Source organism: Lujinxingia sediminis (assembly GCF_004005565.1).
Taxonomy (GTDB): Bacteria; Myxococcota_A; Bradymonadia; order Bradymonadales; family Bradymonadaceae; genus Lujinxingia; species Lujinxingia sediminis.
The window spans coordinates 1-115,343 of record NZ_SADD01000002.1; the positions used below are offsets into that span (position 1 = coordinate 1).

Sequence of the window (115,343 nt, forward strand, 5' to 3'; positions counted from 1 at the left end):
AGCTCGACGCGCTCGCCGACCACGTGGAGACGACGTATCTGGGGATCAAGCACTGGATCTTCGGCGCCGACGTGGTCGGGATGGATGAGACGACCTGGCGACTGATGGAAACCGGTGCCACCAAAAAGTGGCAGATGTGGGCGATTCGCGGCCGCGGCGCGATGTGGTTTGCGCTACGCGATTCGCGAAGCGGCGAGACCGCCGCCGAGCTGCTCGAAAGCTACTCTGGATGGCTCATCACCGATGGATGCCCAAGCTATGATAAAGCCGCCCGCCTGGTCCCCGGGGAGGTTCGTCTTAGCGGTTGCTGGGCCCATGTTCGCCGCAAGTTTGTAGATGCTGAATCCAACGATCCCGAGCGCGCCGAAGCCGCACTCAACCTGATCGGAAAACTCTACGACGTGGAGAAAAAAGCACGTGACCCGGACGAGGGCATCGCATTGATGGACTGGCGACGAGATCTGCGAGAAACCGAGTCGAAGTCCATCCTCAAAGAGCTAAAAACGTGGGCGTTTAACCAGCGTGTGTTGCCTAAAAGCGCCATCGGCAAAGCGATCGCCTACATGATGGAAAGGTGGGAGCGTTTGGAGCTCTATATCGAACATCCCGAGCTGTGGATCGACAACAATCCCACCGAACGCGGAATCCGTGGTCCGGTCGTGGGCCGCAAGAATCACTACGGTTCACGAAGTCGCCGCGGTACCGAGGTCGCCGCTCAGCTTTACACGATCTTCGAGACGGCCAAGATCTGTGGTGTTGACCCGCGTGAGTATTTAAAGCGGGTCGTGATGAATGACATTCGGTCGCCCAATACGGTCACGTTGCCGGCTCCGATCGAAGCGGTGCTGTCGAGCCTGGATGACTGATTTTGGCCACCCTGGAAGAATCAAAGCCACGCCGGGTTCGGCGTGGCTTTTTTAATAGTAGGGGGCGTTGGGTGGTGATGGTAGGGTTTGGCGAGCATTTACGGTAGTTTGCCGATATACGCATTGACGGCTCACGAAAGGTCAACCAATACTCTTCTATCTCAAATTCAACACCAAAGGGGTTTCCTTACATTTGCGTTATGGCTCCCACTATGCCTGCCGACCGGTTTGTCTTTGTTATATACATCCCCCTTCTTTGCTCGTAGTTTTGCGATCAGCACAGGGGCCTTACCGTCGACTCTTCAATGTAAAACACCTGCGATTTTGAAGAATTTGGGAAAAAATGCCTCCGGCGCCCCTTCATCTGAGATGGTCTACATCCCATCTGGGGCTCTCGACCTCCACTCACTTCTTTAAGGACTCCATATGTCGCAACCACCCAAGCGCAAAATCTATCAAACTTTCGCGAACAGACTCCGCAACTGCGACTTCCCCACCGCACTAAGTCTTTGCGGCCAGACGGTCTATGAGCTTCATGCGGCAGGAGAAGACTATCTCGATGCGCTCCAAGAGGTAGGACGAATATTCTCCCTCCGCGTTCGCCCCGTCCCCGCGGCCGAGGTAGCTTGGGCGGTACGTCAGGCGGCCCATGCACTTAGCCAGGGCACCGACGAATCATTGTCATTTGTTGTACCTGCAAACGCTTTAATAAGCCTTGTGCAACAACGCTACAAGAAAGACAAAACCATATGCTATACGACCGCGATCATGGTCACTTTGATTCCGCGTGAACGCACGAGCCTCCCCAAACCCATACTTGCTCATCTGTACCGGCAAGCACTTGAACTCGGTGGTGCTATAACCGATCCAGAAGAGCGTTCGCATTTCGAAAATGTCCGCGCCCATTATGCCGATATTCTATCCCAACTCGATCGCCCGGAAGCGATGAGCGAGAGCCTCTCCGTGTTTCAGCAGGCGCTCAAGTCTTTAGGCGCTTTCCAAGAACAGGGGATACCAGGCGCAGACGAGTCTTACGCGCAGTGCCTATACAATTATGCGATGGCACTAAAAAACCGGCACTTTGAAGACCAGACCGCGTCCTTACGGCAGGCGCTGGAGCACTTCGAACATTGCCGGCTCTTGCCTGCACGCAATCGCCACTTAGGTGCAAGGGCGATGACGACGCAGATGCGGCAAGCCACCGTAAACGTGCTTGTTCAACTTCTCGATGATCCCGATGAGAAGATTCGCCTTCTCGAAGAAGGATTAGCTATCGCCGAAAATGAACTCCGAGACCTGGAAAAAAGGCGAAAAACCACAACATCAAAATACCAACTTCCGCACATTCGCGAGTCCCTTTGGCTGGCAATCACCGGTGGAAGATACATTCTTCTTCAGACCCGCATTGAAACGGGAGAACAGCTGCAAGACGATCTACAAGACCATTGCCATAACGCATTACTTCGATTTGACGAAGTATATAACATCATCGGTCCCGACGCTCTTGCCTACCGTCTACAGTTCCAACGCGTCTTGACCCGAGAAGCACAACCCTTGTCGGAAGAGCAACTCCTTATCCTATTGGAACACATCGAAAGGTCTATGAACCAAAGGCAGGGGTATCTAACGGCCACAGAGGCCAACCACCTCCTGGCCGCCATCGACAACCAAGACTTGGTGGATCTACAGCCTCGAACTCTAGTGCTACTTGGTTCTTTAATGAACCATATTCATCCGATCACGGTCGGCACGTCATTGAGTCGCATGTTGTTTGAAAGCGAATATTCGTTACTCAACACAGCGGCTCAAAAGAACTGGGACGCGATTGAGAAATACATGACGTCCAGTTTAGAAAGTGCTTTGAATGTGGTTCAGTACCCTATCTGGTCAGATAGCTATCGCCGTGTCCTCGCCATCCGACTCGCACGCCTCGCTACCATTCACCGTGAATGGGCGGCAATCGATCCGGTTGAGTCGCTGGAACTTTTTGATCTCAGCCATGGGCAGGCCTATCGAACCGATCTGAACTTCTTCGGCGCTGGGGATGTCCGTGAAGCCGATAAGAATTCGACAGATCCGACAAAGTGGCCTGAGGAGTTGTGGAGACTGAACCTTTATCGAGCGCGTATTGATTTTGACACGGTATGCCGCCTGATCTCCGTGGATGACATCGCGCGACTCCATCCAGAAAGACGTGACTTCATGGACCAGATGCGTCCAGCATTGAGCATGGTTGGAAGCTATCAAAAAGACGGCGAAACGATTTTTGGCACCATCGAAAACCCGGAAGTGAGGGCCGGGGAGATTTATGAGGAGATTAGTTGGCTCCTTCGCCTCGGACGAGAGAAAGGATGGCATCCTGCTGTTCAAAAAGACCCAGCCGACGGTGAGACTCTGCGTACCTGGCTCGCAGAACGCCCGAACACAGGCGTGATCGCGGCTGGCGTTGGATATATAACGCTGATTTGCGCAGATGATAACGACGCATACAGCTTAAACTTGCTCGAAAGTCTTGATGAGGAAGAGCTCGACGCGATGGAATCCTCAGTGAGGCTCCTTCGCAAAGCTGACAACGCGTTTCGAGGTGGTGATGTCAGCGGCGCAAGCCATGCTGCATTCGACTGCGCGTTGGAAGGTCACCTCAATTCACTAACTCCGCTAAGCAATAAGCTCGTTGAGTTCGCCCTCTCGAGGGGACTGAGAAACCTTGTGGTGCTCGCACAACAGGGCATGGACCAGGTCCCGTGGGAGTACATTCCCACCGACACGGCAGATTCACCCTGTCTGGGTCAGACGTTCAACATGGTGCGGACTCAAACACTGGCTTCCGCAGTGCGTATGAGCCAGCAAGGTAAGAGCTACGAAAATCGGGTCACCTACATCGGGGTGGATGAGGACTCGAATGACGGTCTGTCATTAGCCGCCCACCTCATCAGCGACGACTCCCAACATTGCGGGCTGAAACGTGAAGAGTTCGACCAGATCGCAATGCGTGCTCGCGTTTTAAGACTGGTGACGCACGGCACCCATCATAGTGGCGTATTGGTTCCGGGGTTTCTTCTCAGCGGATCGCCTGCCTCGGTGAGCATTGACCCTTCCTCCCAAGATCGAATCCCCGAATTCACGGAACAAGATCGCCTGCCCTGGTTCTCCGTCACCGAGATCAAAACACTCAACATGAGCGGATGTCGGCGCGTTGAGCTGTGGGCCTGTGAGTCTGCACAGAACGTGGATCTGATAGGCAAACTCTTAGATGACAATGAACCTGTTGGACTTGGCTCCGCTTTTCTCACCGCCGGCGCGAGTCGAGTGCTCGGCTCCTGGTGGAAGCAGCCCATCGCCTCAGCACTGTTGATTGCGCGACGCTTTGAGAAAGAAGTCGACGACGGCGATGCATTTGCAGATGCCGGCGCTTTGGCGCGGGCAATCGCGGCCTATCGCGATACGGTTCGACCTGATGGGGCGTTTACGACGGCGGTTGTGAAGTACGTGAACGACCACCTCGACCAGGCTTCCTCTGAGACGGAACTGCGCCGCGCTGCGATCCGCGCCGGGTGGAGCTCGGCATACGAAGAGCTCACTGGAGAGAGCGTACCGCCGAAAGCGCTCGAAAAGTTTTCGCTGGTCTATATGGGTGGGTTTGTTGACGAACCTGATAGGGACAACGCGCTTTCTGGACTACGAGCGGATCCGGCGGCTGCTGTCGATGATTGGATGGCAGTGTTTCGCGGCCCCGTCTCATGGGCGGGTTGGCGTATCGTCGCCCGTGATCGAAGCACATTGGAGGATTAAGTGATGAATCGTGAAGACATTCAACTCCGGGATGAATTGGCCGATGCGCTTAGGGAAATGGTCGATTCGACGTGCGACAGCATGCTCCCGTTATGGTTGGAAGCCACAAAACAGTTACGCCGCGACTATTTTGATGCTGCAACACCTGAGCTTCCCGCCTATTTGAAGCGAGCAATGTCAGACTCATCCCGTTCCAAATACAAAGCGCTAGCGAAGTGGCGTCATTGCGTGGTCTGGCAGAATCTACTTGTGGACCACCCAGAAGTTTCGGTGGAAGGGGACAGCCTGCTTCAGCGAGAGGTTGATGCGTATGCGGAGACCTTGCCAACCTTGCAGGCCCTTTACTTTAGCCCGTGTGATGACACGCCGCCCTATTCGTTCTCCCAAAAGAAGTCTGACGCTCCAACGATTGATATGGCGGTCGATTCGGAAGACCTGATCATTCGACGGTGTGTTCGAGCGGCCTGGACGACCGTTAAAATCATTGAAGCGTGCTGGAAAGAGGCGGAGGGTGGACCTGTGTCGGCGTTCCTAAAGTCTTCGGTCAAGGGTTCGCTCAAAGATGTCTTAAAGTTTACCGAGTTTTCGAAAAAGCCCGGAAACGACAAGTATATATGGCCAATCTTGCGCTGGCCTGAGGAGGTATAAGTGGCGACCGACGCATTTACGCCCACACTCGACCAACTCCGCGGATTTGTTCGAAAGCAAGTACCTGCAGATATGAGAAAGTCGATGTACCGATGGCTCGTTAGCTGTCCGGATCCCGCGCTGCCGACGGTCATCGCCAACCTGCAATTTGAATGGGAGCAGGTTCAGCAAGACCAGCGGTTACCCACAGATCTGCGTGCAGTGAGCGAGTTCTTTTTGCGGCTGTGGGAGTCCGAAGATGCCTCCTTTGACGTGTTTAAGCGGGAAGCTCGTCCCGTACAAACTCTCCAGTACGCGTCGGACCCGAAGGGTTTTGAGGGCATTCACCTGTGGCGAAGAGATGATGGCAGCCAGATTGTGGATGCGCGGATATTCGAGGTGGATGTGGAAGTACCAACATGTCGCGGCGGCCACTTCACCTTCGTTTCAACTGACGCCGACGGACTCAAGAAGTTTGATTCAGGCAGGAGTTCGAATCAGCCACGTCCCTACAAATTCGAGCGTAGCGACGGCCGAGCTACGTTCTGGTATGTCGCCGCAAATGATGCGTCGGTACTCGGTATCGCGCCGACGACACCATCGCATTTTCTGGATTGGGTCCGGCGCATTCATGGCGAGACTGGCGCTATTGTCAGCGCTGTGCGCCTTACCTCCCGCGTGCTGTCCGACCTCTACGACTAATCGTCGGCAAGCCTTAGGGCAGTAATTTGGGAAAATTCCGCTTCACCGCGTTTTGATTCGCCATGCTGAGGTTCCTCGCAGCGTTCCGCGCTGCATCACCTCAACTCCTTTCAAGGAGAACGCACCATGGCGAAGTCGAAGATTACTAAAGAAGCCGCGAAGCGGATCCAGAGTGCTGCCGACAAAAACGGCAACAATCAGGATTGGAAGAGCCGCGCGATGTCGGCGGCCGACCGCAACGCGAAAGAAGAAGCTCCTAAGACCAACGAAAGCTAAGTGAGGCGATTGCGCCCATGACCGTCTGCAAGACGGCTCGTGGGCGCTTCCGTTTTGGCCTGACCTTTCAAAACTTACTGCGTCTCAGGAGTTCATCATGAACGTTACGAAACATCGTAGAATCATCGCTGTCGACTTTTACTGGACCCGCGACAAAGACCCCCGCGTCCCCCTGGGCCACGCGTCGTTGATCACCGCGCTTCGAGAAACCCCCGGCGTGGACGTGCGCTCCCTGGCACTGCCCGTCAACCTGGAGCCCCAGCGGTCGGAGGACATCGCCGACAACATTCTCGAACTCGCCGAAGGATGCGCCGCTCGCGAGGTGGACGTCGCGCTGGGTGCCTACGTGTGGGGCGAGGAGCTGCTGGGGCAGGTTCTGGCCCAGCTGCGAGCGAAGGAATTTCAGGGCCGCATCATCATCGGAGGGCCCCAAATCTCATACAATGGGCCGGGGCTGGAGAACATCTATCCCGAGGCCGACATCTTCGTACGCGGTTATGGGGAGGATGCACTCCGCGCGCTCGCTGCGACCGCGGAACATCAAGACATTTTGGGGGTGCACTGGGCCGGCACGAAGGACGCGTCCGAGCAGGCGCGGGTCGACCTGGAGAAACTGCCCTCGCCCTGGCTCACGGGTGCAATTCCTCTCGAGGGGCAGCACTTCATTCGCTGGGAGACGCAGCGGGGATGCATGTTTCGATGTGCCTTTTGCCAGCACCGCGAGCCCGGGAAGCGGCTGACACAGCGGACCCTGGGGTTGCCTCGCATCCAGGCTGAGATTGACCTCTTCTGCGCGTCGGATGTGGCGGAGATCGCCGTACTCGACCCGATCTTCAACATGGCGCCGCATGCGGCTGGCGTGCTGGAGCGCTTTCGTGAGCGCGGCTTCCAGGGACGCCTTTCCCTGCAGTGTCGCGCCGAGACAATGACGACTGAGCTATACGATGCGGGAAGCGGTCTCGAACTGTGCCTGGAGTTCGGACTGCAGACGATTCACAAAAGTGAGATGGGAGCGATTCGCCGCAACAACGCTCTGCCCCTGGTCGACGACGCCTTGGAGCAAGCCCGACGTCGGGGTATCGACCACGAAGTGTCGCTGATCTTCGGCCTGCCCGAGCAGACGCTAAAGTCCTTCGAAGAGAGCGTGCAATGGTGTCTGACACGCCGTGTACCGGTGCTCAAAGCCTTCCCCCTGATGCTCCTTCGCGGGACTCGCCTCGACCTCGACCGCGCGAAGTGGGACCTGCGCGACAGCGGCGGCGCGATGCCCATGGTCCTGAAGGCCGCAACGTTTGACTACGACGATTGGCGCCAGATGGCTCGCCTCTCCGAGGCGTTGAAACTCACCGAAGGCGACCACCCCGAGACGCTCGAAGAACTGCGCGACATCGCCACCAGCCTTGAGCCCAATGCCCTTCGATGGATGCCCGAGCAGCCAGAAAAAACGATGTGATGAGCTACTTCTACAACAACCATTGGAGCGAGATTCGCTACACCGACCACGCACGCAAGCGCATGCAGGAGCGCGATATTGACGAATACGAGGTCGAACAGGTCATCGAACGCGGTGAGCGTGTGCGCGACGGCGGCAGCTTTAAAGTCGAGATTCCCGAAGAAAGGCTCGACGACACCCGCCTCGACTCGCGACTGCGGCGAGTTGTGGTGGTCCTCACGACCGACACCGAGGCAGTGAAGACCGTCTATCGCCGAGATGCACCCGGCACGGGCGACAACGCTTTCTCTCGGGGCTATACGAGGACGCACTCACAACGCGCCTGGCAGCGGCCGATCGGGCTCCAGACGCATTATTCATCGAGCTGCGAGTTTCGTCTCGGCGACTGTGTGAAGTGGAAAAAGAAGCAGAAGACGTAACGGAACACCGCGTAACTCGCCTATGCCCACGCTCCACCCGGGCGAGCTACGCGCGTCTCCTCCCGCCCGTACGACTTGGGAGGCGAGGAAGGTGGAGGGGGCGTGGGAGTTGGTGGTGGTGTAGGGCGCGTCAAAGGCGTTGACGCCCCCGCCCCACCCCACCGATACTCCGCATCACCTCACCACCCCAGGGGTCTTCCGCACACTCGAGCCGTAGCCTTACCATGCCCAACGATCAGCCCACCTTCGATCAGTACATCGCCCCCCTGCTCTCCCTGCTTGCCCGGCACCCCGACGGTCTCACGACGGCCGAGGTCTACGCCGCGCTGGCCAACGACCTGAATCTTTCCCAGGCGCAGATCGAGGAGCTCCTTCCCAGCGGGACGCAGCCGATACATCAAAACCGCATTGGGTGGGCCCATGACCGTCTCAAACGTGCGGACTTATCCGAGAGTGTGAAACGAGGGTTCTGGGCGCTGACGTCCGAGGGGCGCTCTCTGGCCAAACGTTACGAGCATAAACTTCCTCAAGAGGTCATCCATAGCCTCGCGAGACCCCGCAACGGCGCGCTTGATCTCAATACATTATTACCGTTCGTTGATCCTTCCAAAGATGACGAACCCTCGGTTAAAAACGAGCCTCCCTCGGAATCATTTACGTCTATTGAAGCGGCGAAAATCGTCCTGGCCGACGCTAGCGGCCCCCTTCACTTTAATGAGATAACCCGCCGTATTCTCGAACGCGACCTCTGGAAAACCACTGGCAAAACTCCCGCAGCTACCATCAGCGCGACACTCGCCGTCGACATCAAATACAAGGGCGAGGACTCGGACTTCCGACGAACGAAAGCGGGCTACTATGAGCTGAATCGCGACGGTCTCGAGAACCCATCCGAGGTCGAAATCGAGGTCGAGGACTCGCCCGAAGTAGAGCCCGGCCTCGTCTCATCGCCCGCCGCCGATGCGCCCGTTAAAAACACCGAAACCCTCTCCTTCACCGACGCTGCAGAACGCATCCTCCAGGTCTTCGCCGAGCGCGAGCCCATGCACCACACCGATATCACCAGCCGCGCGCTGGACCTTCGCCTCATCGAAACAAAGAGCCAGAACCCCTCCTCCACCTTGCTCGCCTCGGTTAGCCAGGAGATCCAGCGCCGTAAAGAGCGCAGTGACACTCCGCGTTTTGAGCTGCACGGCAATGGCCTCATCGGCCTGACCCGCTGGAGCCAGACCGGGCTGACCGCCTACATCCAGGCCCATAACGACAGAATCCGCGCGCGCCTCCACCAGCAGCTCTTCGAGATGGACCCCACCGAATTTGAAGAACTCGTCGGCCGCCTTCTCATTGCGCTGGGCTTTGGCGACGTCGACGTCACCAGCCGCTCCAACGACGGCGGCATCGACGTGCGCGGCACCCTGGTCGTCGGCGACGTCATCCGCACCCGCATGGCCGTGCAGGTCAAACGCTGGAAGAACAACATCAGCAGCCCCACCGTCCAGCAGGTCCGCGGCAGCCTCGGCTCCCACGAACAGGGCCTCATCATCACCACCAGCGATTTCAGCTCCGGCGCCCGCATCGAGGCCGAACGCCCCGACGCCACCCCGGTCGGTTTGATGGACGGGACGCAGCTTGTGAAGTTGTTGGTGGAGTATGGGATCGGGGTGGAGAAGGATGAGTTGAGTTTGTTGCGGTTGGGCTAAATATATCGACCGTTCTAGCCAAAACAGAAACAAACCCGCACGTTTCAACGTCCTAACCAATCCGACAGACCGACGATTAAATATATTTGAGGCGCAACAAATGAAAAACATAAAACTACCAACAAAAATAACACCAAGCCCCCACAACCCGCCGTTCAACATCGCAACTACAATTGACGCAATAATAGGAACACCACTGATGTGCGTCGGAGCTAACGGAAGTGGGAAAAGTGCATTTGGCGCTTGGATTGACAGCTCCAATCCAAACACGTACCGAATTAGCGCCCAAAGAGCAATATCAATGAACGAGGAGATCGCGCCGCAGCCTGTAAAAACAGCCGAAAGAAATTTCCATCGTCGTCACACCACTCAAGACGTCTTTAATGAGCGTCTCTATCAACCCCAGAAGGACTTTGAGCCCTTACTTCAAGTATTGCTTGCGGAAAAGCGCCAACGTGATGCCGAGTTCGTACAAGAACACAAAGAAGCTGATAACCAGGACAGAGCAAAGCTAACACCAAAACTTACCAAAATAGATATTCTTCAAAAGATATGGGAACAAATACTACCGCATCGAAAACTAATATTTGGAGACGGGCGAGTTGAAGTCAAGTCGGCTAACGCTGCTGATAACAATATAAAATACTCAGCAAAAAGAATGAGCGATGGAGAACGCGTAACATTTTATCTTATAGGTCAATGCTTGTGCGCTCCTAAAAATAGCATTATTATAATTGACGAACCTGAAATCCACATTCATAAAGCTATCCGAGACCCTTTATGGAGCAGAATCGAGCACGCTCGATCAGATTGCACATTTATCTATCTCACGCACGATGTAGACTTCGCAGCATCACGGCCTGGCGCAACGTTAATATGGATCCGATCGTTCGACGGTGTGAATTGGGAATGGGAGGAATTAGATCGAACGGGTGATGTGCCTGAGCAAGTACGACTTGAACTTTTGGGAAGTAGAAATCCAGTATTATTCGTGGAGGGATCCGCAGAAAGTTATGATGTGGCAATTTATAGCGCAGTTTATCCCGAACTGACCGTTACGCCCCTCGGATCATGTGAAACAGTAATTCGAACCGTTCAAGGGTTTTCAACTTTAGAAGACTTTCACCATTACCAACCCAGAGGCATAATCGATCGCGACTATCGTTGTAAATCAGAGATAGATTCTCTAATTAAAAACGGGATACACATTCTTGACGTTGCGGAGATTGAACATCTCTTCTGCCTACCTGAAATCCTTACACAACTTGCCACAGACTTACACTTTGACCCCGCCGATAAAATCAATAAATCAACAGAATTTGTATTATCCGAATTCGAAAGTGAACGAGAGATTCAAATCGCGAGACGAGCAGAACGCGAAATCAAGTACATACTATCATCTCTGGATTTGTCAGGAGCAAAAAATCAAGATGAACTAAATGAAAAGTTTCAACTCACTCTAAGCAAAATAGACACCTCGGCCATTTATGAAAAGAGTAAATCCGTCATCGACTCGATTATCGAAAGCAAAAACTACATGGAAACATTGCGCGTATTCAATCGGAAAGGGCTCGCTCGCCAGCTAAGACACACCTTTGAAGGCACTTGCCCCATAAGCTTTATATCCCGTGCAATTCGACAAGGAAATGGTGAGAACTATTTAGCAGTCTTGAGGGACTGCCTCCCATCGGTCGAAGAGCTTTTTGATTATACAATTGAAAATATTGGCAGAAAGACGACCGGCTTAAACGAGAAATCATGCATCTAGAAACAATCAGCGTTACAACCGACTCAAACGTACCATTCGCCAACCTGCCTTTCTCGACACCCAGATCCCCAACTCAGCCCCCTTACCTGCCCCACTCCGCACCCGAGTCCCCCAACTCAGGCCCCTTAGCTCAGACTCTCGCTACCCAGATCCCCAACTCAGCCTCCTGAGCGCCGGACCTCGACACCCAGATCCCCAACTCAGCCCGCTCAACTCCCCGACCTGGACACCCAGATCCCCAACTCAGCTCCCTTACCTCCGCTTCTGGGTCTCCAGAGCCGCAACTCAGCACGCTTACCTGCCCTTCTGGGTGGGCAAGTCCCAGGGCTAAGCAGGCTTACCTCCCAATCTTCGCCACCGGGCGCCCCGACCAGGCGCATTTAGCTCCCCAACCCAACCACAAAAAAACCCTCCGGCCTCACCGGAGGGTTTTCTCGCTCACACCAGCTTACGCGTTCTCACCACTCACCCATCACGCATCGACAGGCTCCACCACCGGCACCGGGTCGGTCGAAGGCCCATCGTTCACCACCACATCATTTGCCACGGGCGAGGCGGGGTCGGCGAGTACCGGGTCGGCCGCGGTACGCGAATCGTACATGGTGGTGATGGCCGGCATGAGCTGGCGAATGCTCGCATCGGCATCGAGCGAGAGCGCCGCATCGACGAACTGACGCGCCGCCACGTAGGCGCGCCGAGCCTGGGCGCGCGCGGCAAAGAGCTTCTGCATGGCTTTGACCGCATCGGCATTCTCGGCATCGGCGACTTTCAGCGCCTGAGAGAACGCCTCCTGCGCGCTCTGAGCCTCGACCACCACGGGGTGATCCGCGCCCAACGCCTCCCCGGCATAGCCCAGCGCGGTGCCCATCACCGAACCCGTCCGGTCAACGCCCAGCGCCCGAAAGCCCGAGGGCGGCAGCGGCATCCCCCGATCCAGGCGCTCCTTCAAAAGCTCCGCGTCCGCCGACGCATCCGCCACCGCCAGGTAGTATGTGGCCTGCGCCGTGGCGTAGAGGCGCTCATACGCCACCTCCACCTCCACTTCCGCCCGCGCCACGTCCTCACTGGCCCGCACCGCCTCCTCGCCCTCCGCCAGCGCCTCACGCACGGCCTGGCTGTAGGGCACCAGACGACCCTCCAGAAGCTCCACCGCCAACTCCAGCGCGCGCCGACCGTGCGGATCCTCGGTCTTCGGCGCCACCGTCTTGAGCCGGTCTGCACCAGAGATATGGTTGATGAAGTCTAGGCATTATATATATAATGACGCCAACGCGCCTAGACGCTAGACGCAGCAAGGTTTTCAGAACAACACGCATCTATAACACATACATTACCACCAACTAAACCACACAAAATTCATGGTGAACGCAATGAGCTACGAAGAAGGATACGAAAATCTTCGCAAGCTAAAGTCGCTATATGAGTCCACAGAGTCACACCGAAATGAAGCAACGACGAGACTCCATCTAATAGATCAGCTTTTTTTCAACTGCCTTGGTTGGGAACGCAGTGAGACCAACGCGGAAGAACACGACAATGGTGAGTATGTCGACTACATGTTTTACATTACCAATCGGGTGTTAGTAGTTGAGGCAAAAAAGGAAGGAATTTCATTTGAAGTCCCCGCCGGAAACCGCACCAGAATTAGAAAAATAAGTACCATTTGTCGGGGAAATGCAGGCCTTCAAAGTGCCATTCAACAAGCATTAAGATATGCCCAGCAATGCGGTGTTTTATTTGCGGCTGTAGCAAATGGCCATCAAATTATCGCATTTCTTGCTACTAGAACTGATGGCGTGTCTCCGATGGAAGGACAAGCTCTCGTTTTTGAAAGCTTTGACGTTATGGAAGCTGACTTTCTTATACTTTGGAACGCCCTATCTCGCAGTGCCGTCTCTAAACGCAATTTGAAGTACCAGCTTCTTCAAACTCCATATAAAGAGCCCCCTACGAAACTGGCGCAAAAGATCCCAGACTATCCTGGTGTCATATCGAGAAATATTTATCAGGCTGAAATGAAGAATTTGGCAGAAATGGTTTTTGAAGATATTCCCAAAGACTCTCGATTTGAAGCGGAGTTTTTAGATGAGTGTTATTGCGAAATAGGAGCACTCTCTCAAAGCTCACTACTCGGGAAAGCAGTTTTAAACACAAGATACGCTGCCGTATTCGACACCTCAACTCCCGGCCCAGCTATAACTCCCGCAAATACAAAAAACGGAATTTCAGAAGAACTTAAAAACCCAAGCGCGTCGAATCGACCGATTCTTATTCTTGGCGAGGTAGGGGTCGGAAAAACCACTTTTTTACGACGCCTTGTATTAGAACAAAAATCAGAAAGTGAAGACTTAGTAAGCCTATTCGTTAACTTAGGTTACGAGGCAAACCTTACTGATAATCTGCGAAGCTATTTATTGCGTGAAATTTGCAGCCAAATCAAGAGAAAATATCAAATCAACATCTACTCAAACAAGTTCGTCCGACATCTTTATCGCGACGAACTCCGAGAGCTTGAAGACGGCATTCATGGCGACTTGAAACAAATAAATCCAGAAAAATATTTAGAGAAAGAAATTGAACTCTTAGAAAGTCTTCAGAGAATTTCAGACTCTCATCTTAAGCGGGCAATTGAAGAGCTCGCTAGATCCCATCGGAAACGGCTCTTGCTTTTTTTGGACAATGCTGACCAACGGGATTTACATACACAGCAATTGGTATTCTTGGCGGCCCAAGAGTTTTCGCAATGGCCCGTCACTGTATTTGTCTCCCTTCGTCCCAGCACTTATTACGAATCTCTTAGAAATGGTGCATTGAGTGGTTATCATCCCAAGGCGTTTACAATTTCACCAGCACGAACTGATGAAGTAATCAAAAAGAGGTTGAATCTTGCAAGGAAAATTTTAGCTGGCGACTCTTCTGTCGCTTTAACGTCTCCAAATATTGAAAGAATGGTACCAGAGCTTTCTTTGATTGTTCGATCGTTCCAGAACTCTTTCACAAAGCGGGGCGAAATAGCCGAGTTTGTTGATAATGTCGCAGCAGGAAATTTACGGCAGGCTTTGGATTTTGTTCGAGACTCCTTTGGAAGCGCGCATGTCAACACAAAAAAGATGGTTGAAATATATAGAAAATCAGGACGATACACTGTGCCACTTCACGAGTTAATCAGGTCAGTAATGTTCGGTGATACAATGTATTTTTCTCCAAAAACTTCACCCATTTGCAATTTGTTTGATGTGACCTCCTGTAATGAAAGAGAGCACTTCTTACTTCCCCTTTTAATGCAGCTTTTGCTTGATAAAGCGAATGTTGGGCAATCGGACGGCTTTGTTGAAGCGCCTAAAGTTGTGGCTCAACTACAATCTTTTGGTTTCATCCCAGAGCAGATTGACGATGCGATCCTTCGCGCTACCAACCATAGATTAGTAACTACTTCTGGCGGTCGTCGACCATCTCAATCCAATCAATACCAAGTCCAACTTCGTATTACGACAGCCGGAGCATATCATATTTTAAGGCTTACTCGGATGTTCACCTATATCGACGCAGTTGTGGTTGACACTCCGATTTTTGACGAAAGTCTACATGCCAGGATTCGTGATGAGTGGACAATACGGGGTCGAATTAAGAGGGCTGAAGAATTTGTGAACTATTTGGATATAGCGTGGGAACGATCGAGCTTCGGCACACAACCACTTGGTTGGGAGTCTATATCATCCTCACTGAAAGAAGACATCAATAGAATCAAAACAGCAATCGATCGACCTGTGTCGAGATAGAGCTACTCTGCTCCTCCTCACCCACAAAAAAACCCTCCGGCCTCACCGGAGGGTTTTCTCGCTCACACCTGCTTACGCGTTCTCACCACTCACCCATCACGCGTCGGCGGGCTCTACCACCGGCACCGGGTCGGCCGAAGGCCCGTCGTTCACCACCACATCATCCGCCACGGGCAAGGTGGGGTCGGCGAGTACCGGGTCGGCCGCTGTACGAGAATCGTACATGGTGGTGATGGCCGGCATGAGCTGGCGAATGCTCGCATCGGCATCGAGCGAGAGCGCCGCGTCGACGAACTGGCGCGCCGCCACGTAGGCGCGGCGAGCCTGGGCGCGCGCGGCAAAGAGCTTCTGCATGGCTTTGACCGCATCGGCATTCTCGGCATCGGCGACTTTAAGCGCCTGGGAGAACGCCTCCTGCGCGCCCTGCGCCTCGACCACGACGGGGTGATCCGCGCCCAACGCCTCTTCGGCATAACCCAGCGCGGTGCCCATCACCGAACCCGTCCGGTCGACACCTAACGCCCGAAAGCCCGAGGGCGGCAGCGGCATCCCCCGATCCAGGCGCTCCTTCAAAAGCTCCGCGTCCGCCGACGCATCCGCCACCGCCAGGTAGTACGTGGCCTGCGCCGTGGCGTAGAGGCGCTCATACGCCACCTCCACCTCCACCTCCGCCCGCGCCACGTCCTCACTCGCCCGCACCGCCTCCTCGCCCTCCGCCAGCGCCTCACGCACCGCCTGGCTGTAGGGCACCAGGCGACCCTCCAGAAGCTCCACCGCCAGCTCCAGCGCCTTCTGAGCGTGCGGATCCTCGGTTTTCGGCGCCACCGTCTTGAGCCGGTCCGCGCTACGCTCCATCCACGCCTTCAACTTCACATCAAACTTGGCCTCAGACATCAGAACACTCCTTTTCGGAAGTGCCCGCCCATCCCCCAGCACGATCGCCAGCGCCCGTACCATTACGGGCGATCAGGTGATGCGATCTGGATTACCAGCAGCGGTGTCTCCCCCGGGGGAGACGTGGTGTTTGTGAATGAGATCGTTGTGCCACGGGGGAGGTGGGGGTGGCAAGGGGAGTGGCGGGAGGGCGTATGAAAGCGTTGTGGTGGGGGGACACTACAGCTGGGTCAAGTTCTACAATACCAAACAACCCCACCAGGCGCTCGGGAATAAATCACCAACTGTGTATGGCGCTTTGTTTGGCGAGTTGGCCGCTTGATTTAGGGGAGGTGTTATAATAAGAGAGAGGTCGAGTGAAAGTTTAAACTCTTAAAAACACATAATTCAGAAAACCAACTATCAAAACCAACCTCAACCTCCACATGTAGAACAAACCATAACCAGCAAGACCACCCAATTTAAATCTGCGCATATAAGAACTTTAAACCACATATTCACCAGAAATCAAAACCAACTCCATTATCCGCAAAGACACCACAACTCAATTAAGTGCAGCCAAAGCGGCATGAACTTGACACCCAACCGAATCAACAACATATACCCTATCACATAAGACCTCGTTAAATAGACGGCCTTGCGCAGCGCGTTGATTGCGATTACGCACAATAAACCCAGCCGCTGCTTGTTTCTTTTCTACTGCTTCTGCCATACTAATACTCAGTGCGGAAATTGACTCTCCTGGGCGCTGCACTCGAAAAAGCACTGGTAGACCATGGTGTCCATTCTCCAAAACAGCATCAATTGAAGAGTTTCGATGCACAGGAGTTACATCAAGCCCTATTAGATAGGACTCCCACGCATCATCGCTCCGACGATAGCTCTCACGGCCAACCTCAAGAACTTTCGATTGAGTGATTACCGGATTCTGTAATCTACTTCGGCACAGCGCCACTGCATCTTGGTTAAGGTCGATACCAACCCCCGTTCGACCATGCAATTGTGTAGCAACAAGGGTTGTGCCACTACCACAAAAAGGATCCAGCACGTAATCTTCTGGATTCGAGAACATTTCCACAACCCTTGACAGCAGAGCTACAGGCTTCTGAGTTGGATAACCAACTCTCTCTTTTGCCTTTGGATTCAAGTATGGAATATCCCAAACATCGGAAACAGGTACACCCTTCTTCGCCCCGTTAGGTATAACACTACCATTATCGCCATATGCATAAACAGATTTATTTCGCGAATCTCGGGTACGCATTTGCAACAGCTGATCAACATTGGTTGTTGGAGAGTACCCTTCAAAGCGTTGATTAAAAATGTAATCATCACCAACCGTAAACCAAAACAGTGTTTGGTGTGCAGGCATTAAACCTTTTTTGGAATTAGACCACCGTTTATATGTCCAAACAATTTCAGACCTAAAACTATCAACACCCAAAAGAGTCTCCAACAACAGTCTAGCATGGTGACTTGTACGCCGATCACAATGATAAACTATAGACGCATTTTCTGTAACCACGTTAAGCACCGCCTCAAGGCGTGCTTTCATATATTCAAGATATGACTCCATCGAGGGCCAAGAGTCCTCATAACTGTACTCATTACGTCCATCCCGCGTAACGGCTCGCTGCGTCGTATTTGTAAAAAAAGGCGGGTCTAAATAAACCAATGCAAACCGGTCTTTAAGACCGCGTAATTCTGTTAAACAGTCGCCATGAATCACCTCGCTCTCACCACTCATGTTTTTTCCTCCGCAAGCTCTGTCAAGATCCTCAACAGATCAACACCGGTCTTATCCACAACAAACTGCCATGCTTCTTCGCCAGCAAAATACTGGCCACCCGCCTCTCGATATAGACTCGCAAGCGCCCGTTGAACTCGAAGAGCCTGTTCTCTATTTGGATAATAATACATCACGCGTATCGGTGTATATCCTGCATCTTTAACTGCGAGGAGACGAGTATGTTCCTTTGTAATATGATCGCCATCTGTAGTAGCATCTCTCCACTTCACTTCAATCCCAACCTTACTCACCTCATCAGCAATATCAATTTCAAACGTCTTAGGTTTAGACCCACGTGTATTATCCACTTTTATAGTTTTAGCTCCCGGAAACCGGCTTTTAAAACAAACCTTAGTGGCTTCTTCGAGAAAAGCTCCTGCATACCGGTAAAGAAATCGGCCCTTATTTTGATAAACATCAATATTTCGACCTTCATTCTCCGACACACCAAGAACTCTATAGATCAAGAAATGAGATGTGTCATCGGAGTCCATATCCAGAACGCGCTTAGCAACTTTTTTCGAAAGCTGTTCCGCATAGCGGTTTGCGATAGCTCGAATATCCTCTTCAACATTCACTACCATGTCTCATTACTCCAATTTTACCATTAGTGAGCTTCATTTCTACCGCATCGTTTTTTAGGCAAGCTACCAACCCCAAGTAGGTTTTTATAACAGCTTTAAACGGCTCCACCTTCTTGAACAGCCGTCTTCGTCGCACCGCCGTGCTGGGTCACCCGCGGCCGGCACTTCACCTTGATGGCGCCCTTGCAGAAGGCCTCGTCGGTGGCCTTGCTCGACCAGAGGTATGCCTCCCCCGGACGCAAATGCGCCATCTTCTCGGGGGTCAGGCCGCCCAGGGCGGCGTTCGCCTTCTGGATGTGCTTAAGCCAGGCGGGCGAGTTGAACTTGTGAAGGATGATCTGGCTCGAGAGCTCGATCAGGGACACGGGCACGGACGGCGGGTCCTGGCTCGCGACCATGATGCTCGTGCCCTTGTGGCGCATCTCGCGAACGACCTCGACGAGGCCGGCCACCAGGTCGGGGCTCTCGATGTACTTGTGCGCCTCGTCGAACACGACGAGCTTGTTAAACGCCTTCCCCTCATGCTTCGCGTCGGCGAAGAGCTGGAGGAGGACGACGAAGAGCCCGAGGGCCTGGTCCTTCTCGATGAACTCGTCGCGAACGTCGACGATGATGAGTCGCCCCGGGTGGATGAAGTCGCCGAGCCGCGTCTCGTCGGCGATGAAGTCGCCGGCGAACTCGAGGCGCTCGTGGGCCAGCGCCTTGATGTGGTCCGGCATCTGGGAGTCGTCCACGCCCTGGCGCACACCAGCGAGGGTGAGGTTGTCCCGGAGCCGCTTCATGATCCGGTTGAGCTGGCGGATGTAGGTGGCCTGGTTGCCCACCGCGCCCATCAGGAAGCGCCAGTGGCTGGCCTGCAGCTCGCTCGCGGCGAACTTGAGCGGCCGGACCTCGATGCCCGGGTACTCTTCGCGTCGCTCGTCGAGCTTGTCCGCCGGGACGAGCAACAACACGTCGGAGAGCGCCCGTGGCTCCGCGCCGTAACGTTCGCGAAGCGCCGCCAGCTGGCCTTCGTCCGAGTTCGGCGAGACCATCGACGTGAACTCCGGCTTGTAGTCCATCGTCGGGCTGTAGTGGAAAATCACCGTGGCCAGCGGCTGCGGCAGCTTGTTGATGTTGGGGATGGGCAGCGAGGCCATCTCCGCAACCGTGCCGAGCGTGTACGACTTGCCGCCGCCCTGGACGCCGAAGAGGCTGATGGTGTGCGTGTGGTTGAGGTCGATGGCGACCTTGCGACCGGAGAGCTCACCGAGAACGCCGTACTGCGGCGACTCACCGGAGACCCCGATGAGCACGTCGTAGTGCGGATCACCCGATGCTGCGGTGGCAGCAGGCTTCGGTGCGGGCTCGCTGTCGGCCTGTGAGGGCGCGACAGGCGGCGACGTGGCCTCGGCGGGCTCCGGCTGGGGCTCGGGCTGCCTCAGCGGCTCAGGGGCCGGCTGTGGGGCAAGCGGGGCCTCGTCCGGCTCGGGGGCCGGTTCGACCGCCGTCGGCGCCTTGGGGGCGGGCTTTGCTTCAGGCTCTGGAACCGCGGGGCCAGCTCCGGACTCGGCGGGTTCGCGATCGTGGACGTCCTCCTCGCCGAGGGTCCGCCGCGCGCGCAGGTCCTCCCAGGACACAGAGCGGTCGCGCGGACGACCAAGGAAGGCTGCTTCGTCGAGGGTCGGGACCGACGGCGCCTTCTCGCGACGGCGAGTGAGCTCGGCGATACTGCGGGCCGCCGCGGGCTCTTCGCCCTCGAGGACCTCTTCGAGCTCGGCCTCGCTCAGCGTCAGCTCCGGAGCCGCCGCCTCCACGAGCTGCTGGATGAGGTCGACACCGATGCGGTGGTACTCGATCCCGTTCTCGCGCTCGGCGGGCTCGGTGCCGGGCTTGTCGAAGTCGAAGATGATGGCGGCACGGGTGAAGTCGAGCCGGTAGCCGTCCTCGAGGGTGCGCAGCAGGAAGCGCGCTTCCTCGCTGGCCAGCTCGGTCATCGCCCCGTAGCGGGTCGCGCGGTCCATGTAGAACTCGAGCAGCGTGACGAGCTCGCGGGTCTTGACCAGCCGATCGGGACGGTCGATGGGCGAGCGCTTCGGGTCGAAGTGGTAGCTGAGGACCTCTTCGCTCTGTGCGATCTGCTCGGCGATGCTGTCCTTGAGGGCGTTGAACGCCCCCAGGTCACCGACCTGGTTGTAGCACTTCACCTCGACCAGACGGCACGTGATGGTCCGGGCCTTGGCGTCGAGGTCGAACAGCGCGAGATCGGTGCGCTTGAAGCTGACCTCGTCGCCCAGCTCGTCGGCGCTCTTCTTCAACACGCGGTAGAGCTCGAGGTGCGCGTCCAAGGGCACCATGACCTGGTTCGTGAAGACGCCCTGGTGCTCAAGGTACATGCGCGAGAGCGCGAGACCGAGGGCCTCGGCGCGCTGCGTCGGCGACGAGATGAGCTTGAGCGCCAGCCGGCCCGACAGCGAGCGCAGCTGGTCGAGGATCGCGATGGAGTGACGTCCCTCGGCCTTGAGCCGGTACTGCTCGAGGACCGGCCGTAGCATCGCCTCGAGCTCCGCGACAGACCGCGAAGTGATGGTCAGGCGATGGCCGAGCGAGCCGGCGATGTCCGGCGAGTGGTCGATGAGGTAGTCGGGCCGACCCTTGAGACCACCATGGTCGAAGAACTCGATGCCCATGTTGCGGTCGAGGGTGAAGACCCAGTCGCTCACCTCGTGGACCTGGTGCAGGATCGCGCGGTCCTCGGTGTCGAGGGCCAGCTTGATCACCGGCCGCATGTTGAGGCCGGTCTCCCCGGTGGAGACCGTGGCCGTCGCGCTGGAGAGCAGCGAGGGCAACACGGAGAGCAGGTCGGTCAGCTCTTCGGCACCGTCGAGAGGCAGCGCGAATCCGTGCCGCGGCTGGCGCGACCAGGCGACGGTTGCGTCGTCCTCCCGGTAGTCGACCTGGAAGTCCTGCACGAGGCCATGAATCGACGCTGCCGACTCCTTGAGCGAAGCTCGGGCCGCGCCCACCTCCTCGGCGGGGAAGAGGTCGAAGAGCATCGATAGATGCGCGGCGTGCTGCTCCGGCGCTCGGCGGAACTCCGACGTGGGTCGGACGGCCAGCGCGAGCTTCGGACGGAGATGGCTTTCGGTCGGGGTCGTGAACGCGTCGGCTTCGCGCGCGGTCACGCCCGTCGTTGGCGACAGGAGGTCGGCGAGGGCCTCACCCACGCCCGGGGCATCAGCATCGGGAACGAAGAGCCGAATGTCGTAGCGGATGCCTGCGAAGGCGCGCTCCTTCTGGAGCTGCAGCAACATGTCGGCGAGGACAGCGGCACGTCCGGCGTTGAACGCGTTGATGACGATCGACCGGACGTAGGGGTGCTGGACGAGGTATCGCTGGATGCGCGACGCCAGGTACGCCCCGTCGATGGTCGAGCCGCCGATGGCCGGCTCCGGAAGCCCGAGCGCCGTGCAGACATCACCAACGAGGCTGCGCGGGTCTTCCTCGTGCGAAGGCGCGTAGAGGGTCCAGAATGGGTGCAGGTTGTCGACCGCCGTCAGCAGCCGTCCGCTCGTCGTCGGGAGCACCGGTGGGAAGCTCACTGGCGCGAGGAAGCGCAGGAGCGCATCCCGGGTCGGCACCGCGAACTCCTTCGGCGCGTTCTTGGCGGCGCTGAGCCACTGCTCGGCGAGCTCGGCCCACGCGGCGAGCCAGAGCGCGCGCAGCGGATGTGTCGGCGCGACGAGGGCAGCCTCCCGGCGGCGCCCGCGGTGATCCCGAATGGCCAGTGTCACGGTGTCGACGGCCAACACCTTGCGCAGATCGGACAGGGCCCGCTTTCCAGCCTCACCGCCGGCCTCGGCCTGGTGGAGCAGCGATTGAACCAGGTCCTGGTAGGCCGTCGCGTAGGCGACGATGAGCGGTCGCAACGAACGCAGATCCGCTCCCTGGGTGACCAGCTCCTTCGTGCCGGCGCGGATGGCCTCGAAGTAGGCCGCACGAGCGGCCAGGAACCGCGCTGTGGCCTCGCCGTCGGGCCAGCGCGCCGAGTCGCCCGTGGCTTGCCCCGTGGTACCGAGCGATACCGGGATGCGCCACGAGATGGGGCCGTCGGCGACCGCGAGGATCTTCTGCTCGAGAACCTTCAGCGGGCGACTGACCGGCACGTTCATGGTGCCGTCGCGGCCGAACTTCACCTCGAGCATCTCGTTGCCGGTGGCGCGGCCACGGGTCTTGCGCTCGGCCCACTCGACCGCGCTCACGCCGATGGCGTCCGGATCACGCTCGTCGATCAGCGCGGTGAACTTCAGCCGAGTTCGCGCGTGGATGAGGCTCTCCTCTCGCTGCACGGCGCGTTGGGGAGGGTCGACCTCCATCTCGCCGTCGGGCAGGACGTAGAACAGGTCGCTCTCGTTGGGCCGCGGAACGAAGTCTTCCTCGTCGGCCGCCCAGGGCACGGGGTTGCCGGCGTCGTCGACGAGGGGGATCAGGTCGCCCTCCTCGGTGAGGGGCAACACGCGGATGAAGTGCCAGCCTTCTTCCCAGTCGACCTTGTTCAGCTTGGTGAAGCTGACATTCGCTTGCGAGCGGTTGGAGGTCCACGCGGACTTCTTCCTCACCAGCCCGACCGGTCCGTGTTCCTTCGAGATCACCTGGATGATGAACTTCGACAGCCCCTGCACCTTGCCGGGCAGCGGATCGACGCGGAACGTGACGTTGAACTTGCGCACGCCCGCCTTGCCGAGGGGCAGCACCGTCTGACCGATGAGCTGGCTCAGGCGCTCGTCGGTCTCGTCTTCCTCAACGACAGGCAGGTTGGTCTCCACCTCGCCGATGAAGATGGCGTCCGGCTCTTCGCCGCCGTCCTCGAACTCCCACTTGTTGAAGGCGAGGCCCCAGTAGTTGCGGTCGAGCACGATGCGCCGGGTCCACGAGCGCGGCTCCTCGAGCCCGGCCTCGGCCGCGAAGTTGCCGAGCTGCATGCGGAAGCCTCGGTTGGTCAGGCCCAGGTCGAGCACGCGGCCGCGCTCGGACTTCGGCGACCACGTCAGCTTCTCCACGCACTCGCGGTTGCGGCTCACCCGTGCCGGCGCCTTCTCGGGCTGCGCCAGCAGCTCGAAGTCGGGCACCAGGGCCAGCTCATAGAGCGCAGCACCGACAGCCTCGAGGTCGTTGCCGTTGACCTTGGCCGTCAGGAGGAACCGAACCACCGACACCGGGTCGGCGAAGGCCCAGGGATTCTCGCTGTCGGTGAGGCGACGCAGCGCCTCGGTCACCGTACCGCGGACTCCACTCGGAAGGTCCTTGAGCAGCTTCGCGCGCAGCTCGCCGTACACGTCCCCAAGCTGCACATCCTCGAAGGTCGCGACGCCGAAGGAGTCCTCGGCCGCCGCACGAATGTCGTTGGGGATGAAGACCAGCAGAGGGTTGCGCTGGGTCCCGTCCGCCAGCGGGTTGCGCAGCTCGACGAGCTTGGTGCTGGAGACCGTGAGCTCGGGGGGTGTCCGGGTGGTGGGACCATTGCCGAGGATGACGACCTCGGATTCGGGCACCTCCGCGCGCAGGCGACCACAGAGGCGGGCCATCAGGTCGGCGTCGAGGTCGGTGACGCGCATGCAGTGTCCGGGCGCGCGCGACTTCAGGAGCTCGACGAGCTTGGGAAGAAGAACACGCTCTAGCTCGGCGGCCAGGTCGTAGGGCTGAATCTCTCGAAGTCCCTGGGTCATGCTTTGCCTCCTTCCGCCGAGGCGCCCGGCACAGCACCGTCGAAGTCGATCCGGTAGCGAGGCGTCACGGTCTGCGTGACGTAGGCGTCGGAGAGGTCCTGGTAGAAGCCGACTTCGCGAAGCCTCGACGTGAATGCCTCGAGGTTCTCGCGGAGCGCACGCCGGTCGGCGATCGAGGGCGCCTGGAAACCATCGCCGCGAGGGAGCCGGTCGATGTAGAGCCCATAGCGCTCACGCAGGAAGGTCAGCAGCTCGTCGATGCGCAGCTCGCCGGTGTGGTAGCCGAGCGCGCCGCCAGGGCGGAGCACGGCGATCTGAAGCAGCACCTCGAGCAGTCGACTTTCGAGCACGAAGCGCCGAGGGGCGTTTTTGACGCGCGGCTGCGCGACCAGAGAGCCGGGCCGGTTCTTCATCAGCAGCGAGTCGATGCACTCGGTGATGTACTGCCGGTGGAACCGGCCGCGGAGGGCTACGAGCATCTCGAGGTAGGTGTCGAACTCGCCCAGGCCCATCTCGGTGACCGCCTTGATCTCCGGATCCAGGTCGGCGTCCTTGGCGCCGCTGGAGTCCTGGATGAGCCCGTACACGCGCTGGCCGAAGAACTTTTCGCGCTCGGCCTTGTGCATCGGCTCGAGCAGCTGAAGAACGTCGCCAACCGCGAAGTCTCCGTGGGCCGGCTTGGTGAGCTTCCCACGGCGCACGAGATCAGCCGCGAACTCGTCGAGCTTCTTGGTAGCGAAGTACGCCTTCACGAAGGGCGGGATGCGGCGGTAGTGGACGTCGGCGCTGCGCTCGGCGAGCGCCGCCATGTCTGTGCCTGGCTGTCCGGCTACGTCGAGCAGGAGCCCGACGCGATGTGGGCAGTCGCCATGCGGGTCGTTCGGGCTCTTCGGGTTCATCGGGCACGCGGCGCACGTCGGGTCGGCACCCTTGCGCTTCACGAGCGCCGGCAGGAGCTTGAACAGCCGCAGGTGGTAGAGCGCCAGGTGGAAGGCGAGCAGCACCTTCAGGTAGTCGACCATCACCGAACGCGGGATGAAGCGCTGGTAGAAGAGCAGCCGCATCACGTCTTCGGCGAGCAGGTCCGCCGCACCGACGCAGAGCGGTGGGTAGCTCTCCCGCCCGCTGCGCGTATCGGCCGCGTCGTCCACCTGGTCGAGCAGCCGCAGGAGGGCCTGCGTCTCGACGTCGAGGTTGGCGCTGTCGCTCGACCGGCCGGTGACCTTGTCGTGCCCCTGGAAGAAGAAGTGGTCGAGGTGCTCGAGGGCCTTCTGCCCCTGGCCGCTGCGGGCCCCGTAGAGCAGCTCGTAGAGATGCTGGGCAGCCCCGTAGTCGCGCGAGTGCTTCGGGTTGCGGAAGCGATAGGTGAACCCGTGGAGCGGCCTCGGCGCGGCGATGGCCTGGTTCGGCTTGCCGCGGTTCACGACGTCCATGAGATGGGTCTCGATCCACCGCGCGAGGATGTCCTGGTGGGAACCGAAGCCCGTAAACCACTCCGGGTGTTCGAGGAACTCCTCGACGAAGGCCTCGGTGGTCAGCTGGGCCTTCCGCCGCAGCCGGCTGGGGAAGCCGTTGTGAGCCAAGCGCGCGAAGAAGGCCGTGAGCACGCGGTCCATCTCGAGCTGCTTGAAATCGAGGTAGCTGATCTTGGGGAGGCGGAACTCCCGGTCTCGTTTCGACAACGCCATCAGACCGCCACCATTCCAAGCTGGTTCATCTCGAGGCGACCGTCGTTGTGGCGCTCGACGCGATAGAAGTCGTGCCCCGTCGTGGTGAGCAGCACCTCCTGGTAGGGCTCCGAGCCCAGCAGGTTCTTGAAGACGGCGAGGCTCAAGTAGTAGCCCTGCTCCTCCTCGACGCTCGGCCGGTAGCCCTCGTTGAGCCGCTCGAGCATCTCGAAGACGTCGAGGTTGATGCGCAGCTCGGCCCGGTTGCCTCCGGCCCCCTCGTACTGAAGGACGAGCCCGGTCGGCATGTGCTCGACGAAGCGGGCGGCGCTCGCCGCATCGAGGATGCGCATGCTGAATCGATCCGCCGGGAACACGCGGTAGCTGCGGACCGTGCCGCGCTCCACGTCACGCACCTGGAGCGCGAGCTTGCCCCCGAGGCGGTCCGGATCCGTGAGGCCCTCACCGCGGTTGATGGCGCGGATGATGGTCGGGAGCAGCTCTCCATTGAGTACCGCGTCTCCGGCCTTACCGGTGACCAGTTCGAGCATTCGCTCAGCGGACCGGTAGGGCAGCATCTGGCGCCAGGCCCCGTCGCGGCGCTCGAAGAAGGCACGTCGCCGCGCCATGGCCACGTAGCGCTGGTGGGCCTGGGCGCGGTGCTCCGAGGGGCGACCCGAGAAGTCGCGGGGCAGGTCGTCGAAGAGGCGCCGCATCACTTCGCGGTCGTAGGTGCCGCGCTGGTCGAAGGCGAAGAGGCTACGGTCGGCCGTCGGGGAGACGAAGTCGAGGGCGCGGTCGAGCCGAGGGTCGCTGGCGACGCCCATGTCGACGTCCTTCAGCAGCGTCAGAAGGCGATCGGCGTTGGGCGCGTCGCCTCCCATCCAGCTGTTGAAGTAGAAGCCCTGGACGATCTCGTCGCGGTCCCCGGCTCGGTAGAAGTCGTGGATCTCGTTGCAGTCGCGAGTGCCCACCAGCATGTAGGCCAGCGCCGAGCGCAGGTCTCGCAGCGTGATGTGCAGGCGCCCGCGGAGGTGCGTGAGCGTGTACACAGTCTTGAGTCGCTCGACGACCTTCGGGCCCGCGGTACCGTCTTGGAAGCTACGGGCGTTGTGGAACGCATAGCAGCGGTCCTTGAGGTCGCATGCGTGGCACGGCTCCCAGAACGGCTCGGCGGTCATGCGCCGCATGAGTCTCGCGAAGATCGACTCGTCGCCGCCCTTGGGGTCACCCTCGAAGCCCATCGGGTCGGTCACGACGCTACGCAGGTTGAGGTTCACCACCGCCACGCCGTGGTCGGGCACGCCGGTCACGAGCCCCTCGTTGATGACCTTCGCCAGCAGCGGGAACTGCGCTCCCTCGGACGCGAGGAAGTCGACCAGCCGGCCCTCGTTGATGGCGATGAGGCGGACCTCGTTCTTTGGCCAGGCGCTGTCGTCGTCCCCCGCGAAGGGAGCGAAGAAGTCGCGGAGGACCTCGTCGCTGGTCTGCTCGCCCTCGTCCTGGCTGCCGTCGTAGTTGGTGACGAAGGTGCGGCCCTGGAGCGTGAAGCTGCGGCCGTTGGGAAGTGGCTCCGCGAACACGGCCTGCTGGTCTTCGGCGCGCTTCTCGAGGCGCTGCAGAAAGGCGGTCTTGCCGTCGCCCGCGTTGCCCGTGATGAGGACCAGCCCGAACTCGCCGGTGAGCACGGCCGGCTCGAGATCGCGGTCGAGCGCCGTCTCGACGTAGGTCTGCTCGCCGAGCTCATCGAGGCCGCGAGTGCCCACGTTGCTGCGCTTGCTCTGGCTGTAGACGGTCAGCAGCCGATGAACGTAGGGGTTCGTGTTCGGCGGGCCCAACTGAAACAGCTCGGTGCCACCGCCGAATCCAGCGACGGACCATGCGCCCGTACTCTCAGCCTCGGGCCGAGGACGACGCGCCTGCTTGATTCCTTCCAGCGCCGAGACGAGCTCCGTGGCCGAAGCGAAGCGTTCAGCGCGCTTCGGTGCGATGGCCTTGAGGATGACGTCCACGAACTCCGGCGACAGGTCGGAGAGGCCCGAGAGCTCACGCGGGTCCTTCGGGGCTTCACCCGGCGGGGGCGTGGACGCATCCCACGGGTACTGACCGGTCACCGCCTCGTAGAGGGTGACGCCCAGGGCGTAGAGATCGCGGTCGGCGAGATCGCTCGGTTGCGGGACCTGGGTCAGATCGAGATCCGGCGGCAGGTAGCGCCGCGACCCGCCTCCATGCCCGTTGTCCGAGGTCGCGAGCACCGAGACGTTGAAGTCGATGATGCGCACGCCGTCGTTGGTCCACAGCAGGTTCCGCGGCTTGATGTCGCAGTGGTAGACGCCGTGGCGATGCAGGTGCACCAGCCCCTCGGTCACCTGCCGCGCGAGATCGAGGGCGTCAGACGGCGCGAACAGGCTCCCGTCGACCATCTCCCCGACGTCGAGGCCGTCGATGAACTCGAAGACGATGAAGGGGGGCCCGCCGCCGGGCAGCAGGTCGGCATCGATGACCTTGACGACGCGGGGGTGGTCCGGCGTCCGAAGGAGCGTGCGGTACTCCTTCTTCAGCCGGTCGAGTGTCGAGTGGCGGTCGCGCAGAATCAGCTTCACCGCGCGGGTGACGTCGCCGAGCGTGTCGATGACCTTGTAGACCACTCCGAACGAGCCGGGCCGGCCGAGGCGCTCTTGGACGACGTATTTGTGGGTGAGGTTGGTGCCGGCGACGAGCCGGCTGTAGTCGAGCTCGGGAGCCGGCTCCGGTTCGGGCGCGGGCTCAGGCAGAGGCTCCGCCGACTCATCAGTGCCGACCCTGGGGGCCAGAAGAGCAGCGAGGTCTGCCGCGGCCTGGGCCGCCGATGGCCGCTTGTCGGGGTCGAAGGTGCAGAGCTTTTGCAGCCACCCGTCGAAGCCCTCGGGCAGCTCGCCTCGAGCGTCGGACGGCTTGGTCGCGAACACGCCGCTGAGGTCGAAGAGCTCGGTGGGGCCGGAGAACGGCTTCTCGCCGGTGAAGAGCTCGTAGAGGACGAGGCCTGCGCTGAACACGTCCGAGGAGGGGTTTGCGTTCTGCGGCTCTCGGAACACCTCTGGTGCCTGGTAGGCGGGCTCGAGCTCGTCAACGATCTCGTGAGCGATGGTGAGGGTGCGATCGGTCCCGGTGCGGGCGAAGTCGAAGCCCACGACGCGGAGGCGACCGTCGCTCCCCAGCAGAATTGTGCTCGGCGTCAGGTTTCGGTGCACCACGTCGTGCTGGTGCGCGTGCCCAAGGGCGTTGAGCAGGTCCCCCGCGACGCGGAGCTTCTGGTCGAGCGTGAGCGCGAGGTTCGGCTTGTCGATGTGCAGCCGAAGCGCCTGCCCGGGCACGTCCTCGGTGACCAGGACGTAGCGGTCCTCGTGTTCCGTCCCGAAGAAGTCCCGCACCCCGACGATGCCCGGGTGCCCCGGCATGCCGTTGAGGGCGTTGTAGGCGTTGGCGATGCGTGCCCGCTGCTGAGCCCGCGCCTCGTCGGGCAGGTAGGGATCGGCCTTGTACGCTCGGAGCAGTACCTGGCCCGAGCGCTTGCCGGCGAACATGTTGTAGGCCCGGTACTCGGTGTAGGCGTCGGTGCCGCCGAGCTGCTCGTCGACCTCCCAGTTGCCGAAGCGCAACGGGCCTGAGCGCTTCTTCGCCACGCCCTGCAGCGCCTTGAGCACCATGTTGTGCAGTCGGCTGATGTTCTTCGAGAACTTCCCGGGCACCGCCGCGGCGTTCTGGAAAAAGGCCGCCGACTTCTTCAGCGTGGTAACCCGCGGGGCGTCGCGCCCGCCGGGGTCCTGGAGCACCGCGTCGGGGGCCGCGAGCACGACCGCTGCATCGACGTAGATGTCGCGCAGGTCGCTGCGGCTGGGCTGGCTGTCGGTGATGATGCCCTTGAGGCTTCGGGCATGGCCGCGCAGCTTGATCAGCGGCGACGTGTAGGGCTGCCGGCCCTCCGGGTACCACTTCGACCCGTAGACATCGATGAGGCCGCGGGTGCCCTTGGTGTCCACCAGGTAGACCGCGTGCGGGGCGATTACGGCGAGATCCACTTCGAAGAGCTCGCCACCTCGTTCCACCTCGAAGTTGTGGAGGATGATGTAGCTGCTCGGCAGGTTGTCGCGCAGGTGCGCGATGGTCCTGCGCTCGGCCTCGTTGACCGGGTCTCCGACGGGGATCACGGTGGCCATCAGGACGCCTCCTGGATCGCGCGTTCGACTTCTTTCCTCGCTTGCTCCTCAAGCAGCAGTGCTTCGTCCAGTTGCTCGCACGCGGTCACGATGCGCTGGTGGATCTCCTCCTCGCGGGGCGCCTCGAGTCGAGGGATTGGCATGCGCCACATAAGAGCAGGGTGCTGCTCTTGTTGCTTGCCCCCAGCACTGATCGACCGAAGCAGCCTGAACGCCGTCTCGCTACGAAGGAAGGCGAACAGGTACCCTGGCGGGACCTTCTCTGGGATGGGAATACAACGGAAGAAGTCTCCGCTGTATGCGTACTTGGCCGTCTCCGACGTCACGATGAAGGCACGGCAGTACAGCTCCCCCTCACCGAGCGTTCCGTGCGAAGGAATCATCGTCGACAGTGGCGGAACCTGAAGCCCAAGGCCCTGAATCGACGCCTTCGAGATCATGCGACCGTAGGGGCGCAATCGGAAGGCGTTCCGCTGACCGAGCAGCATCACCGCGTACGGGGGCTCCGCATCGATCCGCTTGAAGATGATCTTCCCCTTGAACAACTCTGGTCGGCAGAGCTCGCCGAGAAGCGAGTGGGTGCCAGCCCGGATGCGGCCTGCGAGCTCCGCCGCTACCGGATGGTGATTGAGGGCTCGGAGCGTTTCGCGTGACGCCCCGTGGTGAACCCAGCCAAGGTGTCGGGAGTCGTCCCACCATTGCTCGGCGTCGATGTCCTCGATCTCCAGGTGGGAGAACAGAAGTTGGGTCGCCGCATCGAGTCCCTGCCGGTAGCTCGCGACCAGCTCTGCGAAACGGCGCACCTTGGCGTCCACGTCGACCTCGAGCTGGGGATCGAGACGGGGTACGGGAAGTGGCTCGAGGTGGTCTGCCTCGACGTGTTTGATGTTGCCGCCGTAGATCTGCTTGCGAATCCACGCGTGTCCGAAGCGACCAGCCAGGTAGGCGTAGACGTACCCAGCCGGTACCCGTGAGCCGTTGACCTCGATCCGAATGAGGTCATGGGACGCAATTAGGCCGTCCATGTCGGGGCGGCACCAAATCGCCTGGCCCAGGTTCATTCCGGAGCAAGTGACGAGCACGGTGCCTGGCTTCAGGGCAAGTCGCTCAATCCGATCGGAACCCACGAGTGGCGAGAGGAAACTGCACGACCGCACCTCCACCTTTAGGAGGTCACTCGGCGAGACGTACGGCTTGCCATGGGCAGCGCCGGACGCATACACGCGCTTGAAAATGGAGCCGGTGAACAGCCCCTCGTGCTCTACGAGTTGCCCAAGGGGGACACACTGTCCGGCCAGTTTTCGGAGGCGTGCAACGGCCCGCTGATCCTCAGAGAGATGGTAGCCCGCCTGAAGGCGAGTCCCTTCTCCATCGAGCTCGGCTCTTGTCGCGGTTCCCGTCCTCATAGCCCCGGCTCCGGTGTAGTCTTCCGGAAATCGCTGTAGGCACGCGCGATCTCAGGCAGGTCGTCGTCGACGATCTTCTGCTTGCGACGAAGGACCCGTTCAACGGACTTCCCGTTGATGCGGATGCGCTCACGCTCTTCCACTTCCTCGAGAAGTTCGATTCCGTCGGGGCCACGCTTGTAGATCACGTCCCCGCGAGGGCCGAGGCCCACCTTGTCCGCCACCGCCATGAAGATGGGGTAGTCCGGGTCCCCCGAGAGATCCGTTGCTTGCACTTCCTGCTGCGTCTTCCTCTTGAGGAAGAGGAGGCTCGTCAGGATGTTTACGTTGGCTTCCGCCTTGAAGACTTCGACAGGAAGCTCAACGCTGGCGAGCACCCAACAGTGTCGGAGCACCCACTCACGGATGTACTCGTCGCCAGGGTTGCCGAGAATTCCATTGGGCAGAACGATTCCCATCCGGCCGCCTGGCTTAAGCCACTCGATCGCCCTCTGGATAAAGAGAACCTCGGGCGCCACAGACGTCTGCAGGCCGTCGCCCCGTCGATAGGCATCACCGTCCTTGTCCCACTTCGCGGCTAGGTCGTAGTCGCCCAGGATCGTTGGATCCGTAATCGGGATCTCAGACCCGAACGGTGGGTTGGTCATGAGCACATCGATGCTACCGAGCGGGAATGTCTCCTTCGCGATGGGCACGCCCGACAGGTGGCCTTTCGGGAATGCGAGCGAGTCCATGTGCGAGATCTTCGCCTTGGCGCCGGCCGCCATCATCAGGTTCATGGTCGTTGCCCTGACCAAGAAGGGGTCGAAGTCCGCACCGAAGATGTTGCTCTCGACAAGCTCACGAATGTGCTCAGCGACCGAAAGGAAGTCGTCAGTGTCTGCACCGCCGCTCTCCGTCTCGGCGTTGAACTTCTCGAGCCAGTGGTTGACGGTGGCGACAAGGAACCCGCCGGTCCCGCACGAGGGGTCGAGGACCCGTTCTCCAGGCTGAGGGTTGAGCATCTGGACCATCAGATTGATGGCCCCCCTCGGGGTGAAGTACTGCCCGCGATCACCGCGAAGGTTGGTTCCGACGATCTCCTGATACGCTGCTCCCTTGGCATCGACGTCCGTCCTTCGGAAGTCGTACTTGGCGAGTTCCGACACCATGAACGCCAAGGCTCGATCTGAGAGGGTGATTTCCTCATTTCCACGGAAGATGTCCGAGTACTTCGACTTCACTTCCTCGAACAGCGGCTCGATGCGAGCTCGAATGGCTCCACGCCCCTTGGCATCGAATTGCTCGGTGGGACCAGCCCAGAACCGGGGCTCCTCATCGCGTGGACGGCGCTCGTCATGCATCTTGGCAAAGATGAGGTAGAGGAACTGCCAAAAGGCAGCGTCCTTGGGCATTCCTTCGTTGCCGTGGATGAAGTTGTGGCAACGCCTGAAGGCGATGCGGAGCATCTCCGGATCCGCTCGCCGGAGCGTCGCGTGCGAGTGCACCGTCCGCGAGCCGAGAGTCTCGCCAGACAGCGGCCAGTCGGCACGGGGATGGAACTTGACGTCGAAACGTGTGACCTCCTTCTCGAAGAAGAAGAGCTCGAGGCCGTTCGTCCAGAGTCCCCACGCACAGCCGTCAGCTTCGGTCATCGCTGCGTGAAGAAGCGCGAAGTCCTTCTTGGCCTGTTCATGGTCGCGCATCTTGTACGCGCCCTTGCTGCCCTTCTTCGGCTCCTTTTCGCAGACGACGATTCGGCGGAGGTTCTCGACGGTGTGGGCCTCACCTGGAGCGAAGATAGCGATGTCCGCTCCCTTCTTCTTCCGGCCGTCGATCTTCATCTTGAAGTCGCGGGCCATGTCCTCGACGGAGATGCCGTACTCGTGGAAGAGGGCCCGGGCGATACGCTGGCGCACCTGCTCCTTCGCCGAGTCCTTGACGGGGTCGCCGGTGATGTAGTCGAGGATCTTGCCCTCTTCGAGCGAGGTGACCTCGTCGTCGCCGGCCTGATCGATCTCTTCGACTGCGAGGTCGTTACTCATCGTTGCTCTCCTTCACGTCGTCATCCGAGTCACTGGCCGCGCCGCCATCGCGCACCCACACGTCCACGTCCTCCCGCTTGAACTTCCAGAAGCGGCCGACCTTGTAGCCAGGCATGCCCTTCTTGGTGACCCAGGCGTAGACGGTGTCCTTGCTGACACCGAGGTATTCGGCGATCTCGTCTACCGACATCCAGCGGTCATCCATCGGGCGCGCGCTCCACTGCTCCTGCGTGCGGGATTACACGCAGCCTCCTGGTTAACAGAGTAAGCAGCCAAGCTCAAGCGGAACAAGACGGATCTGTTTGGATTTGATATGATTTCAACCAAATATAAAACCGACAAGCGTTACTGTAGAGAAGCATATATATTGCTCCGCTTCAGATACTTCTCCGCCCCTCACACCCCCTCCAACACCCCAACCCTCTCCCCCAACACCCCATACAACCGCTCCATCGCCCCAACCGCCCTCCCAGCCACCTCGCCCCACCGAGCTTCGTCCGCCCATCCGCCAGGGACGGTGTAGCTGATGCGCGACACTTTCTTATCGTCGAGACGCTGCCAGTCGAGGTTGTCGCCAAACGCCGCTTCGATCGCCTCACGCTCGGCGTGGAGCGCGTCAAACAAAGGCTTGTTGTCGGCCGGGTTCGAGCTGTTGATGTAGAGCTCCACGCGGGTCTCCTCCATCAGTACCACGTAGTTCCATTCCTGCCCGTGCCGGCGTGCGCCGACGTAGCTCGCACGCCCCGGAGAAATGTTCGTATGCAACTCACTCCTCGCGTGCGACTCGGCGAGCAGCACCTTCCAGAATCCGTACCTCGCCTCGAAACGCCTGATGTCGCTGGGTCTCTCACTGGGTACCGCCTTCGCCGCCAACGACTCCCCATACACAATCTCCCCATGCACCGGAGCCCTCTCCCCACCCCCATCCACCTCCAACCGACTCGGATTCCACACCCACTCCGCAATCCTGATATACAACTCCTGCCGCTCGGCCTGGGCCTCGGGGCCAAAACTCTCGTAGGGCTTAAACGCCAGACCGGTGCGCTCGCGCAGCGCGCGGAACCCCGGGCTTTTCGCATACGCCGCCGGGTGCAGGCTCCGCGCCAGCATCGACTCGCCCTGGGTGACGTAGGCGTCGCGTTTGACCTCAAAGGTGGCGTCGCCGAGGCTCTGGTTGAGGCCGCGTTGCAGGAGGAGCAGGCCGCCCAGGCGGTTGCGCTCAACCTCGAATTCGGAGGGGTGGGCGAAGTCGTCGGCGAAGCGGTCGTAATCGTCGGCCCAGATATGTTCGATCTCGAAGGGGCGCGCGCGGCCCTGGGAGACGAGGTCCTCGAAGTGGGAGGTCAGGCCGCATTGGGCGTCGACCCAGTGGGTGAGGCGCGCGAGGATGTGGCGGATCTGGCGGTAGTTTTGATTATGCAGGCGCAGGCGCGGCTGGGTGACGAAGGTCTCGGGCTGGGCGTCGAGTTGCTCGCGTAAGAAGTCGGAGAGTTCCTGCACGTTTCGGTGGCGCAGCTCGCGGGTGAGCATGAAGAGGGTGTATTTGACCGAGGAGTACGCAATCGTGCGGAAGTTCCACACGCGGCGTGCAAGCCAGATGTCGAGGAAGTCGGCGACCAGGCGCACCTTCTGGCGCACCACCTGGTCGGAGTCGCCGGGGTGGAGTGCGGCGAGTAGGGCCTGGTGTTGGAGTGTGAACCCACGGTCTTCGTTGAAGTAGATGGACTCCCAGCCCTCGGTGATCTGCGTCGAGGCGCGGCGGATGGCGAGCGCGTATTTGCCGTAGAAGTTCAGGTCGCGTTGCACAAAGCGCACATAGCTCTCCGAGCTTTTCAGCCCCATGCGCTCCCGCTGGTCGCGCACCCAACGATGAAATTCGGAGCCGATGCGCTCATAGTCTTTGTTCTCGGCGCCCTTTTTGCCCGGGCGAATCGTCTCGGCGTAGCGAGCGCGCAGCCAGTTCTTAAAGAAGTCGATGTCCTCGTCGTCACCGAACTCTTTAAAGGCCTGCATATGGGCCTTCCAGGTGGTGTTGACCGCCCGCTGGTCCTCCTCACGGGTGATATTGGCGAGCACGTAGCCCTTGAGCATCTCGGCAAGGCTTAGCGAGAGGCCGCGGTCGTTCATCGTCTCGAAGATGGTGTAGGCGTCTTCGTCTTTGTACGCCTCGATCTCCACCAGGTGCACGTTCTCCAGGAGCCAGTCCACAAAATAGGGCAGCACCTCACCCGAGATCTCTTCGGGAAAATGGTCGCCGATATTCTCGTAGCGCCGCGCGATCGTCACCACCGACTCGCTCGCGTCGTGGAGGTTGGGCGAGCCGCCCTCCAGCAGCGTCTGCATCACGCCTTCACGCTCGGGCACCGCCAGGTTGAAGTCTTTGGTGCCGAAACGCTCCGAATAAATGAGCTTCGTGACATCGACCGCGCCCTCGATGCCGCGCTGCTGATGGTTCAAAAAGATCAGCAACAACGAGAGCGTGGTCAGGCGCTGCTGCCCGTCCACAATAAAGCGCTTGCTGCGCTTATGGCTGATGACGATCGAGCCCAGAAAATAATGCCCGTAGTCGGCCACCGCGCGGCGAGCGTGTTCCGGCTGATAGAAGTCCAGAAACTTGCCGCTGAGGTCGTCGATAAGCTCGCGCACCTGACGCTCCTGCCAGGCGTACTCGCGCTGGTAGAAGTCGATCGTGTAGCGCGCCCCGTCGAGCAGCTCGCGGACGGTGCGGGCGCGGCCTTCAATGCGTTTGGTCATGATCCCTCCGGTCAACCCTCACCCGCGCTCACAAGACCCACTCGCCGCGCCCGGAAAGGCACGCGAGGTTGCGGCCTCAGCGCGTGGGGCGCCGCACGAAGACTCCCCAGGCATGCATGGTGTGGTGGCTACAACGCCGAACTTAGATACAACTCTTTACCAGAGACGCGGTAGGCTGCCCAGTGGGGAAGTTGGGGGGCGGTGGGGATTAGGAGGCGTGTTGTCTCAAAGGCGCGTTCCGCGCCACCGCACCTACCCCAACCTCACCTCGCCACCCTGCAACACCCGAAAATCCTCCACCACCCGCCACGCCGTCGCAAAGGAGCATCCCGCGCGTCGCGCTGCCTCGGCGGCGTTCAGCTCGGGGTCGTGCTCCAGCACCGTCCACACGTCGGCGCGCCAGGAGGGGCCCATCCGCACGCGGTTTCGATAGCCGGCGTGCTGACGAACCAGCGCCTCGGGGGAGAGCACATCGGCGGCACGGTCGCGCAGGGTTCCAGCAGGGACGCGTAAAGGTGAACTTTCAAAACGCGCGTCTTCTCCGCGGCGTTCGATCTGGAAGTCGGTTCCAACGGGCATGAGATCCAGCGCAGGGCCCTCATAGAGTTTTGCGACTCTCGCAAAGCGCCGATCCTTTTTGAGCCACATTGCGACCGCCGCCCAGTAGGCGAGCACGCGCTGGGAGGGATGTTCGTCAACGCAGCGCGCGAGGCGGTCGACGTTGATGTGTTTCTGGTGGACATTAATCCAGGTCGTGAGCACGGCCAGCACGCGAAAGTCGTGGTTTTCCATACCGACCTCGGTGGCGAACACGAGTGTCTCTTCGATCGGCGCATCGGGGTTGGCGTCGCCGGCGAAGTTCATGCCGATCCCCACCATATCGCGGGTCAGCGAAGCGTCGTCGGGACGTTCGCTGAGCATCGTGCTTCGACTAAATGCCATGGTCGAGCCTTTTTTACAGGTCTTCGAGTGGTGCGCGGACGTGGTTGATAGGCGCTGCTGCTCAGCTATCTGTCGTCGAAGTTGCTCTGACTCAAGGTCGACCAGCGCCACACGCCTCACTCACCCTTCCCCCGCACCCGCTTCACCTCCCGCTCAAAATCACTCTCAAACTCCCGATCCTGCCGAACCCGGAACTTCGAATACTCCTCCTCGGCCAGCGCCTTTGCCACGTTCGCAGAGACCTTCCCGGCATTCGTCAAAACCTCGTACTCGTTAAACTCCAGAAACGCGTCGAGCTTTTTGATCCAGTCGGCCATCTTCATCGGCCGCTGGCGAGCGGCCTGGTTCTCGGCGTAATCGAGGTACATGGAGACGATGCGCTCCAGCTCTTTGATCTCGGTCTCGATCAGGTAGTTTTTCGCGACGCTCACATCCCTTTTGATGACCTTCCCGTCCGGCGCGTTCTTCCAGGTGGTGAGGCCCATGGCGGGTTTGTCGGCGTTGGCGCGCTCGGCGATGATCTCGGCGGCGGTCTTGCCAGCGACCGCCCAGTGCAGCTTGTTCTGCACCGTTTTAAAAAAGGTCTTCGTCATCGCCGCGTTCTTATCGTAGTCGACGCTGCACTGCTCGTAGATGTCCGTGATTTTTAGATAAAAGCGCCGCTCACTGGCCCGGATCTCCCGAATCCGCTCCAGAAGCTCGTCGAAGTAGTCCTTGCCAAAGCGCCGGTTGAGCTTGAGACGCTCATCATCAAGCACAAAGCCCTTGACGATAAACTCCCGCAGCGTGTTCGTCGCCCAGATGCGGAAACGGGTGGCCTGGGAGCTGTTGACGCGGTAACCGACGGAGATGATCGCGTCGAGGTTGTAGTGCGATATATCGCGAGAAACCGAGCGATTACCCTCGGTTCGAACTACTCGAAATTTTCGAGTAGTTGCCTCCTCCGTCAGCTCACCTGAGCTGTAGATCTCTTTTAAGTGGTGGATAATGGTCGGTACCTCCACCCCGAAAAGCTCGGCCATGTGCCGCTGCGAAAGCCAGAAGGTCTCATCCTCATGATGAACCTCAACCCGCACCTTGCCCTCAGCCGTCTCGTAGAAAATAAGCTCGGCTGGCGAGTGATCGCTCATGATGTCACCTCGTCAAAGAGTCGAAACGTGCCGTGTCGCGCTCGCGTCATCGCCGCGAACCTCCGTGACGCCACAGACGCCCAACCTTAGCTCGCCGCGCCCTTCGCTCACAATCTCGACGCCCAGGTCCCCAACTCAGCCTCCTTAGCTCTCGATCTCGACACCCAGATCCGCAACTCAGCACCCTTAGCTGGCGTTCTCGACACCCGAGTCCCGCCACTCAGCCTTCTTACCTACCGTTCTCGACACCCAGATCCGCAGCTCAGCTCCCTTACCTCCCGTTCTCGACACCCGAGTCTCACAACTCGGCTCCCTTAGCTGGCGTTCTCGACACCCAGATCCACGACTCAGCTTCCCTTACCTCCCGTTCTCGACACCCGAGTCCCCCAACTCAGCCCCCTTACCTCCCACTCTCTACACCCGAGTCCCCCAACTCAGCCCCCTTACCTCCCACTCTCTACACCCGAGTCCCACCGCTCAGCGCCGCCGGGGCACGCACGCATGCGTGGGCCGCCAGCGCACATGTCTGCAACGCCGCCGTGTTTTGATAGGCTCCGGCCAGCACGCTCGCATCCTCCCCTCACCGCCCTCACAAATCCCCCCCCCCCACAACCCCCGACGCCCCACAACCACACAACCACACAACCACACAACCACAAAGCGAACCCGCCAACCCCCACACAAACCTCCCCACCCCACAAACCTCCCCCCCCCAAAAAAAAGATCCCATGAACCTCCCCCTCATCATCGACCTCCACAAACCCCACCCGCGCCTCGGCCCCGGCTCCCGCGCCGACACCCTGCGCGCCATCGAGCTCGCCGGCCTTCGCGAGCGCCGCGACTTAGAGATCGCCGACCTGGGCTGCGGCACCGGCGCCTCCGCCCTGGTGCTGGCCGAGAGCCTCGACACCCACATCACCGCCGTCGATCTTTTTCCCGACTTCCTCGACGAGCTCGAGCGCCGCGCCACCGAGCGGGGCCTCGACGGGCGCATCACCCCGCTCGAAGCCTCCATCGACGCGCTCCCCTTTGAGCCGGAGTCTCTCGACGCCATCTGGTCGGAGGGCGCCATCTACAACCTGGGCTTTGAGGGCGGGCTGAAGGCCTGGCGCCCCTTCCTCAAACCGGGCGGCATCCTGGCCGTCTCCGAGATCACCTGGCTCACCGCCGAGTCTCCCGAAACGACGCTGGCGGCGCCCCCGCGTCCTCCCCTCACGACGCGCCCCTCCGAAATCCAGGAGTACTGGCAGAACGCCTACCCCGAAATCGACCCGGCCTCCGCCAAAATCGCCCAACTCGAAGCACAGGGCTTCACCCCCATCGGCTACTTTCCCCTGCCCCCCTCAAGCTGGCTTGACGCCTACTACCGCCCCCTCCAGGCCGACTTCGACGCCTTTCTTCAGCGTCACAACCACTCCGACGACGCCCGGGCCTGCGTCGCCGAACACCAGCACGAGATCGAACTCTACGAGCGCTACCTGGCCTACTACAGCTACGGCTTCTACATCGCCCGCAAGGTATGAGTCCGCCTCCCCCTGCACACCAAAAAACCCGAGCGCATCCAGGACAAAGCCGCCAGCGTCGTCCTGGAGCGCTCGCCACACCGCACACTAAAAAACCCGAGCGCATCACTCAATCGTAATATCCACCTCACGAACCATCTCGACGACGATCCCTGACGCCCCCGCCCTACCAAAACTCACCTCACCGGCAACGCGTTTAAGACCGATTCGCGGAGTAGCACCGCGCTCCAACCACGCCGACGAAATCGCAAGCTCCTCCTGATCACCAACGCCGTTGGCGCGAGAGAGCATGCGACCATCAAGCAGCCCCTCGGCCATCACGCCCTGCTCAATCGGCTCAAACGCAATCGCAAGATCCTGATTGCGCGGATAGGACTCACCTTCAACCGGCGACAGAAGCCGACCGAAAGGAATCAACTCCGTGGTCTTTTGGGCCGAGGGGACCCCGGGCGCTTCCATCTTCATCCGATACACGGCGGCCACCCCTTGAGCAGAGCCGGTGTAGATACCGCCCCCTTGATGGGTGAGCTCGATCCAGTCAAAGTCCTCATCATCAGACGCCCCCACATCACCAACGCCCACGAGCACCGTGCCGTCTTCAACCGGAATCTCATCGTCTTCGCTCGAGTCCTCATCGGGCCGCAGCGCAAATTCCGCGTGAAAGATCACGTCCACCTCGGCCGAATCGACGACCTCCATATTTCCGTTCATCGACGCATCATCATCAGGGCGCACCTGAACCCGCATCGAACTTTTCCGCCAGGTGTACCCTTCCCGCTCGCTCCCATCAGACACCTCGCCATTGCCCCCGGAATCACTCCCGGCATCGGCGACAATGCCCTTCGGCTCCTCGCCGCCGCACGATAATCCAATCACCAGCGCAAGCAGCATAGCCACACGACCAACAATCAAACGATAGTTTCGATACATGAGCTCTCCCTTATTTTCAGCGTGACGTTACCACACAGCGAGCAGACGTCGGCATTGATGGATACGACATGGAAAACACCTCGGGCAACATACCCAACCCAGGCGATGCGTCAGGAAGCGTTCAGGCGTTGCAACGCACTTCAAGGCGCTTTCAACGAAGCACGCGCGACATCGACGTTAACTTCCAGCGTAGACATGAGCGGAGTTCTTACGTCAGAACTCGGCCGCCTTCAAGCACTTCCCTTTTCTCTCAACAGGGCGCGGGGCTGGACGCACGTCCCCCCCTTATTTTCATTCAAAGCGAGAAGACGCGTTCCCCCTGCTATACCTTGAGCAGACGTTGATGTCCCGGGAGCGCTCAGCGCCCGCAAACTTGATCGCCTTCGAACAAACCGTTACAAAAAGATCAGTGATCTCTCCCGCAATGGCGCACACGCTCCTCTCAGGCGAACGCGCACCGTTCCCCTCCTGTAGCTCCTCCCCCCTCCTATCTTCGCATCGCCACGGCCACGTCGTATGCCCTCCACCGCCCTCGTCACCCTCGCCCACGCCCCCACCATCGAGGGCGTTCGCCTCCATAAAGTCATCGGACGCGGCGCTGAATCGGTGGTCATTCTGGCCAGCCGCGGCGTTGACTCCGTGGCGGTGAAAACCTCCCGCGAACCCGGCCAGCACCTCTCGGATAACCGCCGCCGACGCTTTCTGCGCGAGGGCTGCCTGCTGGCATGCCTGACCCACCCGGCGCTGCCCCGCATCTTCGAGGTCGGTGAGTCCGATAAGACGCCCTACATCGTGCTGGAGTATGTGAAGGGCGAAACTCTGCAGCAGGTCGTGGCCAGCCGCACCTTAAGCTCCGACGCTATCCTGGGCATCGCCACCGAGTTGGCTGACGCCCTGGCCCAGGTCCACGACCACGGGCTTATTCATCGCGATATTCACCCGGCCAACATCCTCCTCGATGACGCCAGGCCGCGGCTGATCGACTTCGGCCTGGCCGCCGATGCCGTCGCCGACGACGCCCAGCGCCTGGAAGGCACTCTGCGCTTTATGGCCCCGGAGCAGGGCGGCATGCTCGATCGCCTCGTCGACCACCGCTCCGATCTCTACAGCCTGGGCGCCGTGCTTTACTATGCGGCCACCGGCAAGCCCCCCTTCGACGGGGAGGAGCGCCACGAGATCCTCACCCGCCACGCCACCGCCCCCGTTCCCGATCCCCTCAAAGACCGCCCCGACCTCGACCCGACGCTCGCAGCCATCCTCCAGCGTCTCCTGGCCAAAGATCCCTCCGACCGCTTTCCCTCGGCCGGCGCCCTTCTCAGCGCCCTGCAGAACATCAAAAGCCCGCGCGCCGCGGTCGCCGTCGACCACGGCGTTCATGAGCTCGTCGGCCGCCGCGCCGAGCTCCAGCAACTCCTGGAGGCCTGGGATCACTCCCAGAACAACAACACCACCCTGGTCATCGTCGAAGGCCCCTCCGGCAGCGGCAAATCTCGTCTGATCCACGAGCTCCTCACCCGTGCGGCCTCAGAGGGCGCGGGCACCTTCTCCATCACCATCCAGCCCGAAGAACCCCACCCCTTCGCCCCTCTGCAGCGCCTCTTCGACCCGGTCTGCGACCACATCGACCAACTCTCCGGCGACGAGTTGATGATGACCGCCGACTTCTTCTTGCAGACCATCGACCACCGCCTCGACGCCCTCCAACTCGCGGTACCGCGCCTGGCCCGACAGCTCGCCATCGCCGCCAACACCGATGCCCCGGCCGAGGTCGACCTGCGCTCCGACGTCGTCTACGACGCGATGGCCACCATCCTTCAGCAGATCGCCTCGAACATGAACGGCGCGCTCATCGCCATCGACAACGCCCAGTGGCTTGATGACGCCACCGAACGCGTCCTGCAACGCCTCGACCTCTCCCGCAGCGAAGCCCCCCTGCTCATCCTGCTCGGTGCCGACGACTCCCAGCACGCCTCCCCCCGCACCACCCAGCTCGCCGGAGCCCTGCGCCGTATCCTGCATAACCGCGTCGCGCTCTCTCAGCTCACGCTTCGCGAAGTCGATGCGCTGATTCGCGCGCGCCTGGCCGGTGCCGACGTCGATATCACCCTGGTCGAGCGCATCTTCTCGGTCAGCGGCGGCAACGCCTACGCCGTTGAGAGCTTCATCCGCACGCTGCTCGACGCCGCCGTGCTCCGCCCATCCTGGGGCCGCTGGACCCTGGACACCGAGCGTCTCCAGAAACTCGATCTGCCCGATGATATGGCCGAGCTTTTGCACTTCCAGCTCGACCAACTTCCCTCCGAGACCCGCGACATCCTGACCTGGATCGCCCTCTTCGGCGTGGTCGACCACCCCGAAGAGCTGGCCCTCTGCGCCGAGGTCGAGCTCGGACAGGTCGAAGACGCCTTCGCCCAGGCTGGCCTGGCCGGCCTGCTGCGAAACCTCCCCGACCAGGGCTTCTCGCTCATCCATAACTCGCTGCGCCAGCGTCTCCTCGACGACCTCGATCCGGCCGAACGCCACCGCCGCCACCAGGCCATCGCCCTGACCCTTGACCAGGGCGACAATGCCGATGACCACCTCTTCGATCTCGCGCGCCATTACGCCCTGGGCCTCCCCCACCTCAACCCGGACCGTGCCCTCAACATCAACCACAAAGCCGGCATGCTCGCCATGCAGAGCTTTGCCTACCAGCAGGCCTTTAGCTTCCTGCGCGAGGCCGCCCGCATCGCCGAGGACTCGGGCACCCACCATGCCACCCTCGACGCCGACCTGGGCCGCATCGCCGCCCGCACCGGCCACCTCGACATGGCGCGCAAGCACTTAAGCCGCGCCATCGAACAGGCCTCCGACCCCTACCTGCGCGCGCAGCTCCGCGGCGACCTCGCCAACGTCGACATCACCAACCTCGACATCTCCCAGGCCCGCCGACAGCTCGAATCCGCCCTGGGTGAGATCGGCGAATCCATCCCTCGCCCCACCCCAAAAGATCTGGTGATCAGCCTCGGGGGCTTTGCCCGCGGAGAACTCACCTCCCGCATCCCCCTGCTCCAATCCTGGCTGCAAAAACCCGTCTCCCACAGCGAGCGCCGCCACCTGGAGGTCCTCTCCGATCTCTACAACTACGGCTCACGCATCGGCTACTTCACCTTCGACGACGAGCTGCTCCTCCAGATCGCCCTGCGCCAACACGAGCTCGCCCTGCGCCTCAACGACTCCGCACTTCTGGCCCGCACCCACAGCCTGCTCGGCTTTATGAGCGCCATGATGGGCCGCCCCTACTGGAGCAATGACCACGCCCGTCGAGCGCTTGAGCACGCGGGATCGACGCGGGATCGCTCCGTTTTGGGGATGGTTCATTTTATGAATGCGATGACCCGCGACTTCGAAGGACATACCCTCAAAGCCGAGCGTATGTTCGAAGAGTCGGTCATGGATCAGGGCCAGTGGCTCGACGCCTGGGAGTATGCTTCCGGCTCGACGGTCCTCACCGAAACCTACGCTCTGCGCGGCCACCACCGCCGCGCCCTCTCGGTCGCCCACCAGGCCATTCGCGAACTCCACTCTCGTCTGGGCGAAGACAACGCCGAGCGCCAGTTCGTCACCACCCCGCTGCAGGCCATGGCCATGACCTCACTCGCGGCCCTGGGACAGACCGAAAGCCTGCGCGACTACGAGGCCGCCGTCCAACGCTACTTCGCCGTGACCGGCGCCCAGCTCTACTACCACGCGGTCTTCCACCACAGCCTGCTGATGTACTGCGTCGAGCGCCAGGACATCGACGCTCGCGCCGACCGCCACATCGAGGGCTTTGAAGCCCTCCCGATGAACCTGCCCAACGTCCAGTTCTACCTGCGCCCCTTCTACGTCTGGAAAAGCTGGATCTATCTCTTACGCGTCGAACGCGCGCTGGAACGCGACCTGGCCCCTCCCTTCAGCAGGCTCAAAGAGGCCCTGGCCGAGCTCGACCAATGCGCCAACGTGCCGCTCCTGCGCGCCTACCACCACCTCTTCTCCGGCTTTCTCGCGCTCTACCAGAAGCGCACCGACGAGGTTGGTGGCCACTTCGAACAAGCCCGAAGACTCGCTGACGACAGCGACATGCCCCTTGTCCACTTCGAGCTCGCCCGCGGCTACGCCCTGCTCTACCGCTCAAGCTCCGCCACTGACGTCACCTCCCGCTACGTCCGCCAGGCCCTCCAGATCGCGCAAGATCAGGGCTGGTCGCGCCGACTGCGCCGCCTGCGCGCCGACTTTGCCGAAGAGCTCCGCGCCGGCTCCAACCCCCTGATGACCCGCTCCTCCACCGCCACCCGCGGCTCCTTTACCTCCACCGACTACCTCACCTCGCGCATGCAGCAGCAGTTCGACGCGCTGCTGCGCATCCACCAGGTCTTGAGCGATCTGGGTACCCCCCAGACCAAACTCAACCAGGTCCTCGACGAGCTCATCGCCATCTTCGGCGCGGAACGCGGCTTCTTCTTCCACGTCGACCCCGATGACGAGCGACGCCTGCTCCTTGAGGCCACGCGCCATGCCGACAACCGCCTCAAAGACGCCGCCCTCCCCCTCAACGACGCCGTCGACGCCCTCGAACTCGCGCATACATCCTGGGCTGACGGCATCGTCCAACAGGTCTTCGCCACCCAACGCCCCCTGGTCGTGCACAACGTGCGCGAAGGTGCCCGCTGGGATCAGGAGGCCTTTGACGACCACCTGCGCAGCGCCATCGCCGTCCCCATGATCTCCCGCGCCCAGACCCGCGGCGTCGTCTACCTCGACTCCACCCTCTCCGAGGGCGTCTTTGCACAAAGCGACATCCGCACCCTCCAGGGCCTCACAAACTCCCTGGCCGTGCTCCTGGAAGCCGCCCGCACCACTCGCCTGGAAGCCGAGGTCGCCCGCGCCACCGAGAAGAGCGCATCCCTTCTGGAGCACGCCACCAGCGCCGTTCAACTCGGCCTGGCCATCACCGACCCCGGAGGCCTTCTCATCAGCGCCAGCCCCACCCTCCACACCATGGCCGAGCCCTGGGGCTCGGCCACCCGATGGTGGTCCATCGCCCTTGAGGCCTGCGACTGGCAGGACGCCGCCACCGGTCTGGCAGGTGACCTCAACCTTAAGAGCGCCCTGGCCGACGTCCGCACCCCCGACAACCTGCGCCGCATCTTCGAGCTCACCGACACCGGCTCCCAACACCAGCTCGGCGAACATGCCAACCACAGCGTCTTCCTCGTGCGCGACGTCACCTCCAGCATCCTGGCCGACGAAGAACGCCAGCGCCTCAACGAGGATCTCGAACTCGCCACCGAACAGGCCTTAAGCGCCAACCGCGCCAAGAGCACCTTCCTGGCCAACATGAGCCACGAGCTGCGCACCCCCCTCAACGCCATCATCGGCTACGCCGAGATGCTCCTCGAAGAGCACTCCCCCGACGAGTTCCCCGCCCTGGCCGCCGACCTCGACCGCATCCAGGTCGCCGGCAAGCACCTGCTGCGCCTGGTCAGTGACATCCTTGACCTCTCCAAGATCGAAGCCGGCCACATCGAGCTCCTCCCCCACGAGTTCTCCCTGGCCGCCATGATCGACGATGTCGCCGCCACCGCTCGCCAGCTCGTTGAGAGCAACCACAACACCCTCACCCTCTCCCCCATCCCCGACGTCACCCTCTTCAACGACGAAACTCGCCTCCGCCAGATCCTCCTCAACCTCCTGGGCAACGCCGCCAAATTCACCGAAGACGGAAACGTCACCCTCACCATCTCCCTCATCGAGGCTCGCCACCACGCCACCTCCCTTCCCCCGGGAGGCGATCCCCCCCCCGCCAACGAAGACTCCGAAGTGCTCCCCTCCCAGAGCTGGCTCGCCATCAAAATCGCCGACTCCGGCATCGGCATGACCCCCGACGAGCTCGAACGCCTCTTCGAAGCCTTCTACCAGGCCGACCAGCGCTCCATCTCCCGCCATGGCGGCACCGGCCTCGGCCTCACCATCACCCGTCGTTTCTGCGACCTGATGGGCGGCTCCATCCACGTCGAAAGCACCCCCGGCGAAGGCACCACCTTCACCATCGAAATCCCCACCCGCATCGACCCCACCCTCGACCCCGACCTTCTGGCACTGCAAAACATGGTCGACTGAGCCTTCTGCCCCGGGCGCCCCGACGCACCCCACCTCCCAGAGGTCCTCTGAGCTAGTCTGGACCATTCTCAACCACCTCCCAGAGGTCCTCTGAGCTAGTCTGGACCATCCCCAACCACCTCCCAGAGGTCCTCTGAGATGGTCTGGACCATCCTCAACCACCTCCCGGAGGTCCTCTGCGATAGCATCGTCCTGTTTTTCCACCTCCCAGAGGTCCTCTGCGATAGCATCGTCCTGATTTTCTACCTCCCAGAGGTCCTCCGAGATGGTCTGGACCATTCTCAACCACCTCCCAGAGGTCCTCTGCGATAGCATCGTCCTGTTTTTCCACCTCCCAGAGGTCCTCTGAGATGGTCTGGACCATTCTCAACCACCTCCCAGAGGTCCTCTGCGATGGCATCGTCCTGTTTTTCTACCTCCCAGAGGTCCTCCGAGATGGTCTGGACCATCCCCAACCACCTCCCAGAGGTCCTCTGAGATGGTCTGATACTAAAATTTAACGCTCGCGAGCTCCCCTGCGTTGGTATCAGACCAAAATTTAACGCTCGCGAGCTCCCCTGCGTTGGTATCAGACCAAAATTTAACGCTCGCGAGCTCCCCTGCGTTGGTACCAGACCAAAATTTTACGCTCGCGAGCTCCTTCCGAGTACTCCAGACCAAAAATTAACGCTCACGAGCTCCCCTACGTTGGTATCAGACCAAAAAATAGAGCTCGCGAGCTCCTTCCGAGTACTCCAGACCAATCTCAACACGCTCACGAGCTCCTTTGAGTTGGTACCAGACCAAAAATTAACGCTCACGAGCTCCCTTACGTTGGTACCAGACCAAAAAATAGAGCTCGCGAGCTCCCTTACGTTGGTCTGGAGCACTTCACACACGCTCCGGACCGTTTTTTTTTGGGTTCAGACCAACCTCCCGGCGCTCCCGAGCTCCCTTGAGTTGGTCTGGAGCACTTCATCCACGCTCAAAAGCGTCATCCAGGTCCGCATGAGCAACACGAACAAGCTCTCGACCCTCTCTCAGTTGGTCTGAACCCATCCGCTCGCACTTCCGAGCATGCAACTCTGCTCGACCTCCTCCCCAGCTTCCTACTCGTCGACCTACACGACCTCTGAGTCGGGCTCATTCACACCCCCTTCCGCCCCATCCCATAGATCCGCGGCGGCGTCATAATCGACCACACCTCGACCTCTTCCAACCCCTTGAGCACCACATCACGATACGCGTACTCACTAAAGCGATAGAAGTCGTAGGGCGCGTCATGAATGCGCATGGTGATCGTGCCCCGCTTAAGCGCATCGGGCAGCCCCAACTTATGGGCCAGCCCACGCACGCGATTTCCCACCTCTTCCTGACCAAAGCCGGGCGTGCTCACCACCAGCCATCCCCCCGGGCGCAGCACCCGTTTCATCTCGTCGAGCGCGCGCCAGAAGTCCGGGATATGCTCAAGCGTCGAAGCGCATACGATCAGATCAAAGCTCCTGTCTTCAAAGACAAGCTCACGAGCGTCACCCTTCTGCACCTCAAAATCCCCAAAACTCCCCTCCAGAGTCAGGTTCACGCCCACCTTGCGCGCGCCCTCATGAAGCGCTGAGCCTTTGAGCGCCGAGGCGTTGAGCAGCGAGCGTGCGTCGGGGATCGCCCCGATCTCCAGCACCGCCTCAAAGGGCGCTGTATCGGGCCGGGCCACCAGCTCGCCAATCAGACGCTCATATTCCTCATAGGTACGGTTGATCATCGAATTCACCAGCGCTTAAAGGGAATGATGCCGTCAGCATGACCGAGGCTGTTACAGGTTCGCTTCGGTTAGCAGCCCCTCCCTTACCAGTCAACTAAAGGGGGCGATGATGAACCGAGTCGCCCTCCATCCCACAATCCCCATCGGTGGCCTTCCCCCCTACCTCGTGCTAAGGGGAGCCTACGTTGGTAGTCCTCGATCCATCCGAGCCTTCATGTCCCGTCGTAACCCCGAGCAGTACATCAGCACCGAGCATCTTGAGCACGACCTCGAGGGCCAATCGGTGCGCGGCGGCACCCTGACCGCCCTGGCCCAGATCCTCAAATCGCTCCTGGAAATGGGCTCGACCTTCATCCTCGCCAGGCTCATCTCTCCGGAAGATTTTGGCCTCTTCGGCATGGTGATCATCGTCACCGGCTTTCTGGCGATGTTCAAAGACCTGGGCCTGGCCATGGCCACGATCCAGCGCGAGAACATCACCCACGCGCAGGTCAGCGCGCTCTTCTGGATCAACGTCCTGTTGAGCCTGGTCATCACCCTGATCACCGCCGGCTCCGCCTGGGCCCTGGCCTGGGTCTTCGAAGAGCCGCGCCTCGTGCCGATCGCGTTAGGACTGGCCGGTGCCTTCCTCTTCGGCGGCCTCACCGTCCAGCACGAGGCGCTACTTCGCCGCCAGATGCGCTTTGGGCGCCTGGCCGCCGTCGAGGTCACCGCGATGGCACTAAGTGTCGGATTGGCTGTCGTCGTGGCCCTACAAGGCGGTGGCTACTGGGCGCTGGTCGTCAACTCGGTAGCGCTGGCCGTGGCCAGCTGCCTGGGCGTCTGGATCGCCTGCGGCTGGCGCCCCGCGCGCCCGGCCCGGGCCGAGGGCCTGCGCTCCATGCTGGCCTTTGGCGCGGATATGACCGGCTTTAACTTCGTCAACTACTTCGCGCGCAACTTTGACGACTTCCTCATCGGGCGTTTTCACGGCGCCGCGCAGCTGGGCTTTTATCAGATGGCCTACAAGATCCTGATGATTCCGCTGCGCCAGATCAATCACCCCGTCGGCCAGATTGCCATCCCGGCGCTCAGCCGTGTGGTCAGCGACCCGGTGCGCTACCGTCAGATGTATTTGCGCGTGCTCGAAAAGCTCCTGCTCGTCACCATGCCTCTGGGGGCCATTTTGGTGGCCGGCGCCGACTGGATCATTCTCAGCGTGCTCGGTGACGCCTGGGCCCCGACGATCCCGATCTTCGCCGTGCTAGGGTTGTCGATCTTTACGCAGACCATCGGCAACACCACCGGCTGGCTCTTCGTCTCCCAGGACCGCACCCGCGAGTTCTTCCACTGGGGACTTGTAAGCTCGGGGCTGGTCGCCATCTCCTTTGCCCTGGGCATTTACTGGGGCGCGCTGGGTGTGGCGATTGCCTACACCGCCCTGGGCATCGTCCTGCGGACCCCGCTCCTGCTGTGGTTTGTGACCCGGCGCGGCCCGATCAATATGCGCGACTTCTACCGCACCGCGCTCCTCCCTATGTTGGCCGCCCTTGGCGGCGTCTGCTCCCTGCTGGCGCTGCGTCAGCTCGTCGTACTCGACTCCCCGGTGGCCATGTTCGCCCTGGCTATCCCGACCTGCTTCATCGGCGCCCTGCTCGCACTCGTTGCGCTGCCCGCCGGCCGCCGTGCCCTCTATGATCTTATCGCGCTGGCACGCTACATCCGTGCCGGTCGCGACATCAGCGAATCTACCGGAGACACCCCCTGATCATGAGCACTTCCACGTACCAGCTGGCCTCGCTACGCTTTTCGATCGAAGGCCGTCACACCGTCGCGCGCGCAGTAAAAAACGAGATGGCCTCGCTGCAACAGCCTGTCGACGGACCGGTCGACATCGCCTTTCGCTTTGTCGATCGCATCGCCCCTGCTCCAAACGCGGTTCTGGCCGGGCGCTGGGCATTGAGTCCCGACGCCCTCAGCGCCCGCGGCGACGGATTCGAGTTTCGCATCACCCCCACCGACAACGCCCTGACCATCGATGTCGTCCCCGACTCCGGTCTCACCCACAACCCTTTGACCGAAGCCTGGCGCCGCGCCAATGACTGGAACTACCTCTCGCGCGGGGAGACCGTCGCCAAGAACTTCATGTACGACCTCTTCGACTTCGTCAGCGCCTGGAAGCTCTCCGAACGTGACTGCTCCTACATTCACGCCTCCACCCTCTCACGCGACGATCGTGCCGTGGCCCTGATCGCCTGGGGCGGCATCGGCAAGACCACCTCCCTGCTCAAGCTCGTCACCGAAGATGGCTGGCGTTTTTTGAGCGATGACCTCGGCCTGATCAACGCGCAGGGCCGTGTCTTCCGAACCCCCCGACACCTTCAGATTTACGCCTACAACCTGGAGGGCCAGCCCGCCATCGCGCGTCAGCTCCTTCATGGGCGAAACCCCATCGATCGCGTCAACTGGGAGTGGCGCCGACGCCGCTTCGGCGTCAAAAAGGTGCGCCGACGCGTCTCCGCCGAAAGTCTCTTTGGCAACGAACGCGTCGCTCACAGCGCACAACTTCATCAGGCGATCTTTCTGGAGCGCGTAAAAAACCCGACCTTTAGCGTCGTGCCCATCTCTTCAGACGATCTGGCCGAGCGCGCTGCGACCATCCTCATCGACGAGCTCTCCAGCCTGCGCGACCTCTCCGTCGTCGCCAGAAGCCACGGCCAGACCTTGCACACCCCCGATCTCCAAACCTTCGTCGAGCGCTGCCAGCGCACACTCAGCTCGGCCTTTGCCGAGGTGCCCACCGCAATCCTGCGCATCCCCGCCGATGCCGACCCCGACGCCCTGGCCGATACGCTCAGAGACCACCTCGACCTATAAGGGCCTCCCCACCCTTTCGCTCCCCGATGGCCCTTCTCCCGCATCATCGGGCTCCTGCCAGCGATGCCTCCTCTCCTCGGGCCGGAGGGGCCTGTCACTCGCTGGCACCCCCCGCCCCACAAAAAAGCGGGCCCCGAAGGGGCCCGCGCACAGCTCAACGAACTAGCTCAACTCACCCTCTCGGGCCGCTCAATCCTGAGCGAGGCCATGCGGCCAGGCGACGGGCCCCGGCGCCGCGTCGCTCTCGCGCCCCAGGCGGCCGTCTACCACCTGTCCCCAGCACCACGCTTCGCCCACCTGCGTGAGCGCACAGGAGTGCATCTCACCGGTGCCTATCCACGCAAAATCATCGCTCTGATTCACGGCCGAAGGGGAAGCCGCGTCCCCTGTCCTTCCATCTCCAAGCTGACGATCGGAGTTACTCCCCCAACATTGACCTCGGCCCTCTGCATCCACACCACAACTATGTCGTACGCCAGCGGATACCTGCGAATACTCCGCACCGCCGTCCACCAACGCCGGGCTGCGCTCGTGGTAGTGCGCATCATGGTCCGTCACTTCGGTTCCCAGGCGCCCATAAGACCCTGCTCCCCAGCAGTACGCCCGCACGGCACTCCCGGTCTGCACAATCGCACAGGTATGCTCCCCACCTGCGGAGATCTGCAGAAAACTCCAGGAAGATAACGCGTCCACCTCCGTCGGACTCGTCCCGATTGCCTCATCGGCCCCATTGCCCAACCTCCCCGAATCTCCCCGGCCCCAGCAATACGCCTTGCCCTGCGTGCTGATCCCGCAGACATGCTCCCCGCCCGCGCTCACCTGCTCCCAGCTCAGCCCACCGCCCACCAGTAAGGGCGTCGTCACCTCTGACGCATGGCTCTCCACCCCCAGGCGCTCCCCCGTGTTATGCCCCCAGCAGAAGAGATTCGTCCCCCGACGCCCGCAGCTATGCTGCCCGCCGGCGCTCACTTCGGCCCAGTCCGTCGCGCTTCCCACACGCTGCGGAGAGGTGACGCTGCCATACGCATCACTTCCATTCCCCACCCGACCATATTCTTGCTGCCCCCAGCACCACAGGCTCCCATCGACCTGAATCCCGCAGGTATGCTCTCTGCCGGCGCTGACCTCCTCCCACGCCCCCCCCACACGCTGCGCCTGAGACTCCGAGCCCCCGCTTGCCCCCTGCCCCAGCTGGCCCGCGCTGTTGCTTCCCCAGCACCACAGGCTCTGGTCGTCGAGGATCCCGCAGCTGTGAGCACCGCCCACGCTGAGCTGCGTCCAGACCGGGTCGACCATCGCGTAGCTTCGCACCTCCTCCCGACAGTACGACTCGCCAGCCACCTCCACGCACCCCTGCGCCTTCAGGCGACTCTCCACCGCGCTGAGCTCCAGCGCGGCGCCCTGCTCGCAGCTCTCCACCGCCACGCAGCTCTCGGTGCCGTCCACCACCGCGCAGAACTCGCAGCTCAATACGCAATCCTCTCGATCGCACGCACCACGCACCAGGCCCAGGTCCCGGTAGTAACGCTCCCCACTCAGGGGTGCCTCCAGACTCACCCCGAAATCGCGCACTCGCACAAAGGACGTGCTCTCCTCCACGCGCTCCTCTCCCAACGACGCGCGCACCACCACCTGATGCTCGCCCTCCCCCACCTCCAGCTCAAAACGCCCGTCGGGGCAGGCCACAAAGGCCCCGTCGTTATGCGAGCACTCCGTCACGCACTCGGCCGGCCCGCACTCAAAGCGCACTTCTTCCGAGGTCGTCTCCCCGGCAAATACCGACGCCTCTCCCCCGCTCTCCGGGGTGGCGGTGAGCGTCAGCGAAAGCTCCCCGGTGTCGGTGTCAGACACCTCACCAGCATCAGGACCGCTCTGCTGCCCCCCCGGCTCATCCCCACTGCACGCGCACACCCCCACCACCAACGCCACCCACCATGCTTTTCGCATCATCGCCCTCCACTCAACGCGGCTTCAGAAAAGCCGCCCCCGTCTCATGCAGACGCTTATCATCTGCCACCTTATTCGAACGCGATGTACCTTACCTGACTCGCCCCCCTCGCCACCACCCCCCCCGGGAAAGCGTGCCCCTGTCGCCCTCCGGGCCGCACTCAGCCCTTCCCCTCCCGCATCGCCCGAATCTTCTCCCGATCGGCCTTCTTGAGCCCCGCCACCACCCGCTCGTACGAGTGCTCAATGAGCTCGCGCATCAGCTCCGGGCGCACGTCCTGCCCCAGCATCACCGTGTTCCAGTGACGCTTATTCATGTGGTAGCCGGGCAGCACCGCCTCATAGCGCGCGCGCAGCTCAATGGCCCGCTCCGGCTCACACTTGAGGTTCACGCTGGCCGGCTCTTTCTGCACGTTCATCAGCAAAAAGATCTTATCCATCACGCGCATCACCAGCGTGTGCTCATCAAAAGGAAAATCCTCGCTGACCTCGGGTAACGCCATCGCCACATCGCGCACCTGCCAGATATCCATGCTCTCCTCCTTCGTTTCGACACGGGGGCGAATGCTCGCTTAGCAATGCCCCCCTGAGACATAAAAAACGCCCGCAGCAGCTTTGCTGCGGCGAGCGTCTCATCGTTTCATATCATGGCATACGGGGCGTCAGCTTAGGGCGAGCCCGGAGCGGCGTCGCTCGGAGCACCGCCGGGGGCAGGCCCACCGGGCATTCCACCACCGGGCATTCCTCCCGGAGGCATCATCGCCACCTCCTGACAGGTCTTCTGGCCTTCTTCCCCCATGCAGGTGGTGCGCTCATCGGCGCACTCATAATCAAAGGAGCACGCATCACCGGCGGCAACCTTGCCCTCAAACATCGTTTGACAGGGCTTGTAATGCGCCTCCAAGATCGGCCCGGCCTGCATCATCATCGCCTGCAAGCGCTGCATATCGGGCTCATCGCCCATCGGCCGGTATTCTCCGCAGGCCTCCGACTGGGTGCCCAGCTGCCCCATGCACTTGCCGGCCTGCGCCGCATCAAACGCCACACGACCGGCTTTCACCGATGCCGCCAGCGACTCCCCATCCAGGCCGGTCTCTTTGGTCACGATCTCAAAGAGCTCCACGCAATCTTCCCGACGGGGCATCGGCAGGTTGGCCTCTTCAATGCGCCCCATGAGCGCGCGGAACTCCTCCAGGGCCTCCGGGCTCTGCGAGGCCATGCTCATCCCCGCCATAAAGAAGGTGCCCGCCACCGCGCTCTTCAGCTCCATATTGCCGCAGGAGTCATACGCCAGGCATAACGACTCGACGAACTTCGGGCGAAACTCCTCCACACTCACCGGCACCGCCGGATCGTGGCCCCCTTCAAGGCGCTCCCCGGCAGCTTTGAGATTTTCGGGGCGCTCGGGCGGGAGCACGGCCGATTCTCCGGCGGCCTCCTCCTTGTCCCCGGCGGCCTCCTCGCCAGCCGCCTCTTCGCCAGCAGGCTCACTGCTTTCTTCAGCGGTCTCGTCGGTCGCAATCTCCGCCTTTTTACAGGCCACCGACCCCAGCGCCAGCATTCCCACCACCAGCCACTTCATCCCTCGCATATCTCTCCTTAAATCGAACTTTTGGGTGCACTGCGGCTCTGCCCGCTGGAGCAAAAGCCTGTCATGATCGAACGCGGGCTGCGCGTATGGGCGGCACCCTAACACGCTGGCCGCCACGCTCTCAATCCGCGGCGCTCTCAATCAGCGCCGCTCTCCCCGCGCGGACCTGCTCATGGATCTGCTCCCACACACGCGCATCCCCACTGCGTGCACTGAGGTGGCGCACCCAGCGGACAGGCGCACATACTGCCGCAATCCTCGTTGATGTTGCAGGTTCGATCTGCAGTGCCCGTCACGCACAGCGGCCGACACTGGCCATCCATCGCACACGCCGGCCTCAACCCCTCACAGACAAGACGCGGACACACACCCCCGCAACCATCCGCAACGTCGGCGCGACATGAGCGTTGCGCGTCGCTGCAATTCGGCGAGCAGCATTGCCCCTGGTAGCACGTGTAGGTCGCATCATCGGTGCCTGCGCTGGTGCACGACTGCGGATCGGGCGTACGCTGACACGTCCGCCTCTCCTGCTCCCTCTCCGAGGACACCGGCTCACACGCCCCGCCACTGGTGCAACGCGCGACCGTGCGCGTGCGCACCTGCGTACCCTCCATCGCACAGCTATCGTGTCCCGACACCGGCTCACAGGGACCCCACGCCGACCACTGCGCCCTCTCGCATACTTCCCCCGGCCGCGGCGCCGAATCCACGACGCACTCCTCCTGGCTCGTGCTCGCTACCTCCTGACAAGCGCCCTCAGAACATTGCGGCTGATACGTCGTCACGGAGCGGATTCCCTGCGTGCCGCAGACCTGCCCCGCCTGGAGAAGGCACGTCCCGAGCTCCACGCGTTCCTGCCCGCAGCTGACGCCCTCGGTGTCACTCTCGCACGCCGCATCATCTTCCCGCCGTACTTCGTTCTCCGAGAATCGCGCCACACAGCGCCCCTGTCCGCCATCATCGCGCGCACAGGTCAGCTCCCCGACCTGATAGATTCCCACCCCGCGCGGGGCACACACATCCACATCGGCGCGCTCGCAACGCAAAAACTCCACAACCTCGCCGCCCAGGCAATCGTCCACGCGCGCGCATAACTCGCCGGCTTCGCACCCCTGGCAGCTTCCGCCGCAGTCCACGTCACTCTCATCCCCATCATGCTGCCCGTTGTCGCAATGCTCCAACACGCAGCCTTCATCACCTGGCACGCAGCTATCCGGATCATCTGCATCGGGCTCCACATCGGTGTCTCCACCGTCGGCCTCGCCACCATCCCCCTCACCAACCTCCTCAAGCCCCGAATCCACCGCCACGTCGGCCCCCACATCCAGATTCCCCGGGCCAAAGACCACCGCGTCGGGATCCTCCAGACACCCGGTCAGCAGCATCACCGCCATCGCGCCCGTAACGATCAGCCGATCTCGGATCGACCTCTTCTTGTTCTTACGTTGTTCGCAAGCCATCAATCACTCTCGCAGATGCACACCAGGCCTTTGCTCGCCGGCCTCATGGATAGGTTTTTTAAGGTTCGTAACCCAATGTTACTACGCCCTCTGCCGAAGTTGAAGACCATGGATGCGAAAGAGAGCGAAGCGCGAGCAAGTCGCACTCTGGAAGCGGACGCTCAGGCACCGTCGAGGCTTCGCCACGCCCTCTGCGCTGCTCTCGCTCCCGCCAGCCCGCATAGCGCTCACGCTGGCTCAGGGCGTCATCACGCAAGGCCCCATCTCTGCGAAAAAGCGGGTAACTTCGACACGCCATCGCCTGACTTTCGTGAACCGCTATGCTAGGAGCATCGCCAGCGATCCTCGCCACCCCACTTCTGGAGCTCCCCCATGTCCCCTCGCCACCTCCTGATGGCTCTCGCCACGACTTCGCTCGCTGCCTGCTCCTCCCCCTCAGCCACCCCGCAGGACGCCGGCGACTCGACCGACGCGCCCACCTACCAGGACGACGCCGACGCCACCCCCGAGCCCGACGCCGACGCTGACGCCACCCCGCAGCCCTCCAGCCTGCGGGTGGCCTCTTTTAACACCTCCCTCTTTGGCACAGCGGCCGGCGACCTCATCGACACCCTCTCCAACCCCGATGACGCGCACCCGCAAAAGATCGCCAACGTCATCCAGCTGGTCCGCCCCGACGTCATCCTCCTCAACGAGTTTGACTTCGATGAGGAACACGAGGCTATCGACCTCTTCGCCTCAAACTTCCTGGAGGTGGCCCAGGCCTCCGACGGCGAAGCCATCTCCTACCCCTACCGCTACCAGTTCTCCTCCAATACCGGCATCGCCTCGGGCTTCGACCTCAACGGAGACGAGGAGATCGGAGAGACCGTCGGCACTCAGGCCTATGGCAACGACGCCTTCGGCTTCGGCATCTTCCCCGGCCAGTACGCCTTCGCCGTCCTCTCCAAATACCCCATTGATGTCGAAGGCATGCGCACCTTCCAGAACTTTTTGTGGAAAGACATGCCGGAGAACCGCATCCCCGAGGGCTTCTTCAGCCCGGAGGCCCTTGAGGTGCTGCGCCTCTCCTCCAAAAACCACGTCGATCTTCCCATCGACGTCGACGGTCAAACGCTCCACCTTCTGGCCAGCCACCCCACTCCGCCGGCGTTTGATGGCGCCGAGGGCCGCAACAAACGCCGTAACGCCGATGAGATTCGTTTCTGGCACGACTACATCCGCCCCTCGGCCTCCGACTACATCTACGACGACGCCGGCCAGATCGGCGGGCTCGAAGATGGCGCGCATTTTGTAATCGTCGGTGACCTCAACGACGACCCGATCGACGGCAACGGTCTGGACGGAGCCGACCTTCTTGTGGCCGACGCACGTGTGATCGACCCGCTGCCCGAGAGCACCGGCGCCATCGCCTCCGGCAACGCCCGCGAAGGTGCCAACCTCGAGCACCAGGCCGACCACCGCTACGATACCGCCCGCTTCAACCCCAACGTCGGCAACCTGCGCCTGGACTACGCCCTGCCCTCGGCCACCCTTGAGGTGACCGGTCAGGGGGTCTTCTGGCCCGCCTCCACCGAAGCGTACTTTGAGCTGATTCAAGTCAGCGACCACCACCTGGTCTGGGTCGACGTCGCCTTACCTCAAAGCGACGACTAAGACTCCGCTCGCGCTCAGCGCACCTGTGGCCCTTTGATGGGCCACAGGTCACTTCGATCACCGATTCGTTGATGGCCTTCTGGGCTTTTGCTAGGGATGAAGCTGCCCGCCGCGCCTGTGCGCGTCGCTCCCCCGGAGCCTCCCATGAACCTCCCCCACTTCCTCACGACTCCTTCTCCGCTGCGCCTGGCCCTGGCCCTCGTGTTGGCCCTGCTGACGCTTGGCGCCTGCTCCAGCGATGACGCCAGCTACGGCTTCGACGTCTGCGAGCCGAGCTGCCCGCGCGGCTACTACGTGGTGACCGACTGCCAGGACCACGATGAGTGCGAGCATATCGAGACCTGCGACGGCAGCGTGTTGGCTTGCGTTCCCATCCTGGGCTCCGCTGACACCGGCGATTTCAATGAGCCCGATGCCGACTCCGACGTCTGTGAAGAACCTCCCCGCTGCCCCACAGGCTCCGAAGAGGTCGAGACCTGCCCCACCGATCGCTTCTGCACCCGCGTGACCGTCTGTGGCACAAGCGCACTCTGCCTCGACCCCCTGGCGGTCTGCGAAGAAGCACCGAGCTGTCCGCAGGGCTGGGTCAACGATACCAGCTGCGACGACTTCGACCCGACCTGCGCCGAGCTGCGCCACTGCGACGAAACCTTCCGCTGCCGCCGCTGCGACAACCTCCCCTCAAGCTGTGACGAAGGTTTTGAGCCCGTCGACCCCGACGCCTGCGACCCGGAAGCCGGCTGCGAACAGGTGCTGACCTGCCAGGGCTACATCAGCTGCGCCCCCCTCCCCGACGCATGCACCGAGGAGCCGGTCTGCCCCGAAGACTTCGAGCCCGTTGAGGCCTGCACCACCGATCGCCCCGACTGCCAGCTCATCGAGATCTGCGATCAGGAGCTGGCCTGCGCCCCCATCGCCGATCCATGTGAGGAGCCTCCCACCTGCCCCGATGCCTACATCCAGGTCGAGGGCTGCGACGAGGACCTTCTCCCGGGCTGTCAGACCCTGGAGATCTGCGACGTCTCACTGACGTGCGCCCCCCCCGACGCCTGCGAGCTGGCCGCCTGCCCCGAGGGTACGAGCGAAGTCCCCGAGGAGCGCTGCGCCGCAGAGCCCTGCACCTCCGTCGATGATTGCTATGGCACCGTCGTCTACTGCGTGCGCGGCTGAGATCCCCGGCTCATCACTCTCACCACTCCCCGGGGGGAGCGGCCGCAGCCGGCACAGGCACCGCGCTAACAGAGCCCTGCTCCTGCATCGCAGCAGGTGCCGAGATGCCCGCCACCTTGCCCCTTACCGCGCGGTAGATCGTGATCGCCCCGGCCACCTGCAGGGACATACCAAAGATCATCATCATCAACTTCACCCCATAAAGTCCCAACCCCCACCCGGCTTTCACCGCGACGTTGTCGACAAACATCGTCGATCCGGCGACGTACAGCGTCAGAAACCTCGAGCCGAACCACATCAACGTGGACGCGCCAAAGATCAGCGCGCCCAGCGCAATCGCAGCGATGGGATGGCGCATCGCCAGACGAAGATTCTCCTTTAGCGCTTCGATGGGCCCGAGCCCTTCCACCATCATAAAATACACATAAGGCAAGAGCAGCCCCCCGAGCGCCACTGCGGGAAGCGCCAATATGACCCCGCTCACCGCCATCAGCGCACCCCAGGTCATGCTGCCCAGAGATACGTTCCACCACCAGCGTCTCACCGGCAGACGAAGCGCTTCAGCGGCGTGCACCTTCTCATAGGCCTTACGATGCGCCAGCGTGTAGCCCCAGAACAAAAGGGGCGGCACAAACGACCACGCCAGAAAACTCAACACCGCGTGGGCCACGCTCCAAAACGTAAAAACCACCGCCACAATCAGCGCGACAGCACGCACACTCACCCGCCAGACGCCGAAATACTCCCGTATCCACACGTTCATCATCACAATCAACCCCGAACTTTTGTAGAAGAGGCTCCTGCCTCCCCGGGTCATTTCGATGGCGTCGCGCCACTACGATACGACCTTCGCGCCGCCCCCTCATATGCGCCCTTCGGGCGCCCTCTACGGCCTACGTCCCCTGCTTCCCATCCTTCGCCGGCGGCTCCTCCCAGCACATCCCGACGTCCTGAGACGTGAATCCAGACGATTCTCAAACACATCTCTCCCACCTGGCGAGCCCCCTCCTCAGCCCTTGCCTCCCCCCCGGCAATCACTCACCCGCGTGACGGCAGCCCCGCTCCCTCTTCCCTGCGTCCGACAGCCTCCATCGCATCGATCGACTTCCCGCGCAGCACCCGGTACGCGGTCAAGCTCACCGCCATATGCACCGAATACATAAACAACACCATCCCCAGATACCCCAGCGCACCCAGCAAAAAGAGCGCGCCGGAAACCACCCTATCTTCGCTCTCTACCCCCATGAAAAACGCGAACACGAGCGGAATTGCCCCCGCCACCGAAATCGCCAGCGATACTCCAAAGGACACCCCCCAAAAGGCAAACACTTCCAGCAGACGATCCCCGACGAGGCGCATGTTGATCTGCAATGCCTCAATCGGCCCCTCACCCTCGCCAATGATGAAGTAGAGGTAGGGCATCAGGAGCGCCAACACCGCCAACGCCGGAAGTACGAAAACACTACCGACCATGTAGAGCCCCATCCACACCACGACCCCGAGCACCGTACGCCCGAACCAGGGCAGGCCCACAGACTCCGCAGCGTGTTCAGGATAGAGCTCGCAATAGGTCACCCGATGGAGATACGCCCACCAGCCCAGACTGGCGATCGCGAGCGGAAGGAACGCCACCACCGCCGCGAGTGGTGCCAGCACATAAAGCCAACACCACATCGCCGACACCACCACCATCGGCACGATATGCAACGCCACCGTGCCCCGGCTCTGACGCCAGACATAAAAGAAGTCACGCTTCCATTCACCGAGATTCATTCTACGCTCCGAAAAGATTCACTCATCATCCTGCTCCGAGCCCCGCCCGACCGGACCCGCCACGACCGATCCGCGATGCTACCAGCGCATCAGGATCGCTTACCAATACGGTCCCTCATCGGCCCGACGTACCTTCGGAAAGCCCGGAGTGGGCTTCGTCGAAGTCGCCTCCTCGTCATCATCAAACACGCTCTCGCCGGCCAGCCCGCCCCGCTCCACCTCAAAGGGCGCGTCATCCTCGACGCCTTCGCGATCCCCATCAAGATCATCCGCCGGCGACGCAGACGGCTCGGTCGGAGCCGCCTCCACAAGTGCAGCGGGCACGTTGCCCACCGGTTCCCCGGTCTGCTCGTCTTCGCCAGCCTCCCCGGCCGCCACGCTGGATCGCGGCGCATCTGTCCTCGCCAGATCAGCCCCAGACTCACCAGCTCTTCCCCCATGCACGGCCGCGCTTGCAGGCGTACGCTCCACCAGGAAGCGATACGTCGCCACGGAGGCAATCACCGGAAGGGGCGCCAGAAAGAACGCCCCGATACCGCTCACCACCCCTACGATCGCCATCAGGCTCCCCACCTCCAGCGCACTCCCAAGTCCCAGCGTCGCGGTCACCGCCGCGACCACACCCAGCAGAGTCGTTCCGAATACAAACGCCGCGTAGTACACCAACCAGTACACCACGAGCGCCACCCAGCGCCCCTGCGCAAGCTCAATATTACGACGTAGCGCCTCGATGGGCCCCTTCTTCTCGGCCATCACAATGACCACGTAAGGCAGCAGCACCCCACAGGCCACCACCCCCGGAAGCACCAGCATCCCCGCTGCGCCGAGCATCAACCCGCAAAAAACCACCCCCAGCACCACGTCGTCCCAGCGCTCAAACGCCTCCTGCAACGCGTCACCAAACGAGGTCGATGTGTCTGCCTCCGCATTGCGAACGCAGAGCAGATGCGCCGCTCCTGCAAGCCACGCGATCACCGGCAAGGACACCGCCCAGAACGCAGCCAGCGCCAGCGGTGACCCCACACGCTGCACGAGCAACCCCGGCACCATAAAGCCAACCGCGCAGCCCAGAATCACAAGCCCGAGATCGATAAAGCTGACTTTCCAGACCCGCTGAAACTCCCTGATCCAACGCCCTAACTCCATACGTCCTCCCGGCATAAGACTCGCCACCCCCGCGAAGTCGTCTTCACGTTGGTCCGTTCCGAATCACGCTATGAATCCATAGGGGCTGAGAGTAGCGACCCGCGCAAACTTCCTCAAGCACACACACCCTTACCTCGCACAAGCCCCCTTCCTCTTTGCACCACCATCAAAAAAGCCGGCCTTCCCTGACGGGAAAACCGGCTCTCACGACAAAACCCCACACCTTCATCTCAAGTGCATCTGCCCCTCAAAACTCCCAACCCGAGCGCACTCAAAACAAAAGTAAGCTGTGGCAACGCTACTTCGAATCCCAGACGACACAGCCAGCGTCCTCCTGATGCGCTCGCCACCCAACCCGAGCGCACTCAGGGCGGCGAATGGCAAGGAGGCTGGGGTGAAGCTGTGGCAGCGCTACTGCGAATCCCAGACGACGCAGCCAGCGTCCTCCTGATGCGCTCGCCACCCCGCAAAACTCCCAACCCGAGCGCACTCAGGGCGAAGTCCAGCAAGGAGCAAGGAGGACGCTGTGGCAGCGCCACCGCGACGACGAAGCGACACCGCTGGCTTCGTCCTGATGCGCTCGGCACCCAACCCGAGCGCACTCAGGGCGAAGTCCAGCAAGGAGCAAGGAGGAAGCTGTGGCAGCGCCACCGCGACGACGAAACGACACCGCTGGCTTCGTCCTGATGCGCTCGGCACAGGTTATTCGGTGATTTTGCCTTCCTTAGCAAAGGCAATCTTCATGCGCTCACGCTTGAGCGCCAGGCGGTGCTGCTCGAAGATATCCTCGGGCACCATCTCATTCTTGGAGCGCTCCTCCAGCTCGACCATCTTCGTTTCGTAGCGTTCCAGGTCGCGGCGAGCACGCTCAATGTCGATGTCACTGACACCACTGCACCCTTCGGTGAGCACGGTGACACGATCGTTGAACACCTCAACATAGCCCTGCTCCACCAGGAAATGACGCGTCTTGCCTTCCTGGGTCACGATCATCTCGCCCACACCCAGCACCGAGAGGATGGGGAGGTGGCCCGGCAGAATGTTCATCTGCCCCAGCAGACCCGGCAGAACCACGTCATTGACAGGCTCGCTGAAGACCGCCTTCTCGGGGGTCACAACTTCCAAATGCAGCGTATCGGCCATCTCTTCGTCCCTTTAAACTGCACGATGAGGGCCGTCCCCACATCAGGTGCGGGTGGCCCTCATCGTGCCAAACTCGACGCCGGGCCCCCTTCGGGGCCCGGCAAAAACGCGATTACACTTCCGCAGCCAGACGCTCAGCTGCCTCGCGGGCATCGTCAAGCGTACCCACCAGGTAGAAGGCCTGCTCGGGAAGGTCATCGACCTCACCGTTCACAAGCGCCTTGAACCCGGCGATGGTGTCTTCGAGCTTAACGTACTTGCCCTTCATGCCGGTGAACTGTTCGGCGACGTGGAAGGGCTGCGAGAGGAAGCGCTGGATCTTACGGGCGCGCGCCACGACCAGCTTATCTTCCTCGGCCAGCTCGTCCATGCCGAGAATGGCGATGATGTCCTGAAGCTCTTTGTAGCGCTGAAGCACCGACTGCACGTCACGAGCGACCTGGTAGTGCTCCTCGCCCACGATCTCCGGGGTGAGGATCTGGCTCGAGGAGTCAAGCGGGTCAACCGCCGGGTAAATACCCAGCGAGGCCAGCTGACGCGAAAGAACCGTGGTCGCATCAAGGTGAGCAAACGCGGTCGCAGGAGCCGGGTCCGTAAGGTCATCGGCGGGAACGTAGACGGCCTGAACCGAGGTAATCGAGCCCTTGGTCGTCGAGGTAATACGCTCCTGCAACGCACCCATCTCCGTGGCCAGCGTCGGCTGGTAACCGACCGCAGACGGAATACGACCCAGAAGCGCGGAAACCTCCGAGCCGGCCTGGGTGAAGCGGAAGATGTTGTCGATGAAGAGCAGCACGTCCTGCCCTTCACTGTCGCGGAAGTACTCGGCGATGGTCAGCGCGGAGAGCGCCACGCGAGCACGCGCTCCGGGGGGCTCGTTCATCTGACCGAACACCAGCGCAACCTTGGACTCCTCCCAGGTGCCGTTGGCGCCCATGATCCCCGACTCCATCATCTCGAAGTAGAGGTCGTTCCCTTCACGGGTACGCTCACCGACGCCGCCGAAGACCGAGAAACCACCGTGGGCAAGCGCCACGTTGTTGATCAGTTCCTGAATCAGAACCGTCTTACCAACGCCGGCACCGCCGAAGAGACCGACCTTACCACCGCGGGAGTAGGGAGCGAGCAGGTCAACGACCTTAATGCCCGTCTCAAACATCTCGCTGGCCGTCGACTGCTCCTCGAACTTCGGAGCCGGGCGGTGAATCGGAAGCGTCTGAGTCGCCTCCAGCGCCACGATCTCTTTGACGTTGCTCTTGGAGACGGTCACGTCCGTGATGTCATGCACGTGCTTAAGGTCACGCACCTTCACCGTGTACGAGGTATCGCCTTCCTCGGAGATGATCCCGCGAACGACTTTGCCGTCGTTCAGACGCAGCACGCTGATGTCGTCGACGGGCTTACCGGCCACGTTGAGGATACGACCGAGCACCTCACGGCCGACCGGCACGTTGATGGGCGCGCCGGTGTTCTTGACCTTCATCCCGCGCACCAGACCGTCGGTCGAGCTCATCGCGATGGTACGCACCACGCCCTCACCCAGGTGCAGCGCAACTTCCAGCACCAGGTTGTCCGCCTCATCGGAGAGGCCCGGGTTGGTCACCAGCAGTGCCGACAACAGATCGGGCACCGCGTTGGTGGCGAAGGCCACGTCCACAACCGGACCAAGGACCTGCTTGATGGACCCAAGTTTTGTGGCCTGCTGGCCCGCTTCTGTGTTCACCGGTTCTGCCGCCATATCGAAACTCCTGAAATTCGGATTGCTTAAAAAGGGTAAGGCCTTGACGACCTGTTTTAGCTGTTGAGCGATTCGGAACCGCTGACGATCTCGACGATCTCTTTGGTGATGTAGGCCTGACGCGCGCGGTTGTACTGCAGCGTCAACGACGCGATCATATCGGTGGCGTTGTTGGTAGCATTATCCATCGCCGTCATTCGCGAGGCCTGCTCGCTGGCCTCACTCTCCAGCAGCGCCTGAAGCACCTGCACCTCGATATGCCCGGGAAGTAGACGCCCGAGAAGCGTGTCGACGTCAGGCTCATAGATATAATCGGCGCTGGCCTGAACCTCCTCGGCCTGCTCGTCGTTGGTCGCGAAGGGGAGCAGCGGATGCACCGTCTGCTCGACCGCAATCGCCGAGACAAAGCGGTTATAGCAGATGTAGACCGCCTCGTAGTCGCCCTGGAGGTACTCGTTCATCGCCTCCTGCGCGATGCGCTTGGCCTGGGCATAGTCGATCGCCCCAATCACATCGTCGTAGCTGCGCATTACCGGGTAGCCGCTGCGCCCGAAATGACTCGCCGCCTTGCGACCCACGGTCACCACATCGACCTTCTCGCCAGCGGTGACCAGCTCTTTGAGGAAGCGGTCGACACGACGAAAGAGGTTGGTGTTAAAGCCACCGCACAACCCGCGGTTACTGCTGACCACGATCACCAGCGCCTTCTCCCGCAGCTCGCGCCTGGCGAGCAGGGGGTGCGACTCCGGATCCACGCGCGAGGCCAGGCTATCGATCACCTCCCCCATCTTAACCGCATAGGGGCGGGAGGCCTCCATACGCTCCTGCGCACGGCGCAGCTTGGCGGCGGCGACCATCTTCATCGCCCGCGTGATCTTCTGGGTGTTCTTGACCGACCCGATCCGCTTGCGGATGTCCTTGAGATTTGGCATGTCGACGTCTTCTTTGGTGGTGGAGAGAGCCGCCCGCTCCGGCGCTTCTGTGCGCGGCCGGGCGGCCCTTTAAACTTCAATCTTCGCCGCTTGAGAGATTACTCGGCGGCCGCCGCCTCACGCTGCGCTTTGAAGTTCTCGGTGTACTCTTCGAGAATCGCCAGCACCTTCGCCGTGACCTCGCTCTGCGAGTCGGTGCCCGCTTTCTTGCCGAACTTCTTGTCGCCCTTGATGGCGTCCCAGACCTTCGGATCTTTGCTCTCCGCAAAGCTGTAAAGGCCCTCTTCGTACGCTTTGAGGTCGCTGACCGCCAGCGCGGTGAGCAGGCCGGCGTTGGCGGCGAAGATGATCATGACCTGCTTGGCAGCATCCAGCGGGGTGTACTGGGTCTGCTTGAGCAGCTCCACCAGTCGCGCACCCTTGGCCAGCTGCGCCTGAGTCGTCTTATCGAGGTCGGAGGCAAACTGGCTGAACGCCTCCAGCTCGCGGTACTGCGCCAGGTCCACGCGAAGCGTACCGGCGACGTTCTTCATCGCCGAGATCTGCGCGGCACCACCGACGCGGCTCACCGAGATACCGACGTTAATCGCCGGGCGAACACCCGCGTTGAAGAGGTCGGTCTCCAGGAAGATCTGACCGTCGGTAATCGAGATGACGTTGGTCGGAATGTACGCGGAGACGTCGCCGGCCTGGGTCTCAATGATCGGCAGCGCGGTGAGGCTACCACCCCCCTCGGCGTCGCTCATCTTGGCGGCGCGCTCAAGCAGACGGCTGTGAATGTAGAAGACGTCCCCGGGGTAGGCTTCACGTCCCGGCGGACGACGAAGAAGCAGCGAGAGCTCGCGGTAGGCGACGGCCTGCTTGGAGAGGTCATCGTACACGATCAGCGCGTGCTGACCGTTGTCGCGGTAGTACTCGCCCATCGCCACACCGGAGTAGGGCGCGAGGTACTGCAGCGGCGCGGCCTGCGAGGCGGTCGCCGAGACCACCGTGGTGTACTCCATCGCACCGAAACGCTTGAGCTTCTCGACGGTCTGCGCAACGGTCGATTCCTTCTGACCGATGGCGACGTAGATGCATTTTACGCCGGTGTCCTTCTGGTTGATGATCGTATCGATGGCCACCGCGGTCTTACCGGTCTGGCGGTCACCAATGATCAGCTCACGCTGACCACGACCAATCGGCACCATCGAGTCGATGGCCTTAAGCCCGGTCTGCATCGGCTCGCCGACGCTCTGACGCGGGATAATGCCCGGGGCCTTGACCTCAATACGCGAGCGGGTCGCGCTCTCAATCGGGCCCTTGCCGTCGATCGGCATCCCCAGCGCGTTGACCACGCGGCCTTCCAGCGCGGGGCCCACCGGCACGTCGACGATGCGACCGGTCAGCTTGACCTCGTCGCCCTCAACAATGCCGCGGTCGCTCCCCAGAAGCGCAACACCGACGTTGTCTTCTTCCAGGTTGAGCACCATCCCGTAGACGTCGCCCGGGAACTCCAGAAGCTCGCCGGCCATCGCCGACTCCAGACCGTAAACGCGCGCGATACCATCACCGATCGAGATAACCGTACCCGTCTCGCTGGTCTCCATGCGCGAGTCGTAGTTCTCGATCTGCTTTTTGATGATGGAGCTGATCTCTGCGATGTTAATGTCCATCTTGCACTTACCCTTGAGCTCGGGGGTCACTCATATCCCGGGAGGCCGACTCGCATCTCGCAAGCTCGGGCCGGGGCAACGGCGCCCTCGGTGATCCGTAATTAGACTTCTTTGAGAATCGCTTCGCGCATCCGCTTGAGCTGAGTGCGCACCGAACCGTCGTAGATCGAGCCGCCGACCCGTGCGACGACCCCGCCGATGAGAGCCTCGTCCACCGACGTCTCCACCAGCACCTCTTTACCCGTCATCTTCGCCAGGGCCGCCTTGACCTCGGCCAGCTGCGCATCGTTGAGCGCGCTGGCGCTGCTCACCCGTGCACGAACCCGGCCGGCCTTCTCATCGACGCCGACGCTGAAATCCTCGGCGATCTCGCGCACATAGCGCAGCCGATCGCGGTCGAGGAGCAGCATCACAAAGTTCTTAAAGAGCTGGTCCCAGCCCTCTTTGCTGGCCAGCGCCTCGATCACCGCGCGACGCTCGTTGAGCTTAACGCCGGGGTTGAGCAGCGCCTGACGCAGCGTCTCGCTCTGATCAAAGGCCGCACTCAACCAGCTCAGCGAACCATGAATGGGCTCGAGCTTCTTCTGCTCACTCGCAAGCTCGAGCAGCGCGCTGGCGTATCGTCGGGCTACCGGTACCTTTGCCATATCTACTCCTGATAAGCGCCTGTTCAGACCTCAGCCTTAAGGGGCTTTGGGCGCTTGAAATCCATTCAGTTCTTGGCCGCCGAAGACGCGTTACCCAGCTCGGCGACATAGCTCTCGACGAGCTTGTTCTGCACGCCGGCATCCACCCGATCACGTGCGACACGCTGTGCCATCTCCAGCGCCGTGTTGACCGCCTGCTCCTCGAGCATGGCGACCGCACGCTTGACCTCCTGCTGGATGGTCAGCTCGGCATCGGCCCGCATTTTCTCAACGCCCTTCTTGGCGGCGTCGATCAGGCGCTGTTTCTCGCGTTCGCCCTGCGCGTGATACTCATCGAGCATCGACTGACGGTCGCGCTCCAACGCCTCAAGTTTCGCATTGAGCTCTGCCAGACGCGCCTCGGCCTGCTCGCGGGCCAGCTTCGCGGCGTTCATATCCGCCAGGAAAGTCTCCCGTCGGTTGGCGAAGAAATCGCGGATCGCCGGCCCACCGAACTTGACGATGATTCCCAGGAACACCGCCAGGTTGAAGATGCCCGTGGCCCAGGCCGCCCAGGGGAAACCGTGCCCATCGCCCGCAGACGCCGCAAACGCCGGAGCGCTCACACACACCAGCAGCACCAGCACCTGCACAAAGATCGCCCGTCGGGAGCCCGCCACGCGAAGAAGTTTCGAAGTCATGTTCTTGTCCTGACTAACTAAAAATGGGCGCGCAGCCCTCATGGAAGGCGCGCGCTCAACGGCTTATCCCTGCGGGAGCACCTTCTGAACCATCGCCTCAGCCAGCGCGCGGGCACGCTCGTCGATCTCGGCGCGGGCCGCAACCACGCGCTCCTCGATCACCTTGCGTTCCTCGGCCAGCTTGCCACCGAGTTCCTCACGCACCTCTTCGAGGATATCGTCCTGCTCGGCAAGGCCCTGATTGCGCAGAGACTCACGCACATCCTGAGCTTCGCGGCGCGCCTGACTCAGCTTCTCATCGTACGAAGCCGTCAGCACCGCGGTCTGTGCGTCCATCTCACCGGCCTCTTCCGAGGAGCCTTGCACGCTCTCTTGGCGCGCCTCCAGGGTCTTGAGGTAGGGCTTGATCAGAACAAAGTTCAGGATCACAAAGACGAGCAAGAACGCGCCCATCTGAACGAAGAGCGTGCCGTCTATGTCGATCGCAACCGCTGCGACGAGCAGCGGACTTGAAGCGGTCATTACATCGATCATCGTGGCGCCTTTAAAAGTCAGCGGGAAATTGCGCTTCCCGCCTTATTTCTGGCCCTCTTGGCCGTTTTGCGGGAAAACCGTCGCGGCTTTAACACGGTGTTTTCAAAGGTGTCAAGGAAGCCATCTCCCGAGGGCCGGGCAAGCGCGCTGGCCCCAATTCTGCCGCGATCTTTCTTGACCACGATGTCCCCATCGCTATTGTAAGGATCAGGCGCCCCCGGGGCGCTTTTTTTAAACCCGGTACCTGCACCCGATCCTTGATGTGCGCACCTCTTCTCTCTATGGCTCCCGGCTATCTTGTGCGACGCACCCGACGCACCTCACCGATCTCGCCGCACGTGCGCCAGGCCCGGCGTGCCCTTTACCCGGCTCGCTCCCGCCTGGGGAGCCCTGCTCGCAACCTCTTCTTACGCTCTGAGAAATAGCTTCGCGCCCCGGTCGTTATGGGACACGACCAGGTCGCTCGCCTTGCATCCTTTGTCCTTCAGAAGTTGATGACCGTGAAAGACTCGAACGAGCAAGCATCCAACTCGCCCCGGCCCACCGCCGCCGAAAGCCAGTTTACCGGGGAGAACCTCGCGTTCATCGAGGATCTCTACCGCCAGTACCTCGACGATCCTTCCGCGATCGATTCAAGCTGGGAGCCGATCTTCCAGGAGTACTTCGGCGGTGATGCCCTGCCAAACGGCAGCGCCCCTCACTTCAAGCCCCGCTCGATCTTCGAGCCCGCCCGCCTGCCCTCGCAGGAGATCGGCGGCGAGGCCGTCTGGGTGGATAAGGCGGAGGGGATCACGGTGAAGGCCCCCGGGCGTACCGAAGGGTTTGCCGCCCGCGTCGAGGCGATCGTACGTGCGTTCCGCCTCCACGGTCACCTGATCGCCACGATCGATCCTCTTGAGCGTCCGCGCCGCCCCTCCCCCCCGGAGCTTGAGCCCTCGCTCTATGGCTTCTCCGCGGGCGATCTTAAGGCGAAGGTCAACTACGAGCCCCTCTTCGGCTCGCGCGAGGTGACCCTGGGCGATCTTCTCCAGCGTCTGCGCGATCTTTATTGCGGCCATATCGCCGTCGAATACCAGAACATGCCGGGCAGCCAGTCGCGCACCTGGCTGCGTGATCGCATCGAGCGAAACGACTACGCCTCGCTCGATGTCGCCGCAGATGGCCCGCACATCCTCAAAAAGCTCGTCGACGCCGATGCCTTCGAGACCTTCCTTCACCGGAAGTACGTCGGGGCCAAGCGCTTCTCGCTGACCGGCGGGGAGTCGCTGATCCCCATGCTCGACTTCATGCTCGAAGAGGCCGCTGACGCCGGCGTCGAAGAGGTCGTCGTGGGCATGGCCCACCGCGGTCGCCTTAACGTGCTCCACAACATCATGAACAAGCCGGCTAAGGCGATGTTCTCGGAGTTTGAGAAAGTTCAAACCCCGGAGGAGTACGTCGGCAGCAGCGACGTCAAATACCATATGGGGTTCTCCAGCGATCACCCCACGCGCAACGGCAAGACCGTTCACCTCTCGCTCTGCTTCAACCCCAGCCACCTGGAGTTTGTGAACCCGGTGGTCCTGGGGCGCGTGCGCGCCAAACAGGATCGTCTCGGTACCGAGGCCGCCCGTCAGAAGCTCCTTCCCCTGCAACTCCACGGCGACGCCGCCTTCAGCGGGCAGGGCATCGTCACCGAATCGCTCAACCTGGCACGGGTCAAGGGCTACAACGTCGGCGGCACCATCCACGTGGTGATCAACAACCAGATCGGGTTCACCACCAACCCCGAAGACAGCCGCTCGACGACCTATGCCACCGACGTGGCGAAGATGCTCGAAGTCCCCATCTTCCATGTCAATGGTGACGACCCCGAAGCCTGCGTGCGCGTGATGAAGGTTGCCATGCAGTACCGCCAGCGCTTTGGCGAAGACGTCATCATCGACCTGGTCTGCTACCGCCGCTACGGCCACAACGAGGGCGACGAGCCGCGTTTCACCCAGCCGATGATGTACGGCGCCATCGACGGCTCCAAGCCGGTCCGCGAGAAGTACGTCGACAGCCTCATCAAGCGCCAGATCATGAGCGCCGACGAGACCGAGGCAGTCTGGAACGAGCGCATGGACTACTACGGCGAAGTCTTCAAAGAGGTGCGCGAACAGCCCCAGCCCAAGTTCATCAGCAGCCTCGACGGACTGTGGACGCCCTATCACGGCGGCGAGCTTCAAGCCGGCGCGGGCAACGACGCCCCCATCGACGAGAATCTCTTCAAGGAGCTCGCGCGCAAGCTCACCGAGGTCCCTGAGAGCCACAACGTGCACCGCACCCTGCGCCGCTTCCTCAAGGGACGCGAGCAGGTCGCCTCCGGCGAGGCTCCGGCCGATTGGGGCACCGGGGAGGCTCTGGCCTTCGCCTCACTGCTGATCAACGGCACGCGCATCCGCATGACCGGTCAGGACTGCATCCGCGGCACCTTTAGCCACCGCCACGCCGCCCTCTTCGACACCGAGACCGGCGAAGGCTACTGGCCGCTTCGAAACCTGAGCGAAGACCAGGCCTCCATTGAGATCTACAACTCCACCCTCTCCGAGAACGCAGTCCTGGGTTTTGAGTACGGCTTTAGCCTCGACTCCCCCGATGCGCTCGTGCTCTGGGAGGCGCAGTTCGGCGACTTCGTCAACGGTGCCCAGGTGATCATCGACCAGTTCATCAACTCCGGCGAAGACAAGTGGAAGCGCCTCAGCGCGCTCACCCTTCTCCTGCCCCACGGCTACGAGGGGCAGGGCCCGGAGCACTCGTCGGCGCGCCTTGAGCGCTTCCTGCAGCTCTGCGCCGGCGACAACATGTACGTCTGCAACATGACCACACCGGCGCAGTACTTCCACGCGCTGCGTCGCCAGGTCCTGCACACCGCCCGCAAGCCGCTGATCGTGATGAGCCCCAAGAGCCTGCTGCGCCACAAAGACGCGGTCAGCCCCATGGAAGACTTCACCACGGTCGGCTTCCAGCCCATCCTCAAAGACACGCGCGAATCGGTGAACACCGAGAAGGTCCGCCGCGTGCTGCTCTGCTCGGGCAAGGTCTACTACGACCTGTGCGACTACGCCGCCGAGCAGGGCATCGACGATGTGGCCATTGTGCGCGTCGAGCAGCTCTACCCGCTCGAAGGCAAACTTCTTCAGGAAGCGGTCGCCCCCTTTAAGAACTCTCGTGAAGTCGTGTGGGTCCAGGAAGAACCCAAGAACATGGGCTCCTGGCACTACATCTTCCCGCGTCTTATTGAGCTCTTCGGTGCCGATCCGCTCCCGGCCTACGTCGGCCGCGTGGCCAGCGCCAGCCCGGCCACCGGGGCCTACGAGAGCCACGAGCTGGAGCAGCGCGCGCTGGTCACCAAAGCCTTCGCCGAGACCCTCGATTAAGCCCCAGGCAAGCCCCCTGCGGGCTTGTGTTTCAGCGCCCAGGTCTGGTAACCCCTTGGGCGCGGCGAGGCTGAGCTTCGCCAGTCCATGTTGTGATGTTGAGCCCCTGTATTCTAGTACTTACGTTGCACGCCTACGAGGCCTTACATGAGCGTACCCGTAGAGGTCCCCACCCTTGGTGAGTCTGTCACCGAGGCGATCATCGCTGAATGGCTGAAAAAAGAAGGTGATTTCGTCGAGGAAGACGAAATCATCGCCGAGCTGGAGACCGACAAGATCACCGTCGAAGTTCCCGCGCCGGTCGCAGGCACCATTAAAAAGCTGCGTTTTGCCATCGACGACTCCGTTAACCCGGGCGATGTCATCGCCGACATCGAGCCCGGTGAGTCCAAAGGTGGAGACGCCGGCGATGCGAAAGCCGAGGCCTCGGCTGACGTGGCCCCCAAAGCCGCTGCTGCCGCCGAGGAAGGTGACGACACTGACCACGACAAGGTCGGCCCGGCGGTACGCCGCCTCGTCGAAGAAAACAGCCTGGAGCTTGCCGACATCAAAGGCACCGGCCCCGGCGGACGCGTCACCAAGGGCGATGTGCTCGCGCACATCAAAGAGGGCGGCAAGCCCGCCAAGAAAGCGGCCGCCCAGAAGGCCGTTGAAGCTTCGCGCCCCGCCGTTGATCAGGGCGCGCTCGAAGAGCGCGTGACCATGAGCAAGCTGCGCCAGACCGTGGCCCGTCGTCTGGTCGAAGCCCAGCATAACGCCGCGATGCTCACCACCTTCAACGAAGTTGACATGACCGAGATCATGGCCCTGCGCAAGCAGTACCAGGATCGCTTCGTTAAGAAGTACGGCTTCAAGCTGGGCTTCATGTCCTTCTTCATCAAAGCCTCGATCGAAGCGCTCAAGGCGTTCCCCTCGGTCAACGCCGAGATCGACGGCGACGACATCGTCTACAAGAACTACTACAACATCGGCGTGGCCGTCGGCGGTGGCCGTGGGCTGGTGGTGCCGGTGCTCAAGAACGCCGACCAGTACAGCTTCGCTCAGACCGAGCAGGAGTTGGGCAAGCTCGTCGACAAGGCCGTCAACAACAAGTTGACGCTGCCTGAGCTTCAGGGCGGCACGTTTACCATCTCCAACGGTGGCATCTACGGCTCGATGCTCTCCACGCCCATCCTCAACCCGCCGCAGTCGGGTATTCTGGGCATGCACAACATCGTGGAGCGCCCGGTCGCCATCAACGGTAAGGTCGAGATCCGCCCGATCATGTACCTGGCCCTCTCCTACGACCACCGCATCATCGATGGTCGCGAGGCGGTCAGCTTCCTGGTCCGTATCAAAGAATGCCTGGAAAACCCCGAGCGCATCCTGCTCGAAGTCTGATCCCTGGCGAGCAGCGCTCCCAGCGCGACCGTGAGAGGTCGGGGCCCGCGCCCCGGCCTCTTCGCCCATATAAGGCCCGGTCGCCTCGGCCTTTCGTGCTCGCCAGATGGCCTCAACGCCCTGAACAAAGGCTCTCCTATGTATGATCTCGTTGTGATCGGTTCCGGCCCCGGCGGCTACATCGCCGCCATCCGCGCCGCCCAGCTCGACATGAAAGTCGCCGTCGTCGAACGCTATGCCACCTTCGGCGGCACCTGCCTCAACGTGGGCTGCATCCCATCAAAGGCGCTGCTCGAATCGAGTGAGCGTTATGAGGAAGCCAAAGACCACTTCGCCGACCACGGTATCACCGTCGGCGAGGTGAGCTTCGACCTCAAGAAGATGCTCACCCGCAAAGACGAGGTCGTCGCCAGCCTCACCGGCGGCGTAGCTGGCCTCTTCCAGAAGAACAACATCGCCACCTTCCAGGGCCACGGCACCATCGTGGATACCAAAAAGGTCGAGGTGAAGAAGGACGACGGCTCGGTGGAAACGCTGGAGACCGAACGCATCCTGATCGCCACCGGCTCCAAGCCCATCACGCTGCCCGGCGTGGACATCGACAAGGAGTACATCGTCGACTCCACCGGCGCGCTGGACTTCCAGGAGGTCCCGGGACACCTCGTGATCATCGGCGCCGGTGTCATCGGCCTGGAGCTCGGCTCGGTGTGGCGTCGCCTCGGCGCGAAGGTCACCGTCATCGAATACCTCGATGAGATCTTTGGTGGTCGTGCCGATAAAGACGTCGCGCGCCTGGCGCAGCGCGTCTTCAAGAAGCAGGGCATCGACTTTGAGCTGGGCGCCGCTGTGACCGGTGCCGAGGTCAAAGACGGCAAAGTCATCACCACCTTCGAGCAAAAAGGTGAGACCAAAACCATCGAGTGCGACCGTCTGCTGGTGGGCGTGGGGCGCAAGCCTTACACCGAAGGCCTGGGCCTGGAGAACATCGGCCTGGAGACCACCAAGCGCGGCTTCATTGAAGTCAACGCGCACTACGAGACTTCCGTTAAAGGCGTCTACGCCATCGGTGACGTCATCCCCGGCCCGATGCTCGCCCACCTCGCCGAGCACGAAGGCGTGACCTGTGTCGAGCGCATCAAGGGCATCGCCGGACACGTCAACTACGACGCCATCCCCGACGTGGTCTACACCCACCCCGAGATCGCCTCGGTGGGCAAGACCGAGCAGCAGCTCAAAGAGGCCGGCATCAAGTTCAAGGCTGGCAAGTTCCCCTTTAAGGCCAACGGCCGCGCCCGTGCTCTCAATGATACCGAAGGGTTTGTGAAGATCCTGGCCGATGCCGAGACCGACCGCATCCTTGGCGCGCATATCATCGGCCCGCGTGCCGGCGACCTGATCGCTGAGCTGGCGGTGGCCGTGGAGTTTGGCTCCAGCGCCGAAGACATCGCGCGCTCGACCCACGCCCACCCCACCCTCGCCGAAGTGATCAAAGAAGCTGCGCTCGACGTGGACGGCCGCACGCTCAACCTCTGAGCCGGCCCGTGGGGCGCTCTTACGCCCCACCGCTGGCGAGCGTGCAGACCTTTGCAACGCTCCCAGAGATGTGATCGCCTCGAAAACAAAAAGCCCGCATCCCTCTACGGGACGCGGGCTTTTTGATGCCTCCGTCGATCTGCTGAAGCGCAGTGGCCCGAAGCGCTTCCTTCCGACCATCCTGCCTACCGTCTTCACTCTCGGGGCCGAAACACCTCATAGCCCATGTCCTGGCGCGCCTGGTCCCCCTGGCGAATCACAAGATCGCGCATCGCCCGATCCAACCCCAGCCAGGCTTCGCGCACATGGCCGGGCACCTCGAAGATCTCCAACACGTCGATGAGAATCTGGTGGCGGCGATCAAAATGCCCCACGAGGATCGGCATCTTCTGGTGAGCCTGGCGAATCGGCGGGCCCTGGTAGCTGCCCTTCCGGCTGCCGATATGCGCATGCACATACGCGATCTGCGAGGCGATGAGCGCCTCTTTATCGCTGGTCGCAAAAAAGAAGCCGATCATCAGATCGTCAAAGAGGCGGTCGTAGAAGGTGCGCATCAACGTCTCCATGCGCGCTCGTCCGCCGACCTCCTCGATCACATCCCACGTTGCGCTCTTCGTTGCCATACCCGACCTCTTAGCCGATCTCGCGGCGGTGCACAGTCATCATCAACGCCCCTTCATAGATCGATCCCAGCAGGCGCTCGGCCGGAATCTGACGCAGCTCCCCAGGCTGGACCGTATGGTCACCGGCCCAGCGCAACGCGCCCTGGGCCAGGGTTACCAGGCGCAGGCGCAGGGGGGCGCTGGCCAGGGATTCGCCGATCACCTCGATCGGAATCCAGACCGGCGCAAAGTCGGCCTGCTCCGACCAGATCGCCGGCACACAGAAGACGGGCATTGCGCCCAGCGGGGCGTTGGGCGCCGGACTCTCAAAAACGTCCACAAGTAGCGGAAGTCCCAGTGAGCGGGCGAGCTCGGTGATCAAACCATCGAAGGCTGCTGCTGATTTCCGGGCACGCACCGGTGCCAGACGCCGCTCCCAGATCGCACGTGCGCGAGGAAGAAAGCCGCTGTAGCCGCCCAGAGCAAGGCTGAGCGCGCGCTGCTTTTCGGCGTCGCTCAGGCTGGCAAAGCGCGCGTTCATCGAGGCACGTGTCGCCGCGAACGCCGCATCGATCGCTTCTTGCATCTCGGCGGTGGCCGCAGGCACCCGGCGTGGCACACCCACGCGCCAGCTCTGATGTTCGCCCCGTGCCAGTGGTGCCCGCGCCTCAAAGGCGCGCGCACCAAGCAAGCCGGCGCGCACCGGCGCGGCAGCTCCCTGCAGGGCGCGCTCCATCCCGCGTAGAAGATCGCCCAGCGCGTCACGCTCCCGCGTCGACCAGCAAAGAAGGGGTGTGGTCCAGGGGAGGCTTGCGGGTTCGCTCAGGCCGGTGGCCACAGAAGGTGACTCGAAGACATCGAGTTCCAGGCTGGTGTCGTGGGCCGCTCGCCAGCTCCCAAGGTGGCGGGCCTCTTGCGCGAGAAGATCGCGCCAGGCCTGCGCAAGCTCCGCAAACGTTGGCCAGGCATCGAGTTCACCGCCCTGGGGCGTGGCCCCCTCGGCGAGCACCTCGGCCACCAGGCGCAACGCGCTTCCCTGATCAACGGCCGGAATCGAGCGCAGCGTGCGGGCGGCCTGTCGCAGCGCCGATCGTGGAGAAACCCCGCCGCACTCCCACAAAAGCTCGGTGAGCGCCCCGGCATGGCGCGCCCAGGGCGTCCGTTGCAGCGCGCTTCCCGCTGCCGCCACCGCACTCTGGAGGTAGGGTACCTCGCAGACGTCAAACCATTCCGGCCATCGGGGCTCGCTCGCCAGCGCACGCATCAGCGCTTCTCGACCTCTGACATCAAAAGCCAGGGCCGCCCCGCTTAGCCCGGCAATCAGTCCGGCATGGCGCGCCTCAAAGCGCTCCAACCTCCAGCGCACCAGCGCCGGGATCTTCGTGGCGGCCACCGGCTTCGCCGCGGCGTGTCGGGCCGCCTGACCGGCGAGGTTGCGAACCTGCTGGTCGTCGCGCAGCTTGAGAATCAATGAGACCAGCGTGGGTGAAAGTCCCAGGATCTGCGCCAGAGCGGGTGCGAAGGCATCGACCAGAGCCACCGGTTCGATCTCCATGAGCAGCGTTGCGTTGATCTTCAGCGCGCCACCGCCCCCGGCATCATACGTGGTCAGTGTGGGCCGACCTCGCTCCTGAAGCTCGCTTACGAGCTCCACCCCATGGATGGCGAGCACAAGACGCTCCACGCGAGCAGCCTGCCCTTCGCTACCGAGTCCCGACTCCGCCAGCGCACCGATAAACGCCGGCAGGTAGCTCTCCAGCACGTCCACCACGACGCGGCGAACGCGCTGGCGGGCCGCCTTAAGATCCTTATCGTCTCCCTGGATCGTTGCGACCTCTCTCACACCTGCTCCTGAACTCACCGCGTGCTGAGTCGCACTCAGTACCACGTCGTCGACATCTTTCTTCGGGGGGTTGTCGCCAGTATCTTAGGCCCGGCGTTACAAGAAATGAAGTGCAGAACGCGATCTTCTCTTTCATCCCTGGCTCCCCGGCCAATCGAATGAGACGGCAGCTCAAAGACGAACACGAACGCGCATACCGAGCTGATCTCCGGCGCGACGCGATACGTCGACGCGCGTGGAAACAGCGCGCCGGCGGCAGAACAAGGACCGCCGACGCCCTTGCATCTCTCAGAGCGCCTCCAGCCCGTAAGGCCAGCTAACCGGCCCGGGCTCAGAGGTCTCGGTGCCTTCAATCTCCCGACCGAGCTCACTGTCGCCGTTTTCTCCCCAGCACAAAAGGGCGCCGGCGGTGGTGATTCCGCAGGTGTGGATCTTGCCCGCCTCAATCTGCGCAAACGTTTCGGTGGTATCGACCTCCACCGGTACAAGCTCATTGCCGGTCTGCTCCACGCCGATCTGACCGTGATTGTTGTAGCCCCAGCACCAGGCAACGTCATCGGGGGCGATCGCGCAGCTGTGGATATTGCCACTGCTCACACCACTGAGTTCCACATCGGTACCCACTTCTTTGGGCTCAAGAATCAGGGTGGTCGAATCGTCGCCGGTCCCCAGCCTTCCGGTCGAGGCGGGGCCCCAGCAAAAGACTCGCGCGCCCCTCGAGGTCGCCATATCGGCGCAGGTATGCTGAAACCCGGCCGCCAGACGCACCATCGTGGCGTCGTCTACCTCTCCAACTGCTGTGGGTTCACTCAGGTTCTCGGTGCCGCCATAGCCCAACCGGCCATCGCCTCCTCGTCCCCAGCAAGACGCTTCGCCGCCCTCGGTGAGCCCGCAGATATGCTCGGCCCCGGCACTGATCTGCTGCCACGCGCGCTCCCCGGACACAAGCGCAGGCGCGGGCACGTTGCCCGCCGTGCTCCCCACGCCCAGACGCCCCGCCGGATTGTACCCCCAGCAGTAGGCCTCGGTGTCGCGACGCGCACATGTCAACGAGTCCCCTGCGCTCACCTCATCCCAATCATCGAGCTCCCCCACCTGGACAGGATCAGCGAGCGTGTCGTTGCCCACCTGCCCATTTCCCAGCCGCCCGTACTGCTGCTGCCCCCAACACCACAGGGTGCCTTCGGTGCGAATCCCACAGGTATGCGCCGTCCCCGCGCTCACCTGCGCCCAACTCCCCTCAACCTGCAAAGGTCTCAAGGAGCGCTCCGGCTCCGGGCTACCAAGTTGCGCGTCACCATTATTGCCCCAACACCACAGAGTGTCGTCGGCCAGAATCGCGCACCCATGAGTCTCCCCCAGCGAGAGCGCACGCCACTCCGGATCAACCAGAGTGTAGGTGCGTCGATTCTCATTGCAGCTCTCCTCCCCGTCGTCTTCTACACAGGCACGCACCACGAGCTCCACCTCCGCTTGCTCCAACACCAGTGCGGCGCCATCCTCGCAACCTTCCAACGCCTGACAACTTCCCCCCGCACACACTTCACAGGTGATCGTGCAGTCCTCCCGGTCGGTGCATCGGGCCCGTACATCTCCCAGATCTGCACGGTACACATCACCTCCCGGCGGCGCGCTCACCTCCAACGCCGGCACTTGCACCGTGCGGAACACCACCCGCTCTTCAACCTCTTCCCCATCATAGCTCCCGCGAATGACCACCTCATGCTCGCCAGCATCTACCCTGACTTCGTAAGGCGATGTGCAGCGCTCGGCAGCAAGTTCGTTAAGCTGGCAGCTCGTCACACAGCCCGCAGGCTCGCACGAAAAGCTCAGCGTGACCTCGGCTTCCTCGCCCTCAAAGGTGATCGGTGACGCCACCGGATCGACCTCCAGACTCAGCTCCCCCGGAGGCTCGCCATCATCGGGCACATCGCTGTCGGGCTCCTCGCCATCGGGCACGTCCGGGTCCGCGTCGGTGTCAGGCTCTTCCCCGTCGGGCTCACCGCCCCCGTCTTCGATACCGCCGTCGCGATCTTCGGGGGGATCATCATCGCCGCATCCCGCACCCATCACGCACAGCACCACCAGCACCAACCATAATCGCCGCCTGATCCGCATGCTCCCCCCTCATTGCCGGATAGAATCTCGCGATGCTCACCAGCAGCGAGCGTTCGCGCCCCCCTTTTCGTTGCTCTCAGCTCTCCCGAAAGATGCGCGCAACCTCATCGGGGTCAACCGGATTAAAGACCGGCACCTGCGGCCAGCGGGCCTCCAATCCCTGACGCAGCGCCCGCGCGTCGAGCTGAGCGCCGGTGATGGAGCTCGGGTTGTAGGTGAGCGCCATCAGACGACTGGTGTGCCCCACCCGCACCTCCCAGCTCCGCCTGAAGCGCCGCCACAACGTGCCACTCGGGTGCAACGCTGTACCGTCGCCCACCACCAGCATACGCCGGCGCTGCGTTCCCACTGCCAACAGCTCCTCCAACACCCGATCGCTCACAAGCCCCGGCACCACCACCCCCGCCGTCGACTTACGCCATAACTTGCGCCCCTGGCTCAACCCCACAAGCCCCGACGCGTGCGGAAGCTCGCGAAGCTCCCCATCCTCCTCGACCAGGTAGGCGCGCTGCTCACGCTGCGCACAGGTCAGCGCGTCGCGCCAGATCCCCCCTTCCACCACCGGCAACGTCAGCCGGTCGACCACATCAAAGGTGCGCCGGACCACCTCCTGCACCGTCTGCCCCACTACCGCGCCGGTCGACATCACAATGGCCCCGGCCACCTCCGGATGGGCTCCCACCACCCGGCCGTAGGCCCCGTCCACAAAGACCGGCTCGGCCCCCAGACCTTCCAGCGCATCAAGCGCCTCGCTCACATCCCCACGGTGCCTCAAGCCCGCCAGCACCACCTCGCCCTCCCCGCGCGCGCGCGCCACCATCACCTCTCCCAGCGGCGAGCTCACACCCAGGGCCCGGACATACTCCAGCGGTGCCGTGGAGCGCGAGAGCGCCCGCTCCGCACTCACCACCCAATGCCCCTCCCCCACCACAATGGCCGGCTTCTCGGTACCCAGCAACACATCCGACTGCTCCCCGTCGATGCCCACCGACACCAGCCCCACCGCTCGCCCCCGCTGGCGGGCGATCAGCGCGTTAAGCGTGGTCGTCTTGCCGCAGTTCTTCGCCACACCGACCACCGCCAGACGTCCGCTCTCCCACCAGCGCTCGCCATCCGCTCCCTGTCCCAACGCCCTCTCCTCAACTGCCAACGCCCACGTTCCCTCAAAAAAACCAGCGGCGAGGAGACCCCCGCCGCTGGTTCACCGGGCGCGACACACACGCCCGTTCTTACAGCGCCGCAAGCAGATGTTCATGGCGATGGATGCGACGTTTAGAGAGGCACGGGCGGGCCGAAAACCACCGGCGATGCTTTACACATCATCGCGGCTTTGCAACACAGCCCGCAGTCATCTCAACGCGGCAGACACGGCATCAACGGCAGCTCACAGCGCGCTCAGCTCTTCGAGGCTCACGCACCTCGGTGGGTCAGCGTCTCCACCTGATCGAGGCGCGGGTGCCCGTTGCGGAAGTCCTCCGCGGTGAGACCCTTGCCATCATTGGCCTCATCCATCTTCTGCAGGGTGCGCACGATGGCATAAATCGACGCCAGCACATCGCCGGTATGACCCAGCTCCGAGACGGTGTGCATGTTGCGAATCGGGAACCCGATCGAGGTCGCCGCAGCGTCCACGCTCGCCAGAACCGCCGCCATCGCGTCGGTGCCGGTGTCACGGCCGCACACATCGCGCTGCACGGGAATCTCGTTGGCGATCGAGGCCTCTTCAAACAGACGATTCAAGAACTCGCTGGCCACCGCACCCACGCTCAGGGTGTAGCCCTTGCCCATCTTCAGCGGTGTAAAGCGCTTATCTCCCACGCCCGGAGCGGCCTCAAGGTCGTGGTTCACGTCCACACCGATCACCACATCCGGCTTAAGCTCTCCGGCGAGCACCCGACTTCCGAAGCGACCGATCTCTTCGTGAGTCGCAATGGCGAAGAGCACGCGCACGTTCTTGAGCCCGCCCTCTTCGGCCAGAATACGCGCGCACTCCGCGCTCACAAAGCAGCCCAGCCCGTTGTCCAGGTAGGCCCCGGTGAAGCTATCTGGCCCAAAACCACGACGAATGGGACGATCAAGCAGGATCGGATCGCCAGCGCGAATTCCGAGCTTCTCGACCTGCTTCTTACGATCCTCGCCGTGCAGCCCCAGCTCCAGGTAAAGCTGCTCAGGCTTAAGGCCCTTATCGCCGGTGCGCACCGAGCTGTCGGCGAAGTGGATCGCTCCGAGCGCCTCGATCGTGCCCCCGCGAATCTCACGGTAGTTGCCCGGCTTCTCGGGATCTTCGCTGAAGAGGATCACCTCATTACCCAGCAGGGTCAGCGGCAAAAACGAGTCGCTGTTGATCCAGATCTTGCCGTCTTCAGAGATGCTGCGCACCTGCATACGGATCTTGTCGGCATGACCGATGATCATCACCGTGAGGCGATCATCCTCACCCGGGTGCGTATCGAGCACCAGGCCAGCGTTGCCGCGGAACTGATGCACCGCCCAGCCTTCCATCTTCACCTTATCGAAGCGTGGCTTGAGCACCCCGTAGGTCATCGCGCCTTCCAGCCCGATCGGGCTGGGAGCGGCGAGTATGTCACGCATGAAGTTAAACTGCGCCTCGGGCATCGACTGGTTCCACGGTTGCTTCGTCTCGCTCATAATCTCACTCATCTTGGGTTGCGTGAACTTCCGGGCTCAACCTAGTGACCACACAGGTCGCTGGCAACGCTCGATTATGACGCGCCGCACCATGCCGGAGTGCTTCTGTTTCGTTGCGCGCGCCGCACGCTCAGATGCGCGCGGCCAGCGTCTGCAAACGCTTGAGATATCCCGATTCATCCACGCGCCGCTCACCGCGCACCCGAAGATCGAGAAAATGCTCCAGCGAGGCCAGATCCATCGCATCATCGGCCCCCTGCAACTCGGCGGAGTCGCGCTCCCAGACCCGCACCACCGCATAGAGCAGGTAGGCCAACTCATCGACCAGCCCACGCATCGCCAGACTCGCGCTGGCTTGCTGCAAGCTCAGAACCCTGTCGACCTTCGCCGAGAGCTCGCCCAACACACAGGCCAGCTCATCGGCCCGCGCCTTCTCGCTGCCCTTCACCCCATCGAGCAGCCCGCTCAAGTATGCGAAGAAGCCACAGTGCACCTTGTAGCGATGCATATCACGCAGCACCTGCATGTAGAGCGTGTTGTGGGTGCCCTCCCAGTTCTCATACACGATCGCGTCACGCAGCAGCCGCGGCAGCACCGAAAAACTCTCGATGGCACCGTTTCCACCAAGCACCTCAATACCCTGCACACACGCCCGGCGCGCCGACATCGCCGTTCGCGACTTGTTGAGGTTGATCGCCATGCGCAAAAACTGCCCCTCGCGCTCCGTGGCCTTCCCATCATCGAGGCGATCCTGGAGCGCCGCCAGATGGAAGTTCGCAGATACCATCGCCTCCAACTCCGCGCGCATATCGGCCAGCGTCTCCTGCACCAGCGGGTAGTTGATGATCGCCTGGCCAAAGGCCTCACGATAATCCGCATAAAGTTTGGCCGTGATATACGCCCGACGCATCACTCCGCAGCATCCCACCGCGTTATAGAGACGCGAGGTGTTGATCACGAGGTTCATCATATGTTTGAACCCCTCGCCCACCTCCCCCATATGGAAGGCCCGCGCGCCCCGGAAATCACACTCCCCGGACGCCATCGATCGCGTGCCCAGCTTGTCTTTAAGCCGCCGCACATAAAACGCATTGACCGAGCCCTCGTCGAGCCGACGCGGCACCAGAAAAAGCCCCAACCCACGGGTGCCATCGGCGCCTAACTCCTCAACCCTGGCGGTCATCAGGAAGACGTCGGCGTCGATATTCGAGCAGAACCACTTCTCGCCATAGATGCGGTAGCTGCCATCCTCCTGGCGCAGCGCCCGGGTGCCGTTGGCCCCCACATCGCTGCCCCCCTGAATTTCTGTGAGAAACTGCGCCCCCTCCAGGTGGTTGGCATAGTCCGCGTCGAGGAAGCCCGGCAGGTAGGTCGCTTTGAGCTCCTCGCTTCCCAGCTCCTGCAACACCCGGATCACCCCGGCGGTACACGCCAGCGGACAGTTGTGACCGGCCTCCCCGTTGAGGCTTGAGAGGTAAAAACGGCTCAATGCCCCCATGGTGTTGGGATGCTCCGCGTACGCCGCCATCACGCCGGAGCCGTAAATGAAACGCCCGGCCTCATGGTAGCTGGGGTGATGATCGATCTGCTCGACCCGCTCCCCAAACCCGGTATACCGACTGAGCTGAGGCAGGTTCGCCGTCTCATTATTCTTTCGCACCACCTCATCAAGCTCGCCGAGCACCACCTCGCCAAAGGCGTCGAGCGCCGCCTCCAGCGCCTCCAGCCTCTCGGGCCGCGCGTAGCGGCGGATCACCCGCTGAAAATGAGCATCGGCCTGATACGCATTATGGCGCTGCGCCTCCCCGAAGTTATTTAGTGCCTGACGTCCGCGGGCGTTGGACTGCGGCGTCTCAAAGCCGGGCTCGATCGTATCAGCCATCGTCTCACTCCTTCCGATGCGCCCGACAGGTTAGCGAGCGCTCACTTTTGGTGGTTTCAGCCATCATTCGGGGCGATGCGCGCCTTCGCCGCACGCCTGATAACCTCGGACCGGGCAAACCTACACACCGCTCACGCACACCGCAAAGCCCCCCACCTCACGAACACGCCACGGATGCGCGCAGCGTACTTACGCCGGCACCGGACCAAACTGCTGATAGAGCATGTACATCAACGCCACGATGAGCAGGATGAGGATCAGGCTCATCATCGTCACAATGGTCATCGGCGCGACCAGCGGCTCGGGAAAAATCAGCCCGATCAACCCCTCGCGCCGCGGCGGAAGTCGCGGCTGATCCAGGTCATCGGGCTTGAGCACCATCAGCGGCAAGGGGCTGCGCTCGCCAGTCTCATCAAGCGCGTCGCGCTGGGGCGGAATGTAGACTGACGCATCCGGATCGCGCGTGAGCAAGGTCTCACGCATCCGCCGCAGACGATCGCGGACCTTGGCCGCCTCACGGGGCCGCCGCCCCACGTCTTTCTCAAGAAGCTCACAGGTCAGCTCCGTGACCTCCTCGGGCACCGCCGCTCCCACCCGCGCCCGCAAATTGGGCAGAGGCTCGGTCTTATGCGCGAGCATCAACGCCAGATCGTTTTCCCCCTGAAAGGGAGCCTCCCCCGTCAACGCCGTAAAGAGCAGCACTCCCAGGCTATAAAGATCGCTGCTGGCCGAAGGCCGCTTCCCGTCGACAAGCTCCGGGGCAATGATCCCGGGCGTGCCCGCAACCTGCCCGCCCAGAGTCAACTCCCGATCGCGGGAGAGCAACTTGGCCACCCCGAAGTCCAGCAGCTTCACATGGATCCGCCCGTCACGCTGTCGGGTAAGCATGATGTTGTCGAACTTGAGATCGCGGTGAATGATCTGCTGACCGTGGGTCTCAATGAGCGCCTCACACACCTGGGCAAAAACCTCCAGGATGTCGGCCAACTTTAAGTGCCCGCGTCGCAACGCCTGACGAAAGGTCACCCCGTCGACGTACTCCATCACCAGGTAGGTCAGCCCGCCGGCGTCCGTGCCCGAATCGATCAGCTGCACCACATGCGGGTGCGCAATCCCCGAGACAAGCTCCACCTCCAGCTGAAAGCGCTCCACCAGCGAGGGATCCCCGGTGAGCGTGGGCTTGAGCACCTTCACCGCCACGGTGCGATGCACCGAGAGTTGGCAGGCCTCAAAGATAATGCCCATCCCCCCGGCGTTAAGCACCCGGTCCAGACGGTAGCGTCCCTCCAGCACTCGACCCACCAGCATCTGCGGGGCGTCGAGGGGCTGCGTCGAAGAACGTTGCCTCGGTGGCGTTTTGTCGGTGGGCTGCGTGGTCATCGTCAGACGCTCGCGGGGCTGCCTGCTTTAACATCCATCCAACATCATCAAAGAGGCCCCACCATAAACCCTTCGCGCTCAGGCCACAAAGCCCCCGTGCCTGGACCAGACCCAATAAAAAGCGTCGCCGGCTTCGCCGGCGACGCCTCCTCTCAGATCCACGTCTCAGATCAACTTCCTATCCGAGCTTCGCCCATCATCGCAAACGCTGCACCCGGCACGCCCTCACCCTGAATTCCGACTCAGATCTGAGAGGTGGTCATCGGCGTATCCCCACCGCGCAAAATCGCCCCGAGCCCGGTCTGGCTGGGCATCTTCTCATGGGGGAGCACCACCACCTCACCGCCCATCTCAATGACCACCTCGGCCAGCTCGTCGTAGACATCCTTGGCCAGGGCCTGCTCACTCTCCTCCGCCCCGTCTTCGAGCTCGTGGATCTGGCCCATCTCCCGATCGAAGTCGCCACGCAGCTGCGCGCTCTCATCGAGCAGCAACATATGCACTCGCCCCTCGGCCACCCGACGTGCCACCTGCGAGAGATCGATCTCGGCGCTGCCTTTGCCGTAACTTCGCTCCCAGAGCTCCAGCGCGCGCTCCACCCTCGCCAGCGCCTGAGCCTCGACAATCGGCCAGGCCCGCTGGTGAATCTCCGCATCGCTCCAGAAATGCACATTCCCCTCAATCCCCGACTCCACAAGTTGGGAGAGCCCGGCGCTGCGCGCGGCGTCATGAAAGATCGGATGGCAGAAATCCACCGCCGCCAGGATCAGCGGCCCCTGCGCCTCCCCCAGATAGTCGGCGATCGCCTCGCTGACCCGCGTAAAATACTGCTTCAGGTAGGCCTTATGCTGATCGCGTCCACCGCCATGGCCGCGCACCATCGGCGACATAAACCCGCCCGGACGCCCGTTGCGCGGCCCGTTCGCCGAACCCGGCATCAACCCGTCCTGATCTTTTTCCTCTTCGAGTTGAAGCGCGTCATGAAGATCGCTCGGCAAGTTCTCAACCTCCACCAGCGATGCCCCTGAGACGCTCCCCTCCCAGAAGTTGACCTGCTCCTCGCCAACGGCCAGCACCCAGTAATTGGCCGGCGTGGCCAGCATCCCCAGCAGGGGACGTGTGTGAAAATTGTCGCCCACCACCACCTCCTCCTCAAAGGCGCGCGGCAACCAGTAAACCCGCTGAAACTCGGGAGACACAAAGATCGCCACGCCCTCACCCGACTGATTCCAGAAGTCGCGATCCTCGACCAACGCATACATCGGCTTGAGCAGCGCCTCACTGGCCTCGGCATCGAGCACCTCGGCCGCCTTGATCCTCCGCTCCGCCTCCTCCAGATGCCCGCGCAACTTCAGACGGTTGACCTTCCCCGTCATCTCCCGGCGCTCCACGGGCATGTAGATCGAGATCGCCGGGGTGGCGTTCACACCCACCAGCTCGCGAAATTCGGTCGTCCCAAAGCGGTCCATACGTACTCCTTCATCCGTTGGATTGATGTGAGGCTTCCCACCACCGCCTCCGACGCCTCCCTGGCGCTCTCGAAGTTGTAAGACCGAAGCCCCCCACGGCAAGCCACACAGCGCCGCATCCCCCTTTCATTTCAAGACGTTACACGCCCCATCCGCCCCTCCCCCTCCCCTCCTAAAAGCCCCCGAACATCGCTCAGGCCAAGGGCTCCGCGCTCGCGCCCTCGCGCGATCCACGCTCCAGGCTCTCCCCCCTCCCCGACCCCGGGATACCCTCCAGGCGCACCGGCGTCTCCAGGTAGAGCGACTGGCTCGGGAAGGCAAACGAGCCGCCCTCTTCCTCCACGATATCCATCATTTCAAAAAAGAGCCGCTCGCGGATCGCGTGCCACTGATACCAGTTTGTGGCTCGCGCAAAGCAATGCACATAGATATCCAGCGAGCTGGCCCCGAACCCGGCAAAGCTCACCACGAACTGCTCGTGGACCACCTCGTCATCGTCGCGCAGAAGCTCCCGAATGCGTCCGATAATGCGCTCAATCGCCGCCTTCGACGTCCCATAGGTCATACCCAGGGTCGTCGAGATCGCGATCACCCCCTCTTTGCTAAGATTCGCCACCGCCGTCGTGGCGATATCGGCGTTGGGCACCGTGATGATCGTCCGATCAAAAGTGCGAATCTGCGTGGAGCGAAGCCCGATCTCCACCACGCGCCCCTCCCCGTGTTCCGACTCCACCAGATCACCTATCGAAAAGGGGCGGTCCGTCAGGATCATCACCGAACCAAACCAGTTCGAGAGCGTCGACTGCGCCGCCAACGCAAACGCAAGCCCCCCAAGGCCCAGACCGGCAATGAGACTGGTCACATCGTAGCCCCACTGCTGGATCACGGTGATCACCATCACCACCAGCACCGCCAGACGCATCACCCGCTTTAAGAGCGGCACCAGATGATCGTCGATGCCCGAATCCGTCCGCCGGGCCAGCACCTCCAGATAAGCCCCGATGGCGTCCACAACGTTGAAGATCATCCAGGCCACAAAAACCGTGCCCATCGTCTGCAGCACCAGCACCGTGACCTGATGCAGCGCCTCGGGCACCTGCAAAATCAGCACCGCCGCATAGGTCGCGATCAGGTTAAAGAGCCAGCCCAGGGGCTTTCGAATCGCGGCGAGCAGGCGATCGTCGACATCGGTCTCGGTGCGCGCGGCCAACTTCTCCAGCGGCCGCATCAAGCGATCGAGCAGGGTCGTGCGCATCAGGATGCCCGCCATCAACACCACACACGCAAGCCCCACCCGCCACAGCGCAATATCCAGCACGTCGAGCGCCATCACATCATCGATCACCGCCTCATAGCTCGGCAGCGGCGAATGACCGGGCGCTTCACCCTCGGCCGCGCCGCTCTCCCGGGCCTCCTGGGCAAAGGCGCCACGCGCGCTCAGACACACCCATACCCAGCTCGCCACACCCAACGTCATCGCTCGACTTAACATGCTGCGCGTCCCTTGCATGGCTGTTGCTCCGCTCACGTGTCGGCTTCAAAATATTATGCATTCAAAACGTCTTCCCACGCCGGCCCTGGCTTCAACCATCGCGCCGGAACGAACACAAATCGACCATCCAGGCGAAAGAGGTCAAAGGGATGATGCAGCACCTCATAAATCCATTCGCCAACATCAACACCATAACTTGCGGCTTCTCGAGCATCCTTCACCACAAAAATCTCCGCATACACCAGCGCGACACGGCCGGGCCCAAACGCCTCGGGCGCCTCATCTTTTATGATGACAAGATCCCCCCATCGATAGTCTGGCAGCGAGCGAAATATCGCCTCGGCTTCGTCTTTTCGGCAATGGCGCAACGCATCCGCTTCTTGATGAAGCAAATACGGCACGTCCTGCGCAAGACCACAGTACATGGCTAAAAACGCACAATAGTTCTCCAGAAGCTCTGGCACCCTCCCCTCGTTGCGTAAAAGATAGGTAAAGGTGCGACTTATCAGCCACATGGGAAGATCGCACCAAAACGTCGCGTCCAACAGGTTTCGAAACTCACCGGGATCGTCTACGTGCTCCCATGCCCAGATTAGGTCCAGGAAAACAGCTTCCTCTTCACCTTTCGTCGAGAAAAAACCTGTATTCAGCCGCCTACTATAGCGCTCGGCGATGGTGAGTAGGTCATCAGGCATAAGAGAGCTCGACGCGTTGGTAAATCCTGATAAAGGCCCCATCCCCAAATCCCGGACACAAAAAAACCAGCACCTTTTCAGGTCCTGGTCTTTTTGATGATGCGGAAGGGGGGAGTCGAACCCCCACGGGCTTTTACGCCCACTGGATCCTTAGTCCAGCGCGTCTACCAATTCCGCCACTTCCGCCCGCTGCGTCGGGGTTTCCCCCTCAGCGAGTGAGACGGTGTATAGGCAGACGCTCCGAGAGTGTCAATCAAAAAAACGCACGTCGTTCATAAAAGTTCTGGCGCCCCCGAGCAGCGACCTGCTCCCACGGCCACCTGCCCCACCGTCAAACCGGCCAAACGAACGGCCTAAACCGCTGAAACACAATAGAAAAACACCCCTCGCCCCGTAGATCCGCACTGCAAAAACGTGTTTGGTGAGCCAGATAAGGGCCGGCGTTGTTTCAAACGCGCGCAGGCGCTAGGATCCTCGCACTTTGACTGGCACCTTTTCTCGGCGGCCTCACCGCCCCTGCTTGGAGTCTTTTGTGCGATCTTCCAACCTTCCCCACCTCCTCGCCGCACTGATCATTGCGCTGGCCGGTCTCACGGCGTGTTCCGAGCCTGACGGCCCCGCCGACACCCCCGACGCCACCGACGAAGACACCGACATCGACGATGTCGGTCCCGACGCCGACGCCGGGCCACAGAGCTGCGAGTTCCAGTCGGAGTGCGCCCCGGGAACCTACTGCGACACCGAGGCCGGCGAATGCGTTCCTGCCCCGGAGTGCGGTCGCCGCGACCAGTGGGCCTCCTGCGTGAACGCGTTTGCCGAGATCGCTCCCGACCTTGCCCGCCGCACCAGCTGCATTGAGAGCACATGCGTGGTGCACTGCGCGCTCGATTCGCACTGCCCCGCCGGCAACGTCTGCACCGACAACGGCAATTGCCTTCCCTTCACCGGCGAACTCACCGGCGAACACCCCGGCGGCGATACGCCGGCGCCCCTTCAAGCCGGCGTGGCGAACGTGCTGATGAAGTTCCCGATCGGCCTCTCGATGGGCGGCTACGGCAGTCGCGCAGCCTTTAACGCCGGGCGATACGCCGAGTCGCTGCGTCCCAGTCGCGGCCAGATGCACGGCCTCTACGCCCGTGGCCTGGCCCTCGACGATGGCACCCGCCAGCTGGTGCTCCTGCGTGCGCCGATCATCTTCCCCTCCGGCGCTCTGCACGAAGCGGTGGCACGCCGACTTCAGGAGGAAACCGGCCGCGACTGGCGCTCAAGCCTGGTGCTCAGCGGCACGCACACCCACTCCGGCCCTGGCCGTCACTGGCATTTGCCCGCCGGCGAAGAGGCCCCCATCCCGCTCGGCACCCTCGGGACCGATGAGTTCCACCAGGAGGCCTTCGACTGGCTCACCGACTCCTTCACCGAGGCCGCCCTGGCCGCCCTCAATGACCTCGCCCCCGCCCGCATGGGCTGGGATGTTGTTGAGAGCTTCGACGTCGACGACGTCATCTCCAGCGACCGCTGGGGCGCCACCCCGGCCTTTGATGATAACCGCGTACTGATGCTCCGCGTCGACGATCTTGAGGGCAACCCACGCGGCGTGCTGGTGAGCTTCGGCAGCCATGGCACCCATAACTCCGGCGACTACATGACCGGGGATGCCCTGGCCGGCGTGGAGCGCGGGCTGGAGAAAGCGCTCGGCCAACACTACGACCGCCACGTGCCGGTGATGTACTTCAACCAGAACGGCGGCACGATGTCGCCCCGCGGCGACCGCTACGGCCACCGCGGCCCCCAGATCTTCGAGCGCATTGGCGAGCATTTCGCCGAGCGCGTCATCGAGCCCCTCACCCAGATGGAGACCACCACCGAGTGGAGTTTCAACGGCCACACCCAGCGCTTCTCCATTCAAGTGGACGATCTGGGCTATGAGCCTGGCGAATTTGCCATGGAAAACAGCCCCACCCACGAGGGCGAATTCTACCACGGCGCCTTCCAATGCGATCTTCCCGAAGATGACGATCCGTCGACCCATGCCGAACCCGGCGAATTTGGCTGCATGGGCATCCACCAGATCGCCTTCCACCGCCCGGTGACCCTCTTTGGCAAAAGCCAGCTCACCGCGCTGCAGCTCAACGACCTGACCATCGTCACCATGCCCGGAGAACTCGCCATGGAGCTGGGCTGGGACATCCAGCGCGCGCTTCGCGACGCCTGGGGCATTGACCCCTTCAACTCCTTCACCTGGGGCTATGCTCAAGATCACCTGCTCTACCTCTCGCCGACCAACGTGCGTGGCGAGCGCCCCCCCTTCCCGGGCCACTCTCTGGTGGGCGATCTCGATGACTACCCCGACTTCACCTTCAGCTTCCTGCAAGGCGGCTACGAAGCGCAGATGGGCACCTGGGGCTACAAATTCGGCGACTACCTTGTTGATCGCGCCGTGGAGGCCGTGGGCATCATGCGCGGCGAAGATGTCACGGTGAGCGTGCCGGTGCCCCTTCCCGATGAGTTTGCTCCCACGGGACAACCCAACTTCCCGATGGACCCGAGCGACCCCGACGATGTGGGCCGCATCATCGATCAGCCCCCCGCTCAGGTGGAGCGCCGCCAGCCGATTGATATCACCTGGCGCGGTGGTGACCCGGGCGCCGAGATGTTCCAGGCCCCGCGTATCGCGCTGGAACGTGCCGACGGTGAAGGCGGCTTTGAGCCTGTCCTCCTCCCCAGCCGCGCGCCCTACGATAACCGCGAGTCCGTCTTCATGACCCGCATCCGCCAGGGCGAAGACGACGCCTGGGAGTGGGGCGCCTACTGGGAAGAAACCAAAGATTTCCCCCTGGGCACCTACCGCTTCCTGATCGAAGGCCACTACCTCAACGCCGACTCTGGCGAGCGCACTCCTTACAGCGCCACCACCAATACCTTCGAGATCGTGCCCTCCACCGCCATGACCATCGACCAGATCGAGGTCCTCAGCCCCACCACCTTCAGCGCGCGCCTCGCCTACCCGGCAGCCGGCGAAGTGTTGACGTCGGGTCCGGCCGGAGATCGCGCCAAACTCATCGGCTCCTTCCGCATGCATCATCCCGAAGTTGCCGCCGGCCTTCCCATCCCGGTCATGGCCGATACCGAGTTCAACACTTTTACCGGCGAAGTTCGCCAGGGCGAGAGCGCGCTTAACTTCACAGAAGTAACGGTGTCCACCGAGCTTGAGACGGTCGAAGGCCGCAGCAACGTGCCCGTCACCCGCGTCATCGTCACCCTCGACGGCGCGTTGAGCGAGGGCGAGGCCGACTTCGACCTTCAACTCACCGACACTCTCAGTAACAACGGCGAGCTTCTCACCACCCTGAGCGTGGATCTTCCATGAGCCTTCTTAATCACCGCACCGCCTGGCTGGCGGTGGGGTTCAGCCTGACGCTTGGCATCGGCTGCAAAAACCCCACCGCCAATGCCCCGCCCCCCAAACCCACCATCGAAGATGCTCTGGGTCTGTGGGCCATCCATGCCTACCGTCTCGACGAGCAGGGCTGTATCCCGCAGCCTGCTCAGGCGCCTTTGGCCGGCGTTGAGGCGCGCCGCTCCACTCCTGATGCCGAGCCAAACGCCGAGGCCGCCGCTGAGATCGGCGCCGAGGCTGCAACGGCATCGCCCTCTCAGAGCCTGGAGTTGGCTGATTGTTCCGACTTCTCCAGCTGCGCCGAGCCTACTCGCCCCGAAGATCGCCTCACGTGGAACCATGACGACGCCACGGCCAGCGCCAGCTACGCCTACGCGTCGCCTGCCACCCGCGGCGATCTGGAAAGCTGGTGCCGGGTCGGCCGCATCGACTCCGAGTTTATCCTCGACGGTCCCTCCGCTCGGCACACCCGCCAGCGCTACGAAACCCTCATAGTCCTCGAAGGCGATCTGGAGTGTACCCCGCAACTCGCCAGCGATCTGGGCGATGAGACCCCCTGCGTCACCTCCGAGGTCTTTGAGCTTGTTCCCTACGAGCCCATCCCCGAAGCCAACCCGGCCTCGGCCAACGAACCCGAAGCCTCGCTCGACTGAAGTCCTCTTCGTTCCAGGAGCCTGAACGACCTCCCGAGTGCGACACTACGCAGATCTTCACATGCCCCTGGAACAAAGAAGCCCCGGCAGCGTCAGCTGCCGGGGCTTCTTTGCTTTGCGGGTGCCTCAGGGCGTCCTGAGAGCGGGCGCAAACTCACGCCCGCCCTCCCCGCTCTCACTCACACTGCCCGCTGGCCGAGCAGCTCAGACCGCTGGGGCAGTCGCAGTCGTCATCACACTGCGCCACACTGCCGGAGGGCTGCTCGCACAGGCCGGTATCCATGTCGCAGACCTGACCGTTACCGCACTGCTGGTTGCAACTGCAGGGCGTCTCGCAGCTTCCGTCGACGCAGATCTCGTTGCGGGCGCACTCGGCGGTCGCGCGGCATTCTACGTTGGGATCTTTGACGCAGTAGTTGAGGCTCGAGCAGATGAACCCTTCACCGCACTCCGCGTTGCTCTGGCAGGAAGGCTCACAGGAGGCCTCCACGCAGATGTTGCCCGCGGCGCAATCACCGCTGCGACGACACTCCACAACCTCACACAGCCCCTGGCGGCAGCGCTCGTTGGCGCCACACTGCGCGTCATCGGAGCAGGTCGCCTGGCACTGACCGTCGACGCAGCGCGCATCCGAATCGCACTCTTCATTGAAGATGCAGCTCTCATTCTGACGCACGCACTCGCCATCGATGCAGATCTCGCTCGACGAGCAGTCGTTGCGATCCACACACTCCGGCGCGTCCACAGCCACGCAGCTCAAATTGCGGCAGACTTGCCCGTTGGGGCAGGGGTTGTTCGTTCCACACTCCGCGCTCTGCGGCCCAACACATTCGTTATTCACGCAGCTCTCACCGAGCTGACAGTCGTTGGCCCGAACACACTCCAGCTCCGGCGAGGGGTTGCACGTGCGCCGGTTGTTCTCGCTCAGGTCAGGCAGGCACTGCGACGGCACCCCGGTCTCGCCACTGATGTTGACGCAGCTAAACCCGGCGGGACACTCGTGGTTGTAGTCGCAGATGCGCCCGCAGACCTTCTCACCCGTGTTGCTGGCCTGGTCGTAGTTGAGGCGAATGCACAGCGCGCCTTCTTCCACACAATCGGCCGACGACTCACACGCCTGGCAAAGCCCCGACTCCCCACGCACATCGGTATCGGCCGCCTCGCAGCGGTTGCCCACGCAGATCTGCCCCTGGCCACACTCCACATCGCTGTAGCACTCCACCGACTCCCACGGGTCCGTGTAGGGGTCGTCGGGGTAGTATGTCTCATCACAGGTCGTGGTGCAGGTCGTCTCAGTCCAGTACTCGTCCCAGCACTGCCAGGCGTCGCAATAGGTCTGGACCATCTCGTAATCGTAACAATCCACGTTGCAATCGTCGTCGTGGTAATCGGTCTCCGAGACAATCAAACAGCCCGGCAGCAGCGCCGCGACCACCAGCGTCGCTAACAGTCTCCACATCGCGTTGGCGTTCATCTTCTCTCTCCTCATCGTTTTGGCGTGTGGCCGGCTGGCCAAAAAGCTCGCTCGGTGTCTCGGTTTACATCGTCGGCACCCTTATCGACGACGCCCTGATTTTCTTTATTCAATCCGATCTTCATTCTGATCGCCACCATGGCGCGTTCGGTCGCACACCCACCTTAACATCTTCTTACATACGCACGCAGACGTCGCGACCTCCCGCGCGCCCCCCGAGATCGGATCGAGAGAAGCGTGGTGCCGCAGGGGTTTTCACGATCCCTCGCCACCACACCGCACGTTGATTCCCCGCGTGACGAAAAGACTTCGACACCGATCCCCCTACTGGCAGTCAGGGAGTCCGGGAGCCGCCACCGGACCTTCTGCGCCTCTCTCCTCCCTTTTTTTCACGTGGATTTCATCGATATCGCTCTTTATCTCTCAACCTTTTGACGCTTCTCCTACAGTTCGCTACCCTTGCGCAGTTGCGAGATAGTCTCGGGATCACCTGTGCAGCGCACACGAACCGAAACTCACGTCTCACAGCCGGTGTTCACGTTCACTGACCCACGCTTGCCGACGGATAGATTCATGATCCAGCCCCCATTCTTCGCCCACCGCCCCTCCGGTCTGACGCTGCTCCTGAGTGTCTTCCTCTCCCTCGTGCTCTTCGCCTGTGGCGACGACGATGGCGACGGCAACATCACCGGCACCGACGCAGCTACCCTCACCGTCAACCCCACCCAGCTCAACTTCGAGCAGGTGGCCATTGACGACTCCATCGCCGAACTCATCGTCATTGAGAACACCGGCGCGGCCACCCTCACGGTCGATAACTTCCAGATTCAGGGCGAAAACGCCTCGGCCTTCAGCCTGGCCGAAGGCACCCCCTCCTCGTTGCGACTGGCACCCAACGAGCTCGCCGAAATCTACGTACAGTACGCCCCCACGGCTATCGCAGCCTCCAGCGGCGTACTCAACATGCGCTCCAACGACCCCTCCCGGCAGTCCTTCAACGTGGAGCTGCGCGCCGACGCGCCCTCCCCACAGATCTTCACCCCCGAGATCGTCACCTTCGCCCGCACTCCCGAAGGCTCCGAAGAGTGGCGCGTCACCGAGATCGCCAACATCGGCTATGCTCCCCTTGAGATCGACTCCATCGTGCTCGACGGTCACTCCGACTTCTCCATCACCTACCCCCAGCCCACCGGCGAGGAGGAAGAAGGGCAGTTCCCCGACCGCGCCAACGACACCACGGTGGCCCCGGATCTTATTCTGCCGGGTGAGTCCGTCATGGTCCGCGTGATCTTCCTGCCCACCAGCTCGGACTTCCGTACCGCCGAGATCACCATCGAGAGCAACGACGCGGCCTCACCGCGCACCAAAGTGCTCATCTCCGCCAACAGCGATGCCCCCTGCCTGGAAGTCGACGAAGAGATCAACTTCGGTCAGGCCTCCATCGACAACATCGCCCGCCGCACCGTCACCGTCACAAACTGCAGCGCCATCGCCGAGCTGGTCATCGGCAAGATCGAGTTTGAAGATGACGCCGGCGTCTTTGACGTGGCCGAGTCCAGCCTCCCCGGCAACCTCTCGACCGACGGCGTCGCCAACATCGGCCCGCGTCAGAGCGCAAACTTCGTGCTCACCTACGCTCCGCTCGAAGAAGTCCTCAATGAAGGCGTGCTCAAGATCACCAGCAACGACGCCGCCCGCCAGAATACCTACGTCGACGTCGTCGGACAGGGCTCGCTTCTGACCTGCCCCAACGCCCGCGCCCGCGCCCGCGTCCAGGGCACCAGCCGCTGGTTCGACGCCTCCGAAGGCATCGTCGCAAGCCCCCTGGCCACCATCGAGCTCGACGGCAGCCTTTCTGACGATCCCGACGGCACCCAGGTTACCTACGAATGGTCGCTACGCGACAAGCCGCTCAGCGCCCAGACCCAGATCTCGCCATCCATCACCTCCGAATCGCCCACCCTCTGGCTCCCCTACGCTGGCCGCTACGTCGTCGAACTCACCGTCTACGACGGCGCAGGTCTCACCTCCTGCGAGCCCGCCGAATTCTTCATCGACGTCGTCCCCGGTGGCGACATCTGGGTGGAACTCGCCTGGGAAACCGTCTCGGGCGCCAGAACTGATATGGATCTTCACTACCTCAACCTGGAGAACGCCGACCGGTGGAACTCCCGCCCCTGGGATGTCTACTACGGTAACCGTAACCCGACCTGGAATGACGGCAGCGAGACCAGCCTGGACCGCGATGACCTCTGCTGCGGTGGCCCTGAGAACGTCAACCACAATGACGCCGTTGCCGGTGATTACGCCGTGGGTGTCTACTTCTACAGCGGCGGCGGGGGCGGCACCGACGTCACCGTCAACATCTACCTGGGCGGCAGCCTCGCCCAGACCCAGAACCGGCGTATGAATGCCAGCCCCGAGTTCTGGTATGTCGCCGACATCGGCATCCCGCAGTTCAGCGTGACCGTTTACGATGAGCTCTTCCCCAACGGGTATCCCTCACTCTAAACGCAACACGTTCTCCCATTTGGGAAGCATAAAACCTGTGACGCGAAGAAGGCCGAAGTCATCGACTTCGGCCTTCTTCTTTCTACAAGCGATGCGACTTAAAACATACATTCCGACGCGCACTTGCGGACCTCTCCCGCAAGACTGAATGACGATTCAGCGCGAAGATTGACTCGCCATGACGCGCTCCCTATAGTTTTCCCTCCTGACTCACGCCTTCTGGCTCCAGCTCGTTACGCTACCACGCTCGGGCGAGCGTATTTACGGCCCGAATCGCACGATCAGGCCAGGACATTCGATCGTGTCGTAAACATCAATGGACAGCGCTCCACTTAGAAGACCGACTGACATAACTTTGCCGATGGATACATTCATGATTCCCATTCTTCGCCACTCGTGCCCCTCCGGTCTGACGCTGCTCCTGAGTGTCTTCCTCTCCCTCGCGCTCTTTGCCTGCAACGATGACCAGGGCAACGGCACCATTACCGGCACCGACGCAGCTACCCTCACCGTCAACCCCACCCAGCTCAACTTCGAGCAGGTGGCCATTGACGACTCCATCGCCGAACTCATCGTCATTGAGAACACCGGCGCGGCCACCCTCACGGTCGACACCTTCCAGATTCAGGGCGAAAACGCCTCGGCCTTCAGCCTGGCCGAAGGCACCCCCTCCTCGTTGCGACTGGCACCCAGCGAGCTCGCTGAAATCTATGTAGAATACGCCCCCACGGCTATCGCAGCCTCCAGCGGCGTACTCAACATGCGCTCCAACGACCCCTCCCGGCAGTCCTTCAACGTGGAGCTGCGCGCCGACGCGCCCTCCCCACAAATCTTCACCCCCGAGATCGTCACCTTCGCCCGCACTCCTGAGGGAAGCGAAGACTGGCGCATCACCGAGATCGCCAACATCGGCTACGCCCCCCTCGAAATCTCATCCATCGTGCTCGATGGCCATTCCGACTTCTCCATCACCTACCCCCAGCCCACCGGCGAGGAGGAAGAAGGGCAGTTCCCCGACCGCGCCAACGACACCACCGTGGCCCCCGACGTCATTCTTCCCGGAAAATCCGTCATGGTCCGCGTGATCTTCCTGCCCACCAGCTCGGACTTCCGTACCGCCGAGATCACCATCGAGAGCAACGACGAAGCCTCTCCGCGCACCAAAGTGCTCATCTCCGCCAACAGCGATGCCCCCTGCCTGGAAGTCGACGAAGAGATCAACTTCGGTCAGGCCTCCATCGACAACATCGCCCGCCGCACGGTCACCATCACAAACTGCAGCGCCATCGCCGAGCTGGTCATCGGCAAGATCGAGTTTGAAGATGACGCCGGCGTCTTTGACGTGGCCGAGTCCAGCCTCCCCGGCAACCTCTCGACCGACGGCGTCGCCAACATCGGCCCGCGTCAGAGCGCAAACTTCGTGCTCACCTACGCTCCGCTCGAAGAAGTCCTCAATGAAGGCGTGCTCAAGATCACCAGCAACGACGCCGCCCGCCAGAATACCTACGTCGACGTCATCGGACAGGGCTCGCTTCTGACCTGCCCCAACGCCCGCGCCCGCGCCCGCGTTCAGGGCACCAGCCGCTGGTTCGACGCCTCCGAAGGCATTGTCGCAAGCCCCCTGGCTACCATCGAGCTCGACGGCAGCCTTTCTGACGATCCCGATGGCACCCAGGTTACCTACGAATGGTCGCTACGCGACAAGCCGCTCAGCGCCCAGACCCAGATCTCGCCATCCATAACCTCCGAGTCTCCCACCCTCTGGCTCCCCTACGCTGGCCGCTACGTCGTCGAACTCACCGTCTACGACGGCGCAGGGCTCACCTCCTGCGAGCCCTCCGAGCTCTTTATCGACGTCGTCCCCGGTGGCGACATCTGGGTGGAGCTGGCCTGGGAAATGCCCACCGGCGCCGGTACCGACCTCGACCTCCACTACCTCCACACACAGAACGCTGACGGATGGAACGACAGCAACTGGGATGTCTATTGGTCAAACCGCTCCCCCTCGTGGGGCGATGGCAGCACCGTGAGTCTTGATCATGATGACACCTGTTGGACCTGGCCCTGCGGCGGTCCGGAAAACGTCAACCACGACGACGCTGTCGCCGGCAGCTACGCCGTGGGTGTGTACTACTTCCCCGGCACCTCCGACGGCGATTACCCCACTGACGCCATCATCAACATCTACCTGGGCGGCACCCTGGCTCAAACCTTCGAGCGCCGCATGAGCAACCAGGAAGAGTTCTGGCATGTTGCCGATATCGGGATCCCCGAGTTCAGCGTGACCACCGTCGACGAGCTCACCGACCGGATGCCCGGTCGATAACCCCCCCTTTCAAAAACAGCCGCCCCGATTTTGGAGAAGGCCGAAGTCATCGACTTCGGCCTTCTCTTTTCGACCACACAACCCTACAGATCATCATAAGGGCGACGATCCTCGCCACCTGATGAATCCGAATTCATTCCCCAAAAGATTGACGCAAGCTCAAGCTCTGCCTATAGTTTCGCCTCTGACTCAGGTTTGCGTGGCTGCGATGTGCTCCGGCCTCCTCCTCATCCGATGACGGCCTGGCTTATGTGTGCCGGCGATAATGCCGCCTCAATACGAACGAAGGACGACCACCATGAAGCGACCCTCCCCCTCCTACTTGCGCGACGGTAAGAACCTGCTGCTGCTGGCGCTGGCCTTGCTCTTCGTCGTCGGCACCACCGCTTGTGGTGAAGATAGCATCTCAAGCGGTGACCCCGCCGCCTTCTCGCTGAATCCCAACCCCATCTCCTTCCAGCAGATCGCGTTGGGCGAAGAGAGCGCTGAGACGATCGTCATCGGCAACAGCGGCGACGGACCTCTGCGCATCACCAGCATCGAAATCCTGCAGAGCGGGAGTGCTTCGATTGATGCCTTCTACCCCGGTAACAAATGGCCCGAGGGCACGCTAGAGGTCGCTCCCAACTCCGAATACGACTTCCAGCTGATCTATCGCCCCGAGCAGCCCATCACCTATGGTGGGATTTTACGCCTGGTCACCAACGATACCTCGGTGGGCAACCAGGGCACCGTGGATGTCAACATCCGCACCCAGGGCCTCAACCCCGAGATCTTCTCGCCGCCCACCATCAGCTTCCCTCGCGTGCCCGCGGGACAGGAAGAGTGGAAGTTGGCTCAGGTGGCCAACATCGGCCAGGCTCCTCTGCTCATCGACGATATCGTGATGGGCGGCAACAGCGAATTCCGCGTCAGCTTCCCCGGTGCGCGCGACGGCGACGGCGTGCTGCCTCCCCCGGAACAGGACACCACCGACTTCCCCTCCGAGTTGGCCCCCGACGAGTCCTTCGAGATGCGCGTGTGGTTCAATCCGGCCACCGACGATCCCACCACCGGTGAGATCACCATCTACAGCAACGACCCCAGCCGTGGGGAGTTCCGCATTAACCTCAACGGCAACAGCGGCTCGGCCTGCATCGCCGTGACCGATGAGGACGGCATCGACTTCAACATCGCCTCCCTCGACCGCGCCACCAACCGCACCATCACCATCAGCAACTGCTCGCCAGGCTCCGCGCTCAACGTCAGCGAAATTTCGCTCAACGACGACGGCGGCGGCACCTTCAGCCTGCGCCCCGAGAGCCTTCCGGAGCTGCCGATCACTCTACTGCCCCGCGAGTCCTCCAACTTCGTGCTCACCTACACCCCCACCGAAGTAAGCACTCATGAGGGCGAGCTGCGCATCCTCTCGGATGACCCGGCCAAATCCGTGCTGGAGATTCCCCTGATGGGTCAGGGCTCCGACTCGGTCTGCCCCATCGCCGTAGCGACCGCCACCATCCAGGGTTCCAACCGCTACCAGACAGAGCTCGCCGCCAGCCCCCTGGAGACCATCCAGCTCAACGGCTCCGACTCCTCCGACCCCGACGGTACCAACATCACCTACGAGTGGAGCGTGATCTCGCGCCCGGTCGGCTCGCTCTCCCAGCTGCAGCCGTCCACGGCCAACGCCCAGCCCACCCTCTGGCTCGACATCGCTGGCACCTACGAAGTGGAGCTGGTGGTCTACGATGAGCTCGGCATGGCCTCCTGCGAATCCGCCATCGTGCGCATCAACGCCGTGCCCGAAGACGACGTCCACATCCAGCTGACCTGGACCATCCCCAACGTGCCCAACCCGCAGGCCAACATGCGCGGCACCGACCTTGACCTCCACTACCTCAGCTCAACCGGCACCTGGGGGAGCATGGATGGGTCCTCCATCTGGTACAATTACAAAGTAGGACGTGTGGGCACCCAGTTGGCTGGTGCTTCGCTGGATATCGACGACCTTTATGGTGTTGCTCCTGAGAACATCAACCATAACGATCCGGGCCAGGGCCTGGCCTACTCCGTCGGCGTTCACTACTATAACGCCAACGGTAACGGCGCCTCGCTTGCCACGGTTCGCTACTACCTCAGCCAACAGCTCGTGTACGAATACCGCGACAAGCCTCTGACTCAAGCCAAGCAGTTCTGGTACGTCGGCGGCATCGTGTGGAACACCCCGCCCACCGTCTTCGTGCGCGATGAGATCTTGTCAATTCCCACGCTGCGCTGATAGCCATCAAACACGCTTGCCTTCGGCAAGCGTGCTGGCCATGATTCGGGCGCCCTCCCCTGTGCGGGAGCGGCGCCCGCGTCGTTTCTTGGCGCACCCTGATCTCGCTAACTGACTGCCCCCCTTAACGTGATGGAGTCTTCTATGAGCACCTCCGAGGTGATGATTCGCATGCGCATCGGCATGGAGCAGGTTCACTACGCCGGCGACCTTGTCGACGGCGCCATGATGCTCAAACTCTTTGGTGACGTGGCCACCGAACTGCTCATCCGCCACGATGGCGACGAGGGCCTCTTCCGCGCCTACGACTCGGTAGAATTCCTGGCCCCGGTCCAGGCCGGTGACTACATCGAAGCGGTCGGCAGCATCACCCACGTGGGCAACTCCAGCCGCAAGATGCAGTTTGAAGCTCGCAAGGTTATTCGGCTCACCGGCAACCCCGACAACCCCGCCGAAGCCGAGGTGCTCGACGAACCCATCGTCGTCTGCCGTGCCACCGGCACCTGCGTGGTCCCCGTCGATCGCCAGCGCCGCTGAACCTCTGCCCACCTTTAAGACGAGCCCATCATGAGCGAAGCCAAACCCCTGATCATCACCGCCGCCGTCGTAGGTGCTGAGGTGATGCGCGAACACACCCCACATGTGCCCTATACCCCGGTGGAGATCGCCGAGGAGGCCGCCCGCTGCCGCCAGGCCGGCGCAGCCATGGTTCATGTGCACGGCCGCCTCGACGACGGCACTCCCACCCAGGATCGTGCCACCTTTGAATCGATCCTCAACGAGACTCGCCAGCGCACTGACGCCCTCGTGCAGTTCTCCACAGGTGGCGCGGTCTGGATGAGCGTCGATGAGCGCATTGAGGGCCTCGACCTGCGTCCCGATATGGCCACGCTTACCACCGGCACGGTCAACTTCGGCGACGACGTCTTCATGAACTCCCTGCCGATGATCCGCCAGATCGCCTCTCGCCAGCGCGAGCTCGGTATCGTCCCCGAGATCGAGGTCTTCGACACCGGCATGGTCGACACCGCCCTCAACCTCCTCAAAGAAGGCGTCGTCACCGCCCCCCTGCACTTTGATTTCGTGCTCGGTGTGCCCGGAGCCATGGGCGCTCGCGACGAAAACCTGCGCTTTCTCGTCGAGATGCTCCCCGAGGGCGCCACCTGGTCAGTCGCCGGCATCGGCCGCCACCAGCTCCCCCTGGCCGAACTCGCTATCGCCATGGGCGGCCACGTGCGCGTGGGCCTCGAAGACAACATCTACCTCTCACGTGGCGTCCTCGCAAAAGGCTCCTATGAGCTCGTCGAGCGCGTCGCCGAGCTCGCCGCAGCCGCAGGTCGTCCTCTGGCCACTCCGGCCGAGGCTCGCCAGCTTCTTCAACTCGATCGCTTTCAGAGTTTCTGAGCGATCGCGATCGCATTTCAGCCCCTATTCTCGCGCTAAAAAGGCCTTGCAAATTGCCAGATTGCGCGTAAATAGAGATTGACACGCGATCTGGCCAGCCCTATTCTCGGCCACGATTCGCAGTCCGAAGTCCATGGATACTCACTCAACCCGCATCCTGATAGTTCGCGAGTTGAAGCTGGGTTGGAATGGTTTAAGCCACGTTCTCACCTTAATTTCTGTTTTAAGGGGATCACCATGACGAAGTCCGATCTGATCAACGCCGTTAACGCTGCTGCTGCCGAGAAAGGCATCGAACTCACCAAAAAAGACACCGGTGAGCTCATCGACATCCTCTTTGACACGGTCTCCACGACCATCAAGGAAGATGAGCGTTTCTCCTACCCCAACTTCGGCACCTTCAGCGTCAAGCACCGCAAAGCGCGCGAAGGCCGTAACCCGCGCACCGGCAACACCATCAAGATCCCGGCGTCCTACTCGGTGGGCTTCAAGCCGGCGCCCAGCCTCAAAGACCTGGTCAACGAGAAGTAAGACCAGCCTTTGAGCAAGAGCGCGCCGCTCGCCAGTGGTGAGCACCTCGCGTTCTAAAAAGCTCTTAAGCCCCCTCCCGCATCTCGGGAGGGGGCTTTTTTTCTCTGCCTGCACCTCCCCGCAGAATTCGCCACAAGGCCCGGCTTTCACCGGACCCGAGGCACGTTCCCTCGCCTCCCCCTCCGACTGTGCGCTCAGCTCAGATGACGCTCAACACCAGCATCACCACAGCCCACACCCCGATGTTGAGGACGAAGGGTTTGTCGCGCAGCATCATCTCAGTGGGGCTTCGTGCATCCTCGCGACGCACGATCTGGAAAAAGCGCGCCAGCCCCACCACCACCATGGGAATCGTCACCGGCAACCACACGCTGGCAAAGGGCGTGGCCACCGTCCGAAGTGGCTGGTCGGGCAGAGACGCCGTCAGCGTGTAGATGGTATAGGCCGCCGACGTCAGCCCCGAGCAGACAAGCATTCCGAAGTCCACGTTCTCCAACCGGTAGCTATCCAGCACTCGCCTCGTGCGCTCCACGCTGCCGCTTAAGTAGAGCGCCAGCTCATGGCGCCGCTTCCCAAGTCCCAGGTAAAGCGCCAGCAGAAAGGTGCAGGCGACAAGCCACTCCGAGACAACCACCGAGACCGCTGCCGCTCCGGCGAGCACGCGTAAAACGAAGCCGGTGGCGATGATAGCAACGTCCACAAACGCGTAGTGCTTCAACTTCATCGAGTAGGCCAGGTTCATCACCAGGTAGGTGCCCACAGCCGCCGCAAAAAGGGGCGCCAGCACATAGGAGCCCACCGCCGCGACAACTCCGATCACCACCAACGCCCGCCAGGCCAGCGCCTGCGGCAAAAGTCCCGAGGCGATCGGCCTATGGCGCTTGACCGGATGCTCCCGGTCGCGCTCCACATCCATCAGGTCGTTGAGCAGATACACCGTGCCCGCCGCCAGCGAAAAAAGCAGCGCCGCGGCCAGCGCCTTCATGCTGAGCACCGGGTCCGTGTACGCCTTGGCAAAGAAAAGCGGCGCGAGCACAAAGGCATTCTTGACCCATTGATGCGGGCGCAGACTCTTCCAAAGCCCGAGCCAGGGGCGCGCTTCAACGTGCTCGATAGGATGCTGGGCGGCCAGCGCCGCCGATGAGTTCTGCTCTGGCACAATCGGGTCCAGGTCTGATAAGTCAGGTTGGGTCGCGCGCGCGCGCCGGACGTCACATCTGCACTACCACAGATGCATCCCAAAGTTCTCTCCCGGCGCGATCGCCCTGTCGTAGAGCCATATCTTATGTCGCACCTGCAAGACTACAACCTCTGGGAGCTCACCGTGCTCGCGATCTACTTCGCGGTGCTTCTGCTCCTCTCGTTTTACGGCTCGCATCGCTACGTTATCGTGCGCCTGTATCGCAAGCACGCCAGCGGCCCCGATCCCGAACCCGCCGGGCGCTTCGCGCCCGAGGCGCTGCCGGTGGTCACCGTGCAGCTCCCCTCCTTTAACGAACGCTACGTCATTGAGCGCCTCATCGACGCGACCTGTCAGCTTGATTATCCCGCTGACCGCCTCGAGATCCAGGTCCTCGACGACTCCACCGACGACACTACCGAACTGGCCCGCGCCCGCGTTGCACACTGGCAGGAGCGTGGCGTCGACATCAAACTTCTCCACCGCAAAGATCGCCACGGCTACAAAGCCGGTGCCCTGGAAGCCGGTCTTAAGAGCGCCCGCGGCGAGTTTGTAGCGGTCTTCGACGCCGACTTCATTCCCCAGCCCGAGTTTTTGCGCCAGACCATCGACCACTTCACCGAACCCGATATCGGCATGGTGCAGGCACGCTGGGACTACCTCAACCGCGACTACAGCCTGCTGACCCGCGCCCAGGCCGTGCTCCTCGACGGCCATTTTGTGCTGGAGCACACCGCGCGCAACCGCTCCGGTCGTTTTTTCAACTTCAACGGAACCGCCGGCATCTGGCGCCGCCAGACCATCGAAGACGCCGGCGGCTGGGAGCATCACACGCTCACCGAAGATCTCGATCTCTCTTACCGGGCCCAACTCGCCGGCTGGCGCTTTCGCTTCCTTCGCGACGTCACCGTCGCAAGCGAGCTCCCCGTGGAGATGAACGCCTTCAAAAGCCAGCAGCACCGCTGGTCCAAAGGCGCGCTTCAGACCGCCTTTAAGGTGCTGCCTCGCGTGCTACGCTCCGACCTTCCCCGCAGCATCAAGCTCGAGGCCATCCACCACCTCACCGGCAACCTGGCCTATTTTTTGATGGTCATTCTGGCCTTGATCATGCCCATGGCCACGCTGGTGCGCGTACAGCAGGGCTGGCACGAGGTGCTCCTCTTCGATCTTCCGATCTTTTTGAGCGCCACCTTCTCGGTCTGCTATTTCTACTGGGTGAGCCAGCGCGAAGTGGGCCGCTCCCGCCTTGAGATCGTCCGCATGATGCCGGCGGTGCTGGGCCTGGGGATCGGCGTTTCACTCAACAACGCCAAAGGCGTTGTCGAGGTGCTGCTCGGCCACAAGACGCCCTTTGTGCGCACCCCCAAATATGCCATTGAGCGCCGCGGGGAGTCCTGGACAAAACGCATCTACCGCGGCGGCCTCAACGCCATGCCTGCGCTGGAGTTCGCGCTGGGAGCCTGGTTCACCTACGCCATCTACGTGGTGCTCGTCGATCCGGCCCACCCCTTTGGCAGCCTCCCCTTCTTGATGCTCTTTCAGTTCGGGTTCTTCTACGTAGCGTTCTTAAGCGTCACCCAGACCCTCGGCGGCCGCTCCGAACCCCACCGCTGATCCTCACTCCGCGTTCACCGACTGAACGTACCGGCGCGCTGCTCCGGCAACATCTTCAGCGCCGAAGAGGCCGCCGATAACGGCCACGCCCGTAAACCCCGCCTCCAGACAACGCCTCACATGCTCAGGCCGCACCCCGCCCAGCGCGTACACCGGTAGAGGGCTTGACGCGATCAAGCTCGCCCACGTGTTCAGGTCCACCTCCCCGCCATAATCCGGCTTGGACACGCTCGCGAAGATCGGGCTGAGTGTCACAAAATCAGCCCCGGCCTCACAGGCCCGGCGCAGCTCTTCGGCGTTGTGGCAGGAGACGCCCACCCGCGCGTCGTTGCGCAACATCGCTCGCACCCGGGCCACCTCGCCAACCTGCCTCCCCTTCAGGTGCACGCCCCCACAACCAAGGCTCGCCGCGCGCTCGGGGTGGGCATGCAACAACACCTCCGCTCCCGCCTGACGCCCCCTCGCCACCGCCCGCGCCACCTCGGCCCACAGCGCCTCTCGCGCCGCTTCATTCAGCCCCACAAGCGCGTCGCCCACCCGTACCGAGAGCATTCTGACGCCTCCGGCGAGCGCCGAGGCCACAACTTCCTCCAGGAAAAGCCCCCTGGCCTCGCAGAAGCCCACGTCAGCGATCGCATAAAGGCGCGAGGGTAGCGAATGCGCCATCGATTAACTCGTCGGCTCCGAGCCCACCGCACCCTCCAGGGGCGTGGAGGCCTGCGCATAAAAACGCCGCGGAATCCGCCCGGCCTCATAGGCCCAGCGCCCCGCTCGCACCGCGTCGCGAAAGGCTTTTGCCATCGTCACAGGCTTCCCCGCCCCGCTGATCGCGCTGTTCAAGAGCACCCCGTCGCAACCCAGCTCCATCGCCAGAGCGGCGTCCGAGGCCGTCCCCACGCCGGCGTCCACCAGCATCGGCACCTCCATAAACTCCCGGATGATCTGGAAGTTATACGGGTTGCGAATGCCCATCCCACTGCCGATGGGTGAGCCTAAGGGCATCACCGCGGCGCAGCCGATATCCTGGAGTTTGCGGGCCAGCACCGGATCATCATTGGTGTAGGCCATGACCACAAAGCCGTCTTCAACAAGCGTGCGCGCCGCCTTCAAAAGCTCTTCGCTATCGGGCAAAAGCGTCTGGTCGTCGGCAATAACCTCCAGCTTGATCAGATCGGTCTCCAGCGCCTCGCGGGCGAGCTGTGCGGTGAGCACGGCGTCGCGCGCCGTGTAGCACCCGGCGGTGTTGGGTAAGAGCGTGTAGCGCTCCATCAGGATCTCCAGGATCCCCGCCTCGCGCGACGCCTCGATATCCAGGCGGCGAATGCCCACGGTCACAAGCTCAGTCTCACTGGCCTCCAGCGCGTCGAGCATCACCTGGTAGTTCGCATAGCGGGCGGTGCCCACCAGCAGGCGGCTCTCAAAGGTGTAGGGGCCAACCTTCCAGGTCGAGCCTTCGGACTCACTCATCCTCTTCTCCTTGCGAAACGTCGACGTTCTTAAAAAGGTCGTGTGATCAACCGCCCTGGGTGGCGCGAATGATCTCCACGCTGGCACCGGCTTCGATCACAGGCTCCTGCCAGCGGCTGCGGGGCACCACCTGCTCGCCCACCGCCACCGCCACCCCCCGGGCGGCTTCCACACCCAGCTCCGAGAGCAACGCCTCTACCGAGAGGCTCACCTCGCTCACGATGTTCTCCACCTTGCCGTTGACCCGAATCTCCATCGCCTCCATCCTCCGCAACTATGAGGGGCAGTGTCGCATCGAAGCCGCCTCTAAAAAACTTCGCGCGCGCCTCAACGCGCGCTACACACATCCCTGAACATTGCTCCCGCGCACCCCCGGGCACCATGAGCTCCGAGACATCTCAAACATCCACGCGCTCCATCGGACGCCGCATGGGCATCGCTGCCTTGATCCTGGCGGTGAGCACCTTCTTGAGCCGCATCCTGGGTTTTCTGCGCGAAGCGGTCATCGTCTACACCCATGGTGCCAGCGCCACCACCGATGCCTATCAGGCCGCGTTCACCATGCCCGACATGATGAACTACGTGCTGGCCGGGGGCACACTCTCGATCACATTTATACCGCTCTTCTCGGCCTATGTCGCCTCCGATGACGAGGAGGGCGCCTGGCGACTCTTCTCCACCATCGCCACCACCATGGGCTCGGTGCTCGCCATCTTCATCGCGCTGGGCTACGTGCTGGCCCCACAGATCGTTCCCCTGCTCAACCCGGGGTTCAACGATCCGGAACAGCTCGATCTGGCCGTGAGCATGACTCGCATCGTGCTGCTCGCCCCGATGGCCTTTTATATCGGGGGGCTGATTCAGGGCTCGCTCTTTGTGCGCGAGATCTTCTGGCCCAGCGCCATCTCCCCGCTGATCTACAACCTCTGCATCATCGCCGGCGGCGTGCTCCTCGATCCCTGGTTTGGCATCAAGGGCTTTGCCATCGGCGTGGTCATTGGCGCCCTGCTCGGGCCGTTGGCCGTTCCGATGTGGGCGGCGCGCAATGAGGTGAAGTTCAAGGCCCGTTTTGCCCCCTTCGACCCCGACTTTCGAGCCTTTTTGCTGCTGACCTTACCGCTGATGGTGGGCGTAAGCCTTGTGACCGTCGATGAGTGGTTCCTCAAGTATTTTGGCTCTTTGCAGGGCGATGGAGCGATCACCTGGCTGGCCAACGCGCGCAAGCTGATGATGGTGATCTTCGCCATCATCGGTCAGGCCGCCGGCCAGGCCGCGCTCCCCTTCCTCACGCGTCTCTTCCACCAGGGCGAAGAAGAAGAGATGGGCCAGATGCTCTCCCGCAGCCTTCAGCGGGTGGGCTTTCTGGCGATGGTCGGCGCGGCTGGCTTGATCGTGGCCGCCTATCCGCTGGTCCACGCAATCTTTCGCCACGGAGAGTTCTCGGCCTCCGATGCTGACACCATGGCCGGGCTGCTGGTGGTCTTTGCCTGTGGTCTGTGGGCCTGGGCGGTGCAGACCCTTGCGGTACGCGGCTACTACGCACGCAAGAACACCCTCACACCGATGATCCTGGGCTCAATCACAGTGGCCCTGGCGGCGCCTCTCTACGCGATCTTCGGTGAATCTTTTGGCGTGCGCGGCCTGGCGATGGCCACCACCGCCGGGATGACCCTCAACGCGCTCGTCACCATCGGGTACTACCGCTGGAAGGTCGGCCATCTTCCCCTGGGGCCGATCGTCCGCGGTACCCTTCGAGGCGCGCTGCACGGGGCGTGGGCAGCGGCGGCCGCCTACGGGGTCTTCCGCCTCTGGGGCACTCCGGCCGCAGGCCTTCAGCTCGCAGGCCTGGCCGCGCTCCTGGCCACCATGGGCACAGCCTTCTTCGCCGCGCTGGGGTTGAGCGCCTGGCTCTTCTCCCCGCCGGAGCTCGACGTGATCCTCGATCGCGTCAAACGACGCCTCAAGCGCTCGCCCTAAGTTGCTGATTTCACTTCAGAAAACACCCGAAGCAACGCTCCGCCGTCGACTGTCTTCGACTTAGTCAACCTTCGGAAGATCGACACGCTCGGTGACTTCAAACACCAGGATCTCCACCTGGTGCAGCAGATACACCGTGCGATAGACCTTCTCGTGCTGGTCGGGTGAGAACTTCGCCAGGAGCGCCCGCAGACTATCGCCCGCGCTAAGCTGGTTGAGCACACGTAGCTCGTGCGCCCGAAGCCGCAACCGATCCACGCTGAAAGGCGCCGGCTCGTTGAGGTAGATGCTCACGAAATTACGGCTGCGGTAGAGCTCTTTGATGCGCGCCAGCGGCACCTGCTCGCGGCACCCCTCCACGATCATCTCGTAGGTATCCAGACCCAGCGAGTACCCCTGGGTATCGGGCTCCTGGTTCTCGTAATAGCCGTAGTAGCCCTCGGGCCAGGTGAAGATCTCCAGAAGTTTCTCGCGCATCTGGCTGGAAAGATGGGTGAAGATCGCGTGCGCCGGGATGGCGCCGATGGCCACCAGCGCGTCCCCCAGACGGCCGCCCCATTCATTGAGACGCGCCAGGCCCTCCTGAAGCTGCGCCTCGGTGATGAGGTCGCGGGTGCGCAAAAAATGCCCGAGCAACTCTTCGCGGCGGTTGGAGTCCACATAAATGGGCTCCCCGCAACGAATGAAAATCGACTTCTCGACCTGCCCGTTGGTCACAAAGAGACGCCCGGTCTCGCCGGCGCGGTGCAACCTTCCCAGAATCCGTGCGACAGACACCTCCGCCAGCTCACCCTCATAGCTGGCGTAGAGGTTCTTGAGCTCCTGAAAGGTCGAGCCAAGCGCCCGCTCGGTCACCACCAGCCCCATCGAGGGGGGAGACTGAGAGACCGGCGAGGACTGCCCGCCCAGCTCACTTTCCGAGGGGGGCGGAGGGCTTAAATCGGCCACATCAGTGCTGCCGGCGGCCAACGAGTTACGATCGTCGACCATCACATCGGTATCACCGACGGCGGCGCTCTCTTCTTCCATGGCGCCGACCGCACGGCGAACATCGCGCATTACGTCGGTATCAGCGCCGCGGCTGGCTGAATCAAGGGTGGCTTCCACCGCTACCGGGCGTGCCCGTCGGGCGGTGGCACGGCCAGAGGAAACCTCGATCTCGCTGACTTCATCGAGTTTAACCCAGGGGCCATCGCCCACCGCGACACGATCGTCGGCGCGTGGACGACGTACCCGGAGAAGATCGACCAGCGTATGCGGCCCCATCGGTCCAAACACAAGCCCGCTGCCGTCGCGGTAGCGGTAGCGCCGCTCCTCGCCCTCATCCTCCGTCGGCGCCTCGGGTTCCTGACTCCGCGCGACCTGCCCGGCGAGCTCGCCGGCGGGCATCCGCCCGGTATTCTTCGGGTCGCGCACCGCGGCGGTTTCTCCCATCGCCATCAGCTCGGCGCTGTTGGCCTTCTGCTCCGGGGTAAACTCCACCTCGGAGGCTGCCGCAGCCGGCGTCACTCGGGGCGCGCTATCTTCGAAAAGTCGATGAGCGGCAAGCCCACCCGGCTCGCTGCGACGCTGGCTCTTCTCCTCCTCGATCTCCCGGGCGAAGAGCCGACGCATCAGATTGGAGAGATCGTTGCCGCTGACTTTGATGCCGTGCTGAAAACAAAAGTCCATCAGCGCCTGATAGAACTCTCCGGCGCTCTGGTAGCGATCTTCGCGGTGACGCGCCAGACCGGTGCGAATGATCTGCACCAGGTCCGAGGGCAGCGGCCCCATCTTCCCCAGGCTCGCCTCCACATCGGCGTCACGCACCTTGAGCATCACGTCGAGGTCGGAGCTGCCCACGAAGAGGCGGTTCATGCTCAACGCCTCCACAAACACGATGCACGCCGAGAAGATGTCGCTGCGCGAGTCGATCTCCTCGCCCATCACCTGCTCCGGGCTCATGTAGCCAACTTTACCCTTGAGCGTGCCACTCTCGGTGAGGTTGCGCTGGATGGCGGCCTTGGCCACTCCGAAGTCGCCCACCTTCACATCCCCGGCGTAGCTGATCAGGATGTTCGAGGGGCTGACATCGCGGTGAATGATGTTGAGATCGTCGCCGTAGGGATCTTTGGCGCGGTGGGCAAAATCTAGCCCCTTGAGCATCTCCATGGCGATGAAGAGCACAAGATTGAGCGGGATCTTGATGTTGAGTTCGGCGCAACGCGCCAGCACATCGAGCAGATCCTTGCCATGCACAAACTCCATGGCGATGTAGTACTGGTGATCCATCTCCCCCAGATCAAAAACCTGCACCACATTGGCGTGGTAGAGGCTCACCGCGATCTTGGCCTCGTTGATGAACATCTCGACGAACTCGGTGTCATCGACCAGGCTGGGCAAGATCAGCTTGATGGCGAACTCTTTCTCAAAGCCCGCCGCCCCGAAGGTTTTGGCACGATAAATCTCTGCCATCCCCCCCGCGCCGATCTTTTGCAGGAGGGCGTAGCGCCCGAACTTTGTCCACTCGCGGTTGCTCTCAGCCACAGATGATGCCTACGCGCTCAAGATCGAATCGCTCACCGGCCGAGCCGGCGGGGTACAGACACGCCTGATTGTCGATGGCCTGACCCCGAAATTTGGCAGGATGGGTCGTCGCCTCGGTCCGCTGATTCACTGACATCTCTTCGGGGGAAGCGTTTCACCTGGCCGGCGGCGGCCTGGCGCGCGCTCAAAACCGGTACCGGATGTATGGATCGCGTCGTTCTGACCTCCGAAGCGTAACACAGACTTTCGGGCGCAAGCCAGCCGGGTTTGCGCCTGCGAAAAGCCGGGAGCTGCGCCTCGAATTTCGCGCATACGGCGGTTGCACCAATCGCCTCAGCGCGCATAAAAGAAAGCCCCGCTCAGCCTGAGCGCCCCCGCCGCACTGCCCGCATGAGGAGCCGGAGCGTGACCAAACACAAAAGCCCCGACGAACGCGCCGACCAGATCCTGGCGGCCGCCCGCGCCTGCTTTCTGGAGCGGGGCTACTTCGCCACCAAAATGGACGATATCGCCCGCGCCGCAAAGCTCTCCAAAGGGGGGGTTTACTTTCACTTTCCCTCCAAGCGCGAGATCTTCCGGGCGCTGGTGCAGGCGGAGTTTGACCGCGCCACCGCGTTTATGGACCAGGTTGTCGATGAGGAGGGCGATCTTCTGGCGCAGCTCCTGCGCCTGGGCGACCACTTCGTCGAAGCCTTTGCGGCCGACGCTACGATGCCACGCTTTATGCTCATAGCCGCGGAGATGTCGCTGCGCGATGAGCCGATCCGCCAGATGTTGCTGGAGTTGCAGGAGGCTTATATCGAGCGCCTCACCGCGATTCTGGAACGCGCCATCGCCGACGGGCACCTGCGTCAGATCGACGCGCGGGCCACAGCCATCGCGCTTAAGTCGCTGGTCGATGGCGTCCAGGCCGCCTACGCGGTCGGCTACGAGCCCAACCGCGATCGCCTGGTCGAGGCGACGTTTGCGTTGATCGGCAACGGGCTTGCCCCGCGCTAAAACGCGCGTCGAAACGCCCCGGGGCAGCCCTGCAAGCCTGCTTTATTCGGCCGGAGCCGCTTCGCCTTCGGCCGGAGCTGCTTCGCCTTCAGCCGGAGCCGCTTCGCCTTCGACCGCAGCGCCTTCTTCACCCACGCCGCTGGGCTCGTAATGCGTGCAGCCAACCCCCACGCGGTTGCCCAGGAAGGCCACCAGCACCACCGCCAAAAAGCCGAAGATCAATCCCGTCGTAATTTCTTTCGCCATAACGAAGGCTTACCTGAGTCTGTGGACGCTGCCCGCTCCGGGGCAAATGTGAGTGTGCGGGGCTTACCCGACATCCGCGTCGCTTTAGTCATCATCGGCCCCCTATCACACACGCTCAACGAGGGCCGCACAGCGTGGCGAATGGTCTAATATAACGCCGCCACGCTGGCAATCCCCATTCCGCGCCTGAGACCATGCGCCGCACCCCGGCGAGTTTGCCGCGTGTGTGGCGCTGTGCTACATCTGCAGGGTCTATGTCATGTGTGCCTTGCCGCTTTATTCCGGCCCGCGCTCCGGACGCTCGCGGTGAGCCCCGATTGAGCATTTCTCTGGATACGTCATGGAAAGTCTTCCGATGCGATCTCTCGCCCGCCACATCATCGTCGCCACCCTGTTCGCGTTGTGGGCGCTTGTGCTCAGCGGCTGCGGCCGGACCGTGCTGATGGATCGCTGTGAGACGGACAGCGAGTGCCCCACCGGCTCCCAGTGTCTGGGCGCGGTCTGCTCCGAGCCTCTGCGCTGCCAGAGCGAGACGGACTGCCCCGCACAGGCGATCTGTCGTGGCGGCTTCTGCGCCCCTGCTCCCGAATGCACCGAAGACGCC

At 62.0% G+C, this 115,343-nt stretch carries 78 protein-coding genes and 1 tRNA gene (1 of these 79 running past the window's edge); 31 read left to right on the top strand and 48 right to left on the bottom strand.

What is annotated here, in order from left to right; genetic code table 11:
* The 9 genes from tnpC to EA187_RS05950 form a co-directional block, all read left to right on the top strand.
* The coding region (tnpC, locus tag EA187_RS05915) for an IS66 family transposase (RefSeq protein WP_127779509.1) at positions 1 to 866 on the top strand (866 nt) is incomplete at its 5' end.
* Between the two features lie 426 nt (positions 867 to 1,292).
* Positions 1,293 to 4,658, top strand: coding sequence for a CHAT domain-containing protein (locus EA187_RS05920; RefSeq protein WP_127779510.1), 3,366 nt, complete (start codon positions 1,293 to 1,295; stop codon positions 4,656 to 4,658).
* 3 nt (positions 4,659 to 4,661) lie between these two features.
* Positions 4,662 to 5,306, top strand: a complete 645-nt coding sequence (locus EA187_RS05925) for a hypothetical protein (RefSeq protein WP_127779511.1) — start codon at positions 4,662 to 4,664, stop codon at positions 5,304 to 5,306.
* Positions 5,307 to 5,987 carry a hypothetical protein gene (locus EA187_RS05930; RefSeq protein WP_127779512.1) on the top strand — a complete coding sequence of 227 codons (681 nt, stop codon included), beginning with the start codon at positions 5,307 to 5,309 and terminating at the stop codon, positions 5,985 to 5,987.
* 126 nt (positions 5,988 to 6,113) lie between these two features.
* Complete coding sequence (locus EA187_RS20315; protein WP_164856046.1) at positions 6,114 to 6,263, top strand: hypothetical protein; 150 nt, start codon at positions 6,114 to 6,116, stop codon at positions 6,261 to 6,263.
* A gap of 97 nt (positions 6,264 to 6,360) precedes the next feature.
* Positions 6,361 to 7,716, top strand: a complete 1,356-nt coding sequence (locus EA187_RS05935; protein ID WP_127779513.1) for a B12-binding domain-containing radical SAM protein — start codon at positions 6,361 to 6,363, stop codon at positions 7,714 to 7,716.
* Positions 7,716 to 8,135 (top strand): DUF4258 domain-containing protein, encoded by a 420-nt coding sequence (locus EA187_RS05940; RefSeq protein ID WP_164856047.1) that lies wholly within the window; start codon positions 7,716 to 7,718, stop codon positions 8,133 to 8,135. The genes EA187_RS05935 and EA187_RS05940 overlap by 1 nt, the downstream gene beginning before the upstream one ends.
* 224 nt (positions 8,136 to 8,359) lie before the next feature.
* Complete coding sequence (locus EA187_RS05945; protein WP_127779515.1) at positions 8,360 to 9,835, top strand: restriction endonuclease; 1,476 nt, start codon at positions 8,360 to 8,362, stop codon at positions 9,833 to 9,835.
* Positions 9,836 to 9,935: 100 nt separating this feature from the next.
* Positions 9,936 to 11,603: a DUF4435 domain-containing protein gene (locus tag EA187_RS05950; protein ID WP_127779516.1), complete on the top strand. Its 1,668-nt coding sequence runs from the start codon at positions 9,936 to 9,938 to the stop codon at positions 11,601 to 11,603.
* Between the two features lie 472 nt (positions 11,604 to 12,075).
* Here EA187_RS05950 and EA187_RS05955 read toward each other — a convergent pair whose 3' ends face one another.
* Entirely contained in the window at positions 12,076 to 12,804 is a 729-nt protein-coding gene (locus EA187_RS05955) for a hypothetical protein (protein WP_127779517.1), read from the bottom strand.
* A gap of 169 nt (positions 12,805 to 12,973) precedes the next feature.
* On the opposite strand from EA187_RS05955, the gene EA187_RS05960 reads away from it, so the two are divergent.
* Positions 12,974 to 15,382, top strand: coding sequence for an ATP-binding protein (locus EA187_RS05960; protein WP_164856048.1), 2,409 nt, complete (start codon positions 12,974 to 12,976; stop codon positions 15,380 to 15,382).
* 96 nt (positions 15,383 to 15,478) lie between these two features.
* On the opposite strand, the gene EA187_RS20320 is transcribed toward EA187_RS05960, so the two are convergent.
* The 12 genes from EA187_RS20320 to EA187_RS06020 form a co-directional block, all read right to left on the bottom strand.
* Complete coding sequence (locus tag EA187_RS20320; protein WP_164856049.1) at positions 15,479 to 16,276, bottom strand: hypothetical protein; 798 nt, start codon at positions 16,274 to 16,276, stop codon at positions 15,479 to 15,481.
* A 544-nt stretch (positions 16,277 to 16,820) separates the two neighbouring features.
* Positions 16,821 to 18,023 (bottom strand): DNA methyltransferase, encoded by a 1,203-nt coding sequence (locus EA187_RS05970; RefSeq protein WP_127779519.1) that lies wholly within the window; start codon positions 18,021 to 18,023, stop codon positions 16,821 to 16,823.
* A complete protein-coding gene (locus tag EA187_RS05975) occupies positions 18,020 to 18,649 on the bottom strand; it encodes an ApaLI family restriction endonuclease (protein ID WP_127779520.1) in 630 nt (209 codons plus the stop codon). Before EA187_RS05975 ends, EA187_RS05970 begins: the two co-directional genes overlap by 4 nt.
* Positions 18,650 to 18,744: 95 nt before the next feature.
* Positions 18,745 to 24,354, bottom strand: coding sequence for a methylation-associated defense system ATP-binding protein MAD8 (mads8, locus tag EA187_RS05980; RefSeq protein WP_127779521.1), 5,610 nt, complete (start codon positions 24,352 to 24,354; stop codon positions 18,745 to 18,747).
* Positions 24,351 to 26,042, bottom strand: a complete 1,692-nt coding sequence (gene mads7 / locus EA187_RS05985; RefSeq protein ID WP_127779522.1) for a methylation-associated defense system protein MAD7 — start codon at positions 26,040 to 26,042, stop codon at positions 24,351 to 24,353. Before mads7 ends, mads8 begins: the two co-directional genes overlap by 4 nt.
* Positions 26,042 to 30,217 carry a methylation-associated defense system protein kinase MAD6 gene (gene mads6, locus EA187_RS05990; protein ID WP_127779523.1) on the bottom strand — a complete coding sequence of 1,392 codons (4,176 nt, stop codon included), beginning with the start codon at positions 30,215 to 30,217 and terminating at the stop codon, positions 26,042 to 26,044. The genes mads7 and mads6 overlap by 1 nt, the downstream gene beginning before the upstream one ends.
* Positions 30,217 to 31,623: a methylation-associated defense system restriction endonuclease subunit S MAD5 gene (gene mads5, locus EA187_RS05995; RefSeq protein WP_127779524.1), complete on the bottom strand. Its 1,407-nt coding sequence runs from the start codon at positions 31,621 to 31,623 to the stop codon at positions 30,217 to 30,219. The genes mads6 and mads5 overlap by 1 nt, the downstream gene beginning before the upstream one ends.
* Positions 31,620 to 33,647, bottom strand: coding sequence for a methylation-associated defense system DNA methyltransferase MAD2 (gene mads2, locus EA187_RS06000; protein WP_127779525.1), 2,028 nt, complete (start codon positions 33,645 to 33,647; stop codon positions 31,620 to 31,622). The genes mads5 and mads2 overlap by 4 nt, the downstream gene beginning before the upstream one ends.
* Positions 33,640 to 33,852 carry a methylation-associated defense system helix-turn-helix domain-containing protein MAD1 gene (gene mads1, locus EA187_RS06005; RefSeq protein WP_127779527.1) on the bottom strand — a complete coding sequence of 71 codons (213 nt, stop codon included), beginning with the start codon at positions 33,850 to 33,852 and terminating at the stop codon, positions 33,640 to 33,642. The genes mads2 and mads1 overlap by 8 nt, the downstream gene beginning before the upstream one ends.
* 191 nt (positions 33,853 to 34,043) lie before the next feature.
* A complete protein-coding gene (locus tag EA187_RS06010; RefSeq protein ID WP_127779529.1) occupies positions 34,044 to 36,401 on the bottom strand; it encodes a DUF4268 domain-containing protein in 2,358 nt (785 codons plus the stop codon).
* A 252-nt stretch (positions 36,402 to 36,653) separates the two neighbouring features.
* Positions 36,654 to 37,343, bottom strand: coding sequence for a hypothetical protein (locus EA187_RS06015; protein ID WP_127779531.1), 690 nt, complete (start codon positions 37,341 to 37,343; stop codon positions 36,654 to 36,656).
* A 116-nt stretch (positions 37,344 to 37,459) separates the two neighbouring features.
* A complete protein-coding gene (locus tag EA187_RS06020) occupies positions 37,460 to 38,473 on the bottom strand; it encodes a virulence RhuM family protein (RefSeq protein ID WP_127779533.1) in 1,014 nt (337 codons plus the stop codon).
* Positions 38,474 to 39,201: 728 nt separating this feature from the next.
* Here EA187_RS06020 and EA187_RS06025 point away from each other — a divergent pair.
* The gene (locus tag EA187_RS06025) at positions 39,202 to 39,996 is read left to right on the top strand and encodes a class I SAM-dependent methyltransferase (RefSeq protein WP_127779535.1); all 795 of its coding nucleotides are present in this window, start codon (positions 39,202 to 39,204) and stop codon (positions 39,994 to 39,996) included.
* Positions 39,997 to 40,101: 105 nt separating this feature from the next.
* Here the strand turns inward: EA187_RS06025 and EA187_RS06030 are convergent, their stop codons facing one another.
* Positions 40,102 to 40,926, bottom strand: a complete 825-nt coding sequence (locus EA187_RS06030) for a hypothetical protein (RefSeq protein WP_127779536.1) — start codon at positions 40,924 to 40,926, stop codon at positions 40,102 to 40,104.
* Positions 40,927 to 41,442: 516 nt separating this feature from the next.
* Between EA187_RS06030 and EA187_RS06035 the strand changes: the two genes are divergently transcribed.
* Positions 41,443 to 47,067 carry a protein kinase domain-containing protein gene (locus EA187_RS06035; protein ID WP_127779538.1) on the top strand — a complete coding sequence of 1,875 codons (5,625 nt, stop codon included), beginning with the start codon at positions 41,443 to 41,445 and terminating at the stop codon, positions 47,065 to 47,067.
* 1,126 nt (positions 47,068 to 48,193) lie between these two features.
* Here the strand turns inward: EA187_RS06035 and EA187_RS06040 are convergent.
* Positions 48,194 to 48,805 carry a class I SAM-dependent methyltransferase gene (locus EA187_RS06040; protein ID WP_127779540.1) on the bottom strand — a complete coding sequence of 204 codons (612 nt, stop codon included), beginning with the start codon at positions 48,803 to 48,805 and terminating at the stop codon, positions 48,194 to 48,196.
* Positions 48,806 to 49,019: 214 nt separating this feature from the next.
* On the opposite strand from EA187_RS06040, the gene EA187_RS06045 reads away from it, so the two are divergent.
* Positions 49,020 to 50,552: a lipopolysaccharide biosynthesis protein gene (locus tag EA187_RS06045; RefSeq protein WP_164856050.1), complete on the top strand. Its 1,533-nt coding sequence runs from the start codon at positions 49,020 to 49,022 to the stop codon at positions 50,550 to 50,552.
* Positions 50,553 to 50,554: 2 nt separating this feature from the next.
* Positions 50,555 to 51,661, top strand: a complete 1,107-nt coding sequence (locus EA187_RS06050) for a hypothetical protein (protein ID WP_115606778.1) — start codon at positions 50,555 to 50,557, stop codon at positions 51,659 to 51,661.
* Positions 51,662 to 51,850: 189 nt separating this feature from the next.
* Here the strand turns inward: EA187_RS06050 and EA187_RS06055 are convergent, their stop codons facing one another.
* The 4 genes from EA187_RS06055 to EA187_RS06070 form a co-directional block, all read right to left on the bottom strand.
* Entirely contained in the window at positions 51,851 to 53,608 is a 1,758-nt protein-coding gene (locus EA187_RS06055) for an RCC1 domain-containing protein (RefSeq protein WP_164856051.1), read from the bottom strand.
* A 161-nt stretch (positions 53,609 to 53,769) separates the two neighbouring features.
* Positions 53,770 to 54,141: an MmcQ/YjbR family DNA-binding protein gene (locus tag EA187_RS06060; RefSeq protein ID WP_115606774.1), complete on the bottom strand. Its 372-nt coding sequence runs from the start codon at positions 54,139 to 54,141 to the stop codon at positions 53,770 to 53,772.
* 134 nt (positions 54,142 to 54,275) lie between these two features.
* Positions 54,276 to 55,199 carry a hypothetical protein gene (locus EA187_RS06065; protein WP_127779543.1) on the bottom strand — a complete coding sequence of 308 codons (924 nt, stop codon included), beginning with the start codon at positions 55,197 to 55,199 and terminating at the stop codon, positions 54,276 to 54,278.
* A gap of 170 nt (positions 55,200 to 55,369) precedes the next feature.
* Positions 55,370 to 56,659, bottom strand: a complete 1,290-nt coding sequence (locus EA187_RS06070; protein ID WP_127779544.1) for a hypothetical protein — start codon at positions 56,657 to 56,659, stop codon at positions 55,370 to 55,372.
* Positions 56,660 to 57,031: 372 nt separating this feature from the next.
* Here EA187_RS06070 and EA187_RS06075 point away from each other — a divergent pair, with 372 nt between their 5' ends.
* On the top strand, positions 57,032 to 58,315 hold the full coding sequence (locus EA187_RS06075; RefSeq protein ID WP_127779545.1) for an endonuclease/exonuclease/phosphatase family protein: 1,284 nt from the start codon (positions 57,032 to 57,034) through the stop codon (positions 58,313 to 58,315).
* Positions 58,316 to 58,459: 144 nt separating this feature from the next.
* A complete protein-coding gene (locus tag EA187_RS06080; RefSeq protein ID WP_127779547.1) occupies positions 58,460 to 59,485 on the top strand; it encodes a hypothetical protein in 1,026 nt (341 codons plus the stop codon).
* 19 nt (positions 59,486 to 59,504) lie between these two features.
* Here the strand turns inward: EA187_RS06080 and EA187_RS06085 are convergent, their stop codons facing one another.
* The 10 genes from EA187_RS06085 to EA187_RS06135 all read right to left on the bottom strand — a co-directional run bounded on the left by EA187_RS06085 (position 59,505) and on the right by EA187_RS06135 (position 69,733).
* Entirely contained in the window at positions 59,505 to 60,248 is a 744-nt protein-coding gene (locus EA187_RS06085; RefSeq protein ID WP_127779549.1) for a hypothetical protein, read from the bottom strand.
* A gap of 275 nt (positions 60,249 to 60,523) precedes the next feature.
* A complete protein-coding gene (locus tag EA187_RS06090) occupies positions 60,524 to 61,258 on the bottom strand; it encodes a hypothetical protein (protein WP_127779551.1) in 735 nt (244 codons plus the stop codon).
* Positions 61,259 to 61,357: 99 nt separating this feature from the next.
* Positions 61,358 to 62,404: a hypothetical protein gene (locus EA187_RS06095; RefSeq protein ID WP_127779553.1), complete on the bottom strand. Its 1,047-nt coding sequence runs from the start codon at positions 62,402 to 62,404 to the stop codon at positions 61,358 to 61,360.
* Between the two features lie 702 nt (positions 62,405 to 63,106).
* Positions 63,107 to 63,547, bottom strand: a complete 441-nt coding sequence (atpC, locus tag EA187_RS06100; RefSeq protein WP_115606759.1) for an ATP synthase F1 subunit epsilon — start codon at positions 63,545 to 63,547, stop codon at positions 63,107 to 63,109.
* Positions 63,548 to 63,659: 112 nt separating this feature from the next.
* Positions 63,660 to 65,285, bottom strand: coding sequence for a F0F1 ATP synthase subunit beta (atpD, locus tag EA187_RS06105; RefSeq protein ID WP_241250178.1), 1,626 nt, complete (start codon positions 65,283 to 65,285; stop codon positions 63,660 to 63,662).
* A 56-nt stretch (positions 65,286 to 65,341) separates the two neighbouring features.
* A complete protein-coding gene (atpG, locus tag EA187_RS06115; RefSeq protein WP_127779555.1) occupies positions 65,342 to 66,217 on the bottom strand; it encodes an ATP synthase F1 subunit gamma in 876 nt (291 codons plus the stop codon).
* 98 nt (positions 66,218 to 66,315) lie between these two features.
* Positions 66,316 to 67,872 carry a F0F1 ATP synthase subunit alpha gene (gene atpA / locus EA187_RS06120; protein WP_115606755.1) on the bottom strand — a complete coding sequence of 519 codons (1,557 nt, stop codon included), beginning with the start codon at positions 67,870 to 67,872 and terminating at the stop codon, positions 66,316 to 66,318.
* 101 nt (positions 67,873 to 67,973) lie between these two features.
* Complete coding sequence (gene atpH / locus EA187_RS06125) at positions 67,974 to 68,519, bottom strand: ATP synthase F1 subunit delta (protein WP_115606754.1); 546 nt, start codon at positions 68,517 to 68,519, stop codon at positions 67,974 to 67,976.
* 65 nt (positions 68,520 to 68,584) lie between these two features.
* A complete protein-coding gene (locus EA187_RS06130; RefSeq protein WP_164856052.1) occupies positions 68,585 to 69,199 on the bottom strand; it encodes a F0F1 ATP synthase subunit B in 615 nt (204 codons plus the stop codon).
* Positions 69,200 to 69,262: 63 nt separating this feature from the next.
* Positions 69,263 to 69,733, bottom strand: coding sequence for a F0F1 ATP synthase subunit B (locus tag EA187_RS06135; RefSeq protein ID WP_115606750.1), 471 nt, complete (start codon positions 69,731 to 69,733; stop codon positions 69,263 to 69,265).
* Positions 69,734 to 70,227: 494 nt separating this feature from the next.
* Between EA187_RS06135 and EA187_RS06140 the strand changes: the two genes are divergently transcribed.
* The 3 genes from EA187_RS06140 (at position 70,228) to lpdA (ending at position 76,044) form a co-directional block, all read left to right on the top strand.
* The gene (locus tag EA187_RS06140; RefSeq protein WP_127779558.1) at positions 70,228 to 73,131 is read left to right on the top strand and encodes a 2-oxoglutarate dehydrogenase E1 component; all 2,904 of its coding nucleotides are present in this window, start codon (positions 70,228 to 70,230) and stop codon (positions 73,129 to 73,131) included.
* Positions 73,132 to 73,278: 147 nt separating this feature from the next.
* Positions 73,279 to 74,511: a 2-oxoglutarate dehydrogenase complex dihydrolipoyllysine-residue succinyltransferase gene (gene odhB, locus EA187_RS06145; protein WP_127779560.1), complete on the top strand. Its 1,233-nt coding sequence runs from the start codon at positions 73,279 to 73,281 to the stop codon at positions 74,509 to 74,511.
* Between the two features lie 138 nt (positions 74,512 to 74,649).
* The gene (lpdA, locus tag EA187_RS06150) at positions 74,650 to 76,044 is read left to right on the top strand and encodes a dihydrolipoyl dehydrogenase (protein WP_127779561.1); all 1,395 of its coding nucleotides are present in this window, start codon (positions 74,650 to 74,652) and stop codon (positions 76,042 to 76,044) included.
* A 194-nt stretch (positions 76,045 to 76,238) separates the two neighbouring features.
* On the opposite strand, the gene EA187_RS06155 is transcribed toward lpdA, so the two are convergent.
* The 11 genes from EA187_RS06155 to EA187_RS06205 all read right to left on the bottom strand — a co-directional run bounded on the left by EA187_RS06155 (position 76,239) and on the right by EA187_RS06205 (position 90,360).
* Positions 76,239 to 76,667 carry a globin domain-containing protein gene (locus tag EA187_RS06155; protein ID WP_127779563.1) on the bottom strand — a complete coding sequence of 143 codons (429 nt, stop codon included), beginning with the start codon at positions 76,665 to 76,667 and terminating at the stop codon, positions 76,239 to 76,241.
* 10 nt (positions 76,668 to 76,677) lie between these two features.
* Complete coding sequence (locus EA187_RS06160; protein ID WP_127779565.1) at positions 76,678 to 78,489, bottom strand: hypothetical protein; 1,812 nt, start codon at positions 78,487 to 78,489, stop codon at positions 76,678 to 76,680.
* A gap of 288 nt (positions 78,490 to 78,777) precedes the next feature.
* Positions 78,778 to 80,607: an RCC1 domain-containing protein gene (locus tag EA187_RS06165; RefSeq protein WP_127779567.1), complete on the bottom strand. Its 1,830-nt coding sequence runs from the start codon at positions 80,605 to 80,607 to the stop codon at positions 78,778 to 78,780.
* Between the two features lie 76 nt (positions 80,608 to 80,683).
* Positions 80,684 to 81,736 (bottom strand): lysine 5,6-aminomutase reactivase subunit KamB, encoded by a 1,053-nt coding sequence (gene kamB / locus EA187_RS06170; protein ID WP_115606739.1) that lies wholly within the window; start codon positions 81,734 to 81,736, stop codon positions 80,684 to 80,686.
* A 281-nt stretch (positions 81,737 to 82,017) separates the two neighbouring features.
* Positions 82,018 to 83,256: a M20/M25/M40 family metallo-hydrolase gene (locus EA187_RS06175; protein WP_115606737.1), complete on the bottom strand. Its 1,239-nt coding sequence runs from the start codon at positions 83,254 to 83,256 to the stop codon at positions 82,018 to 82,020.
* Positions 83,257 to 83,386: 130 nt separating this feature from the next.
* Complete coding sequence (locus EA187_RS06180; protein ID WP_115606735.1) at positions 83,387 to 85,138, bottom strand: acyl-CoA dehydrogenase family protein; 1,752 nt, start codon at positions 85,136 to 85,138, stop codon at positions 83,387 to 83,389.
* A gap of 189 nt (positions 85,139 to 85,327) precedes the next feature.
* Positions 85,328 to 86,518, bottom strand: a complete 1,191-nt coding sequence (locus EA187_RS06185) for a serine/threonine-protein kinase (RefSeq protein WP_127779568.1) — start codon at positions 86,516 to 86,518, stop codon at positions 85,328 to 85,330.
* 242 nt (positions 86,519 to 86,760) lie between these two features.
* The gene (locus tag EA187_RS06190) at positions 86,761 to 87,987 is read right to left on the bottom strand and encodes a baeRF3 domain-containing protein (RefSeq protein ID WP_115606732.1); all 1,227 of its coding nucleotides are present in this window, start codon (positions 87,985 to 87,987) and stop codon (positions 86,761 to 86,763) included.
* A 193-nt stretch (positions 87,988 to 88,180) separates the two neighbouring features.
* Positions 88,181 to 89,479, bottom strand: coding sequence for a mechanosensitive ion channel family protein (locus EA187_RS06195; RefSeq protein WP_164856053.1), 1,299 nt, complete (start codon positions 89,477 to 89,479; stop codon positions 88,181 to 88,183).
* 53 nt (positions 89,480 to 89,532) lie between these two features.
* On the bottom strand, positions 89,533 to 90,174 hold the full coding sequence (locus tag EA187_RS06200) for a hypothetical protein (protein ID WP_127779572.1): 642 nt from the start codon (positions 90,172 to 90,174) through the stop codon (positions 89,533 to 89,535).
* A gap of 100 nt (positions 90,175 to 90,274) precedes the next feature.
* Positions 90,275 to 90,360: transfer RNA gene (locus tag EA187_RS06205), tRNA-Leu, on the bottom strand.
* Positions 90,361 to 90,706: 346 nt separating this feature from the next.
* On the opposite strand from EA187_RS06205, the gene EA187_RS06210 reads away from it, so the two are divergent.
* The gene (locus EA187_RS06210; protein ID WP_127779574.1) at positions 90,707 to 93,541 is read left to right on the top strand and encodes a neutral/alkaline non-lysosomal ceramidase N-terminal domain-containing protein; all 2,835 of its coding nucleotides are present in this window, start codon (positions 90,707 to 90,709) and stop codon (positions 93,539 to 93,541) included.
* A complete protein-coding gene (locus tag EA187_RS06215) occupies positions 93,538 to 94,224 on the top strand; it encodes a hypothetical protein (protein ID WP_127779576.1) in 687 nt (228 codons plus the stop codon). Before EA187_RS06210 ends, EA187_RS06215 begins: the two co-directional genes overlap by 4 nt.
* Before the next feature lie 175 nt (positions 94,225 to 94,399).
* Here the strand turns inward: EA187_RS06215 and EA187_RS06220 are convergent, their stop codons facing one another.
* The gene (locus EA187_RS06220; protein WP_115606723.1) at positions 94,400 to 95,698 is read right to left on the bottom strand and encodes a hypothetical protein; all 1,299 of its coding nucleotides are present in this window, start codon (positions 95,696 to 95,698) and stop codon (positions 94,400 to 94,402) included.
* A 573-nt stretch (positions 95,699 to 96,271) separates the two neighbouring features.
* On the opposite strand from EA187_RS06220, the gene EA187_RS06225 reads away from it, so the two are divergent.
* From EA187_RS06225 to EA187_RS06250, 6 genes are all read left to right on the top strand, one after another.
* Positions 96,272 to 98,209, top strand: a complete 1,938-nt coding sequence (locus EA187_RS06225) for a choice-of-anchor D domain-containing protein (protein ID WP_115606721.1) — start codon at positions 96,272 to 96,274, stop codon at positions 98,207 to 98,209.
* Positions 98,210 to 98,582: 373 nt separating this feature from the next.
* Positions 98,583 to 100,535 (top strand): choice-of-anchor D domain-containing protein, encoded by a 1,953-nt coding sequence (locus EA187_RS06230; RefSeq protein ID WP_164856054.1) that lies wholly within the window; start codon positions 98,583 to 98,585, stop codon positions 100,533 to 100,535.
* A 298-nt stretch (positions 100,536 to 100,833) separates the two neighbouring features.
* Complete coding sequence (locus EA187_RS06235) at positions 100,834 to 102,795, top strand: choice-of-anchor D domain-containing protein (protein ID WP_164856055.1); 1,962 nt, start codon at positions 100,834 to 100,836, stop codon at positions 102,793 to 102,795.
* Positions 102,796 to 102,939: 144 nt separating this feature from the next.
* Positions 102,940 to 103,332, top strand: coding sequence for a 3-aminobutyryl-CoA ammonia lyase (kal, locus tag EA187_RS06240; protein WP_127779579.1), 393 nt, complete (start codon positions 102,940 to 102,942; stop codon positions 103,330 to 103,332).
* A 30-nt stretch (positions 103,333 to 103,362) separates the two neighbouring features.
* Positions 103,363 to 104,199, top strand: a complete 837-nt coding sequence (kce, locus tag EA187_RS06245) for a 3-keto-5-aminohexanoate cleavage enzyme (RefSeq protein WP_127779581.1) — start codon at positions 103,363 to 103,365, stop codon at positions 104,197 to 104,199.
* Between the two features lie 237 nt (positions 104,200 to 104,436).
* Positions 104,437 to 104,730, top strand: a complete 294-nt coding sequence (locus tag EA187_RS06250; RefSeq protein ID WP_115606714.1) for an HU family DNA-binding protein — start codon at positions 104,437 to 104,439, stop codon at positions 104,728 to 104,730.
* 199 nt (positions 104,731 to 104,929) lie between these two features.
* Here the strand turns inward: EA187_RS06250 and EA187_RS06255 are convergent, their stop codons facing one another.
* Entirely contained in the window at positions 104,930 to 105,889 is a 960-nt protein-coding gene (locus EA187_RS06255; RefSeq protein WP_164856056.1) for a decaprenyl-phosphate phosphoribosyltransferase, read from the bottom strand.
* Between the two features lie 126 nt (positions 105,890 to 106,015).
* Here EA187_RS06255 and EA187_RS06260 point away from each other — a divergent pair, with 126 nt between their 5' ends.
* Complete coding sequence (locus tag EA187_RS06260) at positions 106,016 to 107,524, top strand: cellulose synthase family protein (protein ID WP_127779582.1); 1,509 nt, start codon at positions 106,016 to 106,018, stop codon at positions 107,522 to 107,524.
* 3 nt (positions 107,525 to 107,527) lie between these two features.
* Here EA187_RS06260 and EA187_RS06265 read toward each other — a convergent pair whose 3' ends face one another.
* Genes EA187_RS06265 through thiS form a run of 3 tightly spaced genes read right to left on the bottom strand, consistent with a single transcriptional unit; the run spans position 107,528 to position 109,247 of the window.
* Positions 107,528 to 108,190: a thiamine phosphate synthase gene (locus EA187_RS06265; protein WP_127779584.1), complete on the bottom strand. Its 663-nt coding sequence runs from the start codon at positions 108,188 to 108,190 to the stop codon at positions 107,528 to 107,530.
* Between the two features lie 3 nt (positions 108,191 to 108,193).
* The gene (gene thiG, locus EA187_RS06270; RefSeq protein ID WP_127779586.1) at positions 108,194 to 108,991 is read right to left on the bottom strand and encodes a thiazole synthase; all 798 of its coding nucleotides are present in this window, start codon (positions 108,989 to 108,991) and stop codon (positions 108,194 to 108,196) included.
* Positions 108,992 to 109,037: 46 nt separating this feature from the next.
* Positions 109,038 to 109,247: a sulfur carrier protein ThiS gene (thiS, locus tag EA187_RS06275; protein WP_127779588.1), complete on the bottom strand. Its 210-nt coding sequence runs from the start codon at positions 109,245 to 109,247 to the stop codon at positions 109,038 to 109,040.
* Between the two features lie 125 nt (positions 109,248 to 109,372).
* Between thiS and murJ the strand changes: the two genes are divergently transcribed.
* Entirely contained in the window at positions 109,373 to 110,968 is a 1,596-nt protein-coding gene (gene murJ, locus EA187_RS06280; protein WP_164856057.1) for a murein biosynthesis integral membrane protein MurJ, read from the top strand.
* A 60-nt stretch (positions 110,969 to 111,028) separates the two neighbouring features.
* On the opposite strand, the gene EA187_RS06285 is transcribed toward murJ, so the two are convergent.
* Complete coding sequence (locus EA187_RS06285) at positions 111,029 to 113,494, bottom strand: protein kinase domain-containing protein (RefSeq protein WP_127779592.1); 2,466 nt, start codon at positions 113,492 to 113,494, stop codon at positions 111,029 to 111,031.
* Positions 113,487 to 113,624 carry a hypothetical protein gene (locus EA187_RS20325; RefSeq protein ID WP_164856058.1) on the bottom strand — a complete coding sequence of 46 codons (138 nt, stop codon included), beginning with the start codon at positions 113,622 to 113,624 and terminating at the stop codon, positions 113,487 to 113,489. Before EA187_RS20325 ends, EA187_RS06285 begins: the two co-directional genes overlap by 8 nt.
* A 275-nt stretch (positions 113,625 to 113,899) precedes the next feature.
* Between EA187_RS20325 and EA187_RS06290 the strand changes: the two genes are divergently transcribed.
* The gene (locus tag EA187_RS06290; RefSeq protein WP_164856059.1) at positions 113,900 to 114,493 is read left to right on the top strand and encodes a TetR/AcrR family transcriptional regulator; all 594 of its coding nucleotides are present in this window, start codon (positions 113,900 to 113,902) and stop codon (positions 114,491 to 114,493) included.
* 42 nt (positions 114,494 to 114,535) lie between these two features.
* Here the strand turns inward: EA187_RS06290 and EA187_RS06295 are convergent, their stop codons facing one another.
* Positions 114,536 to 114,739: a hypothetical protein gene (locus EA187_RS06295; protein ID WP_115606698.1), complete on the bottom strand. Its 204-nt coding sequence runs from the start codon at positions 114,737 to 114,739 to the stop codon at positions 114,536 to 114,538.
* Between the two features lie 355 nt (positions 114,740 to 115,094).
* Between EA187_RS06295 and EA187_RS06300 the strand changes: the two genes are divergently transcribed.
* On the top strand, positions 115,095 to 115,343 hold the beginning of the coding sequence (locus EA187_RS06300; RefSeq protein ID WP_164856060.1) for a DUF7107 domain-containing protein. 3,141 nt of this gene lie beyond the right edge of the window; 249 of the gene's 3,390 nt are visible here — the first part of the coding sequence; its start codon is at positions 115,095 to 115,097; the stop codon falls past the right edge of the window.

Bases quoted from the DNA above. Each gene is read 5' to 3' on its own strand.
- EA187_RS05920 (WP_127779510.1), top strand. From the start codon at position 1,293: ATGTCGCAACCACCCAAGCGCAAAATCTATCAAACTTTCGCGAACAGA.
- EA187_RS05925 (WP_127779511.1), top strand. From the start codon at position 4,662: ATGAATCGTGAAGACATTCAACTCCGGGATGAATTGGCCGATGCGCTT.
- EA187_RS20315 (WP_164856046.1), top strand. From the start codon at position 6,114: ATGGCGAAGTCGAAGATTACTAAAGAAGCCGCGAAGCGGATCCAGAGT.
- EA187_RS05935 (WP_127779513.1), top strand. From the start codon at position 6,361: ATGAACGTTACGAAACATCGTAGAATCATCGCTGTCGACTTTTACTGG.
- EA187_RS05940 (WP_164856047.1), top strand. From the start codon at position 7,716: ATGAGCTACTTCTACAACAACCATTGGAGCGAGATTCGCTACACCGAC.
- EA187_RS05945 (WP_127779515.1), top strand. From the start codon at position 8,360: ATGCCCAACGATCAGCCCACCTTCGATCAGTACATCGCCCCCCTGCTC.
- EA187_RS05950 (WP_127779516.1), top strand. From the start codon at position 9,936: ATGAAAAACATAAAACTACCAACAAAAATAACACCAAGCCCCCACAAC.
- EA187_RS05960 (WP_164856048.1), top strand. From the start codon at position 12,974: ATGAGCTACGAAGAAGGATACGAAAATCTTCGCAAGCTAAAGTCGCTA.
- EA187_RS20320 (WP_164856049.1), bottom strand. From the start codon at position 16,276: ATGTCTGAGGCCAAGTTTGATGTGAAGTTGAAGGCGTGGATGGAGCGT.
- EA187_RS05970 (WP_127779519.1), bottom strand. From the start codon at position 18,023: ATGAGTGGTGAGAGCGAGGTGATTCATGGCGACTGTTTAACAGAATTA.
- EA187_RS05975 (WP_127779520.1), bottom strand. From the start codon at position 18,649: ATGGTAGTGAATGTTGAAGAGGATATTCGAGCTATCGCAAACCGCTAT.
- mads8 (WP_127779521.1), bottom strand. From the start codon at position 24,354: ATGACCCAGGGACTTCGAGAGATTCAGCCCTACGACCTGGCCGCCGAG.
- mads7 (WP_127779522.1), bottom strand. From the start codon at position 26,042: ATGGCGTTGTCGAAACGAGACCGGGAGTTCCGCCTCCCCAAGATCAGC.
- mads6 (WP_127779523.1), bottom strand. From the start codon at position 30,217: ATGGCCACCGTGATCCCCGTCGGAGACCCGGTCAACGAGGCCGAGCGC.
- mads5 (WP_127779524.1), bottom strand. From the start codon at position 31,623: ATGAGGACGGGAACCGCGACAAGAGCCGAGCTCGATGGAGAAGGGACT.
- mads2 (WP_127779525.1), bottom strand. From the start codon at position 33,647: ATGAGTAACGACCTCGCAGTCGAAGAGATCGATCAGGCCGGCGACGAC.
- mads1 (WP_127779527.1), bottom strand. From the start codon at position 33,852: ATGGATGACCGCTGGATGTCGGTAGACGAGATCGCCGAATACCTCGGT.
- EA187_RS06010 (WP_127779529.1), bottom strand. From the start codon at position 36,401: ATGACCAAACGCATTGAAGGCCGCGCCCGCACCGTCCGCGAGCTGCTC.
- EA187_RS06015 (WP_127779531.1), bottom strand. From the start codon at position 37,343: ATGGCATTTAGTCGAAGCACGATGCTCAGCGAACGTCCCGACGACGCT.
- EA187_RS06020 (WP_127779533.1), bottom strand. From the start codon at position 38,473: ATGAGCGATCACTCGCCAGCCGAGCTTATTTTCTACGAGACGGCTGAG.
- EA187_RS06025 (WP_127779535.1), top strand. From the start codon at position 39,202: ATGAACCTCCCCCTCATCATCGACCTCCACAAACCCCACCCGCGCCTC.
- EA187_RS06030 (WP_127779536.1), bottom strand. From the start codon at position 40,926: ATGTATCGAAACTATCGTTTGATTGTTGGTCGTGTGGCTATGCTGCTT.
- EA187_RS06035 (WP_127779538.1), top strand. From the start codon at position 41,443: ATGCCCTCCACCGCCCTCGTCACCCTCGCCCACGCCCCCACCATCGAG.
- EA187_RS06040 (WP_127779540.1), bottom strand. From the start codon at position 48,805: ATGATCAACCGTACCTATGAGGAATATGAGCGTCTGATTGGCGAGCTG.
- EA187_RS06045 (WP_164856050.1), top strand. From the start codon at position 49,020: ATGTCCCGTCGTAACCCCGAGCAGTACATCAGCACCGAGCATCTTGAG.
- EA187_RS06050 (WP_115606778.1), top strand. From the start codon at position 50,555: ATGAGCACTTCCACGTACCAGCTGGCCTCGCTACGCTTTTCGATCGAA.
- EA187_RS06055 (WP_164856051.1), bottom strand. From the start codon at position 53,608: ATGCGAAAAGCATGGTGGGTGGCGTTGGTGGTGGGGGTGTGCGCGTGC.
- EA187_RS06060 (WP_115606774.1), bottom strand. From the start codon at position 54,141: ATGGATATCTGGCAGGTGCGCGATGTGGCGATGGCGTTACCCGAGGTC.
- EA187_RS06065 (WP_127779543.1), bottom strand. From the start codon at position 55,199: ATGCGAGGGATGAAGTGGCTGGTGGTGGGAATGCTGGCGCTGGGGTCG.
- EA187_RS06070 (WP_127779544.1), bottom strand. From the start codon at position 56,659: ATGGCTTGCGAACAACGTAAGAACAAGAAGAGGTCGATCCGAGATCGG.
- EA187_RS06075 (WP_127779545.1), top strand. From the start codon at position 57,032: ATGTCCCCTCGCCACCTCCTGATGGCTCTCGCCACGACTTCGCTCGCT.
- EA187_RS06080 (WP_127779547.1), top strand. From the start codon at position 58,460: ATGAACCTCCCCCACTTCCTCACGACTCCTTCTCCGCTGCGCCTGGCC.
- EA187_RS06085 (WP_127779549.1), bottom strand. From the start codon at position 60,248: ATGAACGTGTGGATACGGGAGTATTTCGGCGTCTGGCGGGTGAGTGTG.
- EA187_RS06090 (WP_127779551.1), bottom strand. From the start codon at position 61,258: ATGAATCTCGGTGAATGGAAGCGTGACTTCTTTTATGTCTGGCGTCAG.
- EA187_RS06095 (WP_127779553.1), bottom strand. From the start codon at position 62,404: ATGGAGTTAGGGCGTTGGATCAGGGAGTTTCAGCGGGTCTGGAAAGTC.
- atpC (WP_115606759.1), bottom strand. From the start codon at position 63,547: ATGGCCGATACGCTGCATTTGGAAGTTGTGACCCCCGAGAAGGCGGTC.
- atpD (WP_241250178.1), bottom strand. From the start codon at position 65,285: ATGGCGGCAGAACCGGTGAACACAGAAGCGGGCCAGCAGGCCACAAAA.
- atpG (WP_127779555.1), bottom strand. From the start codon at position 66,217: ATGCCAAATCTCAAGGACATCCGCAAGCGGATCGGGTCGGTCAAGAAC.
- atpA (WP_115606755.1), bottom strand. From the start codon at position 67,872: ATGGACATTAACATCGCAGAGATCAGCTCCATCATCAAAAAGCAGATC.
- atpH (WP_115606754.1), bottom strand. From the start codon at position 68,519: ATGGCAAAGGTACCGGTAGCCCGACGATACGCCAGCGCGCTGCTCGAG.
- EA187_RS06130 (WP_164856052.1), bottom strand. From the start codon at position 69,199: ATGACTTCGAAACTTCTTCGCGTGGCGGGCTCCCGACGGGCGATCTTT.
- EA187_RS06135 (WP_115606750.1), bottom strand. From the start codon at position 69,733: ATGATCGATGTAATGACCGCTTCAAGTCCGCTGCTCGTCGCAGCGGTT.
- EA187_RS06140 (WP_127779558.1), top strand. From the start codon at position 70,228: ATGACCGTGAAAGACTCGAACGAGCAAGCATCCAACTCGCCCCGGCCC.
- odhB (WP_127779560.1), top strand. From the start codon at position 73,279: ATGAGCGTACCCGTAGAGGTCCCCACCCTTGGTGAGTCTGTCACCGAG.
- lpdA (WP_127779561.1), top strand. From the start codon at position 74,650: ATGTATGATCTCGTTGTGATCGGTTCCGGCCCCGGCGGCTACATCGCC.
- EA187_RS06155 (WP_127779563.1), bottom strand. From the start codon at position 76,667: ATGGCAACGAAGAGCGCAACGTGGGATGTGATCGAGGAGGTCGGCGGA.
- EA187_RS06165 (WP_127779567.1), bottom strand. From the start codon at position 80,607: ATGCGGATCAGGCGGCGATTATGGTTGGTGCTGGTGGTGCTGTGCGTG.
- EA187_RS06175 (WP_115606737.1), bottom strand. From the start codon at position 83,256: ATGAGCGAGACGAAGCAACCGTGGAACCAGTCGATGCCCGAGGCGCAG.
- EA187_RS06180 (WP_115606735.1), bottom strand. From the start codon at position 85,138: ATGGCTGATACGATCGAGCCCGGCTTTGAGACGCCGCAGTCCAACGCC.
- EA187_RS06185 (WP_127779568.1), bottom strand. From the start codon at position 86,518: ATGACCACGCAGCCCACCGACAAAACGCCACCGAGGCAACGTTCTTCG.
- EA187_RS06190 (WP_115606732.1), bottom strand. From the start codon at position 87,987: ATGGACCGCTTTGGGACGACCGAATTTCGCGAGCTGGTGGGTGTGAAC.
- EA187_RS06195 (WP_164856053.1), bottom strand. From the start codon at position 89,479: ATGTTAAGTCGAGCGATGACGTTGGGTGTGGCGAGCTGGGTATGGGTG.
- EA187_RS06200 (WP_127779572.1), bottom strand. From the start codon at position 90,174: ATGCCTGATGACCTACTCACCATCGCCGAGCGCTATAGTAGGCGGCTG.
- EA187_RS06215 (WP_127779576.1), top strand. From the start codon at position 93,538: ATGAGCCTTCTTAATCACCGCACCGCCTGGCTGGCGGTGGGGTTCAGC.
- EA187_RS06220 (WP_115606723.1), bottom strand. From the start codon at position 95,698: ATGAACGCCAACGCGATGTGGAGACTGTTAGCGACGCTGGTGGTCGCG.
- EA187_RS06225 (WP_115606721.1), top strand. From the start codon at position 96,272: ATGATCCAGCCCCCATTCTTCGCCCACCGCCCCTCCGGTCTGACGCTG.
- EA187_RS06230 (WP_164856054.1), top strand. From the start codon at position 98,583: ATGATTCCCATTCTTCGCCACTCGTGCCCCTCCGGTCTGACGCTGCTC.
- EA187_RS06235 (WP_164856055.1), top strand. From the start codon at position 100,834: ATGAAGCGACCCTCCCCCTCCTACTTGCGCGACGGTAAGAACCTGCTG.
- kal (WP_127779579.1), top strand. From the start codon at position 102,940: ATGAGCACCTCCGAGGTGATGATTCGCATGCGCATCGGCATGGAGCAG.
- kce (WP_127779581.1), top strand. From the start codon at position 103,363: ATGAGCGAAGCCAAACCCCTGATCATCACCGCCGCCGTCGTAGGTGCT.
- EA187_RS06250 (WP_115606714.1), top strand. From the start codon at position 104,437: ATGACGAAGTCCGATCTGATCAACGCCGTTAACGCTGCTGCTGCCGAG.
- EA187_RS06260 (WP_127779582.1), top strand. From the start codon at position 106,016: ATGTCGCACCTGCAAGACTACAACCTCTGGGAGCTCACCGTGCTCGCG.
- EA187_RS06265 (WP_127779584.1), bottom strand. From the start codon at position 108,190: ATGGCGCATTCGCTACCCTCGCGCCTTTATGCGATCGCTGACGTGGGC.
- thiG (WP_127779586.1), bottom strand. From the start codon at position 108,991: ATGAGTGAGTCCGAAGGCTCGACCTGGAAGGTTGGCCCCTACACCTTT.
- thiS (WP_127779588.1), bottom strand. From the start codon at position 109,247: ATGGAGATTCGGGTCAACGGCAAGGTGGAGAACATCGTGAGCGAGGTG.
- murJ (WP_164856057.1), top strand. From the start codon at position 109,373: ATGAGCTCCGAGACATCTCAAACATCCACGCGCTCCATCGGACGCCGC.
- EA187_RS06295 (WP_115606698.1), bottom strand. From the start codon at position 114,739: ATGGCGAAAGAAATTACGACGGGATTGATCTTCGGCTTTTTGGCGGTG.